This window comes from Streptomyces sp. NPDC000878 (assembly GCF_053599695.1).
The window spans coordinates 1-87,872 of the sequence record NZ_JBSFMT010000045.1; the positions used below are offsets into that span (position 1 = coordinate 1).

Annotated in this window: 75 protein-coding genes and 1 riboswitch; of the genes, 36 read left to right on the forward strand and 39 right to left on the reverse strand. The window is 69.7% G+C overall.

Going from position 1 to position 87,872, the window contains the following annotated elements:
• Positions 1-81: 81 nt before the first annotated feature.
• From ACWDR4_RS31625 to ACWDR4_RS31650, 6 genes are all read right to left on the reverse strand, one after another.
• Positions 82-1,071, reverse strand: coding sequence for a zinc-dependent alcohol dehydrogenase family protein (locus ACWDR4_RS31625; protein WP_450413533.1), 990 nt, complete (start codon positions 1,069-1,071; stop codon positions 82-84).
• Entirely contained in the window at positions 1,068-1,919 is an 852-nt protein-coding gene (locus ACWDR4_RS31630) for a carbohydrate ABC transporter permease (protein ID WP_450413534.1), read from the reverse strand. Before ACWDR4_RS31630 ends, ACWDR4_RS31625 begins: the two co-directional genes overlap by 4 nt.
• A complete protein-coding gene (locus ACWDR4_RS31635) occupies positions 1,916-2,854 on the reverse strand; it encodes a carbohydrate ABC transporter permease (RefSeq protein ID WP_450413535.1) in 939 nt (312 codons plus the stop codon). The genes ACWDR4_RS31630 and ACWDR4_RS31635 overlap by 4 nt, the downstream gene beginning before the upstream one ends.
• On the reverse strand, positions 2,851-4,221 hold the full coding sequence (locus ACWDR4_RS31640) for an ABC transporter substrate-binding protein (RefSeq protein WP_450413536.1): 1,371 nt from the start codon (positions 4,219-4,221) through the stop codon (positions 2,851-2,853). Before ACWDR4_RS31640 ends, ACWDR4_RS31635 begins: the two co-directional genes overlap by 4 nt.
• Positions 4,222-4,324: 103 nt before the next feature.
• Positions 4,325-5,092 carry a DeoR/GlpR family DNA-binding transcription regulator gene (locus ACWDR4_RS31645; protein WP_450413537.1) on the reverse strand — a complete coding sequence of 256 codons (768 nt, stop codon included), beginning with the start codon at positions 5,090-5,092 and terminating at the stop codon, positions 4,325-4,327.
• Between the two features lie 310 nt (positions 5,093-5,402).
• Positions 5,403-6,212: an NAD-dependent epimerase/dehydratase family protein gene (locus tag ACWDR4_RS31650; protein WP_450413538.1), complete on the reverse strand. Its 810-nt coding sequence runs from the start codon at positions 6,210-6,212 to the stop codon at positions 5,403-5,405.
• 256 nt (positions 6,213-6,468) lie between these two features.
• Between ACWDR4_RS31650 and ACWDR4_RS31655 the strand changes: the two genes are divergently transcribed.
• Both ACWDR4_RS31655 and ACWDR4_RS31660 read left to right on the forward strand, forming a co-directional pair.
• Positions 6,469-7,452, forward strand: coding sequence for a 5-dehydro-4-deoxyglucarate dehydratase (locus tag ACWDR4_RS31655; RefSeq protein ID WP_450413539.1), 984 nt, complete (start codon positions 6,469-6,471; stop codon positions 7,450-7,452).
• A complete protein-coding gene (locus ACWDR4_RS31660) occupies positions 7,449-8,621 on the forward strand; it encodes a hypothetical protein (protein WP_450413540.1) in 1,173 nt (390 codons plus the stop codon). The genes ACWDR4_RS31655 and ACWDR4_RS31660 overlap by 4 nt, the downstream gene beginning before the upstream one ends.
• Before the next feature lie 88 nt (positions 8,622-8,709).
• On the opposite strand, the gene ACWDR4_RS31665 is transcribed toward ACWDR4_RS31660, so the two are convergent.
• On the reverse strand, positions 8,710-9,948 hold the full coding sequence (locus ACWDR4_RS31665; RefSeq protein WP_450413541.1) for an MFS transporter: 1,239 nt from the start codon (positions 9,946-9,948) through the stop codon (positions 8,710-8,712).
• Positions 9,949-10,027: 79 nt separating this feature from the next.
• Positions 10,028-10,810, reverse strand: a complete 783-nt coding sequence (locus ACWDR4_RS31670; RefSeq protein WP_450413542.1) for a DUF6585 family protein — start codon at positions 10,808-10,810, stop codon at positions 10,028-10,030.
• 115 nt (positions 10,811-10,925) lie between these two features.
• Here ACWDR4_RS31670 and ACWDR4_RS31675 point away from each other — a divergent pair, with 115 nt between their 5' ends.
• The 18 genes from ACWDR4_RS31675 to ACWDR4_RS31760 all read left to right on the forward strand — a co-directional run bounded on the left by ACWDR4_RS31675 (position 10,926) and on the right by ACWDR4_RS31760 (position 32,564).
• Positions 10,926-12,107 (forward strand): serpin family protein, encoded by a 1,182-nt coding sequence (locus ACWDR4_RS31675; RefSeq protein ID WP_450413543.1) that lies wholly within the window; start codon positions 10,926-10,928, stop codon positions 12,105-12,107.
• Between the two features lie 123 nt (positions 12,108-12,230).
• Positions 12,231-12,983 (forward strand): MBL fold metallo-hydrolase, encoded by a 753-nt coding sequence (locus ACWDR4_RS31680; RefSeq protein ID WP_450413544.1) that lies wholly within the window; start codon positions 12,231-12,233, stop codon positions 12,981-12,983.
• A gap of 186 nt (positions 12,984-13,169) precedes the next feature.
• Positions 13,170-13,838, forward strand: a complete 669-nt coding sequence (locus ACWDR4_RS31685) for a GntR family transcriptional regulator (protein ID WP_450413545.1) — start codon at positions 13,170-13,172, stop codon at positions 13,836-13,838.
• Positions 13,835-14,746, forward strand: coding sequence for a dihydrodipicolinate synthase family protein (locus ACWDR4_RS31690; RefSeq protein ID WP_450413546.1), 912 nt, complete (start codon positions 13,835-13,837; stop codon positions 14,744-14,746). The genes ACWDR4_RS31685 and ACWDR4_RS31690 overlap by 4 nt, the downstream gene beginning before the upstream one ends.
• Positions 14,743-16,509, forward strand: a complete 1,767-nt coding sequence (gene araD / locus ACWDR4_RS31695; protein WP_450413547.1) for an L-arabinonate dehydratase — start codon at positions 14,743-14,745, stop codon at positions 16,507-16,509. Before ACWDR4_RS31690 ends, araD begins: the two co-directional genes overlap by 4 nt.
• A 177-nt stretch (positions 16,510-16,686) precedes the next feature.
• Positions 16,687-17,622 carry a carbohydrate ABC transporter permease gene (locus ACWDR4_RS31700; RefSeq protein ID WP_450413548.1) on the forward strand — a complete coding sequence of 312 codons (936 nt, stop codon included), beginning with the start codon at positions 16,687-16,689 and terminating at the stop codon, positions 17,620-17,622.
• Positions 17,619-18,518 (forward strand): carbohydrate ABC transporter permease, encoded by a 900-nt coding sequence (locus tag ACWDR4_RS31705; RefSeq protein ID WP_450413549.1) that lies wholly within the window; start codon positions 17,619-17,621, stop codon positions 18,516-18,518. Before ACWDR4_RS31700 ends, ACWDR4_RS31705 begins: the two co-directional genes overlap by 4 nt.
• Positions 18,515-19,813, forward strand: coding sequence for a pectate lyase family protein (locus ACWDR4_RS31710; RefSeq protein WP_450413550.1), 1,299 nt, complete (start codon positions 18,515-18,517; stop codon positions 19,811-19,813). Before ACWDR4_RS31705 ends, ACWDR4_RS31710 begins: the two co-directional genes overlap by 4 nt.
• Complete coding sequence (locus tag ACWDR4_RS31715) at positions 19,810-21,021, forward strand: Gfo/Idh/MocA family protein (RefSeq protein ID WP_450413551.1); 1,212 nt, start codon at positions 19,810-19,812, stop codon at positions 21,019-21,021. Before ACWDR4_RS31710 ends, ACWDR4_RS31715 begins: the two co-directional genes overlap by 4 nt.
• Positions 21,021-21,881: a DUF6807 domain-containing protein gene (locus tag ACWDR4_RS31720; protein ID WP_450413552.1), complete on the forward strand. Its 861-nt coding sequence runs from the start codon at positions 21,021-21,023 to the stop codon at positions 21,879-21,881. Before ACWDR4_RS31715 ends, ACWDR4_RS31720 begins: the two co-directional genes overlap by 1 nt.
• On the forward strand, positions 21,878-23,431 hold the full coding sequence (locus tag ACWDR4_RS31725) for a glycoside hydrolase family 43 protein (protein ID WP_450413553.1): 1,554 nt from the start codon (positions 21,878-21,880) through the stop codon (positions 23,429-23,431). The genes ACWDR4_RS31720 and ACWDR4_RS31725 overlap by 4 nt, the downstream gene beginning before the upstream one ends.
• A gap of 44 nt (positions 23,432-23,475) precedes the next feature.
• Positions 23,476-25,455: a pectinesterase family protein gene (locus tag ACWDR4_RS31730; protein ID WP_450413554.1), complete on the forward strand. Its 1,980-nt coding sequence runs from the start codon at positions 23,476-23,478 to the stop codon at positions 25,453-25,455.
• 76 nt (positions 25,456-25,531) lie between these two features.
• Positions 25,532-26,869, forward strand: coding sequence for an ABC transporter substrate-binding protein (locus ACWDR4_RS31735; protein WP_450413555.1), 1,338 nt, complete (start codon positions 25,532-25,534; stop codon positions 26,867-26,869).
• Positions 26,870-26,990: 121 nt separating this feature from the next.
• Positions 26,991-27,776 carry a rhamnogalacturonan acetylesterase gene (locus ACWDR4_RS31740; protein ID WP_450413605.1) on the forward strand — a complete coding sequence of 262 codons (786 nt, stop codon included), beginning with the start codon at positions 26,991-26,993 and terminating at the stop codon, positions 27,774-27,776.
• 80 nt (positions 27,777-27,856) lie between these two features.
• A complete protein-coding gene (locus tag ACWDR4_RS31745) occupies positions 27,857-29,179 on the forward strand; it encodes a pectate lyase family protein (protein WP_450413556.1) in 1,323 nt (440 codons plus the stop codon).
• A gap of 2 nt (positions 29,180-29,181) precedes the next feature.
• Positions 29,182-30,303 (forward strand): pectinesterase family protein, encoded by a 1,122-nt coding sequence (locus ACWDR4_RS31750; RefSeq protein ID WP_450413557.1) that lies wholly within the window; start codon positions 29,182-29,184, stop codon positions 30,301-30,303.
• A gap of 1 nt (position 30,304) precedes the next feature.
• Positions 30,305-31,336 (forward strand): pectinesterase family protein, encoded by a 1,032-nt coding sequence (locus tag ACWDR4_RS31755; RefSeq protein ID WP_450413558.1) that lies wholly within the window; start codon positions 30,305-30,307, stop codon positions 31,334-31,336.
• Between the two features lie 94 nt (positions 31,337-31,430).
• The gene (locus ACWDR4_RS31760; RefSeq protein WP_450413559.1) at positions 31,431-32,564 is read left to right on the forward strand and encodes a right-handed parallel beta-helix repeat-containing protein; all 1,134 of its coding nucleotides are present in this window, start codon (positions 31,431-31,433) and stop codon (positions 32,562-32,564) included.
• An 83-nt stretch (positions 32,565-32,647) separates the two neighbouring features.
• On the opposite strand, the gene ACWDR4_RS31765 is transcribed toward ACWDR4_RS31760, so the two are convergent.
• From ACWDR4_RS31765 to ACWDR4_RS31775, 3 genes are all read right to left on the reverse strand, one after another.
• Entirely contained in the window at positions 32,648-34,918 is a 2,271-nt protein-coding gene (locus ACWDR4_RS31765; protein ID WP_450413560.1) for an ABC transporter permease, read from the reverse strand.
• Positions 34,915-35,535, reverse strand: a complete 621-nt coding sequence (locus ACWDR4_RS31770) for an ABC transporter ATP-binding protein (protein ID WP_450413561.1) — start codon at positions 35,533-35,535, stop codon at positions 34,915-34,917. The genes ACWDR4_RS31765 and ACWDR4_RS31770 overlap by 4 nt, the downstream gene beginning before the upstream one ends.
• Positions 35,536-35,721: 186 nt before the next feature.
• Positions 35,722-36,117, reverse strand: coding sequence for a hypothetical protein (locus tag ACWDR4_RS31775; protein WP_450413562.1), 396 nt, complete (start codon positions 36,115-36,117; stop codon positions 35,722-35,724).
• Between the two features lie 288 nt (positions 36,118-36,405).
• Here ACWDR4_RS31775 and ACWDR4_RS31780 point away from each other — a divergent pair, with 288 nt between their 5' ends.
• On the forward strand, positions 36,406-37,203 hold the full coding sequence (locus ACWDR4_RS31780) for an HAD family acid phosphatase (RefSeq protein ID WP_450413563.1): 798 nt from the start codon (positions 36,406-36,408) through the stop codon (positions 37,201-37,203).
• Positions 37,204-37,237: 34 nt separating this feature from the next.
• Here ACWDR4_RS31780 and ACWDR4_RS31785 read toward each other — a convergent pair whose 3' ends face one another.
• The gene (locus ACWDR4_RS31785; RefSeq protein WP_450413564.1) at positions 37,238-39,496 is read right to left on the reverse strand and encodes a family 43 glycosylhydrolase; all 2,259 of its coding nucleotides are present in this window, start codon (positions 39,494-39,496) and stop codon (positions 37,238-37,240) included.
• Between the two features lie 245 nt (positions 39,497-39,741).
• On the opposite strand from ACWDR4_RS31785, the gene ACWDR4_RS31790 reads away from it, so the two are divergent.
• The gene (locus ACWDR4_RS31790) at positions 39,742-40,896 is read left to right on the forward strand and encodes a right-handed parallel beta-helix repeat-containing protein (protein ID WP_450413565.1); all 1,155 of its coding nucleotides are present in this window, start codon (positions 39,742-39,744) and stop codon (positions 40,894-40,896) included.
• Positions 40,897-41,091: 195 nt separating this feature from the next.
• On the opposite strand, the gene ACWDR4_RS31795 is transcribed toward ACWDR4_RS31790, so the two are convergent.
• From ACWDR4_RS31795 to ACWDR4_RS31810, 4 genes are all read right to left on the reverse strand, one after another.
• Positions 41,092-42,780, reverse strand: a complete 1,689-nt coding sequence (locus ACWDR4_RS31795; protein WP_450413566.1) for a rhamnogalacturonan lyase B N-terminal domain-containing protein — start codon at positions 42,778-42,780, stop codon at positions 41,092-41,094.
• A gap of 32 nt (positions 42,781-42,812) precedes the next feature.
• The gene (locus tag ACWDR4_RS31800; RefSeq protein ID WP_450413567.1) at positions 42,813-43,643 is read right to left on the reverse strand and encodes a pectate lyase; all 831 of its coding nucleotides are present in this window, start codon (positions 43,641-43,643) and stop codon (positions 42,813-42,815) included.
• Positions 43,644-43,773: 130 nt separating this feature from the next.
• Positions 43,774-44,655 carry a hypothetical protein gene (locus tag ACWDR4_RS31805; protein ID WP_450413568.1) on the reverse strand — a complete coding sequence of 294 codons (882 nt, stop codon included), beginning with the start codon at positions 44,653-44,655 and terminating at the stop codon, positions 43,774-43,776.
• Entirely contained in the window at positions 44,652-45,218 is a 567-nt protein-coding gene (locus tag ACWDR4_RS31810; RefSeq protein ID WP_369036967.1) for a SigE family RNA polymerase sigma factor, read from the reverse strand. Before ACWDR4_RS31810 ends, ACWDR4_RS31805 begins: the two co-directional genes overlap by 4 nt.
• A 286-nt stretch (positions 45,219-45,504) precedes the next feature.
• Between ACWDR4_RS31810 and ACWDR4_RS31815 the strand changes: the two genes are divergently transcribed.
• Positions 45,505-46,956 carry an NCS2 family permease gene (locus ACWDR4_RS31815; RefSeq protein WP_450413569.1) on the forward strand — a complete coding sequence of 484 codons (1,452 nt, stop codon included), beginning with the start codon at positions 45,505-45,507 and terminating at the stop codon, positions 46,954-46,956.
• Between the two features lie 91 nt (positions 46,957-47,047).
• On the opposite strand, the gene ACWDR4_RS31820 is transcribed toward ACWDR4_RS31815, so the two are convergent.
• From ACWDR4_RS31820 to ACWDR4_RS31830, 3 genes are all read right to left on the reverse strand, one after another.
• Positions 47,048-48,502, reverse strand: a complete 1,455-nt coding sequence (locus tag ACWDR4_RS31820) for a peptidoglycan D,D-transpeptidase FtsI family protein (RefSeq protein ID WP_450413570.1) — start codon at positions 48,500-48,502, stop codon at positions 47,048-47,050.
• A 124-nt stretch (positions 48,503-48,626) separates the two neighbouring features.
• On the reverse strand, positions 48,627-49,118 hold the full coding sequence (locus tag ACWDR4_RS31825) for a GNAT family N-acetyltransferase (RefSeq protein ID WP_450413571.1): 492 nt from the start codon (positions 49,116-49,118) through the stop codon (positions 48,627-48,629).
• 3 nt (positions 49,119-49,121) lie between these two features.
• Complete coding sequence (locus ACWDR4_RS31830; RefSeq protein WP_450413572.1) at positions 49,122-49,895, reverse strand: IclR family transcriptional regulator; 774 nt, start codon at positions 49,893-49,895, stop codon at positions 49,122-49,124.
• A 157-nt stretch (positions 49,896-50,052) separates the two neighbouring features.
• On the opposite strand from ACWDR4_RS31830, the gene ACWDR4_RS31835 reads away from it, so the two are divergent.
• From ACWDR4_RS31835 to ACWDR4_RS31860, 6 genes are all read left to right on the forward strand, one after another.
• Positions 50,053-51,582: an aldehyde dehydrogenase (NADP(+)) gene (locus ACWDR4_RS31835; protein ID WP_450413573.1), complete on the forward strand. Its 1,530-nt coding sequence runs from the start codon at positions 50,053-50,055 to the stop codon at positions 51,580-51,582.
• A 110-nt stretch (positions 51,583-51,692) separates the two neighbouring features.
• Entirely contained in the window at positions 51,693-52,301 is a 609-nt protein-coding gene (locus ACWDR4_RS31840; protein WP_450413574.1) for a DUF1349 domain-containing protein, read from the forward strand.
• Positions 52,302-52,656: 355 nt separating this feature from the next.
• Positions 52,657-53,379 (forward strand): DsbA family oxidoreductase, encoded by a 723-nt coding sequence (locus ACWDR4_RS31845; protein WP_450413575.1) that lies wholly within the window; start codon positions 52,657-52,659, stop codon positions 53,377-53,379.
• Positions 53,380-53,455: 76 nt separating this feature from the next.
• Positions 53,456-54,568 (forward strand): aminotransferase class V-fold PLP-dependent enzyme, encoded by a 1,113-nt coding sequence (locus tag ACWDR4_RS31850; protein ID WP_450413576.1) that lies wholly within the window; start codon positions 53,456-53,458, stop codon positions 54,566-54,568.
• Between the two features lie 46 nt (positions 54,569-54,614).
• Positions 54,615-55,241: an RNA polymerase sigma factor gene (locus ACWDR4_RS31855; protein WP_450413577.1), complete on the forward strand. Its 627-nt coding sequence runs from the start codon at positions 54,615-54,617 to the stop codon at positions 55,239-55,241.
• 124 nt (positions 55,242-55,365) lie between these two features.
• The gene (locus ACWDR4_RS31860; protein ID WP_450413606.1) at positions 55,366-56,433 is read left to right on the forward strand and encodes a maleylpyruvate isomerase family mycothiol-dependent enzyme; all 1,068 of its coding nucleotides are present in this window, start codon (positions 55,366-55,368) and stop codon (positions 56,431-56,433) included.
• A gap of 31 nt (positions 56,434-56,464) precedes the next feature.
• Here ACWDR4_RS31860 and thpD read toward each other — a convergent pair whose 3' ends face one another.
• From thpD to ACWDR4_RS31885, 5 genes are all read right to left on the reverse strand, one after another.
• Positions 56,465-57,379, reverse strand: coding sequence for an ectoine hydroxylase (thpD, locus tag ACWDR4_RS31865; RefSeq protein ID WP_450413578.1), 915 nt, complete (start codon positions 57,377-57,379; stop codon positions 56,465-56,467).
• Between the two features lie 5 nt (positions 57,380-57,384).
• A complete protein-coding gene (locus ACWDR4_RS31870) occupies positions 57,385-57,813 on the reverse strand; it encodes an ectoine synthase (RefSeq protein ID WP_450413579.1) in 429 nt (142 codons plus the stop codon).
• 37 nt (positions 57,814-57,850) lie between these two features.
• Entirely contained in the window at positions 57,851-59,131 is a 1,281-nt protein-coding gene (ectB, locus tag ACWDR4_RS31875; RefSeq protein WP_450413580.1) for a diaminobutyrate--2-oxoglutarate transaminase, read from the reverse strand.
• Positions 59,132-59,167: 36 nt separating this feature from the next.
• On the reverse strand, positions 59,168-59,704 hold the full coding sequence (ectA, locus tag ACWDR4_RS31880) for a diaminobutyrate acetyltransferase (protein WP_450413581.1): 537 nt from the start codon (positions 59,702-59,704) through the stop codon (positions 59,168-59,170).
• Positions 59,705-59,965: 261 nt separating this feature from the next.
• A complete protein-coding gene (locus tag ACWDR4_RS31885) occupies positions 59,966-61,066 on the reverse strand; it encodes a pyridoxal-phosphate-dependent aminotransferase family protein (protein WP_450413582.1) in 1,101 nt (366 codons plus the stop codon).
• Positions 61,067-61,278: 212 nt separating this feature from the next.
• On the opposite strand from ACWDR4_RS31885, the gene ACWDR4_RS31890 reads away from it, so the two are divergent.
• The 5 genes from ACWDR4_RS31890 to ACWDR4_RS31910 all read left to right on the forward strand — a co-directional run bounded on the left by ACWDR4_RS31890 (position 61,279) and on the right by ACWDR4_RS31910 (position 65,955).
• A complete protein-coding gene (locus ACWDR4_RS31890) occupies positions 61,279-62,124 on the forward strand; it encodes a transporter substrate-binding domain-containing protein (protein ID WP_450413583.1) in 846 nt (281 codons plus the stop codon).
• Positions 62,121-62,957: an amino acid ABC transporter permease gene (locus ACWDR4_RS31895; protein ID WP_450413584.1), complete on the forward strand. Its 837-nt coding sequence runs from the start codon at positions 62,121-62,123 to the stop codon at positions 62,955-62,957. The genes ACWDR4_RS31890 and ACWDR4_RS31895 overlap by 4 nt, the downstream gene beginning before the upstream one ends.
• On the forward strand, positions 62,954-63,784 hold the full coding sequence (locus tag ACWDR4_RS31900; RefSeq protein WP_450413585.1) for an amino acid ABC transporter ATP-binding protein: 831 nt from the start codon (positions 62,954-62,956) through the stop codon (positions 63,782-63,784). The genes ACWDR4_RS31895 and ACWDR4_RS31900 overlap by 4 nt, the downstream gene beginning before the upstream one ends.
• 10 nt (positions 63,785-63,794) lie before the next feature.
• Positions 63,795-64,886, forward strand: a complete 1,092-nt coding sequence (locus ACWDR4_RS31905) for an amidohydrolase family protein (RefSeq protein ID WP_450413586.1) — start codon at positions 63,795-63,797, stop codon at positions 64,884-64,886.
• A 178-nt stretch (positions 64,887-65,064) separates the two neighbouring features.
• A complete protein-coding gene (locus ACWDR4_RS31910; RefSeq protein ID WP_450413587.1) occupies positions 65,065-65,955 on the forward strand; it encodes an SCO1860 family LAETG-anchored protein in 891 nt (296 codons plus the stop codon).
• Between the two features lie 108 nt (positions 65,956-66,063).
• Here the strand turns inward: ACWDR4_RS31910 and cobC are convergent, their stop codons facing one another.
• The 5 genes from cobC to cobM all read right to left on the reverse strand — a co-directional run bounded on the left by cobC (position 66,064) and on the right by cobM (position 72,030).
• Positions 66,064-67,155, reverse strand: a complete 1,092-nt coding sequence (cobC, locus tag ACWDR4_RS31915; RefSeq protein WP_450413588.1) for an Rv2231c family pyridoxal phosphate-dependent protein CobC — start codon at positions 67,153-67,155, stop codon at positions 66,064-66,066.
• Positions 67,145-68,098, reverse strand: a complete 954-nt coding sequence (locus ACWDR4_RS31920; protein WP_450413589.1) for a sirohydrochlorin chelatase — start codon at positions 68,096-68,098, stop codon at positions 67,145-67,147. The genes cobC and ACWDR4_RS31920 overlap by 11 nt, the downstream gene beginning before the upstream one ends.
• Before the next feature lie 109 nt (positions 68,099-68,207).
• On the reverse strand, positions 68,208-69,926 hold the full coding sequence (gene cobJ, locus ACWDR4_RS31925; protein WP_450413590.1) for a precorrin-3B C(17)-methyltransferase: 1,719 nt from the start codon (positions 69,924-69,926) through the stop codon (positions 68,208-68,210).
• A complete protein-coding gene (gene cbiE / locus ACWDR4_RS31930) occupies positions 69,923-71,194 on the reverse strand; it encodes a precorrin-6y C5,15-methyltransferase (decarboxylating) subunit CbiE (protein WP_450413591.1) in 1,272 nt (423 codons plus the stop codon). Before cbiE ends, cobJ begins: the two co-directional genes overlap by 4 nt.
• Complete coding sequence (gene cobM, locus ACWDR4_RS31935; protein ID WP_450413592.1) at positions 71,191-72,030, reverse strand: precorrin-4 C(11)-methyltransferase; 840 nt, start codon at positions 72,028-72,030, stop codon at positions 71,191-71,193. The genes cbiE and cobM overlap by 4 nt, the downstream gene beginning before the upstream one ends.
• A gap of 107 nt (positions 72,031-72,137) precedes the next feature.
• On the opposite strand from cobM, the gene ACWDR4_RS31940 reads away from it, so the two are divergent.
• Complete coding sequence (locus ACWDR4_RS31940; protein ID WP_450413593.1) at positions 72,138-72,878, forward strand: ZIP family metal transporter; 741 nt, start codon at positions 72,138-72,140, stop codon at positions 72,876-72,878.
• 5 nt (positions 72,879-72,883) lie between these two features.
• On the opposite strand, the gene cobI is transcribed toward ACWDR4_RS31940, so the two are convergent.
• The 10 genes from cobI to ACWDR4_RS31990 all read right to left on the reverse strand — a co-directional run bounded on the left by cobI (position 72,884) and on the right by ACWDR4_RS31990 (position 86,787).
• The gene (gene cobI, locus ACWDR4_RS31945; protein ID WP_450413594.1) at positions 72,884-73,639 is read right to left on the reverse strand and encodes a precorrin-2 C(20)-methyltransferase; all 756 of its coding nucleotides are present in this window, start codon (positions 73,637-73,639) and stop codon (positions 72,884-72,886) included.
• On the reverse strand, positions 73,624-75,213 hold the full coding sequence (locus tag ACWDR4_RS31950) for a cobyrinate a,c-diamide synthase (RefSeq protein ID WP_450413595.1): 1,590 nt from the start codon (positions 75,211-75,213) through the stop codon (positions 73,624-73,626). Before ACWDR4_RS31950 ends, cobI begins: the two co-directional genes overlap by 16 nt.
• Positions 75,214-75,220: 7 nt before the next feature.
• Positions 75,221-75,820 (reverse strand): cob(I)yrinic acid a,c-diamide adenosyltransferase, encoded by a 600-nt coding sequence (gene cobO, locus ACWDR4_RS31955; RefSeq protein WP_450413596.1) that lies wholly within the window; start codon positions 75,818-75,820, stop codon positions 75,221-75,223.
• On the reverse strand, positions 75,820-77,841 hold the full coding sequence (locus ACWDR4_RS31960; RefSeq protein WP_450413597.1) for a putative cobaltochelatase: 2,022 nt from the start codon (positions 77,839-77,841) through the stop codon (positions 75,820-75,822). Before ACWDR4_RS31960 ends, cobO begins: the two co-directional genes overlap by 1 nt.
• Positions 77,838-81,494, reverse strand: coding sequence for a cobaltochelatase subunit CobN (cobN, locus tag ACWDR4_RS31965; RefSeq protein WP_450413598.1), 3,657 nt, complete (start codon positions 81,492-81,494; stop codon positions 77,838-77,840). Before cobN ends, ACWDR4_RS31960 begins: the two co-directional genes overlap by 4 nt.
• Positions 81,491-83,014 (reverse strand): cobyric acid synthase, encoded by a 1,524-nt coding sequence (locus ACWDR4_RS31970; RefSeq protein WP_450413599.1) that lies wholly within the window; start codon positions 83,012-83,014, stop codon positions 81,491-81,493. The genes cobN and ACWDR4_RS31970 overlap by 4 nt, the downstream gene beginning before the upstream one ends.
• Positions 83,011-83,958: a cobalamin biosynthesis protein gene (locus ACWDR4_RS31975; RefSeq protein ID WP_450413600.1), complete on the reverse strand. Its 948-nt coding sequence runs from the start codon at positions 83,956-83,958 to the stop codon at positions 83,011-83,013. Before ACWDR4_RS31975 ends, ACWDR4_RS31970 begins: the two co-directional genes overlap by 4 nt.
• Positions 83,959-84,065: 107 nt before the next feature.
• Positions 84,066-84,205, reverse strand: a riboswitch (cobalamin riboswitch).
• A 125-nt stretch (positions 84,206-84,330) separates the two neighbouring features.
• A complete protein-coding gene (locus tag ACWDR4_RS31980) occupies positions 84,331-84,552 on the reverse strand; it encodes a hypothetical protein (RefSeq protein WP_450413601.1) in 222 nt (73 codons plus the stop codon).
• Between the two features lie 89 nt (positions 84,553-84,641).
• Positions 84,642-85,898, reverse strand: a complete 1,257-nt coding sequence (locus tag ACWDR4_RS31985; protein WP_450413602.1) for an anion permease — start codon at positions 85,896-85,898, stop codon at positions 84,642-84,644.
• A 115-nt stretch (positions 85,899-86,013) separates the two neighbouring features.
• Entirely contained in the window at positions 86,014-86,787 is a 774-nt protein-coding gene (locus ACWDR4_RS31990) for a lysozyme (protein ID WP_450413603.1), read from the reverse strand.
• Positions 86,788-86,983: 196 nt separating this feature from the next.
• Here ACWDR4_RS31990 and ACWDR4_RS31995 point away from each other — a divergent pair, with 196 nt between their 5' ends.
• A complete protein-coding gene (locus ACWDR4_RS31995) occupies positions 86,984-87,721 on the forward strand; it encodes a class II aldolase/adducin family protein (protein ID WP_450413604.1) in 738 nt (245 codons plus the stop codon).
• Positions 87,722-87,872: the final 151 nt, after the last annotated feature.

The following is an 87,872-nucleotide window of genomic DNA, read 5'->3' on the forward strand; positions in this document are numbered from 1 at the left end:
GGCCCGTTCAGGGCCCGGGGGTCTGGGGGCGCAGCCCCCAGGGGATGGGAATGGGTAGGGGCGGCGGGGGCGAGGAGAGAGTTACGGGATCACCACGATCTTCCTCCCCACCCCCGACGCGAACTGCTCCAGCGCCTGCGGATAGCTCTCCAGTGGCAGGCGGTCGCTGATGAAGATCTCCGGGTTCAGGACGCCCGCCGCGAACAGTTCCGCCGCCCGTTCGAAGCTGTGCAGGACCGCCATCGACCCGGTGATGGTGATCTCCTGGTTGTAGATGCGGTACGGGTCGATCGTGACCCGGGTCGCGTAGTCCGCCACGCCGAACTGGAGGAACGTGCCCGCCTTCGCCACCCGGTCCAGGCCGTCCTGGATCGCCGCCGCGTTGCCCGTCGCGTCCACCACCACGTCCCAGCCCTGGGGGCGGTCCAGCTCGTCCGCGTTCGTTGCCGATCCTGATACGCCCAACAGCTGCGCCGTCGACAGGCGCTGCGCGTTGATGTCGACCACGTCGACACTCGCCGCGCCCGTCCGCTTCGCCAGCTCCAGCATCATCAGGCCCATCGTTCCCGAGCCGTAGATCAGGACATGGGCGCCCAGGCGGGTCTGGAGTACGTCGTAACCCCGTACCGCACACGACAGTGGCTCCACCAGCGCCGCGTCCTGGGTACGGATGTGCTCCGGCAGACGTACGCAGTTCGCTACCGGCGCCACCGCGTACTGCGCCGCGCCGCCCGCCGTCGTCACGCCGATCGCCGCCCAGCGTTCGCAGAGGTTGTTGTGGCCCGTACGGCAGTAGCGGCACTCGTGGCAGTAGAGGGAGGGGTCCACTGCCACTCGGTCGCCGAGCGACAGCTCCGTGACCTGCGTACCTACGCCCACCACCTCCCCCGCGAACTCGTGCCCCGGCACGATCGGCAGCGTCGGGGCGAACTCGCCCTGGAGGATGTGCAGGTCGGTGCCGCACAGGCCGCAGGCGGCGACCTCGACGACGACGTCGCGGGGGCCCGGTGTCGGGTCCGGGACCTCCATGACGACGGCCTTGCCCACGGACTCGATGACGGCTGCCTTCACTTCACGGCTCCCAGTGACAGGCCCTGGACCAGTTTGTCCTGGGCGGCGAACCCCGCGGCGAGCACCGGCAGGGAGATGACGAGCGACGCGGCGCACACCTTCGCCAGGAACAGGCCCTGGCTGGTGATGAAGCCGGTGAGGAAGACGGGGGCCGTCTCCGCGACCACACCCGTCAGCACCCGTGCGAACAGCAGCTCGTTCCAGCTGAAGATGAAGCAGATCAGGGAGGTGGCGGCGATGCCCGGGAGGGCGATAGGGGCGACGACCCGGGTGAGGATCGTGGGCAGCTTCGCCCCGTCCACCCTCGCCGCCTCGATGATCGCCACCGGGACCTCGGAGAGGAAGGACTGCATCATCCACACCGCGATCGGCAGGTTCATGGACGTGTAGAGGATGACCAGCAGCCAGATGTTGTCCAGCATGTCCGTGTTCTTTGCGAACAGGTAGATCGGGAGCAGGCCCGCCACCACCGGCAGCATCTTCGTCGACAGGAAGAAGAACAGGACGTCCGTCCATTTCTTCACCGGGCGGATAGACAAGGCGTATGCCGCTGGGAGTGCCAGTACCAGCACGAACAGGGTCGATGCCAGCGACGCCACCGTCGAGTTGACCAAGGACGGCCAGGGGCTCGCGCCGCCTCCCGTGCCGAAGAACTCGCGGTAGCCGTCGAGGGTCAACGCGGCGCCGAAGGACGGGGGGTTGGTCGCCGCGTCCTCCTCCGAGTGGAAGGACGTCAGGGCCATCCAGGCGATCGGGAGGAAGAAGAGGATGCCCGCCAGCCAGGCCAGCAGGCCCAGGCCCGCTCCCCGGGTGCGGCTTGGACGTACGCCTGTAGCGGTCTCGCTCATGCTCGGGACGCCTCCTCGCGGAACAGGGACGACACCACGCGCAGGGCGAAGGTCGCGATGATGATCGAGCCGATGACCACCAGGACGCCGGCCGCGGAGGCCAGGCCGTTCTCATGGGCCTGGTAGAAGCTCTGGTAGACGGTGTAGGGGAGGTTGGCCGTGCCCAGGCCGCCTGATGTGATCGTGAAGACCGCGTCGAAGTTCTGGACGATGTAGATCGAGCCCAGCAGGGCGCCGAGTTCGAGGTAGCGGCGCAGGTGGGGGAGGGTCAGATAGCGGAAGACCTGCCAGTCGTTCGCGCCGTCGACCTTCGCCGCCTCGATCTGCTGCTGGTCGCGGCTCTGCAGGCCCGCCAGCAGGATCAGCATCATGAACGGCGTCCACTGCCAGACCAGTGATGCCTCCACCGCGAGCAGCGGGGTGTTGGAGATCCAGTCCGGTTGCGGGCCCCCTACGTAGTGCAACAGGCCGTTCAGCAGACCGTATTCGGGGTTGTAGAGCACGTGCTTCCAGAGCAGGGCCGCCGCCACCGGGACCACCAGGAAGGGGGCGATCAGGAGGGTGCGGACCAGGCCCCTGCCGCGGAACTTGCGGTCCAGGAGGAGGGCCAGGCCGAGACCCAGGATCAGGCTCGCCAGGACCACCGCCACCGTGAGCAGGATCGTCGTCCACACCGACTGGCGCAGGTCCGCGTCGGTCAGGACCTCCGTGTAGTTGGCGAAGCCCGTGAAGTGGCGGGCCTTCGGGTACAGCGAGTTCCAGTCGAAGAACGAGATCACCAGCGTGGCCACGAACGGGAGTTGGGTCACGGCGATCATGAAGATCAGGGCCGGGAGGAGTGGGGCCCGGGTGGCCCAGGCGCGCATGCGGCCCGAGGGGCGCTTCACGGCGCGTACGGATGGTGCGGCGAGCGGGGCTGTCGTGGTCGCGGTCATCGTCCCTCGTACTCCTCGGAGATCTCCTCGGCCAGCTTCTGGGACTTCTTCAGGGCCGACTCGACGGACTGGCGTCCGGCGATGGCCGCGCTGATCTCCTGCGAGACCTTGGTGCCGAGATCGGTGAACTCGGGGATGCCGACGAACTGGATGCCGGGTGCCGGGCGGGGCTGTACTCCGGGGTCGTTCGGGCGGGCGCCCTCGATCGCCTCCTTCGTCATCTCCTGGAAGGCGGCGGCCTCTTGGCGGTAGTCGGCGTTCTCGTACGTCGAAGCGCGCTTGCCCGCCGGGACGTTGGACCAGCCGATCTCGTCGCCGACCAGCTGCTCGTACTCCTTGCTGGACGCCCAGGACACGAACTTCCAGGCGTCGTCGGGGTTTCGGGAGGCCTTCTGGATGCCCCAGGCCCAGGTGTAGAGCCAGCCGGAGGACTCCGTCTTCTCGACGGGCGCCGGTACGTAGCCGATCTTGCCCTTCACCGGGGAGTTCGCCGACTCCAGGGAGCCGGCCGCCGAGGTGGCGTCGTACCACATGGCGACCTTGCCCTGGGTGATGTTGTTGAGGCACTCGGCGAAGCCGGACTGGGGGGCGCCGGACTCGCCGTGCTCGCGCACCAGGTCGACGTAGAAGTTCACCGCTTTCTCCCATTCGGGGGAGTCGAGCCGTGCCTTCCAGTTCTTGTCGAACCAGGTGCCGCCGAAGGTGTTCACCACCGTGGTGAGGGGTGCCATGACCTCGCCCCAGCCCGGCAGGCCGCGCAGACAGATGCCCTTCATGCCGGACTCGGCGCCGTCGACCTTCGCCGCCAGGTCGGCGACCTGGGTCCAGGTGGGGTGCGGGGGCATGGTGAGGCCCTTCGCGTCGAACACGTCCTTGCGGTACATCAGGAAGGACGACTCGCCGTAGAAGGGCTGGCCGTAGAGCTTGCCGTCGTCCCCGGTGAGGGACTCGCGCATCGGCTTGAGGACGTCCTGTTCGTCGTACGCGCTGTCCTTCGCGACGTACGTGTTCATCTCGTGCAGCCAGCCGTTGCGGGCGTAGATCGGGATCTCGTAGTTGGAGAGGGTCGCCACGTCGTACTGGCCCGCCTGGTTGGCGAAGTCCTGGCTGATCTTGTCGCGGACGTCGTTCTCGGGCAGGACGGTGAAGTTGACCTTGATGCCGGTCTCTTTGGTGAAGTGGGCCGCGGTGAGCTTCTGCAACTCGACCATCTGCGGGTTGTTCACCATCAGGACGTTGACGGCGTCGCCGCCGGAACCGGACCCGCCCGCTCCGGCCCAGCAGCCGGAGAGCAGCGGGGCGAGCAGCGTCCCTGCGGCGGCCAGTGCGAGCGTGGCTCGCGGCCTCCGTCGGCTCGGGGTTCGCATGGATCGCTCCTGGAGGTATCGGGATATATGGGGCGCGGGAGGGGTGGGTGAGGATGGGTGGGTTTGGGTCTCGGGCTCGGATCAGGCCTGGTTCAGGCTTGGCTCAGACTCGTATGACCTGCGGTCCCTGCAGTGAGTAGCGGTGTGCCTCGGCCGTCGGCAGCAGTGTGCTCGTGACGATCGTGTCCAGGTCGCCGATGTCGGCGAACCGGCAGAAGCTCACCGCCCCGAACTTGGTGTGCACGCCCGCGAACACCGTGCGCCGCGAGGCCCGGATCGCCTGCGCCTTGACCTCGCTGACCGCCGGGTCGGGTGTCGTCAGGCCCTGTTCGCGGGAGATGCCGTTGGCGCCGATGAAGGCCAGGTCCAGGATGAAGCCGGCCAGCATCTTCGTCGTCCAGTGGTCGACCGTCGCGAGGGTGCCGGGGCGGACCCGGCCGCCCAGCAGCAGGACCGAGGTGTTCTCGGTCTCCGCGAGCGCGCCCGCGACGGGCAGGGACGCGGTGACCACGGTCAGCGGCCGGTCCCTGGGCAGGGCCTCGGCGATGAGCTGCGGGGTGAACCCCTCGTCGACGAAGACCGTTTCGGCGTCCCCGAGCAGCTCGGCCGCCGCGACGGCGATCCGGCGCTTCTCGGGTACGTGGCTGGTGGCGCGGAAGGCGAGGGTCGTCTCGAATCCGGCGCTCTCCACGGGGTAGGCGCCGCCGTGGGTGCGGCGAACCAGGCCGTGGTCCTCCAGGGCGCGCAGATCCCGTCGTACGGTCTCCTTGGCCACGCCCAGATCGGCGGCGAGGGTGGTCACGTCGACCGAACCTGTGGCGCGGGCGGCACGCACGATGTGCCGCTGGCGGTCCTCCGCTGTGCCGGTCATGTCGTCACCCGCCTTCCTGTGCCGTGTTGCCCGTTCGGGCCTTGTGGGGGAAGTTCTACAGCGGGTGGGTGGCGGTGACCAGGTCTGTTACGGGGGTGATAGTGACCGGCTGTGCCCGTTCGGGCGGGGTGCGCCCATGGGCTCGGGGGGTGCCGTCGTGTTGCGGGTGCGGGCCGGATGTGGCTGGTCGCGCAGTTCCCCGCGCCCCTGAATCGCCGCTGTCGCGGCAGATCCAGTGCCCATCGCCCATGCCCGAACAATGCTGCGGACGGGCCCGTTCGGCGCCCGTCCGCAGTGTGATCTAGACAAACTAGTACGGCCAGATCGGGGGGTCGGTCACGAAGGCGCCGCCGAGGTAGGCGTGTGCCTCGTTGCCGGGCTGGAGTTCGCCCTGCTCGGCGATCAGTTTCTCGGCGTAGGGCTCGGAGTCGTCCTGCGGGTCGTAGCCGAGCGCCCGCGCGGTGCCGAGGTCCCACCACAGGCGGGTGTTGGCGGAGGAGCCGTAGACGACGCTGTGGCCGACGTCCTCGGCGGTCAGGGCCGCGTGGAGGAGGCGGGCGCCGTCTGCGGGGCTCATCCAGATCGACAGCATCCGTACGGTCGTCGGCTCGGCGAAGCAGGAGCCGATGCGTACCGAGACGGTCTCCAGGCCGTGCTTGTCCCAGTAGAGCTGGGCCAGGTCCTCGCCGAACGACTTGGAGAGGCCGTAGAAGGTGTCGGGGCGGTGCGGGGTGGCGATGGGGATGAGGGGGTCGTCGCCCTGCGGCCGGGGCGTGAAGCCCACCGCGTGGTTGGAGGAGGCGAAGACGATCCGTCCGACGCCCTCCTCGCGCGCGGCCTCGTACAGGTTGTACGTGCCCTCGATGTTCGCCCTCAGGATCTTGTCGAAGGAGGACTCCAGGGAGATGCCCGCGAGGTGGACGATCGCGTCGACGCCCCGCACGGCCTCGCGCAGCGCCGCCCTGTCGGTGAGGTCCGCGGTGATCGCGTCCGGCTCGCCCTCGATGGGGAGCAGGTCGAACAGGCGCAGTTCGTAGCCGTACGACGGGAGCAGTTCCCGCATGAGGGTGCCGAGTCCGCCGGCGGCGCCGGTGAGCAGGACGGTGCGGGGAGCGGGCATTCTCGGGTCTCCTGGAGTCGGCAGAAGCAATCCGGCAGGCGCTATCACGGGCGCATTCATGTACAGCATTCACATTCATGGACACGCTAGGGATCGTGGACCGGCCCCGTCAAGTGTGGCGCCGAGCTGCGAAATCTGCCCCTGTGTTGCGGGTTTGCGCGCTTGACCACTCCCAATGGGGCCGATTAGCGTGGACGCGTTCAGAAATGTAGACGTGGATCAGAAACATGCACATGTGCATGTCTAGGGAGAGCCCGTGACGTCAGCCGCCCTGGCCGCCCGCCTCAGTATTCCGAGCGGGCCGCTGTTCTTCCCCGTCACCGCCTACGGCCCCGACGGCTCGCTCGACCTCGACGTCTACCGCGCCCATGTGCGCCGGGGGGTGGAGGCGGGGGCCGCGGCCGTCTTCGCCTGCTGCGGCACCGGCGAGTTCCACGCGCTGACCCCCGAGGAGTTCCAGGACTGCGTACGGGCGGCGGTGGAGGAGACGGCCGGGCGCGTGCCCGTGGTCGCGGGCGCCGGATACGGCACCGCACTCGCCGTACGCTACGCGCGTCTCGCCGAGGAGGCCGGGGCCGACGGGCTGCTCGCCATGCCGCCGTATCTGGTGGTGGCCGGGCAGCAGGGGCTGCTGCGCCACTACCGGGAGCTGGCCGCGTCCACCGCCCTGCCGGTCATCGTCTACCAGCGCGACAACGCCGTGTTCACCCCGGAGACCGTCGTCGGGCTGGCGCGCACCGAGGGGATCATCGGGCTCAAGGACGGGGTCGGTGACCTGGACCTGATGCAGCGGATCGTGAGCGCCGTACGCGCCGAGGTGCCCGGCGACTTCCTGTACTTCAACGGGCTGCCGACCGCCGAACTGACCGGGCTCGCCTACAAGGGCATCGGCGTCACCCTGTACTCGTCGGCCGTCTTCTGCTTCGCGCCCGAGATCGCGCTCGCCTTCCACAAGGCGCTCAACACCGGCGACGACGCGACCGTGAACCGGCTCGTGGACGGCTTCTACCGGCCGTTCGTCGAGCTGCGGGCGCTGGGGCGCGGATACGCCGTCTCGCTCGTCAAGGCGGGCGTACGGCAGGCCGGACTGGACGTCGGGGAGGTCAGGCCGCCGCTGCACGAGCCGAGCGAGGACCATGTGAAGCAGCTGGCCCGGCTCGTGGAGCGGGGTTACGCGTTGCTGGAGGCCGGGTCCGACACGGCTGTCACGGCAGGGGCCGAGTTCGAGGAGAGCGTGTGAAGGCGTCCGCGTTCGTCTATCCCTGGGACGTCAACGGCGATCCCGACGCCGCCCGGCGGATCGCCGCGCTCGGCGTGGAACAGGTGACGCTGGCCTCCGCGTACCACTCCACGCGCGCGTTGACCCCCCGCCACCCGCGCCACCGCATCGTCACCGCCGAGCACGCGGCCGTGCTGTACCCCACTGACGAGCGCTGGGCGGGCCGTGAGCTGCGGCCGTACGCGGCCGGGGCGTGGGCCCCCGGGGACGCGTACGGCGAGGCCGCCGCCGCACTCGCCGACGCGGGCCTCGACGTGCACACCTGGGTCGTCCTCGCGCACAACTCCCGGCTGGGCGCCGACCACCCCGACACCTCCGTGGTCAACGCCTACGGGGACCACTACCCGTGGGCGCCCTGCATCGCACAGCCCGCCACGCGCGCGTACCTCGTCGATCTGGCGGCAGAGGCGGCCGTACGCCCCGGAGCGCGCGGTACGGAGCTGGAGTCCCTGGGCTGGTACGGGCTCACGCATCTGCACGCCCACGACAAGACCGGCGCCGTCGCGCTCGGCGACGCCGGCCAGTATCTGATGGCGCTCTGCTTCTGCGCGTCCTGCCGGGCGGGGTACGGCGGCCAGGGCCTCGACCCCGACGAGCTGGCGACGGCCGTACGGGCCGCACTGGAGCCCCTGTGGCGGGGCGCGCCGTCCGATGAGGGGGACGCGGGGTGGGCGGGCGTCGAGAAGGCCCTCGGGGAGGAGAAGGCGGCCCTCACGCGCGCGTGGCGCGAGGAAACCGCCCGCACACTCCAGGAGGCGGCCATCACGGCCGTACGGGCTGCGGCTGCCGAGGGATTCCAGGTGCTGCTGCACGCGGACCCGGTGTCGTACCACGTCGGTGCGAACCCCGGTGTGGACCCCGCGCACATTCTGTCCCTCGCGGACGGTGTGGTGGTGCCCTGCACGGGCGGTGCGGGACTGCTGACCCCGTTCGCCGAACAGCGTCGCGCGGATGCCGTGCTGGCCGCCAACTTCGTTGTGGTGTCCGGGATGGGGGGCAGTCCGGGCACGCTCGCGGTGGACGCGGAGCGGGCGGTTGGGCTGGGGGCGACGGAGCTGCGGCTGTATCACGCGGGGTTGGCGTCGGACGGGGACTTGGGGTTGGTGCGGGAGGCGCTGGCGCGGGGCTGAATTTGGTTTCGCCCCCGCCGCCCTTACCCGTTCCCATCCCTGGGGGCTGCGCCCCCAGACCCCCCTTTCGGCCTGAACGGCCTCGTCCTCAAACGCCGGACGGGCTGGAGGGTGCGGGTCGGTCCTGTGATTTCTGGTTGGCTGGGGCAGGTCGGAACAGAGGTGCTGCGGTCAGGAGCAGGGCCAGGCCCAGCGTCGGCAACAGCGCCCGGTGGTCGACCTGTTCGACCAGTGCCGCGCTCACGGCCAGACCGATCGCCGTGGGCGCGAACATCAGGGTGTTGGCGGTCGCCGCCGTACGGCCGAGCAGCTCCTGCGGGGTCTCGCGCTGCACGGCGGTGAGGCCCGCGATCAGGACGCAGGGCAGGCCGATCCCGTTGGCCACGCCCGACGCGAGGACCGCGGGGTCGGCCGGGACCGCCCGCAGTGCCGTGGCGGCGGCGGTCAGGGCGATCCCGTACGCGGCGAACCGGCGCTCCCCGAGGCGCCGCAGCAGCGGGCCCGAGGCCAGACCGACCGTCACCGAGCCGACGCCCTGGAGGACGTACAGCGGACCGGCGTACGCGGGGGAGTGGCCGAGCCCCTCGACGACGGCGTAGAGGGTGGCGGCGCTCAGGCCCGACAGGAGCATCGTCGTGCCGCCCGCCAGGACGAGCGGGCGCAGGTGGTCGTGCCGCCACAGGAAGCGGGCGCCCTCGGCGGTGCCGGTTCCTGTACCGGTTCCTGTGGTCCGCGGGGCGGTCTCGCGGACGCGCAGACCGGCGTACAGGACGGTGGCCAGGACGAACGTGACCGCGTCCAGGAGGGCCACGCTCGGGCCGCCGTACGCCGCGTAGAGGCCCGCGCCGGCCAGTGGGGCGACCAGTTTCATGCCCTCGTTCGCCGTCATGCGCAGGCCGTTGAAGTCACCCAGGAGCGACTTGTCGACCGCCGTGGCGACCAGCGCCGCCTCGGCCGCGTCATGGACGACGCCCGCTGTGCCGTACACCAGCAGGACGGCGAAGAGGATCCACAGGCGGTCCGCGGAGTCGACCGCGAACAGGGTCAGCAGGAGGGCCGCGAGGGTCAGGTTCGTCCAGATCAGGAGCGGTTTGCGGCGGGTGCGGTCGGCGAGCGTGCCGAGGAGCGGGCCCGCCAGGCTCGGCGCCCACATCGCGAACAGACAGAGCGCGGCCAGGCCGTCCGAGCCGGTGAGGTCCTTGACCCAGATGCCGGACGCCAGCCACAGCGCCGACGTACCGAAGCCGGAGACCACGACTCCGGCGAGGTAGAGGCCCGCGTTGCGGTCGCGCAGGACACGGACAACGGACCAGGTTCGAGTCGTCATGCCTGGTCATCGTGGGGCTAAGGGGTGGGGGGAGGGATCGGGCAGGTGCCTTAGAAACGGAACGGACGGGGTGCGGATGTCATGCGCCGTCCTGGCTCTGCAGCGCGTCGAAGAGAGTGAGGAAGACCAGCAGGTTGGGGAAGCCGACCGCGGGGAGCACCATCCAGGGTTTCGGGTCGCCACGCCGATGGATCTGCAAGCCGCCGTGCTTCACGTCGATCCGCTCGACCTCGCGCCAGCCGAGCCGCCGGCCGTCCTTCCCGACGCCTCCCGCGTTGATGTCGACGAGGCCGCCGAAGTCCACGCGCTCACCCGCGTTGAGCCGGGCCGCGTCCTTCTTCACCCGCGAGTTGCTGAAGGCGTCGGTCAGCCCCTCGACGAACGCGAGGACGCCGGGGTACGTGTTGTCCACGACGATCAGGCCACCGGCCTCCGGTATCACCAGCAGCCGGTACTGCATATAGCTGCCGAACTGCTTGACCACCTTGATGTCCTGCCTGGCGACCATGTCGATCTCGTCCCAGCCGTACGCCTCAGGCTCCAGGTCGGCGACTTGACGCACGACGCCGTCCTCGTACCAGGCGACCCACGTCTTCGGCGGCCTGGCACGCAGCAGGAACCAGCAGGCGAGCCCCAGCGCGAGTGCCGCCATGGCCAGCATGGGCAGTCCGTAGTACCAAGTGCCGTCCTGGCGCTGGTTCTCGACAGCGATCGCGATGCCGAAGGCGAACGCGCCCAGGCCGACGAGCGACAGGGGAACGATCGCCGCCCATTCGCGACGCTTGGGGTCGTTCGCCACCAGACCCCCGAGAGTGCCGAGCCCAACTTCCTGCGCAGCTACCGCTATTGCTCTCGGTTCCATGGAACGTCCCCCTTGCCGTAATGGCTCAACGTGGCCCAAATTATGGATCACGGACGGTATTTCGGCCACTGGCCCGGATCGCACCGGTTGTCCGCAGGGGGAACGGAGTGGGGTGATGGTGCAAGTGGAGAACGACGGCACGCGGGCGATCTCCGCGTTGGCCGAGCTGTGGCTGGAATCGCTCTTCGACGATCCGGCGACCCGCGGCGGGCGTGATGTGATCTGCTCGCCCGCCGCTCTGTGGCTGGCACTGACGGCCTTGGAAGCCTGCGTGGACGGAGCCACTCGCGACGAACTGCGCGGAGTCCTCGGCCCGGTCGGTGCACAGGACGCGGCGGTCCGCGAACTCGGTCGCAACGACGTGTTCGTGACCGCGGCGAGGGTGCTGAGCCAGGTTCCGGCGCGGCCGGAATTCCACCCCCGCTCGTACGGCATCACGGTCGGGAGGCTCGGCCCCGACGGCCCGACTGGGCTCCACCGGTGGGCGCACGGCACGGACACCCCGCTCGGCCGGGTGCCGCGGTGTGCCGATCCCGCGCGTTGCGCCCTGCTCGTCAGCACGGTCGCGCTGGAGGCCGAGTGGGAGCGGCCCTTCGAGCCGTACTTCACGCGAGAGCTTCTGTTCACCGATGCGGGGGGAGCGGCTCACCCCGTGCCCGCCATGGTCGCGGAAGTGCCGGCCGAGGACGCCTGGACCCTCGTACGGCCGGGCGGCCGGGTCACGGTGGTCGAACTGCGGGCCCGTGCGGCGGGCGGGGGAGCGGTGCCCGCCGCGGGACCCGTCAGGGTGCGTTTCGCACTGGGTGAGAACCGGCGGGTCCCGCCCGCGCAGGTGCTGGCGGCGGCATGCGCCCCGGCTGCTCACGGGAAGGCGCTTCGTGGGAGTCGGGCCGGGGGACGCCCCGAGGCGGTGCTGCTGGAACTGCCACGTCTCCGGCTGTCCGGCGACATCGACGTGACGCCCCATCTGACCGCGCTGGGCGTGGAGCGCGTCTTCTCGGCGTCGGCCGAACTTCCCCGGATGTTCTCCGAGCCCGTCCACTGCGAACGCGTCGTCCAGAGCTGCGCCGTACGGTTCGGCGAGGAGGGCATGTCCTCCGGGACCGCGGCCGGCCCGGTCGAGGACCGGCCCTGGGCGAACCAGGCGAACCGGAACCACTTTGACGGCCCCGGACAACTGCTGCGGACGGTCTTGGTGCGCCTCGACCGGCCGTTCGCCGTCGCGGTGCTGGACGGGAGCGGGGTGATCCCCCTGCTCGGCGGTTACCAGGCCGGCCGTCCCGGGGGAGTGCGGTGACGTGTGCGGGGAGCGAGGTGAGTGCGGTGACGCCTGCGGGGGCGTGGGCGTGGGCGGCGGCCCCTGCCTGCACGGCCTTCCATTCCCCGTACGTCCGCCCGCACCGCCCCGTACGCTCCCCGCATGCCCCTGAGCCTCACCGTCCTCGGCACCGCCTCTCCGCATCCGGAGCCGGGACGCCCCTGCTCCGGCTATCTGCTGCGCGGCGGTGGCGCCGAGGTCTGGGTGGACGCCGGGCCCGGCACCTTCGCGGAGTTGCAACGGCACACCGACCCCGCCCGGCTCACCGCGATCTGGATCTCCCATCTGCACGCCGATCACAGCGCCGATCTGCTCGCCGCCGTGTACGGGTTCGCGTACGGCGGGCTCACCCCGCCCGCGCCCATTCCCGTCTACGCGCCGCGTTCCTGCGCCCTCCGCCTGGCCGGTTTCTTCGGGCGGGCCGACACCTCCTTCCTCAGCGGAATCCTCGACTTCAGACACCTGTACGACGGCCACACCGTCCGGCACTGGAACCTGCGCCTCACGACCCGCGCGGTCTCCCACGGCACCGAGGCGTACGGGCTGCGCGCAGAGTCGCAGGGCAAGGTGTTCGCGTACTCCGGTGACACCGGACCCTGTGACGCGCTCGCCGAACTCTCCCGGGGCGCCGACCTGTTCCTGTGCGAGGCCGACATCGACCGGCACGGCGATCGCGATGGCGAACAGGTGCATCTGACCCCCGAGGATGCCGGCGCGTACGCGAAGGGCGCCGCTTCGCTGCTCATCACCCACGTCGGGCCCACGCTCACCGTCGACGCGGCCACCGACCGCGCCGCAGCGGTCTTCGGCGGGCCCACCGACACCGCGTTCGAGGGCACGACCAAGATCATCTGATCGCGCTCCCTCTCGGCCCACTCTCGGCCCCCTCTCAACTCCCTCGCGGCTTCCTCTCTGCCCCCTCTGTCAACTTCCTTTGTCAGAAGCGTTGACGAAACACAGGGCCGCTCCTACCTTCAACCCGTCGTACTTCGTACGTCATATATGAGACGCGATATGTGAGATCTGACCCGAGAGGCGCGAATGACCTCTGTGCCCACGCCGATCCCGTCCCGCACGCAGTTCGTGCTGGAGGGGATCAAACACCGCATCCTCACCGGGCAGTTGACCCCGGGACAGGCCCTGGTCGAGACCGAACTCGCCGCACAGTTCGGGGTGTCGAAGACCCCGGTGCGCGAGGCGCTCAAGACGCTGGCCGGTACCGGGCTCGTCGTGATGAACCAGTACAAGGGCGTCACGGTGCGCATGGTGGACGCGGACATGGCGCGCGAGGTCTACGACGTACGGCTGCTCCTCGAGCCGGAGGCCCTCAAGCGTTCCGTGCGCAGAAAGGCCTCGCTCGATGCCGCGCGCGACGCGCTGACCCGGGCCGACCAGGCCACCGACACCGCCGAACGCTCCCTGGCCAACCGTGAGTTCCACCGCTCCCTCTACGTCCGGTGCGGCAATCCGCTGCTCGGCCGGATGCTCGACGAGGTGCGGGACCAGGCCGCCCTGGTCTCCGCCGTCGCCTGGGCCGCCAACCCCTCCTGGGAGCGGGAGGCCGACGAGCACCGGGAGATCCTGCGGCTCGCCCTCGACGGAGACGCCGACGGTGCGGCACGCGCCCTGCACGCCCATATCGAGTCGTTCGTGCAACGGGCTTTCCCCGCAGGGGAGTCCGAGGTCCAGCGAGAGGACGGTCAGGAATGAGCGGCGTGGCGTTCGAGACCCAACGGGCGGCCCTGGCCGACGTGGTGGCGATCCCGGTGACCCCGTTCGCCGAGGACGGCACCGTCGACCAGCCCGCCCACCGGGCCCTGCTGCGCCGACTTCTCGACGGAGGCATCAACACCCTTACGCCGAACGGCAATACGGGCGAGTTCTACACCCTGACCCCTGAAGAGCGGCTCCTCGTCACCGAGTTGACCGTCGACGAGGCCGGCGACCGCGCCGCGATCCTCGTCGGCGTGGGGCACGACGTGCCGACCGCCATTGCCGCCGCCCAGCACGCCCGGGCGGGCGGGGCCTCGATGGTGATGGTCCATCAGCCCATCCACCCCTACGTCTCGGAGGGCGGCTGGGTCGACTACCACCGGGCCATCGCCGAGGCCGTGCCCGACCTCGGAGTCGTTCCGTACATCCGCAACGCCTCCCTCAGTGGTCTGCGGCTCGCCGAACTCGCCGATGTCTGTCCCAACGTCATCGGGGTGAAGTACGCCGTTCCCGACGCCGCTCGATTCGCTTCCTTCGCGCGTGACGCCGGACTCGAACGCTTCGTCTGGGTCGCCGGGCTCGCCGAGCCCTACGCGCCCTCCTACTTCTCGGCCGGCGCCACCGGCTTCACCTCCGGGCTGGTGAACGTCGCCCCGGCCGTTTCGCTGAACATGATCGAAGCGCTTCGATCCGGCGACTACCCGGCCGCCATGAAGGTCTGGGAGCAGATCCGCCGCTTCGAGGAGCTGCGCGGCGCCAACGCCTCCGCGAACAACGTGACCGTCGTCAAGGAGGCCCTCGCCTCGCTGGGACTGTGCCGACGCGATGTCCGCCCGCCGAGCCGCGCGCTGCCCGAGGACGAACGCGCCGAGGTCGCCGCCATAGCCGCCGGGTGGTCCATATGACCGGGGACAGGGTGGACAGGGTGGACAGGGTCAAGAAGCGGCCGGAGGAGCTGAGAAGCCACCAGTGGTACGGGAGCGGTGTCTCGTCGGGGTTGCGCTCCTTCAGTCACCGCGCCCGTACCCGCCAGCTCGGCTACCTCCCCGAGGAGCACCTCGGCAAGCCCGTCATCGCGATTCTCAACACCTGGTCGGACATCAATCCCTGTCATGTACACCTCCGTGACCGGGCGCAGGCCGTCAAACGGGGCGTCTGGCAGGCGGGCGGATTCCCCCTGGAATTCCCGGTGTCGACTCTCAGCGAGACCTTTCAGAAGCCGACGCCCATGCTCTACCGCAACCTCCTCGCCATGGAGACCGAGGAGCTGTTGCGCTCGTACCCCGTCGACGGCGCCGTCCTGATGGGCGGCTGCGACAAGTCCACGCCCGCCCTCCTCATGGGGGCTGCGAGTGTCGACCTGCCCGCCGTCTTCGTGCCCGCCGGGCCCATGCTGCCGGGGCACTGGCGCAACGAGGTCCTCGGCTCCGGCACCGACATGTGGAAGTACTGGGACGACAAACGCGCCGGGCTCATCGGCGACTGCGAGATGACGGAGCTGGAGAGTGGGCTCGCCCGTTCGCCCGGTCACTGCATGACCATGGGTACGGCGTCCACGCTCACCGCCGCCGCCGAGGCCCTCGGGGTGACCGTGCCGGGGGCGTCCAGCATCCCCGCCGTCGACTCCGGGCACGACCGGATGGCCGCCGCCTCGGGCCTCAGGATCGTCGAACTGGTCCACCAGGACCGCAAGTTGAGCGACATCCTCACCGCCGACGCCTTCACCGACGCGGTCACCACCGTCCTCGGCCTCGGCGGCTCCACCAACGCCGTGATCCATCTGATCGCCATGGCGGGCCGGGCCGGCGTCCGGCTCACCCTGGACGACTTCGACCGCATCGCGCGGACCGTGCCGGTGCTGGCCAACGTACGGCCGGGCGGACAGACGTACCTCATGGAGGACTTCCACTTCGCCGGCGGCCTGCCCGGGTTCCTCTCCCGGATCACCGACCTGCTGCATCTGGACCGGCCGACCGTGTCGTACGACAGCATGCGCGAGCAGCTCGACGGGGTGCAGGTGCACAACGACGAGGTCATCCGGCGCCGGGACAACCCGGTCGCGAAGGAGGGCGGGGTCGCTGTGCTGCGCGGCAACCTGTGCCCCGACGGTGCCGTCATCAAGCACATCGCCGCCGAGCCACACCTGCTCAAGCACACCGGGTCCGCGGTCGTCTTCGACGACTACCGGACCATGCAACGCACCATCAACGACCCGGAGTTGGGCATCACCGCCGACACGGTGCTGGTGCTGCGCGGCTCCGGTCCCAAGGGCGGCCCGGGCATGCCCGAGTACGGGATGCTGCCCATCCCCGACCACCTCCTCAAGCAGGGGGTCCGGGACATGGTGCGGATCTCCGACGCCCGGATGAGCGGGACCAGTTACGGCACGTGCGTGCTCCACGTAGCACCCGAGTCGCATGTCGGCGGGCCGCTCGCGCTCGTCCGCACCGGGGACTCCATCACCCTCGACGTCGAGGGGCGGTCGCTCCAACTCAACGTGGACGACGAGGAGTTGGCGCGCAGGCGGGCGGAGTGGACGCCGCCGGCCGAACGGTACGAGCGCGGTTACGGGGCGCTCTACAACGAACAGATCACCCAGGCCGACACCGGCTGCGACTTCGAGTTCCTGGCCCGGCCGGGCAAGGTGCACGACCCCTACGCGGGCTGATCGCAAGCAGCACCACCTCGCACAGCGCGACCTCGTACAGCACGACCTCGCACAGCGCGATCCTGCACAGCACCACCTCGCACACCCCTGCACCAGGGGAAAGCGCTTCCCGTACGACGCACGCACGCACGATGCACGCACAACGCACGCACGACGTACCGAGAACGGAGAACAGTCATGGCCCAAGCCGCAGCCGTGGCGAAACCGCCAGCGCCACCCCGGCGGCGACGTGCCTCCGCGACGCCGCGCAGGCTCCCGTATCTGCTGATCGCGCCGGCCGCCCTGCTCATGCTGGGCTTCATCGCCTACCCGGTGATCAGCGTCTTCTACTACAGCCTGCAGCACTTCAACCCCACCAAGCCCTGGCGCAACGGCTTCGCGGGTTTCGACAACTTCACGCACGCCTTCACCGACGACCCCCAGTTCTGGGACACGCTGATCTTCAGCGGGAAGTGGGTCGTCGTCGAGGTCGGCCTGCAGCTGATGTTCGGTCTGGCGCTCGCGCTCATCGTCAACCAGACCTTCGTGGGGCGGTCGATCGGCCGCGCGCTGGTCTTCTCGCCCTGGGCCGTGTCGGGCGTACTGACCTCCGCGATCTGGGTGCTGCTCTACAACTCCCAGACAGGCATCACCCGTTACCTCGCCGATGCGGGCATCGGGACGTACGGCACGAGCTGGCTCTCGGACACCTCCACCGTGTTCCCGGCGGCGATCGTCGCCGACCTGTGGCGAGGCGTGCCCTTCTTCGCGATCCTCATCCTCGCCGACCTCCAGTCCGTGTCGAAGGACCTGTACGAGGCCGCCGAGGTCGACGGGGCCAGCCGGATCAAGCAGTTCTGGCACATCACGCTGCCGCACCTCAAGGACGCCATCGTCCTGTCCACGCTGCTGCGCGCGGTCTGGGAGTTCAACAACGTCGACCTGCTCTACACCCTCACCGGCGGCGGACCGGCCGGCGAGACCACGACACTCCCGCTCTACATCGCCAACACCAGCGTCGACGCCCACAACTTCGGCTACGCCTCCGCCCTGACCACGGTCGCGTTCGTGATCCTGTTCTTCTTCTCGATCGTCTACCTGCGGCTGAGCAAGTTCGGAGGGGAGAACAAGTGATCACCAAGGAAGCCACCGTGATCGTGCCCACGCCCGTGGACGACATCCCCGAGCCGCCGCGCCCGCACAGGAAGCAGCGCCGCGCCTGGGACGAGGCCCCGCGCTGGCAGATCTACCTCCCCCTCGGCATCTACCTCGTCTTCACCCTCATCCCTTTCTACTGGATCCTCCTCTTCGCCCTGCGCCCCGCCGGTTCGACGTCACTCGTCCCCTGGCCGATGACCCTCGACCACTTCGAGAAGGTGTGGACCGAGCGGGCCTTCGGCACGTACTTCGAGAACAGCATCCTCGTCGGCGTCGCCACGCTGGTGATGACGACGCTCGTCGCCCTCGCCGGCGGCTACGCCCTCGCCCGCTTCGACTTCAAGGTCAAGCGCGCGTTCATGCTGGCCCTGCTCTGCTCCCAATTCGTGCCGGGCGCACTGCTGTTGGTGCCGCTGTTCCAGATCTTCGCCGAACTCCAGATGATCAACTCGCTGGGCAGCGTCATCATCGCCGAGACGGTCTTCCAGCTCCCGCTGTCGATGATCCTCATCAGCGGCTTCATCAAGAACGTGCCGTACTCGCTGGAGGAGGCCGCCTGGGTCGACGGCTGCAACCGGTTCACCGCGTTCCGGGTCGTCGTACTCCCGTTGCTGCGGCCCGGGTTGATCGCCGTCGGTTCCTTCGCCTTCGTGCACTCCTGGAACCACTTCCTGTTCGCCCTGATGTTCCTCAGCGACCAGGGCAAGCAGACCATCCCGGTCGGCCTCAACACCCTGATGAGCGCGGACAGCGTCGACCTGGGCGCCCTCGCGGCGGGCGGCATCATCGCCGCCGTACCCGTGGTGATCGTCTTCGCCTTCATCCAGAAGTGGCTGATCACCGGCTTCAGCGCGGGGGCGGTGAAGGGATGAGACGCCTTCTTCAAGTCACGTCCGTAGTCGCCCTGTTGGGTGCGGTGCTCAGTACGCCCGCCGGTGCCGACGCCCGTGACCTCGGCCGCGACACCCTCCCCGCGAACGACGGCTGGGCCGCCGCCGACGGTGGTACGACTGGCGGTGCGGCTGCCGACGACGCGCACGTGTTCACCGTACGCAGCCGCAGCGAACTCGTCCGCGCCCTCGACGGCGGCAGCGCCACCCCGAAGATCATCCGTGTTGTGGGTGCCATTGATGCCAACACCGCCGACGACGGCGGGAAGTTGGGCTGCGGGGACTACGCGGACGGGACCGGGTACAGCGTGCGGAAGTACCTCGCCGCGTACGATCCGCGCACCTGGGGTTCCGCCAAACCGAGCGGGGCGCAGGAGGAGGCCCGGCAGGTCGCGGCGGGGCGGCAGGCCGAGCGGGTCGTGCTGGCCGTCGGGTCCAACACGACCATCGTCGGGCTCGGTTCGAGTGCCGTCCTCAAGGGTGCGAGCCTCCAGGTCAAGAACGCGGACAACGTGATCGTCCGCAACCTCGAACTCCGCGACGCCTACGACTGCTTCCCCGTCTGGCAGCCCAACTCCGGTGGTCTGGGCGACTGGAAGACGGCGTACGACACCATCTGGCTGAACGGCGCCACCCATGTCTGGGTCGACCACGTCACCGCCTCAGACAAGGGGCACGCCGACGCCGACGAGCCCACCCACTTCGCCCGCAACTACCTGCGCCACGACGGCCTGTTGGACATCACCAACGGCTCCGACCTGGTCACCGTCTCCTGGAGCCGGTTCGCCGACCACGACAAGGCGATGCTCATCGGCAGCGGGGACACGGCCACCGGCGACCGTGGGAAGCTCCGCGTCACCCTGCACCACAACGAGTTCCGTTCGGTCACGCAGCGCGCCCCGCGCGTCCGCTTCGGGCAGGTGCACGTCTACAACAACCGCTATCTGATCGACCACGGCGACGACTACCGCTACTCGCTCGGCGTCTCCACCGAGTCCGCCGTGTATGCCGAGAACAACGCCTTCACCACCCCGGGGCACGTCGAGGCCGCCGACCTGGTCAAGAGCTGGAACGGCAGCGCCCTGCACCAGACCGGCACCCTCTTCAACGGCTTCCCCGTCGATCTTCTGACCATCTACAACGCCTACAACTCGGGCAGCGAGCGCGACCTCACGGCCGACGTCGGCTGGACGCCTACCCTGCACACAAAGATCGACAGCGCCGACACGGCCGACCGAGAGGTGGCACGCGGCGCGGGCGCAGGGAGGCTTACATGAACACGACACGGCTGACCGTATCGACGGCTGCTTCGTCGCAGGCCGCACCGGTTCCGGTACCGGTTCCGGTGGTGCTCGCGGGAGCGCGCGGGCACGGCCACTGGCATCTCGCGAACATCCGCCGGCTCCAGGACAAGGGCCTCGTACGGCTGGCAGGCGTCTGCGAGCTGACCCCGCTGACCGACGAGGAGCTGGACGGCCTCGGCACGCCCGAGCAGTCCGCCGACTTCGGTGCGCTCCTCGACTCCACCGGCGCCGCCATCGCCGTGATCTGCACGCCGATCCCCACCCACACCGACCTCGCGCTCATCGCCGCCGCCAAGGGCGTGCACCTGCTCCTTGAGAAGCCGCCGGCGCCGTCGTACGCGGAGTTCCGCCGGATGGCCGACGGGGTCGCGGCGGCCGGGGTCGCCTGCCAGATCGGGTTCCAGTCGCTGGGCTCGCACGCCCTGCCCGCGATCCGGGAAATGGTCGCCGAGGGCGCCATCGGCACGGTGACCGGCGTCGGCGGGGCGGGCGCATGGGCGCGCGACGAGGCGTACTACCGGCGCGCGCCCTGGGCGGGCAAGCGCAGGCTGAACGGCGTGGACGTCATCGACGGCGCCCTCACCAACCCGCTCGCGCACGCCGTCGCCACCGGGCTCGCCCTCGGCGGCAGCACCCGCGCCGAGGACGTCACCGGCATCGAGACCGAGCTGCTGCGCGCCAACGACATCGAGTCCGACGACACCTCGTGCGTCCGCGTCAGCACGGCGAACGGCGTCCCGGTCACCGTCGCCGCCACCCTGTGCGCCGAACACCCGGGCGACCCGTACGTCCTCGTGCACGGCACCAGCGGCCGGATCACCTTCTGGTACAAGCAGGACCGCGTGCTCCTCCAGCGCTCGGGCCACGGCCCGGAGGAGTACGAGTACGGCAGCACCGACCTGCTGGAGAACCTCGTCGACCATCTCACCGAGGGCGCCGAGCTGCTCGTCGAGCCCGACGTGACGGGCGCTTTCATGCGGGTCGTCGAGGCGATCCGGCAGGCCCCCGACCCGGCCGAACTCCCGTCGGACGCCTGGGAGTTCGCGCCCGGTGCGGACGGGAGCGTGCGCCGCCGGGTGGTCACCGGCATCGACGGACTCGTCGCTGCCGCCGCCGACACCCTCTCCCTCTACTCCGAGCTGGGCGCCCCCTGGGCACCCCCGAAAGAGGTGAGCACCTGATGACCCAGCTGAACCAGATGCCCAACGAGTCGCTGGTCCTGCGGGCCGCCGGCCGCCCGGTCGGCCGCTACACCGGCCGGCCGGAGCTGCCGCTCCGCCACGCGCCCCGCCCGTATCTGCACCCCGTCACCACCCTGGCCGGCACCGCGGTCACGGAACTCAGCCCCGCCGACCACACCCACCACCTCGGCGTCGGTGTCGCCATACCCGACGTCGAGGGGCACAACTTCTGGGGCGGGCGCACCTATGTACGCGACCAGGGCCCGACCGAGCTGGACAACCACGGCGCACAGCGGCACATCGCCTACCAGCTCCGCGACCCCGACGGCTTCGTCGAGGAACTGCGCTGGATGGTCGGCGGCGGTGAACTGCTGCGCGAGCGCCGTACGGTCGCCGCCACCGAACTGACCAGCGCCGCCTGGGCGTTGGACTTCACCTTCTCCCTCACCAACACCACCTCCGCCCCGCTCTCCATCGGTAGCCCGGCGACGAACGGCCGCCCGGGAGCGGCCTACGGCGGCTTCTTCTGGCGGGCGCGGAAGGAGGCCACGGCCCCCGACGTCTTCACGGCCTCGACGGAGGGCGAGTCGGCGGTCCACGGCATCCGCGCCGACTGGCTCGCCCTGGCCGGCGCCACCTGGACGCTCGTCTTCGCCGGGGCCACCGAACAGACGCGCCGCGACCCGTGGTTCGTCCGCGCGGAGGAGTACCCGGGGGTCGGCTCGTCCCTCGCGTCCGACGAACGGCTGCCGATCGGGCCGGGCGAAACCGCCGTACGCCGGATCGTCACCGTCGTCGCCGACGGGCGGCTCGACCGGGGCGAGGCCGCGGCTCTCGTACGCAAGGCGGTGAGCCCGTGATCACCGGTGCCGATCTGGGCGACGGAACCTACCGCAACCCGGTCCTGAACGCCGACTGGTCCGACCCGGACGTCGTCCGCGTCGGCGACGACTTCTACCTCACGGCCTCCAGCTTCGGCCGGGCGCCCGGCCTGCCCCTCCTGCACTCCCGGGACCTCGTCAACTGGACCCTCGTCGGCCATGCCCTCGAACGCCTGCGACCGGCCGACGAGTTCAGGGTCCCGCGCCACGACTGCGGTGTCTGGGCACCCTCGTTGAGGTACCACGACGACCGCTTCTGGATCTTCTGGGGCGACCCCGACCACGGCATCTTCCAGGTCAACTCCCCGGAGATACGCGGACCTTGGACCCTCCCGCACCTCGTCAAGGAGGGCAAGGGACTCATCGACGCGTGTCCGCTGTGGGACGAGGAGACCGGCGAGGCGTATCTCGTGCACGCCTGGGCCAAGTCCCGGTCGGGCGTGAAGAACCGGCTCACCGGCCACCGAATGCACCCCGAGGGCACGGGAGTTCTGGACGAGGGCAAGGTGATCGTCGACGGCGACCGCATCCCCGGCTGGTTCACCATCGAGGGCCCCAAGCTCTACCGGCACGACGGCTGGTTCTGGATCCTGGCGCCCGCCGGGGGAGTGGAGACCGGCTGGCAGGGCGCCTTACGCTCCCGCGACTTCTTCGGACCGTACGAGGAGCGGATCGTCCTGGAGCAGGGGGACACCGACGTCAACGGACCCCACCAGGGCGGCTGGGTGCGCACGCCGACCGGCGAGGACTGGTTCCTCCACTTCCAGCAGCGCGGCCCGTACGGCCGGGTCGTGCACCTCCAGCCGATGCGCTGGGACAGCGCGGATGACGGCTGGCCTGTCGTGGGTGATTCCGGCAGCCCCGTCGCCGTACACCGCAAGCCCGATCTGCCCGTGCAGCCGCCCGCCGCGCCCGCCACCGACGACGACTTCCCCGGCGGACGGTACGGCCGCCAGTGGCAGTGGACGGCCAATCCGCAGGACGGCTGGGCCACCCAGCACTCGGGCGACGGGCTGAGACTGAGCTGCGTACGCCGGTCCGACGCCCACGACCTGCGGAAACTCCCGAACGTCCTCACCCAGCGGCTGCCCGGCATCGAGTGTGTCGTCGAGGTGGAGCTACGGCTCGACAGCGAGGAGCCGGGGGCCCGGGCCGGGCTCGCCGTGCTGGGGGACTCCTTCGGCTGGATCGGCCTGGAACGGGCGGACGACGGGACGGTCCGGCTCGTCCACCGGTTCGCGGAGTCGGTCGCCGAGCGCGAGCGGGACGCCGACCGGCCGAGGGTGGCTCCGGAAGGGCGGGTCCGGCTGCGGATCGCGATCGGGGCGGGGGCGCGCTGCCGGTTCTCGTACGACCTCGGGGACGGGGCTGGGGGCGGGGACGGCTGGGAGTCGTCCGGGCCGGTGTTCGCGGCGACCCCCTGGCGCTGGGTCGGCGCCCTGCTCGGGCTGTTCGCGGTCGCGCCCGTCGGCGGGGGACATGCCGGCGCGGCCACGTTCACGCGGTTCAGGGTGGTTCCGACTTCTTGACTCCTTTGTAACTCGCCTTATTCGTATGCCTGTTGGGAGCCGCAATGACGCACTTCCCTAGCAAGCGCTTGCCCGGCGTGTGGAGAACCTTGGCCGCGGTCGTGGGCCTGCTGGCCGCCCTTGTCGTGGGGGTGGCCGGAGAGACACAGGCCGCCGCCTCCAACTCGGCGCCCGTCACTCCCCGTTGGACAGATCAGCCGCACGGCTTCGCCTCACTCGACGGTGGCACCTCCGGCGGCGCGGGCGGCAAGGTCGTGACGGTCACCGACCAGGCCTCGCTGGTGAGGTACGCGGCGGCCGAGGAGCCGTACGTCATCCGGGTCGCGGGCTCGATCGCCGTGGCGCCCTTCGGAGCGGACGTCGTCGTCGCCTCGGACAAGACGATCATCGGCGTCGGCGACACCGGTGAGATCGTCCACGGAGAGCTGCACCTCAACCCCGGTACCAGCAACGTCATCATCCGCAATCTGACGATCCGTGACTCGTACGTCGAGGGCGACTGGGACGGCAAGACGACCGACTTCGACGCCATCCAGATGGACACCGTCGACCACGTCTGGATCGACCACAACCGCTTCACGCACATGGGCGACGGGCTGCTCGACATCCGCAAGGACAGCCAGTACATCACCGTCTCCAACAATCAGTTCGCCAACCACAACAAGGCGTTCGGCATCGGCTGGACGTCGAACGTGCTGACGCAGATCACCATCGACCACAACTGGTTCACGGGCACGAAGCAGCGCAACCCGTCCGCCGACAACTGCGCCTACGCGCACCTCTACAACAACTACGTGTCGGCGCAGGTCACCGACGGCGATCCCGTCTGGACGTACGGCAACTGGTCGCGCGGCAGGACCAAGATGGTCATCGAGAACAGCTACTACGACGGGGTCCAGCACCCCTACCAGGCCGACGCCACCGCCGAGTTGGTGCAGCGCGGGTCGATCCTGAAGAACGTCAGCGGACGCCAGGATGCCTGGGGCACCGCCTTCGAGCCGCGCGACTTCTACGCCTACCGTCTTGACCCGGCCGCCGCCGTACCCGCGCTGGTCAAGCGCTTCTCCGGGCCGCAGCGGCGGATCGGCGACGCGGTGACTCTCCACGTTCCCGCCGACTACCCGACCGTCCAGGCCGCCGTCGACGCCGTGCCCGACGGGAACACGGGCCCGGTCACCATCGCCGTCGCGCCGGGCACGTACCGCGCGAAGGTCCTCATCCCGGCAGGCAAGCCGAACATCCTGCTCCAAGGGACGGGTCGCAGTCGCTCCGACACCGTCATCGTCTACGACACGCCTGCCGCGTACGGCGGTTCGACGGGGAGTGCGACGGTCCGGATCGCCGCGAACGACGTCACCGCCCGCAACCTCACCTTCAGCAACGACTTCGACGAGGCCGCGGTCGAGCTGAACGGCGAGCAGGCCCTGGCCATGAAGACGACCGGCGACCGGATCGTCTTCGACAACACCGCCTTCCTCGGCAACCAGGACACCCTGATGACCGACAGCCCCAAGCTGGACGTGATCAGCCGGGTCTATGTCCGCGACTCGTACATCGAGGGCGACGTCGACTTCATCTACGGGCGCGCGACGACCGTCATCGAGCGGTCGGTGATCCGCGCGCTGAGCAGGGGCTCCGCCACCAACAACGGCTACATCACGGCCGCTTCGACCTGGACGGGCAATCCGTACGGGTTCCTGATCACCCGCTCCAAGGTCGTGAGCGACGCGCCTGCCGACTCCTTCCATCTCGGCCGGCCCTGGCACCCGGGCGGTGAGCCGAACGCCGTGGCCCAAGTCCTGTTCCGGGACACCGAGTTGCCCGCCGCGGTCAAGGCCTCGCCGTGGACCGACATGAGCGGCTTCTCGTGGCGCGATGCGCGCTTCGCCGAGTACCGGTCGTACGGGCCCGGTGCGCAAGTGACGGTCGATCGGCCGCAGTTGAGCGCGAGCGACGCCGCTTCGCTCACTGTCGCCGACTATCTGCGCGGTACCGATGGCTGGGCTCCGTACGCCCGCCGCTGACCCCCCCCCACAACTTCACAGTTCCGTCTGACCCAGAAGAGATCCAGAAGTGATCCAGAAGAGAGAGTGCCGACCAATGAAGATCAGCATCCGCAGAAGCAGGCGCGCGGCCATCGCGGTCGCCCTGGGATCCGTGCTCGCGCTGACCGCCACCGCCTGCGGCGACGACGGCAGCGGAGCGGGCGGGGACAAGGGCAACGAGGGCTCGGGCAAGGGCGAGATCACCTTCTGGGACAACAACGGCGGTGTGCGAACCGACGTCTGGAAGGAGATCATCGCCGACTTCGAGTCGGCCAACCCCGACATCAAGGTCAAGTACGTCGGGATACCGTCCGAGAGCATCCAGTCCAAGTACGACACCGCGATCCAGGGCGGTGGCCTGCCCGACGTCGGCGGGGTCGGCGCGGCCATGCTCGCCGGTATCGCCGCCCAGAACGCCCTGGAGCCGCTGGACGACCGGCTCGCGAGCAGTTCGCTGAACGGCAAGCTGACCCCGGGCATGATCGACAGCGTGCGCAGTGCGGGCGGCGGCGACGAGCTGTTCACCGTCCCGACCTCCGCGAACAACGGCACGCTCTGGTACCGCACCGACCTGTTCGAGGCGGCGAAGCTGGAGGCGCCGACGACCTGGTCGAAGTTCTACGCCGCCGCCGACAAGCTCACCGACGCGGACAAGAACAAGTTCGGTTACACCATTCGCGGCGGTGAGGGGTCGATCGCCCAGGCGCTCGACGCGATGTACGGGCAGTCAGGCATCACGTCCTTCTGGAACGCCGAGAAAACCACCGTCAACGATCCGAAGAACGTGGCGGCGCTGGAGAAGTACGCCGCGCTGTACAAGGAGGACACTCCGTCCGCCGACGTCAACAACGACTTCAAGAAGATGGTCGCCCAGTGGGACAGCGGCGACATCGGCATGCTGAGCCACAACCTCGGTTCCTATCAGGACCACCTGAAGGCGCTGGACGGCAAGTTCCGGGGAATTCCGAACCCGACGCAGGACGACGGGACGCGGGTCCAGGTCTCCAACCCCGTTGACGGGCTTGGTCTGTTCAAGTCCAGCAAGAACAAGACGGCCTCGTGGAAGTTCATCGAGTTCGCGGTCTCGCACGCGTCGAACAGCAAGTGGAACGAGTCGGCCGGCGCCATTCCGTCCAACACGGAGGCGGCGAAGGATCCGTGGATCCAGTCCGCCGAGGCGACGAAGCTGGCGGCTGAGTCGTTGAACAGCGGCACGATCAAGATCGTGCAGTTGCCGTACTACCTGCCTGACTGGAACACGATCTCGAAGGCGGACAATGAGCCGAACTTCCAGAAGGTGTTGTTGAAGAAGATGAGTGCGAAGGAATTCTTGGACACGTTGGCTGATCAGCTGAACGCTGCGCAGGCTGAGTGGAACGAGCAGATGGGCTAGGGATCGTTCTTGTTCGTTGCTGGCTGCGGGCTCGTCGTGGCTGGTTGCGCAGTTCCCCGCGCCCCTGAAAGCAAAAGACGGGGCGCGGGGGTTCCATCCCCTCCTTGAAAGGCACATGGTCGTGTCTCTTAGCCGTCGACAAGTCACCTCCGCCGCTCTTGCCGCCGTGCCTGTGGCTGCTCCTTCCTTGAGGAGTTCTCCACGTGTACGCACCCTCTACATCGCCGGGGATTCCACCGCCGCCCAGAAATATGCTGATGCCGCGCCCGAGACCGGGTGGGGAATGGCGCTGCCCTTCTTTCTTGGGAAGGGGATCGGTGTTGCCAATCATGCGGTGAACGGGCGTAGTTCGAAGAGTTTCTTCGATGAAGGGCGGCTTGACGCCATTCTCGATGTCATCGCACCCGGTGACTTCCTGCTCATTCAGTTCGGGCACAACGACGAGAAGATCGCCGATCCCGTGCGGTACACCGAGCCCTGGACGACGTACCAGGACTATCTGCGGCTGTACGTCGACGGGGCGCGGGCCCGTGGGGCGCGGCCGGTGCTCGCCACCTCCGTCGAGCGGAGAAAGTTCGACGCGGGCGGCAACGCGCTGCCGACCCACGGCGACTACCCGGCGGCGATGCGGGCGCTCGCCGAGGAGGAGCACGTGGCGCTGCTCGACATCCAGGCGCTGTCGATCGCGCTCTGGCAGGAGTTGGGGGTCGAGGAGACGAAGAAGTACTTCAACTGGACCGAGATTGAGCAGGACAACACGCACTTCAATCCGCCGGGTGCCATCGCCGTGGCCCGGCTCGTCGCCGCCGGGCTGGTACGGCGTCGGGTGCTGGCGCACCGGGACGTGCGCCGCCTCGACGACGTGATCCCGGAGTCCTGGATCACCTGGCCCCCCGCCGCTGCTTGACCCGCTCAATCCGCTCAATCCGCTTCCCGGACCTCCCCCCATCACTTCCTCATCACTTCCTCCTGAAGGAGAGCCGCATCATGAACGTTCGTGGGTGTCATGATCATGCCAGCAAGAGGGTTGCTGTCCTGCTCGGCTGCACCGCCCTCGTCCTGACCGTCACCGGACCCGTCGCCGCCCAGGCCGCCGCCCCCGCCCGTGACCTCGGCCGGCAGACCCTCGCCGCCGGTGACGGCTGGGGCTCCGACGCCGGCGGTACGACCGGCGGTTCGGCCGCCGACGCCGAGCACGTCTACACCGTCACCACCTGGGCGGAGTTCAAGGCCGCGCTGAAGGACGGCGGCAGCGCACCCAAGATCATCAAGGTGAAGGGCATGATCGACGCCGTGTCCGAGGGCTGCGAGGCCTTCGTCACCGGCGGGTACGACCTCCAGCAGTACCTGAAGGACTACGACCCGGCCGTCTGGGGCAACGACGAGGTCGCCAGCGGGCCGCAGGAGGACGCGCGGGTCGCGTCCGCCGCCAAGCAGGACTCCGAGATCAAGGCCAACATCCCGAGCAACACCACCATCGTCGGCGTCGGCAGGAACTCCGGCATCCTCGGCGGCAGCCTCCAGATCAAAGCCGTCTCGAACGTCATCCTGCGCAACCTCACCATCGAGGCCCCGCTCGACTGCTTCCCGAAGTGGGACCCGACGGACGACAACAACACCGGCAACTGGAACTCCGAGTACGACGCCGTGGTCGTCTACGGCACCGACCACGTCTGGATCGACCACAACACCCTCAGCGACGGCCGCTACCCCGACAGCGAGCGGCCGAGCTACTTCGGCAAGGTCTTCCAGCAGCACGACGGGCTCACCGACATCGTGCGCGGCGCCAACTACGTGACCGTGTCCTGGAATTCGTTCAAGGACCACGACAAGAACATGCTGATCGGGAACAGCGACAGCACCGCGACCACCGACGCGGGCAAGCTCAAGGTCACCATGCACCACAACGAGTTCGACGGGATCCTCCAGCGCTCCCCGCGCGTGCGGTTCGGGCAGGTCGACGTCTACAACAACCACTACGTGGTGGCCGAGGAACAGGCGTCCGACTACTACCTCTTCGGCGTCGGCATCTCGTCCCAGCTGTACGCCAGCGACAACGCGATCTCGCTGCCGGCCGGCGCCAAGGTCGGCAAGGTGCTGAAGAAGTGGAACGAGTCCCCGCTCACCGCCGAGAACAACTACGTCAACGGCATGCAGACCGACCTGATCGCCGTCCACAACGCCGAGATCCCCGCCGAGACCCTCCAGTCGGGCGCGGGCTGGACGCCCACCCTCCGCACGAAGGTCGACTCACCGCGAACCGTGCCGTACGTCGTCAGCCGGGGTGCGGGCGCGGGCAAGGACTGCTGACCATGGCCGGCCCTCAACTGCCGCTCAGCAGACGCTCGTTCGTCGTCGCGAGCACTGGGGTCGCACTGGCCTCGGTCCTCGCGACCCCCGCCCGCGCGGCCGGCCGCACCCGCTTCGGCCGCTACGGCTCCCCGTCCCGCCGCCTCACCGCGCAGACCCTGTACGTCGACGCGGCAGGCACCGGCGACTTCACCACCGTCCAGGCCGCCGTTACGGCCGTGAGCGGCACCGGATTCACGCTGGTCGTCGCGCCCGGCGTCTACCGCGAGACCGTCGCCGTCGACGTCACCCGTACGGAACTGACCTGGATCGGCGCCTCCGAGAACCCGCGCGATGTCGTCATCGTCTACGACAACGCGGCCGGGACGCCGAAGCCCGGCGGCGGTACGTACGGCACCACCGGGTCCGCCACCACCCTCGTCCAGGCCGACGGTTTCACGGCCCGCTGGATCACCTTCGCCAACGACTGGCTGCGCGCCGACCATCCGGGATTCACCGGGACCCAGGCCGTCGCCATCAAGGTGCAGGGCGACCGTTCGGCGTTCCACCACTGCCGGTTCCTCGGCCACCAGGACACCCTGTACGCCGACTCGATGAACCGTGACGCGTACGCCCGCCAGTACTTCGCGCACTGCTACGCCGAAGGAGACGTCGACTTCGTCTTCGGCCGGGCCACCGCCGTGTACGAGCACTGCCACTTCCGCACCCTGAACCGCACCGACCTCACCGGCGCCCCCTACGGCTTCGTCCTCGCACCCTCCACCGTCGGCACCAACCCCCGCGGCTACCTGGTCACCGACAGCCGTGTGACGAGCGAATCCCCGGACGCCTACTACAAGTTGGCCCGCCCCTGGGTCCCCAGCTCCGACACCACCGCCCGTCCGATGCTCACCGTCCGGAACACCCACCTCGGCCCCGGCATCGACGCGGTCGCGCCCTACACCAACATGTCGGACACCTACCCGTGGCAGGCCCAGCGCTTCGCCGAGTACCGGAACACCGGTCCGGGCGCGGTGATCTCGGTACCGGAGAACCGGCCCCAACTCACCCCTGCCGAAGCCCAGTCGGCGACCCGCGAGGCCTACCTGGGCGACTGGACGCCGTGGCAGGGGCGGTGGTGCTGAGATGCGCCGACGTGCTCTGCTCACCGGATTCGCCGGAGGACTGATCGCCAGTGGTACGGCACCCGCGTTCGCGTCCGCCGCCCGCCGTGTCCTGCACGTCCGCCCCGGCGGGTCGGTCCAGGCGGCGGTGGACACGGTGGTGGCGAGGGGCGGAACCGGCTGGACGGTCGTCGTCCACCCGGGGACCTACCGCGAAGTCGTCAACATCCCCGCCCAGGCAGCCGAGTTGACCGTGCGCGGCGTCACCCCCGACCCGCGCGACACCGTCATCGTGTACGACAACGCCAACGGCACCCAGAAACCCGACGGTTCGGGCACCTACGGCACCGCCGGCTCCGCCACCTTCACCTCGGCGGCGCCCGGCCTGACCGTACGCGACCTGACCCTCGCCAACGACTGGCTGCGCGCCGACCACCCCGAGATCACCGGAACGCAGGCCGTCGCGGCCTATGTCACGGGCGACCGAACGCAGTTCACGCGCGTCCGGCTCCTCGCCCACCAGGACACCCTGTTCGCGGACACGACGGCACTGACCGCCTTCGACCGGCACTACTACCGCGACTGCTACATCGAGGGCGACGTCGACTTCGTCTTCGGACGGGCGCGGGCCGTCTTCGAGCACTGCCACTTCCACACCCTCGACCGGGACGTCGCCTTCAAGCCCGAGGGCATGGTCTTCGCCCCCGCCACGGCCCGCGCCAACCCGTACGGCTTCCTGGCCCTGCGCGGCCTGGTGACCTCGGGCGCGGAGGACGGCGCGTACAAGATCGCCCGGCCCTGGGTGCCGTCGTACGAGACAACCGCCTGGCCCTCGCTGGTCGTTCGGGACACCTGGCTCGGTCCGGGCATCGACGCGGTGACCCCGTACATCAACATGCGGGACGCCTACCCCTGGCAGACCATGCGCTTTCACGAGTACGGCAACTCCGGTCCGGGCGCGGTGATTTCGGTGCCCGAGAACCGGCCGCAACTGTCCGCCGCCGAGGCAGACGAACATACGCGGCGGACGTATCTCGGGGACTGGTGCCCCTAGCCACCCCACCTGCACAGGACGACGTCCTCACATGGCCGGACGCCGTCAGCTGTCCCCAACTCCCCTCCCGTTACGACGAAAGGACCCGCACGTCATGCGTCGTATCACTCGTTCCACCGGCGTCAAAAGCTCGCTCACCGCTCTCGCCGTCGCTACCGCCGGTGTCGGTCTCGCGGTGCTCCCCACCCCCGCCCAGGCCGCGACCGTGGTCGTCGACACTTCCGCCGAGCTGAGCAGTGCCATCTCCGGTGCGACCGCCGGGACCGTCATCCAGGTGCGCGCCGGGACGTACTACCCGACGGCCACCCTCCAGTCGACGGCCAACGGCACCTCCGCCAGCCGGATCTACCTCCAGCCGTACGGCTCGGAGACCGTCAAGATCGACGGGTCGAACCTGCCCGACGGCGACTGGATCTTCAAGCTGACCGCCGACTACTGGACCGTCTCCAACATCACCTTCCAGAACTCCCCGGACAGCGCGGTCGTCTGCCAGTCCTGCGCGTCGACGGTCTGGAGCAACATCAAGACCATCAACGGCGGCGACTCCGGCTTCACCCTCACCGGCGACAGCACCACCAACAACACGGTCAGGAACATCGACTCGTACGGCCACTACGACCCCGCCAACCACGGTGAGAACGCCGACGGCATCGCCGTGAAGTACGGCTCCGGCACCGGCAACCTCATCACCGGAGCCCGCCTCTACAACAACTCGGACGACGGGCTGGACTTCTGGTCCTTCTCGTCGCCCGTCACCGTCGAGCACACCTGGGCGATGGGCAACGGCAGGAACCGCTGGTCCGACTCGGCGTTCGCGGGCGACGGCAACGGCTACAAGCTGGGCGGGGACGGTGAGGTGGTCGCGCACGTCATCAACAACTCGGCCGCCTGGGACAACGCGGGCAACGGCTTCACTGAGAACAGCAACACCGGCGCCATCGTCATCAACCGCACCACCGCCTACGCCAACGCCAAGTGGGGCTACTACTTCGCCACCGGCGCGGCCAGGCTCGGCAAGAACCTCGCCGTCAGCAACACTTCGGGCTCGGTGAGCAAGGGCTCGTCGGTCGTCTCGGCCGGCAACAACTGGGACTCGGGGATATCGACCCCGTCCTTCGTGTCCACGAACGCGTCGACCACGTACAACTCCCGTGCGACGGACGGCACGTTGCCCGCGACGACGTTCCTCACGACGGGCAGCTCCACGATCGGGGCGACGATGAACTGACCGCCCGGTGACATGAGTTGAGGGGTGCGGCTCACAGCGAGCCGCACCCCTCACGTCCGTACCCCTGCGGGCTGTCGTTCGTCTCAGTCCCGGCGGATCAGTTCCGGATCGATCCGCCGACCCACCAGCGGAAGCGTTCCCGCGATCGCCACCGCCAGCACGCCCAGCGTGGCCGCGAGCAGCAGCGGTACGCCCGCGCCGTCCCAGAAGATCTGGCCGCCGCCGGTCACCAGATACGCGGACTCGGCCAACTTGCCCGCGACCAGGGCGAGCAGCAGGCCGACCGCGAGGGGCAGCACGACCTGGAGACACTGGACGGTCCGCAGGGTGCGTGCCCGGGCGCCGATCAGTGCGAGGGCCGTGACCTGCGGGCGGCGTTCGACGGCCCGGTCGGTGACCGAGACGAGGAACGCGGCCACCCCGATGACCAGCCCCATCACCATGCCCAGCGCGAGCAGCGTCTCGACCACCGTGATCTGCTGCAGCGCCTCGACGTTGACGCCGGTCGGGTCGACGTCGGCGGTCGGTGCGATGGCCCCGATCCGGTCCAGCACGGAACGTACGACCGACGGGGCCGAGCTGGAGGCCAGCACCAGTGTGGCGGACGCGGGTACCGCCCCGGCGGGGAGCCTGCCGGGCGGGACGATCAGCGACGCGTCGCCGACGTTCGTCACCTCCTGCCCGGTGTACAGGAGTTGGGCCTTCGGCACGGCGACCTTGAACGACGTGCGCCTGCCGTCCTTCTCCAGCGTGTACGTCGACGCGGTGAAGGGCGTGACCGGGGCGTTCGGGTCGGACATCGCCAGCACCTCGCCGTCCACACAGCCCTCCACCCGCCGTACCAGCGCCGCGAGTTGGGCACAGGTCGCGACCAGCGCATTGGCCTGGTCGTCGTCCGTGTCGCTCTGGAGGTCGTCGACATGGTTCATGACGAGTACGTCGGTGTCCACGCCCGGGATCTCGCGCAGCCGCCGCTGCTGGTCCGTGCTCAGCGCGGACAGCGACAGGCCGTACTCCTGCGTCGGCGAGTCACTGCGCGAGACCTGGTCCAGCTCGACCAGGACGCCCTGGGCGAGCGAGGCGCAGAACACCAGCAGGACAAGGCCGGTGACCACCCGCATCGCACTGCCCGGCTCGACCTCGTTGCGCCGCATGGCCAGATTGAGGGTGAGGTTGTCCGAGCGGGCGAGCCGCCTGGCGAGGGCGTACGAGAGGAGCGGCAGCGTCAGGACCAGGCCGAGGCCGGTCAGCAGCACCCCGGCCGGGACGAGGAGGGCGTTGACGCCGTCGCTCTGGGCGGGGTGTGCGGTGAGGCCGGTGGCGCAGTAGCCGGCGACCACGCCCAGGCCGGTGACCAGGAGCAGGGCGCCCCAGACACGGGGGGACCGGGGCGCTGCCGTACGGCGGGTGCTGAGCGGGTTGGTCGCCGCCGCGCGGGCGCTCGCCCGGCCGACGAACCAGGCCAGCGCCGGACAGCCCAGCAGACAGACGGCGACGGTGGACGCGGACAGGGCGCCGTCACCCGGATACCACTGGAGCCCCGGCAGACCCGTGCGGGCCATGACCTGGTTGAGCAGCCAGAACTCGCCCAGCCCGAGCACCGCGCCGAGCAGCGCCGCCACGACGGTCTCAGCCGCGTTGACCCGCTGGGTGCCCTTCGCGCTCAATCCGAGCAGGCGCAGGGCGGCGAGCCGGCGGTTGCGGCTGGCGGCGGAGAGCTTGGCGCACACGGAGAGGAAGACGCCGAGCGGCAGCAGGACCAGGCAGGCCAGGGTGAAGCGGATGATGTCGAGGGTGGAGGAGTCGACAGCCGTCGTGGGCGGATAGGCGGAGCCGAAGCTCCGCAAGGCCCGCGCGTCGGCGCCGATCGTGTCGCGGGCCGTACCGATGTAGGCGTACAGCTCGTTCGGGTCGGTCAGTCCGGCCGCGCCGATGACGCCCTTCTCCGTGCCGGGGAGCAGGCCCTTCAGCCCCGGTTCTCGGCGCAACTGGTCGTGCAGCGCGGGGGAGACGTACACCTCGCCGGGGGAGGGCAGCCGGCTCAGGCCGGGTGGCGGGGCCGGGGTGTCCTCGGTGCCCGGGGCGAGGAAGACACGGCCGAACGGCTTGGAGCCGTGCGGGTCCGAGCGCTGGAGGACCAGGGCGTGCCCACTGATTTTGGTGCCCCCCGGGTAGACCTGGGGTTCGCGGGCGGCGGCCCGGCCGTCGTAGGCGGCGAGGATCGCCGGGATCGTGAGCACGAGGGCGAGCGCGCAGACGCCGAGGGAGCCGCCCAGAGTCATCAGCAGGAACCGTACGCGGGTGCCGCGCCCGGACCCGAACAGCAGTCGCAGACCGAGCAGGAACTCCCTCATCCCGCCGCTCCCGTGGGGGTGAGGACTCCGTCGGCCATCGTGTAGCGGCTGTCGGCGCGGGCGGCCACCGCCGGATCGTGCGTGACCAGCAGGACGGCGGTGCCCTGCGAGCGGGCCAGGTCCAGGAACTCCTTGAGCACGGCACTGGCGTTGGCGCTGTCGAGGGCGCCCGTCGGCTCGTCCGCGAAGACCACGGCGGGCCTGTGCACGAGGGCACGGGCGACGGCGACGCGCTGACTCTGGCCGCCGGACACCTGGGAGGGCCGTCGTTCGCGCAGGTCGGCGATGCCCAGCCGGTCGAGGACCTCGGCGGCGGCCTTCAGCGCGGGACGCTTGCGTACGCCCGCGAGGCGCAGCGGCAGGGCAGTGTTCTCCTCGACGGTCAGCTCGGGCAGCAACTCGCCGTACTGGAAGACGAATCCGAAGCGTTCCCGGCGCAGGGCGCTGATCTCCTCGTCGTCGAGGTCGGCGAAGGCTCGCCCCTCGAACCGGATGCGCCCCCTGGCCGGTGGCAGCACCCCGGCGAGGCAGTAGAGCAGCGACGACTTGCCGGAACCGCTGGCTCCGGTGATCGCGGCGACCTCGCCCCTGGCGAGCGCGAGATGGGCGTCGCGCACGGCGGGCGTGTTGCCGTAGGAGAGGTCGACGCCGGTCGCGGACAGGACGGGCGTGTGGTCCGAGACGCCGGTCGGGTCGGGTGTGGTGGCGGTGCTGATGGTGTCCCCCGGGGAGCCGGAGGGCCCCGGCGGTGAGACCGGGGCCCAAGGTGTACTGCTCGTACTACTTGTGCTGCTGGTCTGGCATCAGCGCTTGTAGTGCTTGGTCACCGAGCAGTTGTCCGGGTGCAGCGAACCGCGGTCGCGGCAGGCTCGTATCCAGGCGTCGTCCGTGTGCAGGGCGGCGCCGTCGTAGCTCAGCTTGTCCAGTGCCACGGTCTTCTTCTGCTTGCCGTTGAACCGGCTCCAGCCGTATCCCTCGACCCGCACCTGCATGTAGACGTTGTTGCCGTCAGTCTTCGAGGCGTCCTGGAGCTTGCCCTTCCAGTGGAAGGCCCCCTTGTTCGTGCTCGACGGCTCGAACTTGTACTTGCCGTCGTAGAACTTGACCCCGCCGCTCTTCAGGGTGGGGATCGTCTTCCAGGCGGCAGCCGCCTGGACAGTTCCCGTTTCCTGACTTGCGGACGCGAACGCTGTCCCCATTCCTGTCAGAAAGAGCCCGGTCGCGAGCGCACTGACAGCCAGCTTTCGATTCACTTGTTTTCCTCCCGTTGTACCCCGTTGTCCCGATGTCACAAGCTTGATCATCGGGGATTTGGACACTAACACAGCTTTTCGGCAACGGAGTTGAAGATTTGATCAAGGGTGCTTCAAGCCTCCCTTGACCGTGTGCACCAGTTCGCACTCGCTACGCAAACCGTTCACGAATGATCCACGCAAAGGATGGAACCGGTCTTGCGCTCATGGGGGTGACGCGCGTAGAAACCTGTCATGCATAAGCCATTCCGCTTCGCGGCGCTCGCCGTTGTCTGTACCGTCGCGGGCGCCGCGCTGTACGGCACCGGCGCGGCCACCGCCGGCCAGTCCACGGCCAACTCCACCCACGAGCCCCACAACATCGGGCTGCTGGTCCAGGAGATCGACACCTACTACGGCACCACGCCCGACAGCGCCGGTGTCTACCAGGCCTCCGCCACCAGCCCGTACGCCAAGGACCTGGCGCGTATCGAGTCCGCGGCCAAGAAGGACATCGACAAGGCGGCGCGCAAGGCGCTGCACAAGGGGGAGAAGCCCGCGGTCGTCTTCGACATCGACGACACGCTGCTGCTCTCCCTCGACTACGAGAAGAAGACCAACTACACCTACAACTCGACCACTTGGGCCGAGTACGTGGCCAAGGCCGACCGCCCGGCCGTCTTCGGCACACCCGCCCTGGTCGCCTACGCCAAGGCCAAGGGCGTCGAGGTGTTCTACAACTCCGGTCTGAAGGAGTCGCAGCGCACGGCGGCCGTCGCCAACCTGAAGAAGGTCGGCGCCGACATCAACCTCGACGCCGACCACATGTTCCTCAAGGACGCGGCCAACCCGCCCGCCTACCTGAGCAGTTGTGCCACGGTCACCGCCTGGACCTGCACGACCGTGCAGTACAAGTCCGGCACCCGCAGGCACATCGAGAAGGACCTCGGGTACGAGATCATCGCCAACTTCGGCGACCAGTACTCGGACCTCGACGGCGGCTACGCCGACAAGACGTACAAGCTCCCGAACCCGACGTACTTCGTGAGCTGAGCCGAGTCGGGCTGTACCGGGTCGAGCTGAGCCGTCACCGGTTTCGTACGGGCCTGATCGACTCCAGGGTCGGTACGACCGGCAGGATCGTCCCGTCGGCCGCGAACCGCATACGGTCGATGGTGGTCTCCCGGTGCATGCCGTCACCGCCCGCCTTTCCGGGGCCGTTGAGGGCGAACCGGTGGTACACCATGTACCAGTCGTCGGTGCCGGGCACGTTCACCACCGAGTGGTGGCCGGTGGCCCTGATGCCGTACTCGGGGCGCTTGGACAGGATCGTCCCCCGCTTGGTCCACGGGCCGAGCGGGGACGGTCCGGTCGCGTAGGCGACGTGGTAGTCCTCGCTGCGGGTGTCGTCCTCGGACCACATGAAGTAGTACGTCCCCTGCCGCTTCACCACGAAGGACCCCTCACGGAAGTTGTCCGGGGTGATGTCCCGCACCTTCGCCGCGTCGAACGACACCATGTCGTCGTTGAGCGGCACGACGTATCCGTGCCCGTTGCCCCAGTAGAGATACGCCTGACCGTCGTCGTCCGTGAACACGGCCGGGTCGATCATCTGGCCGCTCAACTGCCCTTTCGCCACCAGAGGTTTGCCGAGCGCGTCCTTGAACGGGCCCGCCGGGGAGTCGGCCACCGCGACCCCGATCGCCTGCTCGGCGCAGAAGTAGAAGTAGTACTTGCCGTTCCTCTCGGCGATCGCCGGCGCCCAGGCGTTCTTGTCCGCCCAGGAGACGTCGGGACCCAGGTCGAGGATCACACCGTGGTCGGTCCAGTGGACCAGGTCCTTCGACGAGAACGCCTTGAACTGCGTGCCGCTCCAGCCCTGGAAGCCGTCGGTGGTCGGGTAGATCCAGTAACGGCCGTCCAGGTACTGGACGTCGGGGTCGGCGTACAGCCCCGGCAGGACCGGGCTGCGGGTGGGTACGGCTTCCACAGTCCAGGTGCGACTGGTCCCGTCCGCCGCCGTCACCGTGTACTTCTGCGGCTTGCGGAAGTCACGCCGCGTACCGGACGTCGGGCTCACCTTCGCGCCCTCGCCGACCCACAACTTCGGTGCCAGTCGGGCCAGTTCGGTGTCCGGCCGCATCGGCAGCACGACCTTGGCGGCGGCCTCCGTGACGACGGCGTACCCCTTCTGTCCACCGGCCGTCGCGTCCACGACGGACGTCGGGGTCTCCGGGTAGGCGGCCAGCAGCCGGTCGTACTCCGCCTGCGTCACCGGCATCACCGTGCCGTGCCGGGGGCTGGCGGGGAGCTGGTAGTTGGCGGACATCGTCCACCGGCCCGAGTCGAGGTCGGTGGTCTCGAAGGGGACGTACCCGCGACCGCCGTACTCGTCGATGAACAGGTACCACTTGTCCTCGGTGTTGGACTTGAAGACCGTCGGCCCCTCACCCCGGTCGATCGACCCGCTCCCGACGCAGTCGGCGACGAAGTCGTACGAGGTGTCGGTGAGCGAGGTCGACTTCTCCGCGGTGATGAACTTCGAGCAGGGGCTGGAGGAGGTGGGGTCCCGCTCGTCCTTCGTGTAGCGGTAGTAAGTCCCCTTGTGCTCCACGACAGTCGAGTCGATCACCGAGTAGCCGGGATCGTCCCAGACCTTCGGCTCGCTGAAGGTGCGGAAGTCCTTCGTCGTCGCGTACATCATCTTGTTGTACGTCGAGCCGGTGTGGTCCGGGTCGTCGTCGGCGTACAGCTTCGACGCCCAGAAGACGACGTACGAGCCGAGCTGCTCGTCGTAATAGGCCTCGGGCGCCCAGGTGTTGCCGGCCGAGTCGGGGGAGACCTTCACCAGGCGCTGGTCGGTCCAGTGGACCAGGTCGGTGGACTCCCACACCATGACGGACTTGCTGCCGTGGCGCTGGACGTAGTCCCAACTGCCGCTGCTGTTCTGGTACATGCGCAGGTCGGTCGCGATCATGTAGAACTTGTCGCCCTCGGGGGAGCGGATCACGAACGGATCGCGCAGCCCCTTCTCACCGGTGGTGGAGGTGAGGACCGGCTTGCCCGCGTTCAACTCCCGCCAGTGCAGCGGGTCGTTGCCACGGCTGAGGGCGTACCGGATCTGCTCGCCGTCGGCCGTGCCCTCACCGGTGAAGTAGGCGAAGAGATAACCGGCGTACTTCGGCGCCGACTTGGGCTCGGGCTGCTGCGCGTCTTGTTGCTTCTGCTGCGTCATGGGTGGTGCTCCTGAGGCGGCGGGGCTGGGTGGGGCGGCGAGCAGGGCGAGAAGAAGGGCTGCCAAGGGGATGAGGGGGTGCAGGAAGGTGCGGGCGAGGTGGGGGCGCATGACACATCCTGTGGGAGTCTGATGGTTTCTGTTGGGTGATGGTCCTCGGAGTCTCACCAGCAGGGGAGCGGCGCGTCAATCGGTGCGTACGAGGCCGGTGGTACCGAAAGTTTCGATCGCTTTCGTACGGACCACGGCAACCCTTTTCAGCCGGGCGGCAACAGGACAGCAGAGCCGGGTTGCGGCCCCACCTCATCGAGGCCGCAGCCCGGCTCCGTCCCCAGTCCTGAGGAAAGGAACGTTCCGTGCGCATCGGCACCGGTCGTCACCGCAGAACCCGCACCCTCTCCATCGCCGCCGCGGTGGCCCTCGCCTCCGGTGCGGGCGGCGTCTACCTGGGCCTCTCGCCCGACGGGGCCAACGCTGCCACCACCACGGTCACCGTCTCCAGCACCGCCCAGCTGGAGTCCGCGGTGAAGAACGCGGCGGCCGGTACGGTCATCCAGGTGCGCGCCGGCACGTACTACCCGACGGCCACCCTCAAGTCGACGGCGAACGGCACGAGTTCGGCCCGGATCACGCTCCAGGCGTACGGCGGCGAGAAGGTGAAGATCGACGGTTCCAAGCTGCCCGCCGGTTCCTGGCTGGCCGGGATCTACGGCGACTACTGGACCGTCCAGAACCTCACCTTCCAGAACTCCCCGGCCCAGGGCTTCGTGGTCACTTCATCGGTCGGCGGGATCTTCAAGAACCTGGTCACCGCGAGCAACGGCGACTCCGGCTTCACCCTGCGCGGCGACGGCACCACGGACAACCTCGTGCAGAACCTGGACAGTTACCTCAACTACGACCCCGCAGGCCACGGCCAGAACGCCGACGGCCTCGCCGTCAAGTTCGGCTCCGGGACGGGGAACAGGATCACCGGGGCGCGTCTCTACAACAACGCGGATGACGGGATGGACCTCTGGCAGTTCTCCACGCCCGTCACCATCGAGCACAGCTGGGCCTTCGGCAACGGCAAGAACCGCTGGAACGACTCCGCGTTCGAGGGCAACGGCAACGGGTTCAAGCTGGGCGGGGGAGGCGCCTCGGTCGCCCACGTCGTCAACAACAACGCGGCCTGGGACAACAACCTGCACGGGTTCACGGAGAACTCCAACACGGGCGCGATTGTGCTGAACCGGAACACGGCGTACGCCAATGCGCAGGCGGGGTTCTACTTCGCCACGGGCAAGGCGCGGTTGGCGCGGAACCTGGCGGTGAGCAACAAGGCGGGGTTGTCCAAGCTGGGTTCGTCCGCTGTGTCGGCGGCCAACAACTGGGACAGTGGCGTCTCGACTCCGGCGCTGAAGTCGACGGACGCGACTGCGGCGTACGGTGCTCGTCAGTCGAGCGGGTCGCTGCCGGCGACCACGTTCCTGACGTTGGACTCTACGGCGATCGGTTCGACGATGAACTGAGCGTGAAGGAGGGGTAGTTGGGTCGCTGTGGGCCCGGCTGTGGCTGGTCGCGCAGTTCCCCGCGCCCCTAGCGGGGCGCGAGCGCCCCAGCCAGCCCCGCGCGCCCCAGCCAGCCCCGCGCCCCTGCGGGACGCGAGCGCCCCCTGCCAGTCGTCACTGGCAGGGGGCGCTCTTTTCTGACTGGCCGAGGGGGGCTCAGGCCAGCAGATCCAGGCAGTCGAACGAGGTGCCCGGGCTGAGGAACGCCGTGCCGCTCGAACCACTGACGATGCTGATCTTCAGGACGTTGTACTGACTCGCGTCCGTCTTCCACGCACTACTAGGGACGCTGTACGTGAACGAACGGTTGTTCCCCCGGTACGAACCCGTGGTGAGGGAGCGCGTCGAGGGCTGTGCGGGTGCCGAGGGGATGGCCGACACCCAGTCGTTGACCGTGACGCGCGGGCGGCCGTTGGAGAAGGCGTCCGTCACACCGATGCGCAGGGTGTGCGCGGCGGCGGCCTGGGCGGCCGTCAGCTTGAAGTACACGAGGACGCCGTCGTTGACGCCGTTCCACATGTACGCCGGGAAGCCCGCCGACGCGGCCTCCGCGCCGACGTCGATCGTGACGTTCCCCGTCCACTTCGCCGCCCGGGCGTCGGACGGATGCGCGTACGTCATCAGCTCGGCGTTCTTGAACCCGCCGGGCGTGCCGTCCCAGTCGCCGAGCCGCCAGATCGTCCTCGCGGCGGACGGGTCCCCGGTGACGGTGATGCTGTTCAGCGCGGTCGCGCCGCCCGCCTGCACCGTCACCGACCGCGTGTGCACGGCCAGTTCACCCTTGAACACGGTCAGCGTGTACGTCCCCGGCAGCATCCCCTTGCAGGAGAAGGCACCGGTGCCGGAGGCGGCCTTCGTCCAGTACTGCGCGTCGGCGTTCGCGAAGCCCACGGTGTACGGGTACTTCGCGTCCATCCCCTTGATACCGACGCCGGCCACCTTGCCGCGCCCGGCCGCTCCCACCCAGCCCGTGATGCCGAGCCCGTCCACCCAGGAGGTGTCCAGGTTGGCCGCGGTGAGGGAAGAGGCGGGAGCGGCACCGTCCGTGAAGGCGAGGACGTACGGACCCTGCAAGCCGAAACGTTCCGCCTCTGTCTGGGCCTGGTTGTAGTGCAGGATCTCGTACAGCCCCGCGCCCTTGTCGTTCGAGTGGCGCAGCAGCGAGCGGTAGAAGGGACCGCCGGACGCCTTCTCGTGGTTGGAGCGCACGATCCACAGACCGACCGAACCGGTGGTGAAGCCGATGTGGTCGTAGTCGACGACCCGCTTGCCCGAGTAGTGCTTGGAGTGCGTGGTGCCGTCCGCGCGCTGCCAGACGTCCCCCGCCTCGATGACCTTGTCGGAGGCCTCGATCCAGGAGTCCGACCCCTCGTTCGGGAACAGCCCCGGCTTGAGGCGGACAAGGAAACGGGTCGCCGTGAAGGAGGCGTCCGCCTTGTTCGTCCACAGGTAGACGTTGTTCTGGCCGCTGCGCGCCGCGTACCACTGGGTGATCGCCCCGTGCACGACCTTGACCAGGATCGTCGAGCCCGACTGCCGAATCGTCACCGTGGACGCGCCGAGCCCCGACTCGACGTGCGAGTGCTTGCCCCCGTACCCCTCGTACTCCTTGCCCCGGTAGACCAGCGACGTGAGGTCGCCGGTCGTCTTCGAGACCTTGAAGACGAGCGAGGCTCCCGTGTTGACCACGTAGTTGGAGCCGTCGTCGGTGTGGCCGAAAACAGCCGCCGACGCGGACGACAGCAGACCGCTGCCGACCGCCACCGCCGCGCCCGTACCGGCCACGCCGGCAGCGGAAGCGGCCAGCAGCCTGCGGCGACCGATGTGTTTCTTGTGCGTGCTCAAGGGTCCTGGCTCCGTCGTACTTGAAGACTCACTTACTTGTACGTGACGTCAGATGGCGAGAACTTGCAGGTGGTTCCGTCGGCGCCGCTGCCGATCTCGGTCGGCTCCTTGCCGGTGTTGTTGCCGTTGAAGCGCACGCACGGCTTGATCTTCTTCTTGGTCTCGCCGTAGATCCGGATCTTGCTCAGCGTCGCCGTGTCCCCGTAGTTCGCGTTCACGCCGACCAGCACCTTGCCCGGCGCGGTCGCGTCGATGTCGCTGATCACGATCGTGCGCTTGTACTGCGTCTTGCAGTTGCCGCAGGAGCGCACCAGCTTGCCGAAGTTCTCGACGTGGAAGCCGGTGATGCTGAGCTTGCCGGCGCCGTTGAACTGGAACACCTTGTCGGAGGCCGACTTCGCGCCGCCGCCGATCACCTTGTACACGGCCGTCGACTTCTTGCTCTTGAAGCTGGCGGCGTCCTCGCCGACGTCCAGCCACCACACGTTCTCCAGCGTGCAGGAGCCGGTGCAGTGGACGCCGTCCGCGCCCGGGGTGCCGATGATCACGTTCTTCAGGACCGCGCCGTCCGCCAGCTCGAAGACCGGGTCCTGCCCCTCGTCCTGGCTGCCACTGCCGAGCGCGCCACTGCCGAAGAACTTCTGCAGTTTGCCGTCGTACGTGCCCGACACCTTGATCGTCGACGACACGCCCTTGCTGCCCTTGGCCGTCGGCCAGGTGGCGGCGGCACCGGCGGACGACAGCAGCGTCGTCGTCAGGACCGCCCCGGCCGTGAGGCCGAGAGCGGCGACGCCGCCGATCACGGCACGCCGGCCGGTGACCCGACGACGGTGCCGGACGTGCTGTTCAACTGGTGCAGTCATGAACCGTGTTCCTTGGGTGGTGAGGAGATGTGTGCGTCTCCTGGTCGCCACCCGTGCGGAAAGGGTTGCCGAGTCTGCTGAATTTCTTTACGAGTTGGGGCAGTAGCTTCTGCTAGTTGGGGCTACGGCTTCACGAATCGCCGTCGTCGGACTCGTCGTTGCTGTCCTGACCTGCGAAGTCGCCCTTCACAGCGAGCTGTTGACCCGCTGCTTCCGTCTTCGCCGTCACCGTGTACGAGTCGTCCTTCGCGTCCCGGCCGCCGCGCGTGTGGTCGTACTGGCCTGCGAAGACCCACTCGCCCGGCCAGACCGTGTGGCCCTCCTTGAGCACCCACGTGTAGACCAGGAAGCCGTCCTTCTCGGCGACCGTCAGCGCGAAGTCGTCCTCCGGAGCCGACCGCCAGGCACCCGCGGAGGTGACCCCGCCGGTCTGGGCGACCTTCAACTCGACGGTGAACGACGTGAGTTCCTCGGAGGTCTTGATGGTGACGTTGCTCTGCGCCCAGAAGTCGTTGCTGTGCGGATCGACCGAGCCGTCCGACCACAGCGGCCCGTCCTCGGCGCCCTCGGCAGCCGGCGCCGCCACCGTGTTCGAGGCCTTCGGCGTCGGAGTGGGCGTCGGCGTCGGTGTCGAACTCGGCTTCTCGTCCTGGGCGTTGTCGCCCGACGGCTCCGGGGCCGGCACGATCGGCGCGCGGCTCGTCGCGTCCGGCGACGGGGTCGGCAGGGGCGAGACCGAGACGGTCGGATCGGCCGGGGTCTCGTCGCTCTTCACCACCGAGGCCAGCGCGTACCCGCCCATCGCGAGAATCCCCGAGACCGCGGCGGTGGCACCGGCGACCCGCACCCAGCTCAGCACCGGCGGACGAGTCGTCCGGCGCCGGGCCTGCTTCTCCTCGGGACCGGCGGCCATGCCGCGCTCGACCCGCGCGAGGATGCGCGCGCGGTCGGGCTCGTACGCCTCGGCCGCCTCGCGCAGCCCGGCACGCAGCTCGTCGTGCGGCGTCCTCATCGGTTCGTTCCTCCCGCTCCGCCAGGGGTACGCACAGGGGTACGCATTCGAAGCGGGGCCTCGTCGGTGCCAAGGAGCCGCTGCAGTTCGGCCATTCCCTTGGACGTCTGGCTCTTCACCGTACCGACAGTAACTCCCAGCGCGAGCGCGGTGTCCTTCTCCGAGAGATCGAAAGCGTGCCGAAGCACCACACACGCCCGCTTACGGAACGGCAGCCGACGCAAGGCCTCCTGGACGTCTATGACGCCAGGTATGTCGGGATTCTCCGTCTTCTCTTCTCGCTGCGACCAGAACAAGGTGATTCTCCGGCGCTCCCGGACCGCGCTGCGGATACGGGTCTTGGCCAGATTCGCGACCACGCCACGCGCGTACGCCACCGGATGATCGGCGGCTCGCACCCGGTCCCAGCGGTGCCACAGCGCGAGCAGCGCGTCGGCCGCCAGGTCGTCGGCGGCGTCCGCCTCACCCGTCAGCAGGTGGGCCAGGCGCGCGAGTTCGGCGTAGTGCCGCTCGAAGAAGGCATGGAACTCGACGGAGGCTGCGTCGTCGACAACAGTGCCCACGGGCGACCTCTCCCCCTTAGATTCGCTGGGTTTTCCCTGGCCAGCGGCGGCTGCCGGCCGAAGCCGGGCGTCTGCGTATACGGCCACTGTGGTGCGCCGGTGAAGAGAAGGTGATCGTTTGGCGCGAGAGCCGAGAGAGTATCAGGCATGCGCACGGCCCTTCGAGTGTCGTACGACAGGGCGAGCCCGATTCTGTAACACGGAGAAAACCTGAAAACCGTTCAACACAGGAACAATCCAGCCAGCATCCGCACACAGATCATTCAGGCAACGAGGAGTTACCGCCATGTCCGAACCACAGAAGGTGGCTGACCGGCCGAGCGCCGCACCCCCCGCGGTGAACAGCGTCGACGGCTTCTTCAAGATCTCCGAGCGGGGATCCACCTTCGCCCGCGAAGTACGCGGCGGTTTCGCCACGTTCTTCACGATGGCCTACATCCTTGTCCTGAATCCCATCATCCTGGGCAGCGCCAAGGACAAGTTCGGCCACCAGCTCGACAGCGTCCAGCTCGTCACCGCCACCGCCCTGGTGGCCGCGGTGATGACGATCATCATGGGCGTCGGCGGCAACCTCCCGCTCGCGCTCGCCGCGGGCCTCGGCCTCAACGCGGTGGTCGCCTTCCAGATCGCCCCGCTGATGAGCTGGGACGACGCGATGGGCCTGGTCGTCCTGGAGGGCCTGCTGATCTGCGTCCTTGTGGTGACCGGCCTCAGAGAAGCGATCATGCACGCGATTCCGGGGCCGCTCAAGGCGGCGATCGGCGTGGGCATCGGCCTGTTCATCGCCTTCATCGGCTTCGTCGACGCCGGCTTCGTCACCCGTATCCCGGACATCGCGAGCACGACGGTCCCGGTGCAGCTCGGCGGCACCGGCACCCTCAGCGGCTGGCCGGTCCTGGTCTTCTGTCTCGGCGTCCTGCTGACCATCGGCCTCATCGCGCGCAAGGTGAAGGGCGCGATCCTGATCAGCATCGTCACGATGACGCTCGTCGCGCTGATCATCAACTCGATCGCCGACATCAAGAGCTGGGGCCTGACCACGCCGGCCTGGCCCGACAAGATCGCGGACACCCCCGACTTCGGGCTGATCGGCGACTTCAGCCTGTTCGGCGCGTTCGGCGAGACCACGGTGATCACCGTCGTCCTGCTGATCTTCACCCTGATCCTGTCGGACTTCTTCGACACCATGGGCACGGTCGTCGGCATCACCGCCGAGGCCGGCCTGCTCGACGAGGAGGGCAAGGTCCCCAACCTCGGCCGCGTGCTGCTCATCGACGGCGCGGCGGCGGTGGCGGGCGGCGCCAGCTCCTCGTCCTCGGCGACCTCGTACATCGAGTCGGCGGCGGGCGTCGGCGAGGGTGCCCGCACAGGCTTCGCCAACCTGATCACCGGCGGCCTGTTCGCCTGCGCGCTCTTCTTCACGCCGATCCTGACGATCGTCCCGATGCAGGCTGCCGCCCCCGCCCTGGTCGCGGTCGGCTTCCTGATGATGACCCAGGTCAAGCACATCGACTGGGACAAGTACGAGATCGCCATCCCCGCGTTCCTGACGATCGCCGTGATGCCCTTCACGTACTCCATCACCAACGGCATCGGCGCCGGCTTCGTCGCCTACGTCCTCATCAAGACGGTCGTAGGCAAGGCCAAGGAGGTCCACTGGCTCCTGTGGGGCACGAGCGCACTGTTCCTGATCTACTTCGCGATCGACCCCATTCAGCAGCTCTTCGGCACGAAGTAAACAGAGGGCAAGCAACCCCGCGCCCCGTTTTTAGCTTTTAGGGGCGCGGGGAACTGCGCGATCAGCCACGACGGCGCAGCACCCGACCAACTCACCCAGCCAGCGCAGCAACCATCATCGCTTTGGCAACAGGCGCAGCCAGCCCATTCCCACTCACCTCGGACCGAGCCGCCCCCGACTGCTCGACCAGCACAGTCACAGCAACTTCCTCACCCGTGGACTCGGACTTCGCATAAGACGTGAACCACGCATAAGGCGTCTGACTGTTGTTCTCCCCATGCTGAGCCGTCCCCGTCTTACCCCCCACCGTCGCACCGGCTATCTGCGCGTTCGTCCCCGTACCGTCGGAGACAACCGTCTGCATCGCCGACTGCAACTGCTCAGCGGTCCCCGAGCTGATGACCTCCTTGGTCGACGCCGAGCTGTCAAGGTCCTCCAACGCATCCCCGCCGGGGGTAACCACCTGCGACACCATGTGCGGTGAGACCAGCTTGCCGCCGTTGGCTATCGCCGCCGACACCATGGCCATCTGCAACGGCGTCGCCGTGACATCGAACTGCCCGATCCCCGTCAGCGCGGTCTGCGACTTCTCCATGTCCGACGGGTACACGCTCGGATACGCCCGCACCGGCACGTCCTGCGACTCGTCGTTGAAGCCGAACTTCTCCGCCATCGCCCTCACCTTGTCCTGCCCGAGGTCGACGGCCATCTTCGCGAAGACGTTGTTGCAGGAGTACTGGAGCGCGACCCGGATCGTGGCGTTCTCACAGGGCGCGTTCGGGTTCTCGTTCGTCAGCTCGCGGGTCGTACCCGGCAGCGTGTACGGGTCCGGGCTGTCCGTACGGTCGTCCACCGACCCGTACAGCCCGTCCTCCAGCGCCGCCGCCGCGACCACCAGCTTGAACGTCGAACCCGGCGGCAGCGGCTGCCGTATCGCCCGGTTGACCAGCGGTTTGTCGGGGTCCTCGTTGAGCTTGGTCCAGGCGTCGCCGTCGCTCGCCCCGGTGATCGTCGACGGGTCGTACGACGGTGTGGAGACCATGGCGAGGATCCTGCCGGTCTTCGGGTCGATGGCGACGGCCGCGCCCTTCTTGTCACCGAGCGCCGCGTAAGCCGCCTTCTGAACGTCCGGGTCGATCGTCGTGATCACGTTCCCCGGGGTGGCGTGCTTGTTGGTGACCGTGTCCATGACGGTCGTCAGTCTGCTGTCCGAGCCGTCGAGGACGTCCTTGTAGATGCCCTCCAGCTGCGTCGGCGCGAACAGGGGTGTGCTGTACCCGGTCACGGCCGCGTAGAGCTTGCCGTCCGTGTACGTCCGCTGGTACTTGAGATCCCCGCTGCTCGTCTCCTTCGAGCCGGTGACCGACTCGCCGGCCACGATGATGTTCCCGAGCGGGTTCGCGTACAACGCGATCGCGTTCCGCCGGTTCTTGCTGTCGTCCGCGAGCGCCTGGCCGTCGTAGAACTGCACCCAAGTCGCCCTGACCAGCAGGGAGAGCACGAGCAGCAGTGAGAAGACGGAGGCGCGCCTGATCGTCTTGTTCATCCCACTCCGAAGACGACCGGCACCGAACCGAACGTTCCCTTCCCCCTGATTTCTCATGGTCCATTCATGAAAATCAGGGGTGCCACGAGGGGCTGTAAGGGACACACATACCGTCGTACGACGCTCAGGCGTCCAGCGTCAGCACGACCTCGTCGATCTCCGCGCGGCGCGCGTTCGCGTACCCCCGGTCGTGCCCGGAGACGCGGAAACCGCACTTCTCCAGGACCCGCAGCGAGCCCGCGTTGTCGGCGGCGGCGCGCGCGTGCAGCGGGCGTTCCGGGACGGCGGCCAGAAGGGCGCGCAGCGCGGCCGTCGCGATACCGCGCCCCCAGTAGGCGCGGTCGATCCAGTACGTCACCTCGCGCTCGCCCGGTTCGCCGTACACCGCCGCGCTGCCCACGACGTCACCGTCGACGAGGACCGTGCGGTTCAGTACGTCCGGCGCGGCGCGGATGCGCTCCCAGTGGGCGTCGAAGGCGTCCCGGTCGGTCGGGTCCTTCGCCGTGAACGCGGCCATCCACAGCGACTCGGGGTCGTTGGTCTGCCGGAAGAAGACCGGCAGGTCACTGTCGTGGACCTCACGGAGCTCGACCTCCGTGGACGCCGTGTACCTCATCGCTCAGAGCCTCCGGGTGGCCAGGGTCAGCCGGTCGCGTGCGTCGAACAGGGCGTCCTTGACCATCTGTTCATGGGCGGGGGTGAGTCGGGCGACGGGTACCGAGCAGCTGATCGCGTCCCGCGCGGGGGTGCGGTACGGGACCGCCACGCCGAAGCAGCGCAGCCCCAGCGTGTTCTCCTCGCGGTCCACCGCGAAGCCCTGCTCGCGCACCAGGTGCAGCTCCTCGATGAGCTTCTCCCGGTCGGTGATCGTGTGCTCGGTCAGCGCGGGCAGCGTCTCCGGGAGCAGCTTGCGGACCTGCTCGTCGGTGTGCGTGGCCAGCAGCGCCTTGCCGAGGGAGGTCGAGTGGGCGGGCAGCCGGCGGCCGACGCGGGTGAAGGGGCGCAGGTAGTGCTGCGACTGCCGGGTGGCGAGGTAGACGACGTTCGTACCGTCGAGCCGCGCCAGGTGGATGGTCTCCGTCGTGTCGTCGGAGAGCCGGTCCAGGGTCGGGCGGGCCACCGCGACCACCTCGTCGCCGTCGATGTACGACGTACCGACCAGCAGCGCCCGTACGCCGATGCCGTACCGCGTGCCCGTGGCGTCCGTCTCCACCCAGCCGAGGTCGACAAGAGTGCGCAGCAACATGTAGAGACTGGACTTGGGGTAACCGACGGCCTCCTGGACCGCCGCCAGGGAGTGCATGCCGGGACGTCCGGCGAAGTATTCCAGCAGTTCAACGGTCCGTACCGCGGACTTGACCTGCGCCCCGCCGCCTGTCTCGGCTGCCGACATCGCCCTTGACCCCTTCGTTCGACGGGAAATAGTCTCCAACAGCATATTCATCATCAGAGACGCTGTTCAGCATATCGAACGCGCCTGGTGAATGACGCAGGAATTCGCATCACAAAACACGCAGCACAAATGGCAACACAATCTGGAGGGACCCCCGGTGGCAGCAGCACCAGTCTGGAGTGTCGACCCCCGTACCGGGAAGCAGCGGGAGCAGGTCGCGGTCGAGGCCACAGCCCAGGAGGTGGACGCCGCCGTCCGCGCGGCGCACGCCGCCCGCCCGGCCCTCGCCGACCGCACGGTCCGCGCGGCCTTCCTGCGCAGTGCCGCCGAGCAGCTCGAAGCGGCCAAGGGCCACCTCGTCGAGGCCGCCGACGCGGAGACCGCGCTCGGCCCGGTCCGGCTGACCGGCGAACTCGCCCGCACCTGCTACCAGCTGCGGGCCTTCGCGGACATCGTCGACGAGGGCGCCTACCTCGACGTCGTCATCAACCACCCCGACGACACCGCGACCCCGCCGATCCCCGACCTGCGCCGCTACAAGGTCCCGCTGGGGGTCGTCGCCGTCTACTCGGCCTCCAACTTCCCCTTCGCCTTCTCCGTCCCCGGCGGCGACACCGCGAGCGCGCTCGCGGCCGGCTGCCCGGTCGTCGTCAAGGCCCACCCGGACCACCCGGGCCTGTCCGAGCTGGTCGCGTCCGTCCTGCGCCGGGCCGCGGCCCAGCACGACATCCCCGAGGGCGTCCTCGGCCTGGTCCACGGCTTCGAGGCGGGCGTCGAGCTGGTCAAGCACCCGCTGGTCGCGGCGGCCGGCTTCACCGGTTCCGTACGCGGCGGCCGTGCCCTCTTCGACGCGGCGGCGGCCCGGCCGGTGCCGATCCCGTTCCACGGCGAGCTGGGCTCCCTGAACCCGGTGGTGATCACGGAGGCGGCAGCCGCCGAGCGCGCCGAGGCGATCGGTACGGGGCTCGCGGGCTCCATGACGCTGGGCGTCGGCCAGTTCTGCGTGAAGCCCGGCCTGGTGCTGGCGCCGGAGGGCGCGGCGGGCGACCGTCTGCTGAAGTCGCTGACGGACGCGGTGAGCAACACGGACGCCGGTGTCCTCCTGGACCACCGGATGCGCGACAACTTCGTCGCCGGGGTCGCCGAGCGCGCCGAACTGCCCGAGGTCGAGTCCCCGGTGACGCCGGGCGCGGGAGGCGAGCACACGGTCAGCGCGGGGTTCCTCACGGTGGCGGCCGAGAAGCTGGCGGTGGAGGGGGCGTACGACCTGCTCCTGGAGGAGTGCTTCGGTCCGGTCACTGTCGTGGCCCGCTACACGGACGACGCGGAAGCGAACGCCGTTCTCTCGCGGCTGCCGGGGAATCTGACGGCGACGGTTCACCTCTCGGCGGAGGAGGCCGCGGGGGAGGGGCGTGGGGCGGAGATCCTGGCCGAGCTGACGCCGCTGGCGGGGCGTGTGCTGGTGAACGCGTGGCCGACCGGGGTTGCTGTGGCCGCGGCCCAGCAGCACGGGGGGCCGTACCCGGCCACGACGTCGACGTCGACGTCGGTCGGGGGGACGGCTATCGAGCGGTGGTTGCGGCCGGTGGCTTATCAGAACGCGCCTGCCGCGCTGCTGCCGGTTGAGCTGCGGGACGAGAATTCGCTGGGGCTGCCCCGGCGGTTCAATGGTCGCCTGGAGCGCTAGCGTCGTTGGGGTGCGGTGGTATTTCGCGGCTGCGGGTCCGTTGTGGCTTGTCGCGCAGTTCCCCGCGCCCCTGACGGGGCCCGTCTATCCGGGCCTGCGATAATCAGGCAATGGACTTGGAGCTTCCCCAACTGCCTTTCCCCCTCCGTACGTACGGGCCCGATGGGCACTGGTCGTACGAGGACGGGGTGCTCACCGGGTGGGCCGGGCCCCGGCAGGATCGGTTCGTGCCGCCCACCGGGGAGTCGCTGGACCCCGCTGCCGACGCGCCGCGGCTGCTGGGTGCGCCGCACGGGGACTTTCAGCTGATCGCCCGGGTCACGGTCGGGTTCGCGGCCTCCTTCGATGCCGGGGTGCTGTACGTCCATGTCGGCGAACGGGCCTGGGCCAAGCTCTGTCTGGAGTACTCCCCGGATGTGGCCACCGTCTGCACGGTGGTCACCCGGGGACACTCCGACGACGCCAACTCCTTCGCCGTGGACGGCAGTTCGGTCTGGCTCCGGATCAGCCGCACCGGCCGGGCCTTCGCCTTCCACGCCTCCCGCGACGGCGAGAAGTGGACCTTCGTCCGCCTGTTCACCCTGGGCGACGAGAAGGAGACGGACGCGGCCCTGGTCGGCTTCATGACCCAGTCACCGATGGGCGAGGGCTGCGTGGTGACGTACGACCACATCGAGTTCCGCCCGGAGTGGCCGAAGGACCTGCGGGACGGCAGCTGAGCGCTGCGCTGAGCTTGGGCGGGGCGCCATCGGGGGTGCCGGGTCAGGTTGTCGGGCGGGTGCGGGTCTGTGGGGGCTGGTCGCGCAGTTCCCCGCGCCCCTGGGTTGGCAAAGGATCCCCCGGACTGGCCTGCTGGTCGCGTACGGCGGGAAAGGGACGGGGTGGGGGGTGCCCGCCCGCAGCGGCCGGCGTCCAGCACCGGCCGGCTTTGCAAGAGACGGAACCGCCGGACCGAGGACGGATACCCCCCACCCCGGGACCCGGGAATGATCCGCGCTGCTTGAACGTTCATACACTCGGCGGAGGGTGTCTCCGCACCCGTTCCGTACCCGTACGACCTGGAGAGCCGAAGACATGCGCGTCGAGATCTGGAGCGATATCGCCTGCCCCTGGTGCTACGTCGGCAAGGCCCGCTTCGAGAAGGCGCTCGGCGCCTTTCCGCACCGGGACGGCGTCGAGGTGGTGCACCGGTCGTTCGAGCTGGACCCGGGGCGTGCCAAGGGTGACATCCAGCCCGTTCTCAAGATGCTCACCAAGAAGTACGGCATGAGCGAGGCGCAGGCGCAGGCCGGTGAGGAGAACCTGGGGGCGCAGGCCGCCGCCGAGGGGCTCGCCTACCGGACCCGGGACCGTGATCACGGCAACACCTTCGACATGCACCGGCTGCTCCACCTCGCCAAGGACAAGGGGCGCCAGGACGAGCTGATCCAGCTCTTCTACCAGGCCAATTTCGCCGAGGAGCAGTCCGTCTTCGGCGACGACGAGCGGCTTGTGGAGCTCGCCGTCGCCGCGGGTCTCGACGCCGACGACGCCCGGGGCGTACTCGCCGACCCGGACGCGTACGCCGACGCCGTGCGCGCCGACGAGCGCGAGGCCGCCGAACTGGGCGCCAACGGCGTGCCGTTCTTCGTCCTCGACCGGAAGTACGGCGTCTCCGGCGCCCAGCCCGCCGAGGTCTTCGCCCAGGCACTCACCCAGGCCTGGGGCGAGCGGCCCACACCCCTCAAGATCGTCCAGGCGGAGGGCGACGACGCCGAGGTCTGCGGGCCCGACGGGTGTGCCGTACCTCAGAAGTAGTACGGGCGATCCGGGGAAACCGCAGGTCAGGTCCTATGTATAAGCAGCCCTTCGCGGTGCCGTGCAGAATTCGGCGATGGACGAGGAGATCTCCGGGCCGCACAGTGGTCCCATGGAGACCTTCGCGCAAGCCTCGACATCCGAGAACCTCCGCAACCTCGTCCGTGCCGAGTTCGCTCCGAAGAACACCTATCTGAACACCGCGAGCACCGGCCTCCTCCCGGCCCGCGCAGTGGCCGCCATGCGGACCGCCGTGCAGTCCGTGGCCGACGGGCAGTCGCAGGACATGTTCGCCGACGTGGAGGCCTCGCGTTCCGCCTTCGCCCGGCTCGTCGGGGTCTCCGACCGCAGGGTCGCGGCCGGGGCCTCGGTCGCCGTCTACAGCGGGCTGATCGCCGCCTCGCTGCCCGCCGGCGCCGAAGTCCTCACCGCCGAGGACGACTTCACCTCCGTCCTCAACCCGTTCCATGTGAGGGGGGATCTGAAGGTACGGACCGTGCCCCTGGAGCGGATCCCCGAGTCCGTCCGGTCCGCCACCGCGCTCGTCGCCGTCAGCGCCGCCCAGTCCGCCGACGGCCGCATCGCCGACCTGCCCGCGCTCCGCGAGGCCGCACGCGAACACGGGGCCCGTACCTACGTCGACGCCTCCCAGGCCACCGGCTGGCTGCCCGTCGACGCGGACGCCTACGACTACGTCTCCTCCGTCGCCTTCAAGTGGCTCGTCTGCCCGCGAGGCGTGGCCTTCCTCGTCGTACCGGAGGACCTGGGCGGACTGACACCCGTGTTCGCGGGCTGGGTCGCGGGGGAGGAGCCCTGGGACAGCTGTTACGGCCCGGTGCGCGAACTCGCCCACTCCGCACGGCGGTTCGACGAGAGCCCGAGCCTGTTCTCCTACGCCGGCGCCCGCCACTCCCTCGCCCTCATCGAGGAGTTGGGCGTGGACACCGTACGCGCCCATGACCTCGCCCTCGCCGACCGCTTCCGCGCCGGACTCGACCGCCTCGGCCACCAGCCCGTACCGGCACCCGGCTCGGCCATCGTGTCTGTCCCGCAACTCGGCCACCTCCAGCCCGAGTTGAGCCGTGCCGGGGTCGAGGTCTCCGACCGGGCCGGAAATCTGCGCGCGGCCTTCCATCTCTACAACACGACCTCGGACGTCGACCGACTCCTGGACGTCCTGTCCGGCTGAACCGGTGGCGCGAGATCCCCAAGGGCGCTAGGAAAGTCACCAAGGGGTGGTGGTGCCGGTGGAGTCGACGCCAGACAGGACCGTCAGGTCCGTGAGACCGCCCGCCGACGCGGAACTGCATCGGCGGCTGGTGTACGGGGACGAGTCCGCGCTGGCCGAGGCGTACACGGCGTACGGCGGACTGGTGCGCGCCGTCGCCGCACGCGTCACGCACAGCACGGCCGCCGCCGAGGACGTCGCCCAGGAGGTCTTCGCCCAGCTCTGGACCAGGCCGTACGCCTTCGACGCGCGCCGAGGCTCACTGCGCACCTGGCTGTCGATGCTCGCCCACCGGCGCGCCGTCGACTGGGTGCGCAGCGAGGCCCGGCACCGCAAGGACGCCCGCGCCGACGACTCCGCGCTGCACGCCATCCCCGACGCCTCACCCGGCCCCGACGAGACCGTCGTCCACCGCGAGCGCTCCCTGCAACTGCACACCGCCCTCGCCGAACTCCCGCAGCCCCAAAGGGAAGTCGTGCACCTCGCCTACTTCGCCGGCCGCACCTACCGGCAGGCTGCCGTCGAACTCGGCATCCCCGAGGGCACGGCGAAAACCCGTCTGCGCACGGCACTTCGCACCTTGGCGGAGACTTTGGCCGAGCCGCCCGACCCGGCACTGGAAAGAGGCGCATGATGACAGTGGCGGGCGAAGGAGGTGCGGGGTGACCAGGGATCACGAACACGAACACGATCACGAAGACGGCTACGAAGACGGACTCGAAGAGGGGCACGATCAAGAACACGAGGGCGTACGGGAGTTGCTGGCCGCCTGGGCCTTCGGCGCCCTGCAACCGGGCGACGAACGGACGGTCCGGCCGCATCTCGCCGAGTGCGCCGGCTGCGCGGCGGTGGCGGCACGGCTGAGAGAGACCGTGCGGTTGCTGGACGGGCCGTCCTCAGGTGTTCAGCCGGAAGGTGTCCCGTCGGAGGACTCCGCCGTGTCCCTGAACGGCAGTGCCCCCGCCCGGCTGCCGGAGGCGGGCGGCGTGCTCGCCCTCGCTTTCCGCTCCCGCCGCCCGGCCTCCGCCTCCACACCCGGCATCGCCCCGCACGCCGCCCCCTACGCCGCCGCCGTCTCCGCGCTCCAGGCGCTCCTGCGCGAACTGGACGGGGACGACCGGCACAGCGCCTGGGGTACGCCCGTCGTGCACGACTGGGACGTGCACGACACCGTCGCCCATCTGCTGGCCGCGGACGAGCCGTTGGCGTTGCGGCTCGGCTTGGACCCGCGCGTCCCCGGGACGGCCTCGCCGACCGGGGAGGACGCCGGGTGGGCGGACGCCTGGGCTGTGCGTACCGCTGAGGTGATCGCCCACGAGCGGCGCCGCGAAGCCCGGGAGACCGTCGCCGCCTGGGCCGCGCAGGCCGCCGCACTGCTCGCCACACCCGAGGCCCGCGACCCCGAACTCGCCTCCATCGCAACGACGTTGATGGGCGCCCGGCTGCCCGTCGCCGACCACTTCACCGTCCGCGCCTTCGAGGTGTGGATCCACACCGACGACATCGGGCGCGCCCTCGGCCTCGCCGTGCCGCCACCGCCCGAACCGCACCTGTGGCGGCTCGTCCACCTGGCCGTCCGGATCCTCGGCACGGCCCTGGGGCCCGACGCGCCCCCGGTCCTCTTCGCCGTCACCGGTGGAGCGGAGGAGTGGGTGCTGGGCTCGGAGGACGAGCCTGTACAGGCCGAACTCGTCCTGGATCCGGTCGACTTCTGCCTGCTCGTCGGCGGCCGGTACGCACCCGACGAGGTACCGCGCGGCGAGGCGGGCGACAGGGAGGCCGCACGCAACGTACTGGAGCGCGCGGCCTCCCTGGCCTGGCTCTGACGCCCTAAAAATCCCAGGAGCCCGAAGGACGTCACCTCACCGGAGTGAAGTCCCGCGCCCCGATGAACTCCGGCCTGCGCACCGGCGCCGCGAACGGCTCCACAGCCTCGTTCTCCACGCTGTTGAACACGATGAACACGTTGCTGCGCGGGAACGGTGTGATGTTGTCCCCGGAGCCGTGCATGCAGTTGCAGTCGAACCAGGTCGCCGAACCCGCCCTGCCCGTGAACAACTTGATGCCGTGCTCGCCGGCCAGCGAGGTCAGCGCCTCGTCGGACGGGGTGCCCGCGTCCTGCATCTGGAGCGACTTCTTGTAGTTGTCCTCGGGCGTCGCCCCCGCACAGCCGAGGAACGTGCGGTGCGAGCCCGGCATGATCATCAGGCCGCCGTTTGTGTCGAAGTTCTCGGTCAGCGCGATCGAGACGGACACCGTCCGCATGTTCGGCAGACCGTCCTCCGCGTGCCAGGTCTCGAAGTCGGAGTGCCAGTAGAAGCCACCCGCCCCGAACCCCGGCTTGACGTTGATCCGCGACTGGTGGACGTACACGTCGGAGCCGAGCAGCTGCCGGGCCCGCCCGACGACCCGCTCGTCCCGCACGAGCTGGGCGAACACCTCGCTGATCCGGTGGACCTCGAAGACCGACCGGATCTCCTTCGACTTCGGCTCGATGATCGACCGCTCGTCGGCCCGGACGGCCGGATCGGCGATCAGCCGCTCCAACTCGGCCCGGTAGAGCGCGACTTCGTCGTCGTCGATGAGCCGGTCGAGCGCCCGGAAGCCATCACGTTCGTACGCCATGAGATCGGCCTTGGCGAACGGCCCGGGCAGGTCCGGCGCACCCCAGATGACCGGGTCCTGGCGCGGCAATGACACCTCGGCGGCGCCACGGGTGGGGTACAGGTCGGTGAGGGTGGACGCGGTGGATGTGATGGACGTGGATGTCATGGGTGTCAGACCTCCTCGTGGTCGAAGCCGGGGTCGGGCTCGGGTTCCGTCAGCAGGGGATAGACGCCGTTCTCGTCGTGGTCCTCGCGGCCGGTCACGGGCGGGTTGAAGACGCACAGGCAGCGGAAGTCCGACTTGATCCGCATCGTGTGCCGCTCGTGCCCGTCGAGGAGGTACATGGTCCCGGGGGTGATCGTGTACGTCCGCCCGGTCTCGTCGTCGGTCAGCAGGGCCTCGCCCTCGACGCACACGACGGCCTCGACGTGGTTCGCGTACCACATCGACGTCTTCGTGCCCGCGTACAGGACGGTCTCGTGGAGCGAGAAGCCGACCCGCTCCTTGGCGAGGACGATGCGTTTGCTCTCCCAGGTGCCGGACGCGGCCCTCACATGCCGGTCGGTGCCTTCGATGTCCTTGAACGAACGGACGATCACGTGCTCAACAACCCCTTTCTCGGACGGACTTGACGGATCAGACGGTTTCCACGGTTTCGCGGACGGCCCGGGCCACGATCCGCAGCCCCTCGTCCAGTTCCCCGGGCGTGATCGTGAGCGCCGGCAGCAGCTTCATGACCTCGCCCTCCGGGCCGGACGTCTCGATGAGCAGCCCGAGTTCGAAGGCCCGCCGCGCGACCCGCTCGGCGCGCGCCTTCTCGTGGAACTCCATGCCCCACACCAGCCCGCGGCCCCGGTACTCCTTGATGTCGGCGAGGTTCTCCTCGGTGATCGAGATCAGCGCCTCCTCGACCTGCTCACCACGGGCGCGCGTCTGCTTCTCCATGGCGGAGCCGTCGGCCCAGTACGTCTCCAGCGCGGCGGCGGCCGTCACGAACGCCGGGTTGTTGCCGCGGAACGTGCCGTTGTGCTCGCCCGGCTCCCAGATGTCCAGCTCGGGCCTGAACAGGCAGAGGGACATGGGGAGTCCGTAGCCGCTGATGGACTTCGAGACGGTGACGATGTCGGGCACGATGCCCGACTCCTCGAAGGAGAAGAAGGCGCCGGTCCGCCCGCAGCCCATCTGGATGTCGTCGACGATCAGCAGCATGTCCTGCCGTGCGCACAGCTCGGCCAGCGCCCGCAGCCACTCCGGGCGCGCGACGTTGATGCCGCCCTCGCCCTGCACGGTCTCCACGATCACGGCGGCCGGCTTGTTGAGACCGGAGCCCTGGTCCTCCAACAGCCGCTCGAACCACAGGAAGTCGGGGACGGTCCCCTCGAAGTAGTTGTCGAACGGCATCGGCGTCCCGTGCACCAGCGGAACGCCCGCACCGGCCCGCTTGAAGGCGTTGCCGGTCACGGCGAGCGATCCGAGGGACATGCCGTGGAAGGCGTTGGTGAAGGACACGATGGCCTCCCGGCCCTTCACCTTCCGCGCCAACTTCAGTGCCGCCTCGACCGAGTTGGTGCCCGTCGGGCCCGGGAACATGACCTTGTACGGCAGTTCGCGGGGCCGCAGCACCAGCTCCTGGAAGGACTCCAGGAAGGCACGCTTGGCGGAGGTCGACATGTCGAGCCCGTGGGTGACGCCGTCCCGTTCCAGGTAGTCGATCAACGCCCGTTTGAGTACGGGGTTGTTGTGGCCGTAGTTGAGTGATCCGGCGCCCGCGAAGAAGTCGAGGTAGGCGTGGCCGTCCTCGTCGTACATACGGCTGCCCTGCGCACGGTCGAACACGGCGGGCCAGCTGCGGCAGTAGCTGCGGACCTCCGACTCGACGGTCTCGAAGACGCTCAGGTCGGGCTGGGTGATGGTCACGGCGGGAAACTCCTTGAGGTGGGGGGTGGGGGGAGATCAGCCGGAGAGGCCGGAAGGATCGTCAGGGCTGGAGAGAGGGCCGATGCGGTACAGGACCTCGGGGTCGTGGGACCCGTCCTTCGGGAACTGGCCCGTGTCGAACAGCACCTCGCGCTCGACGGGGGCGTCGTGGCGCTCGGCGAACGAGGTGAACAGTCGTTCCGAGGCGGTGTTGCCCGGCGTGATGGTGGTCTCGACGGCGGTGATCCCCTGTTCGCCGGCGACCCGCCGGGTCAGCCCGTCGAGCAGCGTGCCGGCTAGCCCGCGCCCCTGGTGGCCGGAGTCGACGGCCACCTGCCAGACGAGCAGGGTGTGCGGGAGGTCCGGCCGGACGTACCCGGTGACGAAGCCGACCGGTATGCCCTCGGGGTCCCGGGCGACGGCCGAGGTGGCGGCGAAGTCCCGGCACCAGAGCAGATAGCTGTACGACGAGTTGAGGTCGAGAACTTTCGAGTCCCTGGCGATCCGCCACAGCTCGGCCCCGTCGGCCACCACCGGGCGGTCTATTTGCAGGTCTGTCAGTACGGCACTCATGCAAATTGAACTTACCGACAGAAAATCAAAAATGCATCGCCGGTCAGGGTTACGTACGGGCGGGCGATGTGTTATCCAGTAGGCAGAGAAATGCCCGCTTTGCGTGGTAAATAACCAGACATAGCGGGCAGGTTGTTGGGTCCGTCACACTCATGTAATTTGCTTAATTCATTCGCGAAACCTTTGCGTTTAGGTCAATCAAAAGCGGGCAGAAGAATACGGGGAGCTGCCCGAATTGAATTGCCGAATTTCATTGCGCATTTACCAGGAATTCGCGACCGTCTGCCGAGCCCCCGCAACGTCCACCACGAGCCCCCGGTCCGCCAGCGCAGCGCCCAGCGCCGTCAGACTCCCGAGCACCGCCTCACGCGTCGCGTCCGCCCCGTAGTGGTTGACCCGGATCATCTCCTTGGCCAGCGCACCCCCGCCCGCCGCCAGCGGCAGCGCCGGATCGGCGGCCAGCGCGCTCGCCACCAGCTCCGACGCGACGACCCCGGAGGGTGCCCGCAGGGTCGTGGCGACCGGCGCCGCGTCCGCCGCCTCGTACACATACGGCTCAAGGCCGCCACCCAGCGCGAGCGCCCCCGCCCGGGTGGCCGCCGCCGCGGCGCGGTGCCGGGCGATCACCACGTCGAGCCCCGCGGCCTCGATCCGCTCCACGCACGCCTCCAGCGCGAGCATCTCCAGCTGGGCGGGAGCGTGCAGGAGCATGCGCCGGCCGCCGTCGATCCACCGCTCCTTCCAGTCGAGGAGCGAGAGGTACGACCGTCGCGGCGCCCCCGGATTCGCCGCCATCCGCGCCCACGCCCGCTCGCTCACCGACACCGCCGACACCCCGGCCGGCCCGCCCATCGCCTTCTGCGCCCCGATCACACACAGGTCGACACCCCACGCGTCCGGCAGCACCGGCTCGGCGCCGACCGACGCGACGGCGTCGAGATAGAAGAGGGCGCCCTGCTCCCGTACCACCTCGCCGATCTCCGCGACCGGGTTGGTGTTGCCGGTTGCCGCCTCCGCGTGCACCAGCGAGACGAAGTCGATCTCCGGGTGCTCGGCGAACGCCGCCCGGACCTGCGCGGCCGTGACCGCCGCGTGGAACGGCACCGCGAGGTCCACGACCGTCGCGCCGCAGTCCCGCAGCCAGTCGCCGAAGGTCTGCCCGTAGGGGCCCGTGACGATGTTGAGGGCCGTCGTGCCCGGACCCGCGGTACCCCTGATGGCACCCTCCAGGGGCAGCAGTGCCTCGCCCTGCATGATCACGACGTCCTGCTCGGTACCGAGCAGCCGCGCCACGCGGTCCTCGATCGACGCGAAGCGGGCGGCCGTCAGGGGCGCCAGGTCCAGGAAGGGATGCGTGGTCACGGAGGTGCTCTCTTCGCATAGCGGGGTAGGTAAGCCGAGTCGAGACTAGGGCCTGTCCGGCCGGAGGACTTCCTGGCCCTCGGCCTGGCGGGATGAGGGGCTGAGCGGCCTCGAAACCACAGGTGGCACGGCAGCACGACCATGGAAACGGTTTGAGAGAGTCAAACGTCTCCTTATAATCAGAACCCACAGTCCCCCCACAGGAGGTCCCCGTGAACACGGTGCTCGGACGACGGTCCCGCATCCTGGCCGCCACCACCGCGACGGCCGGGCTCCTGCTCGTGGCCGGCTGCTCCTCGGACGACGACGGCGGCAGCGCTGCGAAGACCGCCGCAGGCGGGGTCGAGGTCGTCAAGGCGGGACAGCTCACCGTCTGCACCCACCTGCCCTACCCGCCCTTCCAGTCGGAGATCGACGGCAAGGTGCAGGGCTTCGACGTGTCGCTCGTCGACCTCGTCGCCAAGAACCTCGGTGTGAAGCAGGAGATCCTCGACACGCCGTTCGAGAACTTCAAGACGGGCGCCTTCCTCAACGCGGGACAGTGCGACCTCGGCGCGGCCGGCATGACCATCACCGAGGAACGCAAGAAGAACGTCGACTTCTCCGACCCGTACTTCGCCGCCACGCAGGCCGTACTCGTCGACAAGAAGAGCGGCATCACCTCCTTCGACGGCCTCAAGGACAAGAAGGTCGGCGCCCAGGCACAGACGACCGGCGAGGACTACGCCAAGGAGAAGGGCCTCGACCCGGTCTCCTTCGAGGCCTCCGACGCCGTCCTCAACGGCCTGCGCACCGGACAGGTCGAGGCCGTGATCATCGACTACCCGGTCGTCCAGGGCTGGCTCAAGGACAAGGCCAACGCCGACGCCTTCACGGTGGTGGACAACCTCAACACCGGTGAGGAGTACGGCTTCACGGTGAAGAAGGGCAACACCAAGCTGCTCGCCGCCCTGAACAAGGCGATCACCGACGCGAAGGCCGACGGCACGTACAAGAAGCTGTACGAGCAGTGGATCGGCCCGTACGACGAGTCCGCGGCCTCCCCGTCCGCGTCATGACCGAGACGTCCAGAGAGCAGGTCCAGCCCCGCAAAAAGGGGTTGAGCCGCACCCAGAAGCGGGCGCTGTCCCGTGGCGCCCAGTACGCGCTGTTCGTCGCGGCCGTGGTCGCCTTCGCGGCCTCGGCCGACTGGGACCGGCTGCAGAACCAGTTCGCGCAGGCGGACCTGGCCGAGCAGATGTTCCCGGACATCATCACGCTGGCGCTCAAGAACACGGTCCTCTACACCCTGTCGGGCTTTGTCTTCGGCCTGGTGCTGGGGATGGCCGTCGCCCTGATGCGGCTGTCGTCCGTGGGCCCCTACCGCTGGGTCGCCGGCATCTACATCGAGATCTTCCGCGGCCTGCCGGCCCTGCTGATCTTCATCTTCGTGGGCGTGGCGGTACCGCTCGCCTTCCCCGGCACGGAGATCCCGGGCGGAACGTACGGCAAGGTGGCCCTCGCCCTCGGCCTGGTGTCGGCGGCGTACATGGCGGAGACGATCCGCGCGGGCATCCAGGCGGTGCCCAAGGGACAGATGGAGGCGGCCCGTTCACTGGGCTTCTCGCATGCGCGGGCCATGATCTCGATCATCATCCCGCAGGCGTTCCGGATCGTGATCCCGCCGCTCACCAACGAGTTGGTGCTCCTCTTCAAGGACTCCTCGCTGGTGCTGTTCCTCGGCGTCACCCTGGAGGAACGTGAACTGGCCAAGTTTGGCCGCGACTTGGCGAGCCAGACCGCCAACTCGACGCCGATCCTGGTGGCGGGCCTGTGCTATCTGCTGGTGACGGTGCCGCTGGGCCTCGTCGTGCGACGACTGGAGACGAAGGCGGGGGAGGCGACGAGATGAGCGACGGTACGAAGGACACGAACGTCAAGGACACGACCGTTCCGGAGATCGAAGTCCGGGACCTGTACAAGTCGTTCGGCGACAACGAGGTGCTGCGGGGCATCGACCTGGAGATCGGCCAGGGTGAGGTCGTGTGCGTGATCGGCCCGTCCGGCTCCGGCAAGTCGACCCTCCTGCGCTGTGTGAACCTGCTGGAGGAACCGACGAAGGGCCAGGTCTTCGTCGGCGGTACGGAGATCACGCACCCGGACGTCGACATCGACGCGGTCCGCCGCCGTATCGGCATGGTCTTCCAGCAGTTCAACCTCTTCCCGCACCTCACGGTGACGGAGAACCTGACCCTCCCGCAGCGCAGGGTGCTCAAGCGGGACAAGGCGGAGGCGGCGAGGGTGGCCGCCGAGAACCTGGAACGCGTGGGCCTGTCCGAGAAGGCGACCGCGTACCCCGCGTCCCTCTCCGGTGGCCAGCAGCAACGGGTCGCCATCGCAAGGGCGTTGGCGATGGGCCCGGAGGTCATGCTGTTCGACGAGCCGACGTCCGCACTCGACCCCGAACTCGTCGGGGACGTCCTGGCGGTGATGCGCAGACTGGCGAACGAGGGCATGACGATGATGGTCGTCACGCACGAGATGACGTTCGCCCGCGAGGTCGCCGACCGGGTCGTCTTCATGGACGGCGGAGTGATCGTCGAGGAGGGCACCCCCGCCCGGGTCATCACCGCCCCGAGCCACGAACGCACCCGCCACTTCCTCTCCCGCCTGCTGGATCCGGCGATGGCGGAGGTGGAGGAGGAGTCCTCGGATCAGGTGGGCGGCACGGCTGACTAATGTGCCCTGCATGAGCGATCAGACGGTGCTGCATGTGAAGGGGCGGGTGCTGGTCGGCCCGGAGGAGATCCGGGACGAACTGTGGGTGGTCGGCGGGCGGATCTCGTACGACCGTCCGTCCGGCGCCCGTGACATCCGTACGGTGACGGGCTGGGCGCTGCCCGGCCTGGTCGACGCGCACTGCCATGTGGGCCTGGGCCCGCACGGCGCGGTCGACGTCGATGTCGCCGAGAAACAGGCGCTGACGGACCGGGACGCGGGCACGCTGCTGATCCGCGACGCGGGCTCGCCCTCGGACACCCGCTGGACCGACGCCCGCGAGGACCTGCCGAAGATCATCCGAGCCGGGCGGCACATCGCCCGCACCCGCCGCTACATCCGGGGCTACGCCCACGAGATCGAGCCCGACGACCTGGTGGCGTACGTCGCCCAGGAGGCCCGGCGCGGCGACGGCTGGGTCAAGCTGGTGGGCGACTGGCTGGACCGGGGCACCGGCGACCTCTCCGCCTGCTGGCCGCGCGAGGCCGTGGAGGCGGCGATCGCGGAGGCCCACCGGCTGGGCGCGCGGGTCACGGCCCACTGCTTCGCGGAGGACTCTCTGCGGGACCTGGTCGAGGCGGGCATCGACTGCGTCGAGCACGCGACGGGCCTCACGGAGGACACGATCCCCCTGTTCGCCGCACGGGGCGTGGCGATCGTCCCGACCCTGGTGAACATCGCGACGTTCCCGAACCTGGCGGCATCCGGCGAGACCAAGTTCCCCGACTGGTCGGCCCACATGCGCCGCCTCCACGAACGCCGCTACGACACGGTGCGTTCCGCGTACGACGCGGGCATCCCGGTGTACGTCGGCACGGACGCCGGCGGCACGCTGCCGCACGGCCTGGTCGCGGCGGAGGTCGCGGAGCTGGTGACGGCCGGCATTCCGGCGCCGGCGGCCCTGTCGGCGACGACATGGGGCGCACGGGAGTGGCTGGGGCGGCCCGGGTTGGCGGAGGGGGCGGCGGCGGACCTGGTGGTGTACGAGAGCGATCCGCGCGCGGACGTACGGGTGCTGGGGGCGCCGCTGCGGGTGGTACTGAACGGGCGGATCGTGAGCTGAAGCAGTGAGCTGACACGGCCACCCGGGTGAATGTGGAGAACGTACGTGCCGTGTGATTCGAAGATCTGCGCGGAAACCTCACGTAGGGGTGAAGTCCCGTCAGATTGCTGACCGTTGACTGCCTGTACGTAATTCTTACCGGGTCCCAAGCGTGTCTCTTCCGAGGGGTCCCCAAACCGTGAACGCCAACAACTTCCGCCTGCCCGCACGCCGTCTGGCCACCGTCGCGGCGGCCACCGCCCTGGCCGCAGGCCCCGCGTCCCTGGCCCATGCGACGGAGGACCAGGGCCGCGCGAGCGCGGTCGTCCTGCGCACCGGGCTGAACGTGTCCCTCCTCAACAAGAGCGTGAACGTCCCGCTCGCGGTCGCACTGAACGAGGTGCAGGCACCCCAGAGCGCCGAACAGACGGCGCTGACCGCGAAGTTGGACGGTGTGGACGGGGGGAAGCCGTTCACGGTGCTGGGTGCGGAGGTCGCGGAGGCGAAGGCGACGGTGGCGGAGGGGAGGGCTGAGGCGTCGACGACCCTCGCGCACGCGAAGCTCCACGTCCCGGGCCTTCCGCTCCTCTCGCTGATCGAGGTCGAGCAGGTGACATCGAAGGCGACCTGCGTGGCGGGGGAGAAGCCGGTCGCCTCCGCCAACCTCCTGGGTTCGGTGACGGCTCTCGGCAAGAAGGTGACACTGACGCCGAGCGGTCCGGTCGTGGTGAAGGTGCCGGCTGTCGGCGAGGTCAGGCTGGCCCTGTCCCAGACGGAGACGACGACACGTACGGCCGCCGCGACCGCGCTCGAACTCACGGTGTCCGTCAACCCGTTGGACCTGAACGTGGCGGAGGTCGAGGGGACGGTGACACTGGCGAAGGCGACGTGCGAGGCGCCGGCCGTACAGGGGGCGCCGCCTGCTTCGCCCGCACCGGCTTCGGACGTGAAGCCCCAGGGGGCACCGGCCGAGGCGGGCCTCGCGGAGACGGGCGGCGGCTCGATGACGCCGTATCTGGCGGGCGGGGCGCTGGCGTTGCTCGCGGCGGGCGCGGGAGCGGTCGCACTGGCGCGCCGAGGCAAGAACTGACGCGGGGCCGGGTTTCTTCGCCCCCGCCGCCCTTACCCGTTCCCATCCCTGGGGGCTGCGCCCCCAGGGACAGGATGGGACGGGTAGGGGCGGCGGGGGCGAAGAAACTCACCGGCCAGCCAACATCACCGCCCGATCAAACGCCTGCAAAAACCCATTCACCGTCACCCGATCCCGCACCGCCACCCGCAACCACTCCTCCCCCAACCCAGGAAACGTGTCCCCCCGCCGCACCGCATACCCCAACCCCCGCAAATGCCCCCGCACCACATCCCCCCGAGGCACCCGCACCAACACGAACGACCCCTCCGCCGCCCCCACCACCCGCACCCCGTCAGACCCGAACTCAGCAAGCCCGGCCACAAGATGCGCCCGATCGGCGGCGATACGCCGCGCCGCCTCCTCCGCCTCCGCCAGCGCCCGCCCGGAAACACACGCCTCCGCCGCGGCCAACGCCGGCGTGGACACCGGCCACAACGGCTGCGCCCGCTCCAGCTCGACAATCGTCGACGGCGCCGCCAGCACGTACCCGATCCGCAGCCCCGCCAGCCCCCACGTCTTCGTCAGACTCCGCAGCACCACAAGCCCGGGCACATCCGTACGCCCGGCCAGCGCCTCCCGCTCACCCGGCACCGCGTCCATGAACGCCTCGTCGACCACCAACGTCCGCCCAGGACGCGCGAGTTGGGCGATGACGCCCGCCGGATGCAGCACCGACGTCGGATTCGTCGGATTGCCGATCACCACCAGGTCCGCGTCCTCGGGCACGAGCCCCGGGTCCAGCCGGAACCCGTCCTCCGCCTGCAACAGCACCCGCTCCACGGCATGCCCGGCTTCCCGCAACGCCGCCTCCGGCTCCGTGAACTGCGGATGCACGACCACCGGCCGGCGTACCTCCAGCGCACGCGCCAGCAGCACGAAGGCCTCCGCGGCCCCGGCGGTGAGCAGCACCCGCTCCACCGGGACCCCGTGCCGGGCCGCCACCGCCGCCCGCGCGGCCCGCCCGTCGGGGTACGCGGCGAGCCCGTCCAGCGACCCGGCGATGTGCTCGCGCAGCCAGGCCGGGGGAGCGCCGGCCCGGACGTTCACGGCGAGGTCGACCAACTTGGCGCCGTCGTCACGTACTTCGGCGTCCCCGTGGTGCCGCAGATCGTGCGTGTCTGTACCGATGCCGGTATCAGTGTCTCTGTCAGTGCGCATGAGTGTGCGAGTGCCCGTGTGAGTGCTGCCCATGATGCTGACTGTCGTGGTGGCCGTCGTGATGGCCGTCGTCGTCCGGATGGAAGTGCGGCTGCTGAGGCATCCCGACCTTGTCCTCGAAACCGGGCAGCGCGATCCGGTACACGCACGAGTCGCAGTTCATCCGCAGATCCCCGCGCACGGCCTCCCGGTACCGCTCCATCACCAGATCGAGCAACTCCGGCTCCGGGCCGATGACTTCGGCGGACCGCACCTCGACCTCCGGGTGCGCGGCGGCCCAGCCCTCGGTCTGCTGCCGCACCCGGTCCGGCAGGATCCCGGTGAACAGGAAGTAGGGCAGGACCACGATCCTGCGCGCCCCCAACCGCACACACCGGTCGAGCCCCGACGGCACGTCCGGCGCCGCCAGCGACACGAACGCCGTCTCCACACCGGCGTACCCACGCCCCTCCCACAGCAGCCGCGCCGCCTTGAGCACCTCGGCGTTGGCGTCCGGGTCGGTGGAGCCGCGCCCCACCAGCAGCACGGTCACGTCGGCCCGGTCGGCGGGCGTCCGTGTCCCGGCGCCTCCCAGCGCCTCCTCCAGACGTCGTTCCAGAACGGCCAGCAGCGCCGGGTGCGGGCCCAGCGGACGCCCGTACGTGTACGAGATCCCCGGGTGCCGTTCCTTCTCGCGGGACAGCGCCGCCGGGATGTCCCCCTTGGCGTGCCCGGCGGACACCAGCATCAGCGGAACGGCGGCGAACCTCCGTACCCCCCGCTCCACCAGCTCGGTCACAGCATCGCCCAGCGGCGGCGGCGACAGCTCGATGAAGCCGCCGGCGACGGGCAGTTCGGGGTTACGGCGCCCCAACTCCCGTACGAAGTCACGGAAGGCCTCGGCCCCGGCCTCGTCCCGGGTGCCGTGGCCGGCGATGAGCAGGGCGGGCGGCGGGGTGGTCACGATTTCTCCTCAAGCGTTGAAACGGACTGTGAAGTGGGTTGGAACTTGGAAGTGGGCTGGAACTCAAGGGGGTTGAGAGGGGAGCCGGTCGGCGACCCCGTCAGGGCGTTCACCGCTCCGTCGCCTCCTGCCAGCGATACCCGCGAGGCGTCACCATACGGCCCGCGATGTTCCGCGTCGCGGTGTTGCCGACGGTCACGACCGTCATCATGTCGACCGTCGCCGGGTCGAGGCCGGCCAGCGTCGTGACGCGGCTGGACTCGTCGGGCCGCGACGCGTTCCGTACGACACCCACGGGCGTCGTCGGCTCCCGGTGCGCGCCGAGGACGGCGAGCGCCTTGGGCAGCTGCCAGTCACGGCCCCGGCTGCGCGGGTTGTAGAACGTCACGACGATGTCCGCCTCGGCCGCCGCCCGCACCCGCCGCTCGATGACCTCCCAGGGCGTGTGCAGATCGGACAGGCTGATGGAGACATGGTCGTGGCCGAGCGGGGCCCCGAGGATCGCCCCGGCGGCGAGGGCCGCCGTGACGCCCGGTACCCCGACCACGTCGATGTCGTCGGAGGCCTCGGCGAGCGCGGGCGACGCCATCGCGTACACGCCCGCGTCCCCGCTGCCGATCAGCGCGACCGCCTGCCCCTTCCGGGCCTCGGCCACCGCCGTCCGCGCCCGCTCCTCCTCGGCCCCGAGCCCCGACTCCAGGACGCGGGTACCGGGCCGCAGCAGATCACGGATCTGGTCGACGTACTGATCGAGCCCGACGAGCACGGACGCCCGCCGCAACTCCGCCTCGGCACGCGGCGTCAGCAGATCCCGCGCCCCCGGCCCGAGCCCGACCACCGCGAGCCGCCCGCGCCCCGGCCGCCGTACGACGGCACAGGTCGCCATGGCCGGCGCCCCGTCCGCCCGCTCCGACTTCCTTTTGGGTACGAGGAGTTCGCCCCCGCCGACCAGCGCCGCGGCCTCCGCCACGGACGGCGTACCGACGGCGGCGAGCGGCGCGGCGGACGGATTCGGCACGTCGACCTCGGCCAACTCGGCGGCGGAGTACGTCAGTACAGGCACCCCGAGCCGCCCGGCGGCCCCGACGATCCCCGGCTCGCCCGCCTTCGCGTCGACGGTGGCCAGCGCGCCGACGGAGGCCACCGAGAGCCCCGCGTCCGCCAACGCGCCCTGAACCAGCCCCAGTACCTCGTCCTCGGGGGCCCCCTTCGAGGCGCCCACACCGACGACGAGGGACGGCGGCCGGAGGACGACCTCGGACCCGGCCGGCTCAAAGGCCCTGTCCGTCACCCGGATCGTCGGCCCACCACCGCTCTCCGCGCCTGCCGCACTCCCGACATTCGACGGCAGCGCGGGCAGCGGCCAGCTCAACTCCAGGTCCAGCGCCACGGGTTCACCGTCGAGCAGCGCCCGCGAGACCCCGGCGACATCCCCCTCCACGGGCATCCCGAGCGTGTCGAGGCCCGGCACCCCCACGGCGTCCGTCGCGGTGGTCACCACCGGCTCCGCACCCAGCAACTTCCCCACCGCACGGGCGAGTTCATTGGCCCCGCCGCCGTGCCCGCCGACCAGCGAGACGGCGAACCGCCCGCCCTCGTCGACGCACACCACACCCGGGTCGGACGCCTTGTCGGACAGCAGCGGCGCCACCAGCCGTACGACCGCCCCCGTGGCCAGGAAGCACACGAGCTGCTCGCACTCGCCGAACGCGCGCCGGACGGCGTCGGCGACCGGCCCCTCGTACACACGCGTACGGTCGGGCCAGGCGGCGGCAAGCCGATCACGCGCCGCCGCGCCCGCCGCCGTCGCGGAAATCAGGCCGATCACAGAGCAACTCCTTCTTCGTCCATGTGTGTTGCGGGGCGCGTGCCCCACAGCAGGAAAACGGGATTGGTCGCCGCGAGGCGGGTCACCCCACCCGGCAGGGGTGCCAGTCGGGACGACTGGAGCAGGACGCCGTCGCAGTCGAGTCCGGCCCCGGTGAGCGCCTCGCGCACCGCCGGTACCCGGTCGAGGGCGGCCAGCGCGACCACCACCGTCCGCCGGGCCCGCCGCGCACACGCGGTGACGATGGCGGGCAGCTCGCGCCCGCCCCCACCGATGAACACGGCGTCGGGATCGGAGAGTTCGTGGGCGGGAGCGGGCAGGTCATCGGGCGCGACCCCCTCCACCACCCGCACATCGACACCGTGCGCGGCGGCGTTGGCCCGCACCCGCTCCGCCCCGTCCGGCGTCTTCTCGACGGCGACGACGGCGGCCCCGAGCCGCGCGCACTCCACGGCCACCGACCCCGAGCCCGCGCCGATGTCCCAGACCAGATCGCCGAGGCGCGGCCCGAGCCGGGCCAGCGCCAGGGCCCGTACCTCGAACTTGGTGATCATCGAGTCCCGGTGGGCGAACTCGCCCTCGTCCAGGGCCCATTGACCGGGACCGACGGACTCCCCGGCGACCGTGACGCGCACCGGCGCGAGAACCCGCGCCTCATCGAGACACAGCACCACACTCACCGCGTCGCCCCAGTCCCGCGCCGCCGCCTCGGCGGGCGTGACCCGCTCGACGCGTTCGAGGACGGGGTCACCCAGCGCGGAGGCGACAACGAGAACACGCGCCCCCGGACCGTCGGCCAAGGCCGCGCCCAACTCGGCGGGCCCGGCGCCTGGCCCGGTCAGTACGGCCACCTTGGGCCGCGCCCGGCACACGTTCACCGCCGTACGCAGCGCACGCCCATGCGCGCTGACGACCACCGCGTCGTCCCAGGTCAGCCCGGTCCGCGCGAACGCCGCCGCGACGGAGGACACCCCCGGCCGGACATCGAGCCGCCCGGCCCCGAACCGCTCGGCCAGCGCCCGTACGATCCCGAAGAACCCGGGATCACCGGAGGCGAGCACGACAACGGGCCGCTCCTTCCCGGCGTACTCCTCGATGACGTCGAGGGCAGGCGCCAGCGCCCCGAGGACGACCTGTTCCGCGTCCTCGGGCACCGGGGCCGCCGCCAGATGCCGCCGGGCACCCACGACCAGCGCGGCCCCCGCGACGGCGGCCAGGGCCTCCGGGGAAAGCGGCGCCCCCGTCCCCGTACCGATGACCGTGATCACGTACTCGCCCCTCGCTCGCGCAGCGCCCGGCGGGCGGCCGGGTCGGCCTTGCGGAAGCCGTGGAAGTGGCCGGGGTGGTAGAGGTGCGAGCGGGTGCCGCTGGCGTCGAGGGCCGGGCCGACCAGGAACAAGGTGTGCTTCCACAGCTTGTGCTCCTTGACCGTCTCCTCCAGCGTCTCGATCGTGCATCGCACGACCAGCTCCTCGGGCCAGGTCGCCTGATAGGCGATGACGACCGCCGTCGAGGTCGGATAGCCACCTTCCAGCAGCTCCCGCACCAGCTGCCCACTGCGCGCGGCGGAGAGGAAGATCGCCATGGTGGTCCCGTGCCGGGCGAACTCGCGCACCTCCTCGCCCGGCGGCATGGGGGTCTTGCCGCCGCCCAGCCGGGTGAGGATCACGGACTGCGCGACCTCGGGAATGGTCAGCTCACGCTGGGCGAGGGCGGCGACTGCGGAGAAGGAGGAGACCCCGGGCACGATCTCGGTCTCGATCCCGATCTCGGCACACCGGTCGACCTGCTCCTGCGTACCGCCCCAGAGCGCCGGATCGCCGGAGTGGATACGGGCCACCCGCAGACCCTCGCGCACGGCACGCTCGTACACGGCGACGACGTCTTCGAGCGACATCGTCGCCGAGTCGAGGATCTCCGCCCCCTCGCGCGCATGTTCGAGCACCGCCTCCTGTACGAGGCTGGCCGCCCAGATCACGACATCCGCCTCGGCGATGGCACGGGCGGCGCGGAAGGTCAGCAGATCGGCGGCGCCGGGGCCGGCACCGACGAACGTCACCTTGCCGGTGGGAGCGCCAGTGGGAACGTCGGCCGTGGGAGCCATGGGACGGGATCCTCTCGTACGGAACATGCTGCGTGAACCAGTGGACTAGGGGGACTTCAGGGAAGTCGGAGGTGCGCGAAGGCGGGTTGATCGGATAGCAAGAGCACATGGCGGTCTTCGTCGCGCTCGGCGCGTTCCTGATGACGCTGGCCGGCGGCTGGACGGCACTGCGTGTGACCGACCGCCGCCATCTCGTCCTGGGCCTGGCCGGCGGCCTGATGCTGGGCGTGGTCGGCCTCGACCTGCTGCCGGAGGCACTGGACGCGGCGGGCGAGGAGGTGTTCGGCGTACCGGCCGCGCTGCTGCTGTTCGTGACCGGCTTCCTGCTGGCCCATCTGGTGGAACGTCTGCTGGCGGTACGACAGGCGGCGCACGGCGCGGGCACGGGCACCGGGGAACACAACGGCCGGACGCCCCAGGTCGGTCTGACGGCCGCCGCGGCCATGGTCGGCCACAGCGCGATGGACGGCGTCGCGATCGGCGCCGCCTTCCAGGTGGGCGGCGGTATGGGCCTCGCGGTCGCACTCGCCGTGATCGCCCATGACTTCGCCGACGGCTTCAACACGTACACGATCACGAGCCTGTACGGGAACGCCCGCCGCAAGGCCCTGGCCATGCTGTTCGCCGACGCGGCGGCACCGGTGGCGGGCGCGGCCTCGACCCTTCTCTTCACGATCCCCGAACAGGCGCTCGGTTGTTATCTCGGCCTTTTCGGCGGCGTCCTGCTCTATCTCGCAGCCGCCGAGATCCTCCCCGAGGCCCACCACGAACACCCCGCCCACTCGACGGTGCTGTGCACGGTCGCGGGCGTGGCGTTCATCTGGCTGGTGGTGGGCGTATCGGGCTGAGCCGTTCACAATTTCCCGCCCCGCCCGCCGTCGCGCGGCGCAGGCGCGATAAGAGTGGAGAGATAGGGGAGAGGGGCGCCGTCGAGTTCACCGGCGGGCCGGATGGACTCGTCCGCCAGCCCGAGAGCCGACCCCCACACGGCGTCGTCGATCCGCCCGCTCTCCCGCAGGGCCTCGGCGACCTCCTGGGCCTGCCGTCCGAACTTGTACGCCACGACCGTGCCGGGCCCGGCGAGGGCGTCCTTGAGCGTGGCAGCCCCGGCGGTGACGGGCACGAGGGTGAGCGGCTCGGTGCCTTCGGTGAGCACGGCACCGGACCGCGCCGCCAGATCCTGCATGGCGGTGATACCGGGAACGGTCTCGATGACGACGCCGGTCACCAGCTCCCCGATCGTCTGCGCGAGATAGGTGAACGTCGAGTACACGTTGGGATCACCGATGGTCGCGAACGCGACGACCGAGTGCGCCCCGAGCAACTCGGCGACCCGGGCACCGGCGGCATCCCAGGCAGCCTCGCGCCGCGCACGGTCGGACCGTTCATTGAGCGCGAAGACGACCCGGACGACCTTCTCCACGGGCACGTAGTGCAACACGGTGGCCTCGGCACGCCCCCGCTCACCCGTATCCATCACCGGTACGACGACCACATCGGCGGCACGCAACGCGTTGACGCCCTTCACGGTCACCAGCTCGGGATCACCGGGCCCGACCCCCACACCGACAAGCCTGCTGCTGCTCTCGCTGCTCATGACGTCCGGCACCTTTCCACGAACCGACGGGCGACACCGGGCTCAGACGCCCAGTGCGTGTGCAAATAGCTTGCGTGCACACCGCGCTGTACAAAACCCTCGACCCGCCGGGCAGGCGCGCGCACACCCCAAGCGGGCTCCGCCCCCGCCCCGGGCTCCACGACGGTCCGATGGAACTCGTGCCCGCGCATCCGGGTACCGGCGACGGCGAGGACACTGTCACTGACGGCCACGGCATCCCGATAGCCGAGGGTGAGCCGCTCACTCATCCGAGCGTCGGCATCGAGCACCCCGCACATCGGCAGCCCGTCCAACTCCCGGCACAGATACAGCAACCCGGCACACTCGGCGGCAACGGGCGCACCGCTCTCCGCGAGGGCGGCGACGGACTTGCGCAGCGGCTCGTTGGCGGACAACTCAGCGCCATAGACCTCGGGAAACCCACCCCCGATGACCAACCCGCGCGTCCCGTCAGGCAGTTGCTCATCCCGAAGCGGATCGAACACGACGACGTCGGCCCCGGCGGCCCGCAACAACTCGGCATGCTCGGCATAGGAGAAGGTAAAGGCGGCGCCGCCGGCAAGAGCGACGACCGGCGCACTCAGCCCGCCCGGCGTCGTGAGGTTACGTTGCCCAGGCCGTGCTTCCCACTCACCCGCCCCCGCCGCATTTCCAGCCCGGCCGGCACCCCCCAGCCCGTCCGGCGTTTGAGGACGAGGCCGTTCAGGCCGACAGCGGGGGTCTGGGGGCGCAGCCCCCAGGGATGGGACGGGTAGGGGCGGCGGGGGCGAAGCTGTATCCCTCAGCGGCTCCGCCGCGGGCAAAACCTCAGCCGCATCCCAAGCCGCACAAGACAACGCACCCGCACTCCGCGCCAACCCCATCAACGCCTCAAGATCACACCCGGCCTCGACCTGCGCGGCCATCGCGGCCACAGCCTCCACAGCCGCCCCCCGCCGCTCAGCCACAGGCACCAACCCCAGATGCCGAGAAGGCACATCCACCTGCGGAACCCGCCGAAGCACCCCCAACACAGGCACCCCCACCGACTCCAACGCCTCCCGCAACATCTCCTCATGCCGATCCGACGCGACCTTGTTGAGAATCACGCCCCCGACCCGCACCTCCGGATCCCACGACACGAACCCGTGCACCAGCGCCGCCACGGACCGAGACTGCGAAGACGCGTCCACCACCAACACCACCGGCGCCCGCAACAACTTCGCCACCTGAGCCGTGGACGCCAGTTCACCTTCCCCCGCGGCCCCGTCGTACAGCCCCATCACACCCTCGACCACGGCGATGTCACACCCACGCGCCCCATGCACGAACAACGGCCCGACCAACTCGGCCCCGCACATGTACGCGTCGAGATTCCGCCCCACCCGCCCGGTGGCGAGCGCGTGATACCCGGGATCGATGTAGTCCGGCCCGACCTTGTGCGGAGACACGGCAAACCCCCGCGAGGCGAACGCGGCCATCAACCCCGTGGCGACGGTGGTCTTGCCGCTGCCGGAGGAGGGCGCGGCAACAACGAGCCGAGGCACGGAGGCCGAGACCGATGAGGACGACGAGGAAGTCAGCACGGCGATGTCACCACTCGATCCCCCGCTGCCCCTTCTGCCCCGCGTCCATCGGATGCTTGACCTTGGACATGTCCGTCACAAGATCCGCGAACTCCACCAGCTTCTCCGGAGCGTTCCGCCCGGTGATCACCACATGCTGGTTCCCCGGCCGGTCCCGCAGCACCGCGACGACCTCATCGACATCGACCCACCCCCAGTGCATGGGATAGGCGAACTCGTCCAGCACATACAGCCGGTACGTCTCGGCGGCGAGATCCCGCTTGACCTGCTCCCAGCCCTCCCGAGCCTTCTCCTCGTTGTCGAGCTGCTCATCCCGCTGAACCCACGACCACCCCTCGCCCATCTTGTGCCAGTCGACGGACCCGCCCTCCCCGCTGGCCCCCAGCACCCGAAGCGCGTTCTCCTCGCCGACCTTCCACTTCGCCGACTTGACGAACTGGAACACCCCGATGGGCCACCCCTGATTCCAGGCACGCAGCGCAAGCCCGAAAGCGGCGGTGGACTTGCCCTTCCCGACCCCCGTGTGCACGACGACAAGCGGCCGATTACGCCGCTGCCTGGTCGTCAGCCCATCGTCCGGCACGACACTCGGCTGCCCCTGAGGCATTACGCGGCCCTCCTGTTGCCCTGAACGTCCTTGACCAGCCCGGCGATCGACTCGGCCCGCAACTCGTCCAGCGTGACAGCGGTACCCCCGAGTTCCCCCGCGAGCTGCCCGGCGAGCCCCAGCCGAACCACCCCCGACTCGCAGTCGACGACCACGGAGGCGACCCCCTCGGCGGCGAACAGCCGAGCCGCCCGCCCGGCCAGCGCGACCGGCTCCGGCCCACCCGTGGCCCGCCCATCGGTCACGACGACCACCAGCGCCCGCCGAGCCGGATCCCGCATCCGCTCCACCCGCAACACGTCATGCGCCTTCAGCAGCCCGGCCGCGAGCGGCGTACGCCCACCGGTCGGCAGCGACTCCAGCCGTACGGCGGCGGCGTCCACGGAGGACGTCGGCGGCAACGCGACCTCCGCACTCGCCCCCCGGAACGTCACGAGCCCGACCTTGTCCCGCCGCTGATAAGCGTCGAGGAGCAGCGACAGCACAGCCCCCTTCACGGCACTCATCCGCTGCCGGGCAGCCATGGACCCAGAGGCATCCACAACAAAAAGCACGAGATTCCCCTCGCGCCCCTCCCGAGTCGCCTGCCGCAGATCGTCCCGCCGCACGACCAGCCCACGCCCGACCCGCCCCCGCGCCAGCTGATGCGGCGCGGCGGCCTGCACGGTCGCCGCCAAGTGCAGCTTGGTGAGCGCCCCTTGAGGCCGCCGGGACCCTGTCGTCCGCCCCCGCTCGGTCCGCGCCCGCGAACGCCGCCCGGCAGCACCCTCACCCACACCGGGCACACTCAGCACCTTGGTACGAAACGGCTCACCGGCCCGCACGGGCTGCTGCTCCCCGGCCCCGCCCCCCGAGGGCTGCGGCTCCCCACCTTCCCCGGCCTCGGGCTGCGCGGCGGAGTCATCCTCCTCCGGACCGCCAGACTCCGGAGCCTGCCCACCACCGCCACCACCACCGGGCCCGTCCGACCCAGGATCGGGATCAGGATCCTCGTCCTCCCCCGACCCCTGCCCGCCGAACTCCTCCAACGTCTCGTCGAGTTTGTTCTCGTCAAGTCCGGGCGCGTCAAAGGGATTCCGCCTCCGACGATGCGGCAGGGCAAGCAACGCGGCCTGCCGAACATCCTCCGCGAGCACGTCGGTACGCCCGGCCCAGGCGGCCAGCGCAACGGCAGTCCGCGCCATCACGATGTCGGCACGCATCCCGTCCACCTCGAAGGCAGCACAAGTCGCAGCGATCTGCCGCAACGCCCCGTCCCCCAGCCGCACGGACGGCAACAACTCCCGCGCGGCGACGATCCGGGCCCGTACGGCGGACTCCTCATCGGCCCACCGAGTAGCGAACCCGGCAGGATCGTCGTCGTACGCCAGCCGCCGCCGCACGACCTCGACCCGCTGATCGGGCTCCCGCGAGGCCGCGACCTCGACGGTCAGCCCGAACCGGTCGAGCAACTGCGGCCGAAGCTCCCCCTCCTCGGGATTCATGGTCCCGACGAGCAGAAACTTCGCCGCATGCCGTACGGAGACACCTTCACGCTCGACGTAGGAGGCACCCATGGCGGCGGCGTCCAACAGCAGGTCAACCAGGTGGTCGTGAAGGAGATTGACTTCGTCGACGTACAGAATCCCGCGATGCGCATCGGCCAACAAGCCGGGCTCGAAGGCCTTCACGCCCTCCGCAAGTGCCCGCTCGATATCAAGAGCACCGACAAGCCGGTCCTCGGAGGCACCGACGGGCAGCTCGACCATACGGGCGGCCCGGGATTCATAGGCCCCGGCCTCGTGCGGCCCATCAGGACAGGCCGGATCGGGCCCACCGGGATCACACGAGAACCGGCACCCGGAGACGACGTCCACCGCAGGCAACAGTGCCGAAAGGGCCCGTACGGCAGTGGACTTGGCGGTGCCTTTCTCGCCACGGACGAGCACGCCACCCACGGCCGGCGAGACAGCGTTCAGCAGCAGCGCGAGCCGCAGATCGTCCTGGCCGACAACAGCCGTGAACGGAAACGGGGTACTCACTTGTCGTCGCCCTCCAGGTCGCCTTCGAGCTCCAGGTAGGTCGCACGCAGCCGCTCGATCGTGTCGGCGTCCGGCTCGGCCCACAACCCACGGTCGGCGGCCTCAAGCAACCGTTCCGTGATCCCACGCAGCGCCCAGGGATTGGACGTCTTCATGAAGTCCCGGTTCTCCGGGTCGAAGACGTACTCCGCGCTCAGCTTCTCGTACATCCAGTCGTCCACAACCCCAGCCGTGGCGTCGTACCCGAACAGATAGTCCACAGTCGCGGCCATCTCGAAAGCGCCCTTGTACCCGTGCCGCCGCATCGCCGCCATCCAGCGAGGATTGACCACCCGAGCCCGGAAAACCCGGTGGGTCTCCTCGCCCAGCGTCCGCGTCTTCACCTGGTCGGGAGTCGCCGAGTCACCGACGTACGCCTCCGGACTCGCCCCCGTCAGATGCCGCACCATCGCGACCATGCCGCCGTGGTACTGGAAGTAATCGTCGGCGTCGACAAGATCATGCTCACGCGTGTCGACGTTTTTCGCCGCCACCGCGATCCGCCGAAACGCCGTCTCCATGTCCCCCCGAGCAGCCCGCCCATCCAGCCCGCGCCCATACGCATAACCGCCCCAGACTGCGTACACCTCGGCAAGATCGGCGTCAGACCTCCAATTCCGCGCATCGATCAACGGCAGCAACCCAGCCCCATAAGCCCCCGGCTTCGACCCGAAGATCCGAGCCGTGGCCCGCCGCCGATCCCCGTGCTCAGCGGCATCGGCATCCACATGCGCCCGCACGTAGTTGGACTCGGCCGGCTCCTCCAGCTCCGCAACCGCCCGCACCGCATCGTCGATCAACCCGACCACGTGCGGGAACGCGTCCCGGAAGAACCCGGAGATACGCACCGTGACGTCGATACGAGGCCGCCCCAGCTCCGCCACCGGCACCACCTCGAACCCGGTCACCCGCCGCGACGCGTCGTCCCACACCGGACGGCAGCCCAGCAGGGCCAGGATCTCGGCGATGTCGTCGCCCTGGGTCCGCATGGCCGACGTGCCCCAGACCGTCAGGCCGACGGACTTCGGGTACTCGCCGTTGTCGGTCAGGTACCGCTGCACCAGCGAGTCGGCGAGCGCCTGGCCGACCTCCCAACTCAGCCTGGACGGAATGGCCTTGGGGTCGACGGAGTAGAAGTTGCGGCCGGTCGGGAGGACGTTGACGAGTCCGCGTGTGGGTGAGCCCGAAGGCCCCGCCGGGACATAGCCCCCGTCAAGTGCCTTGAGGATGTGGGTGATCTCGTCCGTGGTACGGGCCAGCCGGGGCACCACCTCACGGCACGCGAACTCCAACACCGCGACGGCGTCCGGCAGTTCGAGGCCCAGGACGTCACGCACAAGGGCGGGAACAGTCTCCGCCTCCCACGCCCGCTCCTCCATGCCCTCCGCGAGCCGCCGGCACAGCTGCTCCAGCAGATCGATCGCGTCGGCGGCCGAACGCGCGGGCCCGTCCACCAGATCCGTCAGCTCGACCGGCAGCTTCACCGGAGCCCCCGGCTCGGCCAGCAGCTCCTTCTCCACCAGCCCGAAGTGCTCGGCGAGGCAGGCCCGCAGACCCGGCAGCGCGTTTGCTGCGCCGCCCCACACCTGCGAGGCACGCAGCACGGCCAGTACGAGGTTCACCCGCGCCTCATCGACCGGCCCACCACCCAGGATGTGCAGGCCGTCCCGGATCTGCACGTCCTTGATCTCGCACAGATAGCCGTCGATGTGCATGACGAACTCGTCGAACGCCTCGTCGTCCGGCTGGTCGTCCACATGCAGGTCGTGGTGCAGTTCGGCCGCCTTGACCAGCGTCCAGATCTGCGCGCGCACCGCCGGCGCCTTCGTCGGGTCCAGGTCGGAGACGAGCGCGTACTCGTCGAGGAGTTGCTCCAGCTTCGCCAGGTCGCCGTACGTGTCCGCGCGGGCCATCGGCGGTACGAGGTGGTCGACGACCGTGGCGTGCCCGCGCCGCTTGGCCTGGGTGCCCTCGCCGGGGTCGTTGACGATGAAGGGGTAGACGAGGGGGAGTTCACCGAGCACGGCATCCGGCCCGCACCCCTTGCTCAGCCCAAGTCCCTTGCCGGGCAGCCATTCCATCGTCCCGTGCTTGCCCATATGCACGACCGCGTCTGCACCGAACGAATTCTCCAGCCACCTGTAGGTCGCCATGTAGTGGTGGGAGGGCGGCATGTCGGGGTCGTGGTAGATCGCGATCGGGTTCTCGCCGAAGCCGCGCGGCGGCTGGATCAGCACGACGACGTTCCCGAACTGGAGGGAGGCCAGGACGATGTCGTCCCCGTCGATGTAGAGGGAGCCCGGAGGCTCGCCCCACGCCTCCAGCATCCCGTCCCGCAACTCACCGTCCAGCTTGTCGAACCAGGCCTGGTAGTCGGCGAGCGGCACCCGCGCGGGAGCGGCGGCCAACTGGTCCTCCGTCAGCCACTCCACGTCGTGACCACCGGCCGCGATGAGCCGGTGGATCAACTCGTCGCCGTTGTCGGGGTGTCCCTCGACGACGTACCCGGCGTCCCGCAGCGCGTCCAGCACCCGTACCGCCGAGGCGGGCGTGTCCAGTCCCACCGCGTTGCCGACGCGCGAGTGCTTGGTCGGGTAGGCGGTGAAGACGAGGGCGAGCTTCTTGTCGGCGTTCGGCTTGTGCCTCAACTGGGCGTGCCGTACGGCGATTCCGGCGACGCGCGCGGCCCGCTCGGGGTCGGCGCGGTACACGGGTACGCCGTCGGGGCCGTCCTCCTTGAAGGAGAACGGCACGGTGATCAGCCGGCCGTCGAACTCGGGGATCGCGACCTGCATCGCCGCGTCCATGGGGGAGAGGGCGGCGTCCGAGGCGTCCCACGCAGCCTTGGACGACGTAAGGCAAAGTCCTTGCAGCACAGGGATGTCGAGGTCGGCGAGCGCCCCGATGTCCCAGGCCTCCTCGTCACCGCCGGCCGAGGCCTCGGAGGCGTGGGTGCCGCCGGCGGCGAGGACGGTGGCGATCAGGGCGTCGGCCCCGGCGAGCAGCTCGTACAGTCCCGCGTCGGCCCCGCGCAGTGAACCGCAGTACACGGGAAGGGCGTTGACGCCCCGCGCCTCGATCGCGTCGCACAGCGTGTCGACGAACCCGGTGTTGCCGCTCAGCTCGTGGGCCCGGTAGAAGAGCACCCCGACCGTCGGACGGTCGCTCTCCCGCGCGTACGAGCCGTGCACCCCGTACTCGGGCATCTTCTGCGGCTCGACGAAGCCCTCACCGGTCAGCAGCACGGTGTCCGACAGGAACCGGGCCATCTCCACGAGGTTGTCGGGCCCGCCCTCGACGAGATACCGCAGCGCCTCCGAGACGACACCCGCGGGCACCGACGACTCGGCCATCAACTCGGCGTCGGGCACGGCCTCGCCGCCGAGCAGCACGGTCGGCACACCGGACGTCTTCAGATAGGCGAGCCCGTCCTCCCAGGCCCGCTTCCCGCCCAACAGCCGTACGACGGCGATGTCCGCGCCCTCGACGAGCGCGGGCAGCTCCTCGGCGACGTCCACCCGGGTCGGATTGCCGATCCGGTACGAGGCACCGGAAGCGGCCCGGGCCGCCAGCAGGTCCGTGTCGGCGGTCGACAACAACAACACTGTGCTCATGCGGGCGCTCCCGGTGGAATGAAAGGCAGTCCTTGTGGCGCGCCCGACTCGATGAGCCGCAAGAGCGCGTCCGTGTCCGCGTGCTGTTCGATGAGATCGCCGAGCAGGTCGAGCTGTTCCTCGCGCAGCTCGGCGAAGGAGGTGTCGGGGGCGGGGACGAAGCGGCGGCCCGCGGCGGCGGCCACTTCGCGCAGGAAGGCCCGCCGGAACCCGTCGGATTCGAGCGACCCGTGCCAGTGCGTACCCCAGACGCTCCCGACCCGGCACCCGTCCAAGAAGGCTTCGCCGCCTACGACTTCGGCGACCCCGTGATGGATCTCGTACCCCTCGACGTCCTCGCCGAGGGCGGTACCGACGGGCCGCGTGAGGGTCTTCTCGCGGGCGAACCGCACCCGTACGGGAAGGACTCCGAGGCCTTCTACAAGACCCTGGCGACTCTCGACGTCGTCCTCGATCCGCTCGCCGAGGATCTGGAAGCCACCGCAGATGCCGAGCACGGGCCGCCCCTCGGCGGCCCGGCGCACCAGCGCGTCCGCGAGCCCGCGCTGACGCAGCCACTCCAGCGCGCGAACCGTCCCCCGGGTCCCCGGTACGACGACGAGATCGGCGTCGGCCAGTTCCTCCGGCCGGTCCACGAACCGTACGACGACGCCCGGTTCGGCGGCGAGCGCGTCGACGTCGGTGAAGTTGGACATCAGCGGGATCGCACAGACGGCGACCCGCAGGACGTCCTCCCCGACGGGCGGGGAGACGTTGGACTCCCGCACGGTCCCCCGCAGGGACACCCGCAGCCCGTCCTCCTCGTCGATGCCGAGCCCGTGCCGGAAGGGCAGCACGCCGTACGTCGGCCGCCCGGTGAGCCCGAGCAGCATGTCGAGCCCGGGCTCCAGGAGCGTGACATCGCCACGGAACTTGTTGACGAGGAACCCGGCGACGAGCGACTGGTCCTCGCGGGACAGCAGAGCGACCGTCCCGAAGAAGGAGGCGAAGACACCGCCACGGTCGATGTCGCCGACGACCAGCACGGGGAGCCGGGCATTGCGCGCGATCCCCATGTTGACGATGTCGGTCCGCCGCAGATTGATCTCAGCCGGGCTCCCGGCCCCCTCACAGATCACCGCGTCATACGTGCCCCGCAGTTCGGCGAGACAGTCGAGAACGGTCCCGAGAAGTCGCTGTTGCCGCCCCCCGTGATACCCACGCGCACTCATCTCACCCACGGGCTTCCCCATGAGCACGACCTGACTGCTCTGGTCGCTCCCGGGCTTCAGCAGTACGGGATTCATGAGCGCCGTCGGCTCGATGCGGCACGCCTGCGCCTGCATGGCCTGAGCACGCCCGATCTCGGCACCTTCACGCGTGACGAAGGAGTTGAGGGACATGTTCTGCGCCTTGAACGGCGCGACCTTGACGCCCTGCCGCACGAGCCACCGGCAGATCCCGGCCGTGACGACGCTCTTGCCGGCATCGGAGGTGGTCCCGGCGACAAGCAGCCCACCACCGAGGGCCCCGCCACTCATGAGGTACGCCCCTTCTTCGCGACGAGCCGTCCGGCGACACTGACCCCGAGGGCCAGCCAGGTGACCCGCCGGGACAGCCGTACGGCCCGTTCGACGTCCTGGACGCCGACGGCACGCCCGTACTCCCCGTTGAGCACGGGCCGATGCTCGACCCGCCCCGCGTAGGACAGCGTCCCGCCGAGCCGGACCCCCAACGCCCCCGCGAAAGAGGCCTCGACGGGCCCGGCGTTGGGACTGGGATGGCGCCCGGCATCGGCACGCCAGGCCCGGAGAGCCCCGCGCGGATCACCACCGGCGACAGCGGCGAGTACGGCGGTCAGCCGTGCCCCCGGCCACCCGGCGAGGTCGTCGAGCCGGGCGGAGGCCCACCCGTACCGCCGATACCGCGACGACTTGTGCCCGACCATGGCATCAAGGGTGTTGACGGCCCGGAACCCGACCAGCCCGGGCACCCCACCCACAGCGCCCCAGACCAGCGCGCCCACAACGGCGTCGGAGGTGTTCTCGGCGACGGACTCGACGACGGCCCGGGCGATCCCGTCGGAGTCGAGGGCCTGCGGATCCCGTCCGCAGAGGTGGGGCAACCGCTCCCGCGCGGCCTCGACATCGCCGGCCTCCAGGGCCCACCCGATGCCACGGGCCTCACGAGCGAGCGAAGTCCCCCCGACCACGGCCCAGGTGGCGGCGGCGGTGAGTGCGACGGAAGCGGTACGGGACGGACGTACGAGGGAACCGGCCGCGGCGGCGAGCGCGACGGCGCCTCCCACACATACGGCGGTGTGCAGCGCGCCCCACCCCCGGTGGTCCCGCCACAGCACCCGTTCGACGGCGCCGGCGGCCCGGCCGAACGCGGCGACCGGATGCCCGCGGCGAGGGTCGCCCAGGACCAGATCACCGAGGAGTCCGGCGGTGGCGCCGTACGCGAAGACGCGATCGGCACGCATCGGCTCAGCCGGCCGAAGTGGCGGGAGAAACCCCGGTCATGGACCTCGAACGCGAACGGCAGCCGAGCATGGCGATATGTCCTCACTCAGGGTGTCCACGCCCTGGTTCGACGAGACCGGCGGCGAGAGTTCCTGGCTCCCGGGGTTACCTACCCCGGTGACAGTGGCGGGACCGCGCCGGATTCGCACCGGCTTCCTCTTCTGCCGCCGTACATGGCTCCGGCAGTCCACCACGGGCCCGGAACACCCGTCAACTTGCCGTTGACCTGGAAAGGAGGACTGTGCTGAGCCCCACACCGCAACCGCACCGCGACCGGATCGCGGGCCTGAAGAGGTGCCCTCGGCGGGGCGTCCGCCGGGCTCTTCGGACCCTCAGGCCACGATCAGATAGATCCCGTACGCCACCACGGCCGCGCAGGCGGCGAAGCACGCGTACGCTCCCGCGACCGCCGGCGCCGCCGACCCGCCCTGCGCCACCGCCCTTTCGTGGCGCGAGAGTCCGACGATGCCCAGGGTGAAGACGCCCACCATGGCCACGGTGATGACGAGGCTGACGCCGAAGACGGAGCCGAGGGCCGCCCAGTCGATCTTCATGTTGCTTCTTCCTTGCTCGGACTAGGACTTGGACACGGACGCGGAACCGGACGCAGAACCGGGACGTAGAACCGGACGCGGAACCGGCCTCAGAGGGCCGTCGCCGACGGCTTCGCCGTGACCTCGGCCGGGGAGGGGATGGTGGCCGTGAGGTCGTCGGTCACGGTGCCCGCCGGGGGAGGGGTCACGGCGGCGATGGCCGTCGTGACGACGCCCGCGGGTTCCTCGCCCGAACCCTCGCCCTCGACGTCGTTGACGTTCGTGTGGTCGATCACCTCGCGGCGCGACACGACCCAGATCGCCGCGCTCGAAGCGATCAGGAAGACGGCCACCAGCGCCGTGCCCCAGTCGCCGAACCCGGTCACCCACTCGGCCACCGCACCGACCAGCGCCGCCGCGGGCAGCGTCAGCCCCCACGCCACGAACATCCGGGTCGCCGTCGACCAGCGGACCACGCCGCCCTTGCGGCCGAGGCCCGCGCCCATCACCGAGCCCGACACCGAGTGGGTGGTGGAGAGGGAGAAGCCGAGGTGGGAGGAGGCCAGGATGACCGTCGCCGCGCTGGTCTGGGCGGCGAAGCCCTGCTGCGGCTGGAGGTCGGTCAGGCCCTTGCCCATCGTGCGGATGATGCGCCAGCCGCCGAGGTACGTGCCGAGCGCGATGGCCAGGCCCGCGGAGAGGATGACCCAGACCGGCGGGTCGGAGTCGGGGGCGACGGCGCCACCGGCGACCAGGGCGAGGGTGATGATGCCCATCGTCTTCTGCGCGTCGTTCGTGCCGTGGGCCAGCGACACCAGGCCCGCGGAGGCGATCTGGCCGGCCCGGAAGCCCTTCTCCGCCGCCTTGCCCTCGGCCTGCCTGGCGCTGAGCCGGTACGACAGTCGGGTTGCCAGCATCGCGGCGATGCCCGCCACGATCGGGGCGGCGATCGCCGGGATCAGCACCTTCGTCACCAGGACGTCGCCGTGGACGGCGCCCGTGCCGGCCGAGGCGATGGTCGCGCCGATCAGGCCGCCCATCAGGGCGTGCGAGGAACTGGAGGGAAGCCCGACCAGCCAGGTCAGCAGGTTCCAGAGGATCGCGCCGACCAGCGCGGCGAAGATCACCTCTGGGCGGATACCGCTCTCGTCGACAAGGCCCTTGGAAATCGTGTTGGCGACCTCCACGGAGAGGAAGGCGCCCACGAGGTTGAGGACGGCCGACATGGCCACCGCGACCTTGGGCTTCAGTGCGCCGGTCGAGATGGTGGTGGCCATCGCGTTGGCGGTGTCGTGGAAACCGTTCGTGAAATCGAACGCGAGCGCGGTGACGACCACGATCGCGAGGATCAGCGAGAAGCTTTCCATGTACCCATTACCCAGATTTCTTCGGGACGTCAGTGGCTGGTGGACCGTAAGCAATCTGGATGAACGGAAGATGAACTGACGGGAGATGGAGGATGACCTGGTGTGGGGCCCCGCCTCACGCCCCCTTCGCGAACCGCTTGAGCTGGGCCGACGTCCCGTTGAAGAGATTCTGGTCACCCGGCAGCGTGCCGCTGTTGTCGTACTGCCAGAACGTCCAGAGCTTCCAGCCGCCGGACGGCAGCGCCCCGGCGTCGGCCGCGTTGTAGCGGGCCAGCCACAGGGCGTGCTTCGAGGTGAAGACACTGCTGCTGTTCGTGCAGTTGTTCCACCAGTGGGCGGTCGTGTAGATCACCGGACGGCGGCCCGTGAGCCGGTTGACCTCGTTGCTGAAGGCCGTGATCCAGCTCGCCATCTTCGCCTTGCTCAGGCCGTAGCACTTCTTCTCGCCGTACGGGTTGTACTCGATGTCGAGCGCGGGCGGCAGCGTCCAGCCGTCCGCGCGCCAGGCCCCGCCGTTGCGTACGAAGTGCCGGGCCTGGGTGATGCCGGACGACTTGTCCGGCAGGGCGAAGTGGTAGGCGCCGCGGATCAGGCCCGCGGCCCGTGAACCGTTGTACTGCTGGCTGAAGTACGGATTGCGGTAGGTGTGGGACTCGGTCGCCTTGACGTACACGAAGGTGGCGCCCTTCGCCTTCGCGGCCCGCCAGTCGACGTTCTTCTGGTGCGACGAGACGTCGTGCCCCTTGGGCTTCGCGGCGGCCGAGACCGGAACCTCCGTCAGGACGGTTCCCCCGATGGCGAGCGCCGCAGCGGTGGCCGCGAGGGCGCGCGAACGGCGACGTAACGGTGTGCGACGGACGGGCTGTAACGGCTTGGGATCGCGGGCCATGTGTCCCCCCGGAATGGCTGCGTACGGAAAAATCTCCCAGAGGCTACTGGAAGATCGACAAATCGCCATCGCTCTCCGGCCAAAGCGCGCCCACGCGCCGATGCATGCGCATATGCGCCCTTACGGCCAACGGAGTTCGGCCCTACAGTGCCCTCGCCCGGCGTCGGCCCGGGACCGCGCCTGGCAGGATCACGGCATGGCTGAGCAGCGACGGGACGGACGTGACGTGGGGGACAGTGCGCCGGAGGCGACTACGGCGGAGGAGCGCGCCGTGCCCGACGCCGTGCCCGACGAGAAGGCGCGCGCCTGGGCCGCGCTCGTCGCGACGGCCCGCCGCACGGTGGCCGACGGGCTGGTCGTCGGCACCTCCGGCAATGTCTCCGTACGCGTCGGGGACACCGTCCTGGTCACCCCGTCCGGCGTTCCGTACAAACGGCTCGCCCCCGCCGACATCGTCGGCGTCGACCTGACCGGCCGCCAGGTTCTCGGCACCCTCACCCCGACGAGCGAACTGCCGATGCATCTCGCCGTCTACCGCGCCACCGACGCCCGCGCCGTCGTCCACACCCACGCCGTCCACGCGACGGCCGTCTCGACGCTCGTACGAGAGCTGCCGCTGATCCACTACATGGCGGCCGACCTCGGCGGCCCTGTCCGGGTCGCCCCGTATGCGACATACGGCACGCCGGAGTTGGCCGAGAACACGCTCCAGGCCCTGACCGACCGCACCGCCTGCCTCCTCCAGAACCACGGCACGATCGCGTACGGCACCACCCTCGACCAGGCGTACGACCGCACCGCCCAACTGGAGTGGATGTGCCGCGTCTGGCTGACGGCGTCCGCCCTGCCCGGCCTCTCCCCGACCCTCCTGACGGAGACCCAGGTGAACCAGGCGGGGGAGCGCCTCAGGGGGTACGGGCAGCAGCAGAGGTAGGGCCTGCGTCTCCGGCCCATCCAGCCCGGGCGGGGCTTGATCTTTCAGCCCGTCCGGCGTTTGAGGACGAGCGTGTTCAGCGCGTTCTTTCCCACCCACCCGCACCCATCAGCGCCGCCCGCCCCTCCAGCCCGTCCGGCGTTTGAGGACG

What these genes read in the sequence shown, in the direction of transcription:
- ACWDR4_RS31850 (WP_450413576.1), top strand. Translation starts at nt 53,456, where the DNA reads ATGGACGAGGAGATCTCCGGGCCGCACAGTGGTCCCATGGAGACCTTC.
- ACWDR4_RS31715 (WP_450413551.1), top strand. Translation starts at nt 19,810, where the DNA reads ATGAACACGACACGGCTGACCGTATCGACGGCTGCTTCGTCGCAGGCC.
- ACWDR4_RS31785 (WP_450413564.1), bottom strand. Translation starts at nt 39,496, where the DNA reads ATGCGCCCCCACCTCGCCCGCACCTTCCTGCACCCCCTCATCCCCTTG.
- ACWDR4_RS31680 (WP_450413544.1), top strand. Translation starts at nt 12,231, where the DNA reads ATGCCCCTGAGCCTCACCGTCCTCGGCACCGCCTCTCCGCATCCGGAG.
- ACWDR4_RS31800 (WP_450413567.1), bottom strand. Translation starts at nt 43,643, where the DNA reads ATGACTGCACCAGTTGAACAGCACGTCCGGCACCGTCGTCGGGTCACC.
- ACWDR4_RS31675 (WP_450413543.1), top strand. Translation starts at nt 10,926, where the DNA reads ATGGTGCAAGTGGAGAACGACGGCACGCGGGCGATCTCCGCGTTGGCC.
- ACWDR4_RS31670 (WP_450413542.1), bottom strand. Translation starts at nt 10,810, where the DNA reads ATGGAACCGAGAGCAATAGCGGTAGCTGCGCAGGAAGTTGGGCTCGGC.
- ACWDR4_RS31940 (WP_450413593.1), top strand. Translation starts at nt 72,138, where the DNA reads ATGGCGGTCTTCGTCGCGCTCGGCGCGTTCCTGATGACGCTGGCCGGC.
- ACWDR4_RS31690 (WP_450413546.1), top strand. Translation starts at nt 13,835, where the DNA reads ATGAGCGGCGTGGCGTTCGAGACCCAACGGGCGGCCCTGGCCGACGTG.
- ACWDR4_RS31640 (WP_450413536.1), bottom strand. Translation starts at nt 4,221, where the DNA reads ATGCGAACCCCGAGCCGACGGAGGCCGCGAGCCACGCTCGCACTGGCC.
- ACWDR4_RS31815 (WP_450413569.1), top strand. Translation starts at nt 45,505, where the DNA reads ATGTCCGAACCACAGAAGGTGGCTGACCGGCCGAGCGCCGCACCCCCC.
- ACWDR4_RS31700 (WP_450413548.1), top strand. Translation starts at nt 16,687, where the DNA reads ATGGCCCAAGCCGCAGCCGTGGCGAAACCGCCAGCGCCACCCCGGCGG.
- ACWDR4_RS31750 (WP_450413557.1), top strand. Translation starts at nt 29,182, where the DNA reads ATGGCCGGCCCTCAACTGCCGCTCAGCAGACGCTCGTTCGTCGTCGCG.
- ACWDR4_RS31755 (WP_450413558.1), top strand. Translation starts at nt 30,305, where the DNA reads ATGCGCCGACGTGCTCTGCTCACCGGATTCGCCGGAGGACTGATCGCC.
- ACWDR4_RS31635 (WP_450413535.1), bottom strand. Translation starts at nt 2,854, where the DNA reads ATGACCGCGACCACGACAGCCCCGCTCGCCGCACCATCCGTACGCGCC.
- ACWDR4_RS31630 (WP_450413534.1), bottom strand. Translation starts at nt 1,919, where the DNA reads ATGAGCGAGACCGCTACAGGCGTACGTCCAAGCCGCACCCGGGGAGCG.
- ACWDR4_RS31985 (WP_450413602.1), bottom strand. Translation starts at nt 85,898, where the DNA reads ATGGAAAGCTTCTCGCTGATCCTCGCGATCGTGGTCGTCACCGCGCTC.
- cobN (WP_450413598.1), bottom strand. Translation starts at nt 81,494, where the DNA reads ATGAGCACAGTGTTGTTGTTGTCGACCGCCGACACGGACCTGCTGGCG.
- ACWDR4_RS31805 (WP_450413568.1), bottom strand. Translation starts at nt 44,655, where the DNA reads ATGAGGACGCCGCACGACGAGCTGCGTGCCGGGCTGCGCGAGGCGGCC.
- ACWDR4_RS31710 (WP_450413550.1), top strand. Translation starts at nt 18,515, where the DNA reads ATGAGACGCCTTCTTCAAGTCACGTCCGTAGTCGCCCTGTTGGGTGCG.
- ACWDR4_RS31720 (WP_450413552.1), top strand. Translation starts at nt 21,021, where the DNA reads ATGACCCAGCTGAACCAGATGCCCAACGAGTCGCTGGTCCTGCGGGCC.
- ACWDR4_RS31995 (WP_450413604.1), top strand. Translation starts at nt 86,984, where the DNA reads ATGGCTGAGCAGCGACGGGACGGACGTGACGTGGGGGACAGTGCGCCG.
- ACWDR4_RS31900 (WP_450413585.1), top strand. Translation starts at nt 62,954, where the DNA reads ATGAGCGACGGTACGAAGGACACGAACGTCAAGGACACGACCGTTCCG.
- cobC (WP_450413588.1), bottom strand. Translation starts at nt 67,155, where the DNA reads ATGCGCACTGACAGAGACACTGATACCGGCATCGGTACAGACACGCAC.
- ACWDR4_RS31730 (WP_450413554.1), top strand. Translation starts at nt 23,476, where the DNA reads ATGACGCACTTCCCTAGCAAGCGCTTGCCCGGCGTGTGGAGAACCTTG.
- araD (WP_450413547.1), top strand. Translation starts at nt 14,743, where the DNA reads ATGACCGGGGACAGGGTGGACAGGGTGGACAGGGTCAAGAAGCGGCCG.
- ectA (WP_450413581.1), bottom strand. Translation starts at nt 59,704, where the DNA reads ATGAGTGCCGTACTGACAGACCTGCAAATAGACCGCCCGGTGGTGGCC.
- ACWDR4_RS31780 (WP_450413563.1), top strand. Translation starts at nt 36,406, where the DNA reads ATGCATAAGCCATTCCGCTTCGCGGCGCTCGCCGTTGTCTGTACCGTC.
- cobO (WP_450413596.1), bottom strand. Translation starts at nt 75,820, where the DNA reads ATGCCTCAGGGGCAGCCGAGTGTCGTGCCGGACGATGGGCTGACGACC.
- ACWDR4_RS31905 (WP_450413586.1), top strand. Translation starts at nt 63,795, where the DNA reads ATGAGCGATCAGACGGTGCTGCATGTGAAGGGGCGGGTGCTGGTCGGC.
- ACWDR4_RS31895 (WP_450413584.1), top strand. Translation starts at nt 62,121, where the DNA reads ATGACCGAGACGTCCAGAGAGCAGGTCCAGCCCCGCAAAAAGGGGTTG.
- thpD (WP_450413578.1), bottom strand. Translation starts at nt 57,379, where the DNA reads ATGACATCCACGTCCATCACATCCACCGCGTCCACCCTCACCGACCTG.
- ACWDR4_RS31830 (WP_450413572.1), bottom strand. Translation starts at nt 49,895, where the DNA reads ATGTCGGCAGCCGAGACAGGCGGCGGGGCGCAGGTCAAGTCCGCGGTA.
- ACWDR4_RS31735 (WP_450413555.1), top strand. Translation starts at nt 25,532, where the DNA reads ATGAAGATCAGCATCCGCAGAAGCAGGCGCGCGGCCATCGCGGTCGCC.
- ACWDR4_RS31650 (WP_450413538.1), bottom strand. Translation starts at nt 6,212, where the DNA reads ATGCCCGCTCCCCGCACCGTCCTGCTCACCGGCGCCGCCGGCGGACTC.
- ACWDR4_RS31990 (WP_450413603.1), bottom strand. Translation starts at nt 86,787, where the DNA reads ATGGCCCGCGATCCCAAGCCGTTACAGCCCGTCCGTCGCACACCGTTA.
- ACWDR4_RS31665 (WP_450413541.1), bottom strand. Translation starts at nt 9,948, where the DNA reads ATGACGACTCGAACCTGGTCCGTTGTCCGTGTCCTGCGCGACCGCAAC.
- ACWDR4_RS31975 (WP_450413600.1), bottom strand. Translation starts at nt 83,958, where the DNA reads ATGCGTGCCGATCGCGTCTTCGCGTACGGCGCCACCGCCGGACTCCTC.
- ACWDR4_RS31685 (WP_450413545.1), top strand. Translation starts at nt 13,170, where the DNA reads ATGACCTCTGTGCCCACGCCGATCCCGTCCCGCACGCAGTTCGTGCTG.
- ACWDR4_RS31970 (WP_450413599.1), bottom strand. Translation starts at nt 83,014, where the DNA reads ATGAGTGGCGGGGCCCTCGGTGGTGGGCTGCTTGTCGCCGGGACCACC.
- cobM (WP_450413592.1), bottom strand. Translation starts at nt 72,030, where the DNA reads ATGGCTCCCACGGCCGACGTTCCCACTGGCGCTCCCACCGGCAAGGTG.
- ACWDR4_RS31765 (WP_450413560.1), bottom strand. Translation starts at nt 34,918, where the DNA reads ATGAGGGAGTTCCTGCTCGGTCTGCGACTGCTGTTCGGGTCCGGGCGC.
- ACWDR4_RS31745 (WP_450413556.1), top strand. Translation starts at nt 27,857, where the DNA reads ATGAACGTTCGTGGGTGTCATGATCATGCCAGCAAGAGGGTTGCTGTC.
- ACWDR4_RS31820 (WP_450413570.1), bottom strand. Translation starts at nt 48,502, where the DNA reads ATGAACAAGACGATCAGGCGCGCCTCCGTCTTCTCACTGCTGCTCGTG.
- ACWDR4_RS31760 (WP_450413559.1), top strand. Translation starts at nt 31,431, where the DNA reads ATGCGTCGTATCACTCGTTCCACCGGCGTCAAAAGCTCGCTCACCGCT.
- ACWDR4_RS31980 (WP_450413601.1), bottom strand. Translation starts at nt 84,552, where the DNA reads ATGAAGATCGACTGGGCGGCCCTCGGCTCCGTCTTCGGCGTCAGCCTC.
- ACWDR4_RS31845 (WP_450413575.1), top strand. Translation starts at nt 52,657, where the DNA reads ATGCGCGTCGAGATCTGGAGCGATATCGCCTGCCCCTGGTGCTACGTC.
- ACWDR4_RS31775 (WP_450413562.1), bottom strand. Translation starts at nt 36,117, where the DNA reads ATGGGGACAGCGTTCGCGTCCGCAAGTCAGGAAACGGGAACTGTCCAG.
- ACWDR4_RS31825 (WP_450413571.1), bottom strand. Translation starts at nt 49,118, where the DNA reads ATGAGGTACACGGCGTCCACGGAGGTCGAGCTCCGTGAGGTCCACGAC.
- ACWDR4_RS31840 (WP_450413574.1), top strand. Translation starts at nt 51,693, where the DNA reads ATGGACTTGGAGCTTCCCCAACTGCCTTTCCCCCTCCGTACGTACGGG.
- ACWDR4_RS31645 (WP_450413537.1), bottom strand. Translation starts at nt 5,092, where the DNA reads ATGACCGGCACAGCGGAGGACCGCCAGCGGCACATCGTGCGTGCCGCC.